Raw genomic sequence first — 114,059 nt, 5'->3', positions numbered from 1 at the left:
CCGGGAGGCAGGCGCGCAGCGCGTGGCTGCCGTGGGGGTTGATGTGGATGCGGTAGCCCTGCAGCCAGTCGGTGCGGGTCTGGGTGCGCTCGTAGACGGTCACCGCGACACCGGCCCGGCGAAGGCCCTGAGCCAGGCACAGGCCGCCGATGCCACCGCCGATGATCATGACGTTGAGGTCGCTCATGACCTGATCGTCATTCGCGTGTGTAGTTTTGTCAATCGGATGGTTGATTGGATCATGTGTTCATTTGACGCTGATAGGATCACCGCATGCCACGGCGGTCCCCCAGCGGCGATCAACGACAGCGCGACGCGGAGCGCACGCGCGAGCGCATCCTCGAGGCGGCGCTCGTCGAGTTCGGCGAGCACGGCTTCGCCGGCGCCCGCACCAGCGCGATCGCCGCTCGCGCCGGGGTCAACCAGCAGCTGATCTCCTACTACTTCGCCGGCAAGGAAGGCCTCTACCAGGCCCTGCAGCAGCGCTGGCGGGCCACCAGCGGCGCCGCGCAACCTGATCGGTCGATGGCCGAAGTGGTCGCGGGCTTCCTCCGACTCGGCGCGACCGAGCGGTCCTGGGCGCGGCTGCTCATCTGGGAGGGACTCGCCGACCCGGGAGCGACCACCGAGACCGAAGACGAGGCGCAGGCCCACCGGTACTTCACGGCGATGGTCGATGACGTGCGCCGCCGGCAGCGGACCGGTGAGCTGTCCGCCGACCTCGATCCCGCGTACGTGGTGCTGACGTTCTTCGCGGCGGCCATGGCGCCGACCGTGCTGCCGCAGGTCGTCCGTCGGCTGACCGGCCTGGCAGCCGACTCGCCCGAGTTCCTCGACGCGTACGCCGCACAGCTGGGCCGCATGCTCGGCCACCTGGCCGCACCCACTCCCCCATCCGACTGACGACGTTGGCGCGGAACATGGTGTGGGTCGTGGCGACGCTCCTACTGTGATGGTCCATCGCCCCTTGAAGTTCGTGGGAGTCACATGAGCATCCGCGTGTACCGCAACGCCGCCATCCACACCGGCGACGACGGCAACCCGCTGGCCGAGGCCCTGGCCGTGGACGGCGACCGCCTGCTGGCCGTCGGCCGGGAGGCGGAGGTGCGCGAGGCGGTGGGCCGCGGCGCGGAGCTCATCGACCTGGAGGGCGCCGCGGTGCTCCCCGGGTTCTACGACGCCCACATCCACACCGCCCAGTACGCGCAGAGCCTGAGCGCCGTCGACCTGCGCGGGGCCCGCGGGCTGGACGAGGCCCTCGCCATGGTGGCGGCCCACGCGGCGCGGCTGCGGCCGGGTGCATGGCTGTTCGGCGGCCGGTGGAACAGCAACGCCTGGGATCCGCCGGCGCAGCCGGACCGGTACGCCCTGGACTTGGTCTGTCCCGAGCTGCCGGTGGCGCTGCCCAGCGTGGACGGGCACACCGTCTGGGCCAACTCGGCAGCCCTGCGGCTGGCCGGTATCGACGCGAGCACCCCCGACCCGGTGGGCGGCGAGATCGTCCGGGACGCACGCGGGGAGCCGACCGGCATCCTCCGCGAGACGGCCTCCCACCCGCTGCGGGACCTCATGGTCTCCCCCGACCTGCGCGACCTGCTGAGGGCCGGGCAGGAGGAACTGCTCGCGGTCGGTCTGACCAGCGTGCACGACATCGACGGCGAGGACTGCCGGGCGGCCTATCTCGCGCTGCGCGACGCCGGCGAGCTCAAGCTCCGCGTGCACAAGGCGATCCCGATGACGCACCTGGAGGCGGCCATCGCCGAGGGCCGCCGGACCGGGCAGGGCGACGACTGGATCCGCACCGGGCCGGTGAAGATCTTCAGCGATGGGGCGCTCGGGTCGCACACCTGCCACATGAGCAGGCCCTTCGCGGGCGAGCAGGGCAACGTGGGCATCGCGGTCACCCCGTACGAGGAGCTGGTCGAGCTGTTCGGCAGGGCCGCGGGCGCCGGCATCGCGGTGGCCACGCACGCCATCGGCGACCGCGCCAACCACCTGGTCGTCGACGCCTACGCGGCGGTCGGCCGCACACCGGGGCTGCGGCACCGCATCGAGCACGCGCAGCACCTCCGGCCCGCCGACCTGGCCAGGATGGCCGCCCTGGGCATCGTCGCCTCCATGCAGCCGGTGCACTGCACCAGCGACATCGATCTGGTCGACTCCCTGCTGGCCGGCCACGATCTGGCCTCCTACGCCTGGCGCGGGATGCTCGACGCCGGCGTCGTGCTGGCGTTCGGCTCCGACGCCCCCGTCGAGGATCCCGATCCCTTCGCCGCGCTGTACGCCGCGGTCACCCGGGCCCGTCCCGACGGCACCCCCGCGGGCGGCTGGCAGCCGGCGCAGCGGCTGAGCATGCCCGAGGCCGTCCGCGCGCACACCCTGGGGGCTGCCCGCGCTGCCGGCGAGGACGACCGCAAGGGTGTCCTCGCCCCGGGTAGACTCGCCGACTTCATCGCGGTCGACACCGACCCCTACCGGGACTCGCCGGCCGCGGTGCTGCGTACCAGGGTCATGACGACCGTCGTGGGCGGCGAGATCCGCTGGCAGCGGAACGGAAGCCGCTGAAGCGGAAGCCCCGGCCGGCGCTTCCGCCGGTCCGGCCGACGGGCTCGCGGACTTCCGAGCCCGCCGGCGCCATGCCTGCGACCATGGGCTGGATGAACCGGGTCGGTGTGCGCGATGCCGACCCCGCCTGGGAGACCGCGATGACCGAGAGCGTCCGCCGACCGGCTCCGGCCGGGGCCCGCGGCGATGACGCGTGGCTGACCGAGGTGGCCCGCGCGGCCAGCGCCGATGCCGGTGGCGTACCGGTGGAGCTGCTCGGCGACTATCTACGGCTGTTGACCGACGCGGCGGTGACCGGCCGCCGGCCGCGCCGCGGCGAACTCGACGCGGTGGGTGCGCTCGGCCGACGCGCCGCCGAGCAGGGTGTGTCAGCGGGCCGGGCGGTCCGCCTCTACCTGTCCGCGGCACGGCGGCTCTGGCGGCAGCTGCCGCACCTGGCCAGTGCCACCGACAGCGAGACGGTGCGCGCGTCGGCGGACGCCGTGCTCCACGTGGTCGACACCGCCGTGGCCACCGTCGCCGAGGGCTACGCGGCGGCCCGCCGGGACCTGGTCCGCCGGGAGGAGGCGCTGCGCCGGGAACTCGTCGACGACCTGCTGCGTGGCGACTCCGACCTCGGCGGGTTGGTGGAGCGGGCCGAGCCGTTCGGGCTGGACCTGGCCCGGGTGCACCAGGTCGCGCTCGCCGCGCCGGGTCATCGGCTGCCGGACACCGAGGCGGCGATCAGCGCGCTGGAACGGGTCATCTTCGACCGGTTGGGTGACCGGGACGTGCTGGTGGCCACGAAGGAGGGCCTGCTCGTCGTGATCGCCCCGGCGGACACGGTGACGCCCGACCGGGGTGGGGGCGACGGTGGGTCGGTGGCGGGTCTGGGGCGGCTGATGCACGGCGAGTTGGACCGCCTCGTGCGGGGCCGGCCGTGGCAGGTGGCGGTGGGCCGCCCGCACCCGGGCCTGTACGGCATCGCCCGCTCCTACGAGGAGGCCCGCGAGGCGCTGACCACGGCGCGGCGACTGCACGCCGACACCTCCGTGATCGACGCCCACGACCTGCTCATCTACCGCGTCCTGCTGCGTGACCAGGCCGCAATGGTGGATCTCGTGCGGGCGGTGCTGACACCGCTGAGCGAGGCCCGGGGCGGCGCCGAGCCGCTGCTGGACACCCTCAACGAGTACTTCGGGTGCCGCGAGGTCGCCACGGAGGCGGCCCGCCGCCTGCACGTGTCCGTGCGCACCGTCACCTATCGGCTGGACCGGATCCGGGCGCTGAGCGGCTACGACCCCGCCGATCCCCGGGACCGGTTCACCCTGCACGCCGCCGTGCTCGGCGCGCGGGCGCTGGACTGGCCGCGTCGGCCGCTGCCCGCGTAGCGGGTCAGGCCGGGACGGCGACCAGTTCCGGGAAGCCGAGCAGGGCGGCCAGCGCGCTGGCCTCGCTGCGGGTCAGGGCGAGGCTGACCATGCCGTCGGGGTCGTCCGGGTCGTCGTGGACGACGTCCCGGCGGTCGCCCACCTGGTACTCCACGATGCCGATCCGGCGGCCTTCTCTGGTCGTGAAGGTGTGTCGTACTCCGATGCCCGGCAGCGTCGTGCGTTCGATGTTCACGAGGGTTGCTCCTTGCGGGACGGCTGCCCAGGGCCGGCCGAGAGCCGGCCGCCTACGGCAACGCGGTGGACGGTCGAGCGGCTGTCCCGACGCCCGGCGGCGCCCGATCGGCCGACCAGGCCGGAACGCAGCCGGCGACGGCCCGGCTCAGCCGGACCACGATGCTCATCCCGAGCGCGCAGCCGGCGCGAACCGCCGCGACGACAACCGCCAGCACGGCCAGCATCGACAGCGCGAGGGGGCGCGCGACGCCGACGGGGTGCTGGTGGGTACGCATGTGGCCCACCATAGCCTTCGCCGACCCTCGCTCCGGGGCGCAATTCGGGAAGGTCCCCCGGATCCGCGGCCCGTCACCGAGGGTGACGGCAGCCGGACGAAAAGCGATGGTGTTCTCCGGCGGCCGGCAATCAACCGGGCTTTTATTGGCCGGTCACGCGCAATGCCAACACTCTGCTTTCGGGCGACGCTGGAGGTCCGACGCGTACCCGAGTAGCGAGGAGGCGGTGATGACGATGACCCGCACGCAGGTGGCCACCACGCCGGCGTTCGCCGGTTGTCCGCCGCTGGCCCGGCGTGGACCGGCTCGGGTTCCCGGTTCGGCCGGCGGCGGCCCCGCCTCCGGGACCGGTCACGTCCCCCCGCCGCCGGCGCACCGACGCCGCCCGTGAACCCCGCCGAGCCGGCGCCGTCGCGCGCACCGGCCTGACGGCCGACGGCCCGGCCATCCACCCATCGCCCCGTCCATCGGACGGCTGCGCAATCTCCACGTAGAAGAGGTCGGTCATGTCCGGCAACGTCACCTCCCTTCCCCTGTCGGCGCACACCGGGCTGCTGGTCGGGCGCTCCCACACCCGCCCGGCGGTCCCCGTTCGCCCCGAGCCGGTTGCCGTGGACCTCGGCAGCGCCCAGCTGCGGATCTGGCTGGGATCCGGCGGGGTGTTGCGCACCCCGGTCGGCCAGGTCCTGCGGGCACCGGTCGTGCGGCGCGGACGGGTGGTCGACGGCGCGGCCTGCGCCACCGAACTGCGGCGGCTCCTGCGCGACCACCGCACCGCGGTGCCGGTGGGGGCGCTCGTCGTGGCCTGCCGCCCGGTACTCGCCACACCGGCCGACGAGGAAGCGACACGGCGCGTGCTCAACGCGGTGCTCGCGCCGTCCCGGGTGCTCTTCCTCGACAGCGTGCGCGCGGGCGCCATCGGCGCCGGCGCCGCCGCCGGCACCCTGCTGCTCGCCGACATCGGCGCCCAGCTCACCGAGGTGGCTGTGCTGGAGCACGGCCGGGTGGTCGCCGCCCGGCGCGCCGAGGTCGGCACCCGTGACCTGAACCACGCGATCACCGCCGCCATGCTCGCCGACACCACGGCCAGGCTGGTCCGCGAGCTGCGACAGGAGCCGGCCGTGCGGCCGCTCTTCCGCGCCTGCCTGGCCCGGGGCGTGGTCGTGGTCGGCGACGGAGCGACCCGACCCGACCTGACCGCCCGGCTGGTCGCCACGCTGGGCGCGACCGTGCACCGCGCCGCATCACCCCGCACCGCCGCGCTGACCGGCGCCGGGATGGCCGCCGTCGCGGCCACCCGGCACCCCGCGACCGACTGAACCCGACCTGCCACCGGAAAGGACCACGACCATGACGCACACCCTCGACGACCGCACCGAGATGCTGCGCGAGCTGCTGGAACGCCAGTTCGGCGAGCACACCGACCAGCTCACCGAACTCACGCTTCAGTCCCGGCAGCGGGACCGCGGCGGCCACGACCCGGACACCCTGCGCCGGCTGATCGAGGTGGCCCAGCAGGGCATCGCCGACACCGCCCGCGCGCTGAGGCGGATGTCCGAAGGCGACTACGGCGTCTGCGAGCGCTGCGGCGAGGACATCCCGACGGCCCGGCTGGAGATCCTGCCCTCGGCCCGCTACTGCGTGCCGTGCCAGCAGCGGGGCTGACCCGTCGCGTCCGCGGGCGCCGACGGCCGGTGCCAGGGCGCGACGTCGGGGCGGGTTCCGCCTGTTGCACAGGGATGAATGACATACGCTCGGCAGCGGTTGCCACGGCCGCGGGCCGCCTCCTGGCGGCCCGTCATCCCGCCTGCGGTGCGCCCGTCCGCGCCGCACGACCGTCGAAAGATGGGCTCATGACCAGCACCGAGGTCCCCGCCGCGATCCAGACGTTCATCGACGCGACGAACCGCGCCGACCCGGACGCCTTCGTCGCGGCGTTCACCGACGACGCGTACCTCAACGACTGGGGCCGCGAGTTCCACGGCCGCGACGGCGTGCGCTCCTGGGACCGCACCGACAACATCGGGGTGCAGTCGCACTTCGCGCTCGTCGGGATCGAGCCCGGCACCGATCCCGACAGCTACGTCGTCACCCTCACGGTCTCGGGCAACGGCTTCAACGGCACCGGCCCGATGGCCTTCCACCTCCGCGACGGCCTGATCGCGAGCCTCCGCATCAGCTGAGGCCCCTGCTGGTCGCCGCGGCGACGTCCTCGCTGTCGACCTGGGGGTGCAGAGGGACGCCGCCGGCTCCGCTCGGCCGTGGACCTACCCGTCCCGCAGTACGAGCCGGGCGGAACTCAGTTCACCGGCGGCGCCCAGGTGGGGCGCCTGATCAGGCAGAACGGGTGGCCGGCCGGATCGGCGTACACATGGTCACCGGGCAACCGGCGCGCGCCCAGCGCGAGCACCGCCTCGCCCGCCGCATCCTGGTCGTCGACCATGACGTCGAGGTGCATCTGCTGCGGTACGGCCGGCTCGGGCCACGTCGGCGGCGTCAGGTAGGTGGCGCGCTGAAACGCCAGGCCGGACGCCGCCGTGCCGGCCGACACGACGACGAAGCCGTCGTCCGCGTAGGTGATCGGGTCGCCGAGGACGGCGCTCCAGAACCGCGCCTCGGCCATCGGATCCGGGCAGTCGACGATCAGATGGTGGAGTCTGCCGAGAGGCACAGCGAACATCCCCTTCGTGGTCGCGCGCGTTACGGTCATCCGCCGCCGCGTCGAACAGGTTGCTCAGACATCGACGAGCAGGAGCCCGTCGTTGTTGAGGTTCACCTCGGGCGTGGTGGCATCCGGAGCGTACGTCGTCACCGCCAGAGTCCGACGACCGTCGAAACGAAGCTGCTGGCCGGGCTCGAGGACGTGGCCTTCGGCGAGCATCCGGGCGAGGTGGTTGAGGATCCGTGCGGTGTCCTCGATCCGGTCGGCGGGAACACCCGCGATCAGATCCGGCCGGCCGAACTTCATCATGCCGCGGCTGTGCACCGGGTGCCCGAACCCGGGCTGGGGTTCGGTCTCCGCGATGAGGCTCACCTCCTGCTGGATGGTGAACGGCCGGTGGGGTGACAGGGACACCAGGGCCGACCGGGGAAGCCACTTGCACGCGTAGGCGTCCAACGTCGCGCAACTGCCGGCATCGGCCAGCATGGCTGCCACCGCCCAGGCAAGTTGCAGGTGCGTGAGGTCCGTCGGGTCGTCGACCTCGACGTTTATCGAGTAGCACCACGATGCCGCGTCGAGGCGATCAAGGTCGTCCAGTTGTCCGGCGGCGATGTTGCGCAGCGGGCCGGTGCGCCAGCCGTCGATCCAGTCGGGGCTGTCCGCGTACCGGTGGACGCGCAGGTCGAGCGCGGCCGTGGGGGCGGTTTTCGGGGCGACGCCGTGAAGCCTGAGGTCGGGCCGGGCGCTCAGCACGTCCTCGTCGGCGAAGGCGATCAGCGTCACGCCGGCGCGGCGACCGGTCGGGCGAAACGCAGGACGACCCCACGGCGCGATCGGATCAGTCACGCCGGCATCCTTCCATGCCGGACGGCTCGCGCCAGCCAGGCGGTAGAGGCGGGCTCAGAACGCCCGGGATCACCGATTGTGGATGTCGATGCATCGCGGATCAACCGTCCGGGCGCTGCGCGGACCGCCGGAAGCGTCGTACGCCCATGCCACGATGCCGTCCTGCGGAACGGCCGAGGGAGGAAACAGCAATGGGTGCTTCGGAGTGGCGTTACCTGGTGGCCTACCAGGCCGACGTGGGCGCCGCACTCCAACAACTGCGCCAGGAGGTGTACGACCGCGGCGAATACTATCGGGAGTCCCTTGTGCCCGACCCCGACCTGGAGCTGACGGAGGAGGAGTTCCGGGCCCGGTTGGATCCTCGCAAGGACGACGACGGCTTCAACGACGCGATCGTTGACGACTGGCGGGAACGCAGACGCCGCCCGGTGCCCGTCGACCCGGACACGCTGTTTGCCGCGCAACCGCACTCCGGCACACACTCGATCATCGACATGATCAATGGCGTGGCCGACCGTCCCGGCTTCGCCACGGTGTCCCCGCTGACCGGCGAAGAGCTGATCAAGGCCTTCGGCAGCACGACACCCGCGTCGGATCAGGTCCAGGAGTGGATGAAGGCCGGTGGGGGCCTGCGGGAACGATGGTTCGGCACCTATGTGATCAGCTACCGCGACGGCCAGCCCGACCACATCCACTTCTCCGGATACTCCGGCGACTGACCGCCTCCGAGTTCCCGCTCCTCGAGCGGGAGCTCGGAGCTGCCCGCTCTCGCCCGGCTTCCACGGCGACACCACCGAGGTGGCTACCCGGTGCGAACGCCGGTCAGGACCCGCATGGCGTGACGTTCCCGGTCCGCGAGGTCGGTGAGGATCGCCGAGGCGCGGGCCAGCTCGTCCGGGTCGCTGCTCTCGCCGGCGGCCGTGATGTGGTCCGAGACGGCGGTCCACCGGGGCGCGATCTCGGCGTACAGCTGGTGACCGAGGCGGAGGTTGTCGTCGTCGACGATCGTGGCGCATTCGGCGAGGAAGTCCTCGGCCGGGCCCGCCAGCACGCGGTCCTGCTCGGCGATCCACCGCCCCAGCGATCGGTAGGCGGCCTCGATTGTCGTCGTAACCGCCCTCGTGTGGACGGTCGCGGCGTCCAATCCGCCGGCCGGCTGCTCACCGACGGCCCGATCGTCACGCACGCCGGCCCGGTTCACACCGTGATGATCACATGCAGGTTGCGGGGCCCGTGGACGCCCTCGACCCGGTTGAGTTCGATGTCGCTCGTGGCGGACGGCCCGCTGATCCAGGTCAGCGGCCGGTGCGGAGTGATCCGGGCGAGGGCGTCCGGCACGGTGGCGACGACCTGGTCACCGCGCACCACGCACACGTGCACGTCGGGCAGCAGCGTGATGATCCGGCGACCCTGGTCCGGGGCACCGTCGAGGACGATGGTGCCGGTCTCGGCCACGGCCACGGCCGCCGCGGTGACCACCCCGTCGGCGGCGGCGACGCGCCCCGGTGGGAGGTCCTCGTCCGGCACCGCGCGGACGCTGGCGGGCAGCCAGCGCGGGGGCAGGCCGGGTGGCACCACGACCTGCCGGCCGCCGAGCAGCTCGTCGACGATCCGGGCCACCTCGGCGTCGGCGCACCGGTGCACGGTGGCCCGGTAGTCGGCGAGGCGGTCCACGAACAGGTCGAGGTCGGTGGCGACGGCGCCGGCGGGCCGGTACTCCCGGGGCACCTGCGCCGGCACCGGCCGGGGCTCGCCGAGGGCGGCACGCAGCCGGGCGAGGACGAGGTCCCGCGCGGTCACCGCTCCGCCCACCACTGGCGGAAGGTCTGCGGCGGCGGCTCGGGCAGGTCGCGGCTGGCGGTCCAGCCGGACAGCGGCGGCGGCAGGCCACGCCCGCGCGGGCCGGCGAGCCGGCTCAGCCGCGCGGCGCGCTGCGCGGCCGCGTACAGCGCCGGGTGGTCCATGGTGTACGCGGCGGCGGCCATGGTCGCGGCCTCGGCCCTCGGGTGGGGGGCCTCGGCCCGCAGGTGCACCAGGATCGACGGAATGTCGATCATGACGGGGCAGGCGTCGTAGCAGGCGCCGCAGAGCGACGAGGCGTACGGCAGCGAGGCGTTGTCGGCCACCCCGGTGAGCTGCGGGGAGAGCACCGCCCCGATCGGCCCCGGATAGACCGACCCGTACGCGTGCCCGCCGGTGCGTTCGTACACCGGGCAGACGTTGAGGCAGGCCGAGCAGCGGATGCAGTGCAGAGCCTGCCGGCCCACCTCGTCGGCGAGCACCGCGCTGCGCCCGTTGTCCAGCAGCACCAGGTGGAACGCCTGCGGGCCGTCGCCCGGCGTGACGCCGGTCCACATCGAGGTGTAGGGGTTCATCCGCTCCCCCGTCGACGCCCGGGGCAGCAGCTGGAGGAAGACCTCCAGGTCCCGCCAGGTGGGGATGACCTTCTCGATGCCCATCACGGTGATCAGGGTCTCCGGCAGGGTCAGGCACATCCGCCCGTTGCCCTCGGACTCGACGACCGCGAGGGTGCCGGTCTCGGCGACGGCGAAGTTCGCGCCGGACACAGCCACCTTCGTGCTGAGGAAGGTCTGACGCAGGTGCCGGCGCGCGGCGGCGGCCAGGACCGCCGGCTCGTCCGTGAGCGCCGGGTCGACCCCCGGCATCGCCCGCAGGAAGATCTCCCGGATCTCGGCCCGGTTGCGGTGGATCGCCGGCACCAGGATGTGGCTCGGCCGGTCGTCGCCGAGCTGCACGATGAGCTCGGCCAGGTCGGTCTCGACCGGTTCGATCCCGGCCGCCTCCAGAGCCTCGTTGAGACCGATCTCCTGCGTGGCCATCGACTTGACCTTCATGACCCGGTCCGCGCCGGCCGCCCGGACCAGGTCGGTGACGATCCGGTTCGCCTCGACGGCGTCGGCTGCCCAGTGGACCTTGCCGCCGGCCGCGGTGACCGCCGCCTCCAGCTGCTCCAGCAACTCGGGGAGGCGGGCCATGGTGTCGGTCTTGATCGCCCGGCCGGCGGCGCGCAGCTCCGGCCAGTCCGGCACCTCACCGATCACGGCCCCCGACTTGCCGCGGATCGTCGTGGTGGCGTGCCGCAGGTTCCGGCGGAGCTGGGCGTCACCCAACGCCCGCCGGGCCGCCGCCGGGAAGGGCTCGTCGCCGCGCAGGTGGCCCACCCCGGGCGGCGCGGTCGCCGGCATGCCGAGGAACGTGGTCCCGCGTCCGGTGTCGTCGGCCGGCCCGCGCGAGGCCGTCACCGGGCCACCCCCGCGACGTCCCGACCGGCGCCTCGGGCATCCGCCTCGGTGCTGGCCAGGATCTCCGCCAGGTGCACCGTCCGCACCCCGGCACGCAGCCGGGACAGCCCGCCACCGATGTGCATCAGGCACGAGGCGTCCCCCGCCGTGCATACGTCAGCCCTCGTGGCCAGCACGTTGCGCATCTTGTCCGCCAGCATCGCCGTCGAGGTGTCCGCGTTCTTCACCGCGAACGTGCCGCCGAAGCCGCAGCACTGCTCCGCCTGCGGCAGGTCCACCAGCTCCAGACCACGGACCGCGCGCAGCAGCCGCAGCGGCCGGTCCCCGACCCGGATCATCCGCAGCGAGTGACAGGTCGGGTGGTAGGTCACCCGGTGCGGGTAGTACGCCCCGACGTCGGTCACCCCGAGCACGTCGACCAGCAGCTCCGACAGCTCGTACGTCCGCGCGGCCACCTCCTCCGCCCGGCTCGCCAGCCGCTCGTCGCCGGCCCGGCGCGCCACCATCGCGTGCTGGTGCCGCACCGACCCCACGCACGAGCCGGACGGCGCCACCACCACGTCGTACGGGGCGAACACCCGGACGTGCCGGCGGACCAGGCGCAGCGCCTCGTCCGGGTAGCCGGTGTTGACGTGCATCTGCCCGCAGCACGTCTGGTCCTCGGGGAAGACCACCTCGTGGCCCAGGCGCTCCAGCAGCCGTACCGTCGCCTTGGCCGCCTCCGGGAAGAGGGTGTCGGCGAGGCAGGTCACGAACAGGGCGACCCGCATTCTCAGCCACCCATCCGATCCTCGGCGGCTCGCCAGGCCGCCTGGTCACCTCGCGGCGTGTATCGGACGAGGTGCTGGGTCGCGCGCAGGCGGGGCCGTCGTGCCGGCAGGTCTCCTGCCGACGGTTCCAGCCGCCCGGGCCCGCACCAGGATGTCACCGAGTGCGGTGACCCGGATCGGTCCGGCGAGGAGGCCGCTGCGGCCCGACGACGGCCAGCCGGGTCCGGTGGACGCCCTCGCGCAGCTCGTCGTCCCCCATCACCAGGTAGACCAGGGGGCAGTCCTGCGGCCCGGTGACGTCGAGCTGGCAGAGCGTGCAGGGCTCCCCCGGCCGGATCGGGCAGGTCGCGGCGGGTCGGGCCACTCTGGTCGCGGTGCTCACAGCTCCACGGTCCGCGGCCTCGGGCGGTCCGTCCAGGGCCACTGGTCCCGATCACGGCACCATCCAGCTCAGGACCGGGGAGCCCTGGAGCGCCACCAGCACGCACATGAACAGCAGCAGCACGAGACTCCAGCCGAACACCTTCCGGAAGATCTCCCCCTCCCGGCCGGCCATGCCGACCGCGGCGGCGGCGATCGCCAGGTTCTGCGGGCTGATCATCTTGCCCAGCACCCCGCCGGACGAGTTGGCCGCGGCCAGCAGCAGCGGGTCCAGCCCGGCCCGGGCCGCCGTCTGCACCTGCAACGCGCCGAACAGCGCGTTGGCGGAGGTGTCCGAGCCGGTCACCGCGACGCCGATCCAGCCGAGGATCGCCGACAGGAAGACGAACGCCCCGCCGGCCGCCGCGAGGAACGCGCCGAGGGTGTTGGTCTGGCCGGACTGGTTCATCACGTACGCCAGGGCGAGCACCGCCATCACCGTGACGATCGCGTAGCGAAGCTCGAAATAGGTGCGGCCGTACGCGCGCAGCGCCCGGCCCGCCGGGACCCGCAGCACCAGCGCGGTCAGGATGGCGGCGAGGATCATCAGGGTGCCCGCCGCGGGCAGCCAGTTGAGGGTGAACGTCATCGAGGACAGCGGCTTGCCGTTGCCGCCCAGGATGTCCAGCCCCGGCCAGTCGAACTTCACCGTCCACGGCTCCTTCGCCAGGGCCGTCTTCACGGCGCCGAGGTTGGCGATGGAGAAGATCGCGATGATGATCAGGTACGGCGCGTACGCCCGGGCGACCTCGGCCGGGGTGTCCGCGACCCGCCGGCCGCCCGCCGTGGCGGCGCGCACCTGGTCGGTGGGCCGCGGCTCCAGGTCGTCGGCACCGCGGTGCCGGTCGGCGGGAGCGGTCTCGTCGATGCGCGGATCACCCGGCGGGGTCTCCCCACCGGAACCGCCCAGCCCGGGGGCGGCGGTGCTGGTCGTATCGGCGCGGGTGCCGGCTGTGGCGCGGACCGTGCCGGGGCCGGCCAGCTCCGCGTCGACCGCGCCGCGGGCGGCCGGCACGGTGGCGGCCTCCGGCTCGCGGCCGAGGTCGGCGGGGGTGACCGGGCGCCAGACGCGGACCAGCAGCACCACGGCGGCGGCCGAGACCAGCGCGGCGACGATGTCGGTCAGCGGCACCGAGATGTAGTTCGCCGCGACGAATTGCGCCAGGCCGAAGCTCACCCCGGCGACCAGCGCGGCCGGCCAGGTCTGGCGGATGCCGCGCCGCCCGTCGACCAGGGCCACCAGCATCAGCGGTACGACCACCGCGAGGATCGGGGTCTGCCGGCCGACCATCGCGCCGAGGGTGTCGACGGTGAGCCGGGGGTCGGGGTTCGCGCCACTGCTGACGCTGGCCAGCGTGACGATCGGGGTGGCGAGCGCGCCGAAGGCCACCGGTGCGGTGTTGGCCAGCAGCGACACCGAGGCGGCGTGGATCGGGCGGAACCCGAGCGCCATCAGCATCACCACGGTGATCGCCACCGGCGTGCCGAAGCCGGCCAGCGCCTCCAGCAGGGCACCGAAGCAGAACGCGATGATGATCGCCTGGACCCGCATGTCCGGGCTGACCCGTTCGAAGGAGCGGCGCAGCACGTCGAAGTGTCCGCTCTCGACGGTGAGGTTGTAGACCCAGATCGCGTTGATGACGATCCAGAGGATCGGGAAGAAGCCGAAGGCGGCGCCCTCGGTGGCCGAGAGCACGGCCTGCCCGACCGGCATGGCGTAGACCGCGACGGCCACGATCAGGGCGACCACGAGGGAGATGACACCGGCCAGCCAGGCCTTGACCTTCATGACGCCGAGCAGGATGAAGAGGGTGAGCAGGGGTAGGACCGCGAAGATGGCCGAGAGCGCGACGGAGTCACCGACGGGGTCGGTGACGACCTTGAACTGGTCGAACATGGGTCACCTCGACGCTATGGGGGACGGGGGTCAGCGGTGACGGTGGATCCCGCCGTCAGGACGGGGTTCGCCGGTGCAGCAACTCCTCGACGCCTCGTCCGCGGATCGAGGCGTCGAGGACCTGGGCGGTGTGTGCCAGCGCGATGTCGCCGCCGGCGCGGGTCACCGAGGCGGCGACCTGCATCAGGCAGCCGGGGTTGGCGGTGACGAGCAGCCGCGCCCCGGTGGCCAGTACGGTGCGGGCCTTGCGGTCGCCGAGTTCGGCGGCCGGCCCGGGGTGGAGGATGTTCCAGATGCCCGCCGAGCCGCAGCAGATCTCCGGATCGGCGATCTCCCGCAGCTCCAGGCCGGGGATGTCGCGCAGCAGCCGGCGGGGCTGCGCGCGGACCCCCTGGGCGTGGGCCAGGTGGCAGGCGTCGTGGTAGGCGACCGTCACCGGTAGCGGGTGCCGGGTGGCGACCTGGCCGAGCTCGACGAGCACCTCGGAGAGGTCGCGGACCCTGCCGGCGAAGTCGGCGGCGAGCGCCGCGTACCGGGGATCGTCGCGCAGCAGGTCGCCGTACTCCTTGAGGGTGGAGCCGCAGCCGGCCGCGTTGACCACGAAGTAGTCGATGCCGGCGACGGCGAACGTGTCCAGCATCCGGCGGGCGAAGCGGCGCGCCTCCTCCTCCCGTCCGTTGTGCACGCTCAGGGCCCCGCAGCAGCCCTGCCGGTCGGGCAGGATCACCACCTCGCAGCCCTCGGCGGCGAGCACCCGGGCGGTGGCGGCGTTCACCTCGGGGAAGAAGGCGCCCTGCACGCAGCCGGTGAGCATGCCGACCACGGCCCGCCGGGTGCCCACGGCGGCCACCCGCTGCGGCGGGCGGGCGGCCCGGCCGAGCCGGGGGGCCAGCGACTCCACCGCCGCCACGGTGGGTGCCAGCCGGCGCAGCAACCCGCTCCGGCGGACCAGCCGGGGCAGGCCGGTGGCCTGGTACGCCCGCAGTGGCCCGCGCAGCAGCCGCAGCCGCCTCCGGTACGGGAAGAGGGCGAAGATCGCCGCCCGCAGCGCCCGGTCCCGGGGTCCGCGACGGTGCCGGCGTTCGACCTGCTGGCGGGTGGCCTCGATGAGCCGGTCGTACTGGACGCCCGACGGGCAGGCCGTCACGCAGGACATGCAGCCGAGGCAGCGGTCGAAGTGGGTGACCATGGAGTCGGCGAGCGGCTCGCCCTCCAACCCCTGCTTCATCAGGTAGATCCGCCCGCGCGGCGAGTCCATCTCCTCGCCCCACAGCACGTAGGTCGGGCAGGTGGGCAGGCAGAAGCCGCAGTGCACGCAGTCCGCCACCAGCTCGGCGGACGGCGGGTGGTGCTCGTCGAAGGCGCCGACGCCGGGTGGCTGGGCGGCCGCGCCGAGCACGTCCCGGGGCCCGCTGGCCGGCTGGCTGCCGCCGGGTGAGGTGACCGGGGTCGGGCCGGGCTGCTGGGGGATGCTCATCAGATCCCTCCCACGAATCGGCCGGGCGCCAGCCGGGCGTCCGGATCGAAGCGCTGCTTGACCCGGCGCATCAGCTCCAGGCCGTGTACCGGTCCCCACAGGTCGACCCGGTCCCGCACGGGCGCGGGTGCGGTGAGCACCACCGTGTGCCCGCCGGCGGCGGCGGTCGCCGCCCGCAGCGCGTCCACCAGGCCGGCGACCCGCTCCGGGTCGGATGCGCCGGGCAGGCCGGCGTAGAGGACACCGACCCCGGCCGAACCGCGCAGCGCCAGCGGCAGGTCGTGCCGGTCGGCCGCCGCGCGGGCCTCGCCCAGCAGCCGGGGTACGCCGGAGAGCGCGGCGGTCAGCTTCAGGCCGACGTCCCCGTCCCGCCACGGAGAGCGTGCCCAGCCGTCGGGCGGCTGGTCGGCGTCGGTGGCGTCGGCGCCGAGCAGCCGGCGGGCCGCGGCGGCCCGGGCGGTCACCCCGGCCGGGGTGCCCTCCAGCAGCACGGTGACCGTCGCTGGCCCGCCGGCCGGCGCGTCCACCTCCAGCGCGGTGGGTACGAGCTGGGCCGCCCGTACCGTGCCGGCCAGGCGTCCGGCCTCGGCCAGGTCGTCCACGGCGCGGGAGACGTAGGCGACGGCGGCGGGCAGCGGGTGCAGCCGGAACGCGCACTCGGTGATCAGCCCCAGCGTGCCGTACGCGCCGGTGACCAGCTTGCCCAGGTCGTAGCCGGCGACGTTCTTGACCACCTTGCCGCCGGCGTGCGCCACCACCCCGTCCGCGCGCACCAGGGTGACCCCGATGAGCAGGTCGCGGACCGTTCCGTAGAGCATCCGGCGCGGGCCGCTGGTGTTGGTGGCGACGGCGCCGCCGACGGTGCCGCCGGGCAGCGGGGCGTCGAGGGCGAGCTGCTGCCCGGCGCCGGCCAGGGTGGCCGGCAGCTCGTCGAGGCGGGTGCCGGCCCGGACCACGGTGATCAGGTCGCCGGCGGCGTGCTCGACCACCCCGGTCAGGGCGGTGGTGTCGAGGATCAGGTCGAGTCGACGGGGTGGACTCCCCCAGTCCTGCTTGGTGCCGCCGCCGCGGAACGCGACGGCCAGGTCGAGCGCGGCCGCCGCGCGCAGCAGGGCGGCGGCCTGGCCGGTGTCCCGGGGCGCGGCGACGTAGCGGGCCGCCACCCCGGCGACGGTGTCGTGCCCGCCGGCGGTGCGGACGACCGGGCCGCCGTCGGGGCGGGGCTCGGCGGCGGCGCGGAGCTGGTCGAGGGTCCGGTCGGCGGGCATCAGAACACCTCCGCCAGGCCGGCCTCCTGCGCCGGGTGGGCCCCCTTGCGGCGGCCCGGCACCTCGCCGCAGAGGCGGGGTGTCGGGAAGACCTTGCCGGGGTTGGCCAGCCCGTCCGGGTCGAACGCGCAGCGCAGCAGCTGCATCGTGTCCAGGTCGTCGTCGGTGAACATGCGGGGCATGTACTTCGCCTTGTCCATGCCCACGCCGTGCTCGCCGGTGATCGAGCCACCGTGGGTGACGCAGAGGTCGAGGATCGCGCCGGAGACCTCCTCGGCGCGGGCGGTCTCGCCGTCGACGGCGGCGTCGAAGAGGACCAGCGGGTGCAGGTTGCCGTCGCCGGCGTGGAAGACGTTCGCCACCCGGATGCCGCGCTCGGCGGAGAGCTCGCCGATGCGGCGCAGCACCTCCGACAGGGCGGTCCGCGGGATCACCCCGTCCTGGACGATGTAGTCCGGGCTGATCCGCCCCACGGCGGCGAACGCGGACTTGCGCCCCTTCCAGAACAGCGCCCGCTCGGCGTCGTCGGCGGCGATCCGGATCTCGAACGCCCGGTTCTCCCGGCACAGGCTCTCCACCTGCGCGAACTGGGCGGCGACCTCCGGTTCCGGCCCGTCCAGCTCGACGATCAGCACCGCCCCGGCGCCGGCCGGGTAGCCACAGTGCACCGCCGCCTCGGCCGCCTCGATGGCCAGGGCGTCCATCATCTCCACCGCCGCCGGCACCACCCCGGCCGCGATGATCGCCGAGGTCGCCGCGCCGGCCTGGTCGGTCGTCTCGAACGCGGCGAGCAGGGTGCGCACCGACTCGGGCAGCCGGGTCAGCCGGACGGTCACCTCGGTGGCGATGCCGAGCGTGCCCTCGGAGCCGACGAACGCGCCGAGCAGGTCGTAGCCGGGGGCGTCGGGGGCGCGGCCGCCGAGGCGTACGCGGTCGCCGTCCGGGGTGACCAGCTCGACGCCGAGGACGTGGTTGGTGGTGAAGCCGTACTTCAGGCAGTGGGCACCGCCCGAGTTCTCCGCCACGTTCCCGCCGATGGAGCAGATCTGCTGGCTGGACGGGTCCGGCGCGTAGTAGTAGCCGTACGGGGTGGCGGCCCGGGTGACCGCCAGGTTGATCACGCCGGGCTGCACCACCGCGCGCTCGTCGTCCGGGGCGACCTCCAGGATGTCCCGCATCTGCGAGGTGACCACGAGGACGCCGTCGGCGCGGGGCAGCGCGCCGCCGGAGAGCCCGGTGCCGGAGCCGCGGGCCACGAACGGCGTACCCGCGGCCACGCAGGCCCGCACGACGGCGGCGCACTGCTCCGCGTCCGCCGGGAGCGCCACCAGCGCGGGGATCACCTTGTACTGGGCCAGCCCGTCGCACTCGTAGGTGCGCAGCTCCTGCCGGTCGCTGATCACCCGGTCGGCGCCGATGGCGGCCCGCAGGGCGGCGGCGAGAGCGTCGAGGTCCGTCGTGGTCGTGCTCATCGCCACCTCCCTGTCGCGTCGGCCGTCGGTCAGGGCATCCGTTCGTACGCGGGCACGGTCAGGAAGTCGGCGAACTCGTCGACGACGGCGACCTTCATGAACAGCGCCCGGGCGTCGGCGTAGTCACCGGGGGCGCCGGGCAGTTTCCCGATCTCCTCGTCGGCGATCCGTTCGACCAGTTCCCGGGTGACCCGCTCGCCGGTGTCGTCGAGGGTGACGTCGTTGTGCAGCCACTGCCACACCTGGCTGCGGGAGATCTCCGCGGTGGCCGCGTCCTCCATGAGGTTGTAGATGGCCACCGCGCCGGAGCCCCGCAGCCAGGTGGCCAGGTACTGCACGCCGACGCTCACCGCGTTGCGCAGCCCGCCCTCGGTGTGCTGCCCGGGGGTGGACCGGACGTCGAGCAGCTCGGCGGCGGTCACCCGGACCTCGTCGCGGGTGCGGTCGAGCTGGTTCGGCCGGTCACCGAGGACCTGGTCGAAGACCTCCCGGCAGATCGGCACCAGGTCGGGGTGGGCGACCCAGGAGCCGTCGAACCCGTCGTTGGCCTCCCGCGTCTTGTCGTCCCGGACCTTCGCCAACGCCGTCTCGTTGACCTGCGGGTCGCGGCGGCTGGGGATGAACGCGGCCATCCCGCCGATGGCGTGCGCCCCCCGCCGATGGCAGGTCCGCACCAGCAGTTCGGTGTACGCGCGCATGAACGGCACCGTCATGGTCACCGAGTTCCGGTCGGGCAGCAGGAAGTCGGCGCCCCGGGTGCGGAACTTCTTGATCACGCTGAACATGTAGTCCCACCGGCCGGCGTTCAGCCCGGCGGAGTGCTCGCGCAACTCGTAGAGGATCTCGTCCATCTCGAACGCGGCCGGGAACGTCTCGATCAGCACGGTGGCCCGGATGGTGCCGCGCGGGACGCCGAGGCGCTCCTGGGCGAGCAGGAAGATGTCGTTCCACAGTCGCGCCTCGAGGTGGCTCTCCATCTTGGGCAGGTAGAAGTAGGGGCCGGCGCCGCGGTCGAGCTGCCGGCGGGCGCAGTGGAAGAAGTAGAGACCGAAGTCGACAAGGCTGCCGGAGGTGCGCTCGCCGTCGACCAGGATGTGCTTCTCGGTGAGGTGCCAGCCGCGCGGCCGGACCACGATGGTGGCCAGCTCACCGTCGTGCAGGGCGTACTGCTTGCCGTCCGGCGAGGTGAAGTCGAGCTTGCGGTCGATCGCGTCGCGCAGGTTGAGCTGGCCGGAGATGACGTTCTCCCAGAGCGGGGTGTTGGCGTCCTCGTGGTCGGCCAGCCACACCTTCGCCCCGGAGTTCAGCGCGTTGATGGTCATCTTGGCGTCCGTCGGGCCGGTGATCTCCACCCGGCGGTCGACCAGGCCCGGCGCGGGGTCGGCGACCCGCCAGTCGGACTCGCGGATCTCCCGGGTCTCGGGGAGGAAGTCGAACAGCGCGCCGCCGGCGAGCTCGGCCTCGCGCCGCCTGCGCCGGTCGAGCAGTTCACGGCGGCGGGCGTCGAAGGCGCGGTGCAGGTCGGCGAGGAAGCTCAACGCCTCGGGGGTGAGAATCTCGTCGTACCGGGGGTGCATCGGCCCGGTGACCTCGATGCCGGCAGGGTTGGCCATCGACTCGCTCCTCACCGTGATATGTGTCGCGATCTATCCGGTGGTGCTCCAGCCGACTGTAGTTCTCGCTGGTCATGGCCGCGAGTTGAGTGACGGCACAGTCGCCGGGAACGGTCGATCCACTGCGGCGAGCGGTGCCTGGCCTGCGGTGAACGGCGAACGGTCGGGTCGGGGCCCCGCCATCCAGGTCCCGGGGCGCCCGCCGCGTCTGCGAAGCTGGCGATGATCGCACAATCGGGAGGAGAGCCGGCCATGACGACCGACCCACAGGACATCACCCATCTGCGGCGTTGCGTGGCGCTGGCCGCAGAAGCCCTGGCGGAGGGCGACGACCCGTTCGGGTCGGTCCTGGTCGGCCCGAGCGGAGACGTGCTGGCGGAGGCCCGGAACCGGGAGACGTCCTCGGCGGACCCCACGGCGCATCCCGAGCTCGCCCTGGCGCAGTGGGCGGCCGGACACCTGCCGCCGGCGGCGCGGGCCACCGCGACCGTCTACACCTCGGGAGAGCACTGCCCGATGTGCGCGGCGGCCCACGCCTGGGTCGGACTCGGCCGCATCGTCTACGTGGCGTCGAGCTCGCAGCTCGCCACCTGGCGAGCGGAGTGGGGCCTGCCGGCCGGGCCGGTGGCCGTGCTTCCCGTCACCGCCGTAGCGCCGGGTCTCACCGTTGACGGCCCGGTCGCTCCGCTCGACGAGGAGATGCGGCTCCTGCACGAACGCGCCGCGAACCGGCGCGCCGGTCAGTAGGGACCATCACCAGCGGGTACGGATGTGCCAGCGGGTGCGGTACATCGGTTGCCCCCGGTGTTGAATGACACCGAGGACGCGGGCCAGGGTGGCGACGCAACGGCCGTACTCCGCGCGGTAGATGCTCGCCAGGTCCATGTCGGTGACCGGCTCCTGTTCAGGCCTGGGACAGGTCGTCGAACGGGCGCACCTCGACCGGCCCGCACGCCGCCGCGCACTTTTCGGCCCAGGCCAGCGCCTCGTCCAGATCCGCGCACTTGATGATCCAGAATCCGGCGATGTGCTCCTTCGTCTCGGCGAACGGCCCATCGCTCATGGTGGTGGTCCCGTTCTCGACCCGGACGACGGTGGCGCTGTGCGGCGACAGGAGCCCTCCGACGAAGGCCCAGGCGCCCGCGGCCCGCAGTTCGTCGTTGATCCGATCGGTCTCCCTGAACATGGTCTGCGTCTCCTCGTCAGACGGCGCCGTGCGGATGCCGGGCGTTCGTCCGGGAGCCTCGTAGTCGAGGTAGAGAGACGTCGGTGGCCGATGCCGGTACGGTGCCCGCGGTGAGAAGCGGCTGATCGAGCACCATCTACGTGGGACGGGAGAGCCTTCGCCACCACGACCGTTGGCCGGGCTGAGCGGGCGGGATCTGTTGTGTCGGGTAGGGCAGGCCCGCTCCGATCTGGACCGCTCGCGGCTGGCAGGGCGAAGGCACTGCCCGTGCCACAGGTCCTGCGGCGGTTGGTACGAATCCCGTCCAGTGCGCTTGCGAACGCAGATATTGCTAACACCCAACCGTCCACCATATGTGTCACCGTTTGGCCCAGCGTGACGCCGACCTGGCGGGCCAGCTGGCCCGACCGGCGAGGCGACGTCGGATCGCTGGATGAACAGCCCTGAGGTCGTGGCGGTCTACGGTCAGCGGATGGGGTTCTCGATTAAGTTGGCACCGGGCGTGCGTATCCGGGCCTCCTCCCGAGGGATCCGCACCAGTGTCGGGCCGCGCGCCGCCCGGATCCACGTCGGTGGCGGCCGTACCGGCTTCTCCAGCGGCGTCGGACCGGTCGGTTTCTACAGCTCCCTCGGGGGCGGCCGCCGATCCGGTGGCCGGTCCTCGTCCGCGGCCGGCTACCAGCGGCAGCTCGCCGCACAGCAGCGCCAGGCGGCGCAGGCGCAGCGAGCCGAGGAAGCCCAGCGCCTCGCCCGGGCGTTCCAGCGCATCCTCGAGCTGCACCGGGTGGACTTCCCCGCCGCCGCCCGGCCGATCGCGCCACAACCGGCACCACCTGATCGGGACAGCATCCGCAAGCACTATGAGAACCACGCATTGGCCGGCATTGGGGTGTTCGAGCGCAGCCGACGGGCCCAGGCGAAGCAGCAGGCGGCGCAGTGGACCGAGGCGGAAATACAACGGCAGTGGGCCAACCGGCTTGAGCAGCAGGCGGGGTGGCAGCAGTACCTCGACCAGCGGTGGCACCAACTCTGCACGAACGTGCCCGAGGTCGTGCTGGAAACCCTGGAGGAGGCCTTCGAGGACAACGAGGCGCCCAGCGCCTCCGTCGGAGTCAGCGCCGACGAGGTCTCCCTGGCCGTGCTCGTACCCGGCGTCGACCAGGTGGTGCCCGAGCGAATGCCCGCCACGACGCAGGCCGGCAACCTGACGCTGCGCAAGCTGCCCCAGCGCGACCGCGCCGCCTACTACAAACAGTTCGTTTGCGGCCAGGTCCTGGTCACCGTGCGGGAGGCTTTGGCCGTCGCGCCGGGCATCGCCGCCGCGCGGGTGGCAGTCCTGCGCCAGCACGGCCACGACGCCTACGGCCGGCCGCGGATGTCCTGCCTGCTCGCGGCGACGTTCGACCGCAAGGCCCTGCACGGGGTGCGGTGGCAGAACGCCGACGCCACGGCGATCGTGCACGACACCAGCCGGGAACTGCTGCTCAACTCCCGGGCACGGACCGGGGAACTGCTCCCGCTGGACCTCGCCGCCGAACCCGCCCTCGCCCAACTCGTCGCCGCGGTCGATCTGACCGAACTCACCAGCGGCCGGTAGCGGCTCGCCCGGACGCTGATCACGCCTCGAGGTGGGTTGATCGTCGGGGAGTTCTTCGACGTGGGCCACAGCCGAGCCTTGCCGTGGCAGCGTCGCCGGGAAGCCAGCCGCCCCTGATCGAGCAAGCAGACTTCGACCGCGTCCAGCCGACGCGTCTTCCGGCAGCCGACCGACGTGGTCTTCGTCATCCAGCCAGTCCAAACCGGGAGCTAGGCCACGGTGTTCGAGCCTGCCGGGGTGGCGGCTACCCCCTCAGCGGCGGCCTTGGCGAGCTTACGTCGCCATGACTGCGGGCCGGCCCCGAAAGCCCGATCGCGCTGGCTCATCACCCGGTTGTAGGCGGCGTACGCGACAAAGTCGGTGTCGTCGTAGAGCAGTCCGTAGGTCTGCCGGTCGGAGCCGGTCATACCGATCCAGGGCGCGGTGGGCGGGTAGTCGGCCGGCGTGCCACTGGTGATCGTGCCGTGCCCGGGGACGCCGCTGCGCTGGCCGGCGGCCGCGGAACTGCTGAGGTGCTCGCCCGGCTTCTCCGGTCGACGGCGCTTTCCTCACTGACCTCGTCGGGTCAACCAACCTCGGCGTTTCACTTCGATCGTGATGAACCCGAGGCAGACTGCGGTCGGTGCGGTGAGCGTGATCAGGGCTGGCACATGGACGGTGGCGGGTGCCAGTGCTGTGATCACCAAAGTCTGCGTTATGCGTTGTGGGTGGACGCGGTGGGTCAGCCGCCACCGGATCGCGTGGTCTGCGAGCAGGTAGATGATCACGCCGCCGTAGAGGGCAAGGTGCGGGAGCGGGTACAGCGGGACGCCAAGTTCGAACAGGCCCCGGTTGCCCAGCACGGACATCGTTTTGCCGAGCCCGAGTGACACGAGCACGATGCCGGCGATCATCGGCAGGTGCAGCAGCGCGTAGGCGTCCTGAGCCAGCGCCGCACGCCGGCCTCTGCCGCTTGCGGCGAGCACCCGCGCACCGTAGATGGCGGTTGTGCTGAAGTAGATCCACCAGAGTGCGGCGAGCAGGGCAGTGCCCAGTGCGGCGGCGACGATGATCCGAGCGGAATGGGGGTGTAGGCCACGGCGGTGCCCATGGAGATGACCGCTTGGCATTCTCAGCCACCCATCCGGTCCTCGGCGGCTCGCCAGGCCGCCTGGTCACCTCGCGGCGCGTATCGGACGGGGTGCTGGGCTTCGGGCCGGAGGGCCCGCAGTGCCGGCAGCTCCGGGTGCAGCTGGCAGCCATCAGTCACGCCGGTGAGCCATAGCCGGGGCCGTTCTCTCGTCACGGGGGTGCCGGTAGCGGTACGTCCAACGATCGGCGCGCTCAGACAATGCGGCCCAGCCATTCCTCGACGCCGGCGATGTGGACCGTCGCCCAGGATCGGGCCAGCTCGGGCTGCCGGGAGGCGATGGCCTCCAAAATCGCGGCATGCTGTTCGCGGGTCTTGTGGACGGCGCCTTCCTGCGTCAGTCCCCGCCAGATGCGGGCGCGGGTGGTCGGGCCGGAGAGGCTGTCGAGCAGCGAGGTGAGCAGTTTGTTGCCCGCACAGGCCGCGATCTGCCGATGGAACTCCAGGTCGTTGGCGACCAGCTCGTCGATGCTCGGATCCTCGCCGAGCGCCTCCAGGACGCTCCGGAGCTTGCCGAGTTCCTCGTCGCTGATCCGCTGCGCGGCGAGCGCGGTGGCGGCCGGCTCGAGAATGCGGCGTACCTCCAGGAACTGGAGGACGGTGTCGTCCCGGTGAAAGTCGACGACGAAGCTCAACGCGTCGAGCAGCATCGCCGGGTCGAGGCTCGTCACGTACGTGCCGTCGCCCTGGCGTACGTCCAGCACCCGGATCAGCGACAGCGCCTTGACCGCCTCGCGCAGGGAGTTGCGGGACAGGCCGAGCCGCTCGGCGAGGTCGGGTTCGCGTGGCAGCCGATCACCGGGGCGCAGTTCGCCCGCGACGATCATCTGCTTGATCTTGCCGATCGCCTCGTCGGTGACCGCCATGCGTTCCTTCACCGTCCCTATCTACCACGAAAACCGGTACGTGCTCAGGGTCCGAGTCGGTAGGTTCGCGCCGCTGTGCCACCGAACACCGCCGCCCGTTCCCGCGGTGACAGCGGAGGCAACGCCTCGGCCACCGCCGACAGCACCGCGCCGTAGTCGGCGGCCAGCCGGCAGACCGGCCAGTCCGAGCCGAACATCAGCCGCTCGGGTCCGAACAGCTCCACCGCCGCGCCGACGAACGGCCGCAGGTCCGCGACCCGCCACCGGTTCCAGTCTGCCTCGGTGACCAGCCCGGAGAGCTTGGCGGTGACGTTCGGCAGTGCCGCGAGTTCCGCGACCGGACCCGCCCATTCGGCCAGGCCGGCCGCGCCGTCGCGGATGCGGGGTTTGCCCAGGTGGTCGAGGACGAAGCCGAGCTCCGGGACGTCCCGGGCGGCCCGGGCCACCGCCGCGAGCTGGTCGACCCGGACCACGACGTCGAACGCCAGGCCGGCCTCCGCGATGGCACGAAGCCCGCGCCGGACCTGCGGGCGGTCGAGGTGTTCCGGGTCCGCCTCGCCCTGCAGTTGCGGCCGGACGCCCACCAGCAGCTCACCCCCGGGCAGCTGCCGGTAGCGGGCGATGGTGTCGGCGAGCGCGGGGTCGGCCGGATCGGCCCAGGCGACCACCCCGCCGATCGCTGCGGTGCTGCTCCCGTACCGGAGCAGGATGGCCGCCTCCGCGGTGTCGCAGCGTCCGCCCTCCACCAGGATCGTCCGGTCGACGCCGGCGGCGGACAGCTCCGGCTGGAGATCGGCGGGCAGGAACGACCGGCGGATCGGGGCCAGCTCCGGCTCGTCGAGCCACCGGTAGCCGTCGTCGATCCGCCACAGGTGGTGGTGCGCGTCGACGATCATGGCCTACCCAACGGACGGACCGGGACCGGGGCATCCGGGCGCAGCAGCCCTTCGGCGACCAGCTCGGACCAGAAGTCGGCCGGCGGTGGTGCGGCTGCCTGCAGCGCCGCGTTCCGCCGCACCTGCCCTGGGTCGTGCGCCCCGACCACCACCGCCGCCACCGCGGGGTGTGCGCCGGCGAAGGCGAGCGCCGCCGCCGGCAGCGAGGTCCCGTGCCGGGCGCAGATGGCGGCGATCGCCCGCACCCGGTCGACCATCGGGGCCGGCGCGGCGTGGTAGTCGTAGGGCAGCCCGGTGTGTGGCCGGTCGACGGCGAGCAGGCCGCTGTTGAAGACGCCCGCGTTGAGTACGGAGACGCCGCGCTGTGCGCACTCCGGCAGCAGCGCGTCTAGGGCGGGCTGCTCCAACAGCGTGTACCGGCCGGCAACCATGACGGCGTCGAGTTCGGTCCCGGTGACGAACCGGTGTAGCACCTGCCACTGCATCGACCCGACTCCGATCGCGCCGACGACACCCTGTGCCCGCAGGTCGTGCAGGGCCGGATAGGCCTGCTCGAGTGCCTGGATCTGGTGGTTCTCCGGATCGTGGATGAGCGCCACGTCGATCCGGTCCAGGCCGAGCCGGACCAGGCTCGCCTCCAGCGAACGGTGCACCCCGTCGGCGCTGAAGTCCCACACCCGACGGTGGTCGGCCGGCACGTGGAAGCCCGCCGGGTCACGTCGCGCCGCTCCGGCGGGATCCGGCAGGAGCAGGCGACCAACCTTGGTGCTGACCGTGTACGAGGGTCGCGGCAGGCCGCGTAGCGCGTTGCCGAGCCGGCGCTCGGAGAGCCCGAGCCCGTAGTGGGGTGCGGTGTCGAAGTACCGGATGCCGGATTCCCACGCCGCCGCCACGGTGTCCGCGGCCTCGGCGTCTTTCAGCGCCGTGTAGAGATTGCCGAGTTGGGCGCAGCCGAGACCCTGCGGACTCACGGTCACCTCGGACCGGCCCAACCGGACGACGGTCACGGCAGCTCCCAGACGAGGCGCAGGCCCGAGTCGGCACCCGAGTAGTCGTCCTCGACCTCCAGCAACTCCGCCATCCGGGCCTGCCAGGGCACGTTCGCGGGATGATCCCGCAACTCGTGTCGCATCCGCTGGTAGTCCTCGACCTCGACCAGATGGAACAGGTCGCGCCCGTCCCGCCAGATCCGCCACGAGTGCACCCCGGCCGCGCGCAGCGCGCTGTCCAGCTCGGCGGGAATGACCCGGTGCACCGTGTCGTACTCGCCTTCCTTGCCCGGCTTGAGCCGGGTGTGCAGGGCTATCCGTTGCATGGCAGCTCCTTCCCTCAGTCAGGACGGTCCGCGGCGGGGCGCGGCCGCAGGCCCTGCATGCCGCCGTCGACGGCGAGGACACTGCCGGTGGTCGACCCGGCGAGCGGGCTGGCAAGGTAGGCGACCGCCGCCGCCACCTCGTTCGCGCTGACCAACCGGCCGAGGGGCTGGCGTGCCTGCAACGCGGCCAGCTCCGCCGTCGGGTCCTCGGCCGCGTCCAGCAGCCGCCGCACCCACGGCGTGTCCGCCGTGCCGGGGTTGACGCAGTTGACCCGGATCCCCTCGCGCAGATGGTCGGCCGCCATCGCCAACGTCAGCGACTGCACCGCCCCCTTGCTGGCGCTGTACAGCGCCCGGTCCGGCAGGCCGGCGGTCGCCGCGATGGAGCAGGTGTTGACGATCGCCGCCTGGGACGACGCGCGCAGGTGCGGCAGTGCGGCGCGGGTCACCCGGACGATCCCGACCACGTTCACGTCGAGCACCCGGTGCCACTCGTCGTCCGGGTTGCTCTCCACCGTGCCGCGGGCTCCGATGCCGGCGTTGTTCACCAGCACGTCAATGCCGCCGAGCGCCTGGGCGGCGGCGGCCACGGCCTCGCGCACCGAGGGGTCGTCGGCGACGTCCGCCGCGAAACCGAGCAGCGGCTCGGGCACCGCCTCGGGGCGCAGGTCCAGGCAGGCCACGGCGGCGCCGCGCTTCGCCAGCAGGGTCGCCGTCGCCAGCCCGATGCCCGACGCCCCGCCAGTCACCAGGGCCCTCAACCCGGTGAACTCGCCTCGATCACCCATCACCGTTCCACCTCACCATCGGTCCGGTCGTCCTCGTCGCGGTGCCGCCCGCCGCCGCTCCCACTCACCGTCGGACCGGGCGCGCCCGCGGCGGACCAGACCGGGCCGTGCGGGAAGACGTACTCGGCCAGCGTCTCCGGCCGCATGGTGGCGCTGAAGCCCGGTGCGGTCGGGGCGAGGTAGCGGCCACGCGAAACCACCACCGGATCGACGAAATGTTCGTGCAGGTGGTCGACGTATTCGATGACCCGGTCCTGCATCGAGCCGGACACGGCGACGAAGTCGAACATCGACAGGTGCTGGACCAGCTCGCAGAGGCCCACCCCGCCCGCGTGCGGGCACACGGGCACACGGAACTTCGCCGCCAGCAGCAGGATCGCGAGAACCTCGTTGACCCCGGCGACCCGAGCCGCGTCGATCTGCACGTAGGAGATCGCCTCGAGCTGGAGCAGCTGCTTGAAGACGACCCGGTTGGCGACGTGTTCGCCCGTCGCGACCCGGATAGGTGCCACCCCGCGGGCGATCGCGGCGTGCCCGACGACGTCGTCCGGGCTGGTCGGCTCCTCGATCCAGTACGGGTCGAACGGGGCTAGCTCACGCACCCAGCTGATCGCCTCCGGCACGTCCCAGCGCTGGTTGGCGTCGACCGCGATGCGGATGTCCGGCCCGCAGGTCTGCCGGGCTATGTCCATCCGCCGGATGTCGTCGGCCAGATCCGCGCCGACCTTCAGCTTGATCTGGGTGAAGCCCTCCGCCACCGCTTCTTTGCACAGGCGGCGCAGTTTGTCGTCGTCGTAGCCCAGCCAGCCCGGCGACGTGGTGTAGGCCGGGAACCCCTCGCGTCGCAGCAACTCCTCCCGCTCGGCGCGTCCCGGTTGTGCGGTGCGCAGGATCCGCAGCGCCTCGTCGCGGGTCAGGGCGTCGGTGAGATAGCGGAAGTCGATCAGCTCGACGAGCTCCTCAGGGCTCAGCCGGCTCAGCAGCTGCCACAGCGGCAGCCCCTCCCGCTTGGCCCGCAGGTCCCACAGGGCGTTGATCACGGCGGAGATCGCCATGTGCATGACGCCCTTCTCCGGGCCGAGCCAGCGCAGCTGCGAGTCGTGAACGAGCTCGCGCCAGAGGCCGCCGAGGTCGGCCAGGACCGCCTCCACCGACCTGCCGAGGAGGTACGGCCGCAGCGAGGCGATCGCGGCCGCCTGCACCTCGTTGCCGCGGCCGATGGTGAAGGCGAAGCCGTGCCCCTCGTGTCCGTCCACCTCGTCGGTGCGCACCACGAGGTAGGCGGCCGAGTAGTCGGGGTCGGGGTTCATGGCGTCGGAGCCGTCCAACTCCCGCGAGGTCGGGAAGCGGACGTCGAGGACCTCCAGCTCGGTGAAGTTCATGCCTGCCCCACCTCCTGGCGCTGGCGCCCCAGCCCGTCGATCTCCAGCTCGACGACGTCGCCCGCGACCAGGTACGGCTTCGGTTCGGGTTGCCCCAGTGCCACTCCGGCCGGGGTGCCGGTGTTGATCACGTCGCCCGGGTGGAGCACCATGAACTGGCTCAGGTAGCGGATGATCTCCCCCACCGGAAAGACCATGTCGGCGGTGGTGCCGTCCTGCCGCAGGTCACCGTTGACCCACAGCCGCAGCCTCAGGGCCTGCGGGTCGGGCACCTCGTCGGCGGTGACCAGCCACGGTCCGAGCGGGTTGAAGGTCTCACAGGACTTGCCCTTGTCCCACTGGCCGCCACGCTCGAGTTGGAACTCCCGCTCGGAGACGTCGTTGGCTACGGCGTAGCCGGCGACGCAGTCCAGCGCCTCGTCGAGGCTGGACAGGTAGCGAGCGGTGCGTCCGATGACGACGGCGAGCTCGACCTCCCAGTCGGTCTTCGTGCTGCCACGCGGAACAAGAACCGTGTCATCGGGCCCCACCACGGTGTCCGGGGCCTTCAGGAAGACGACCGGCTCGGTCGGGAGCGGGGCACCGGTCTCGGCGGCGTGGTCCCGGTAGTTCAAGCCGATGCAGACGATCTTGTTGGGTCGCAGCGGTGGTCCGATGCGCAGTCCTCCGGTGGTGAGCACCGGCAACTCGGCCGTCGGGAGTTCCGCCAGCCGCCGGATGCCGTGGGTGGCGAGGAACGATGCGTCCAGGTCGTCGATCAACCCGCTGAGGTCACGCAGTCGCCCGGCCTCGTCAAGCAGTGCCGGGCGCTCCCGTCCTGGTGCGCCCACCCGCAAGAGCCTCATGCGTCGCCCCCAGAATTCATGTCGCACATCCAATACGTCGTTCTCTGTCAGCTCACGTCAATGCGCCGCGGCGCTGCGGCGCCCCGGCTACCCCTTGGTGGCGCCTCCGGTCAGGCCCTTGACGAACTGTCGTTGCAGAGCCAGGTAGAAGATCAGCACGGGCAGCGTGGCCAGGAACATCAGCGCGAAGAGGCTTCCGAAATCCGCCTGGTACTGCCCGATCGAGCGGTAGATGCCGGTGGTGATCGTGGTCCCCTGGCTCGGGCCGAGAATGATCAGCGGATTGATGAAGTCGTTCCAGATCCACACGCTGAGGAAGATGACGACGCTCGCGGTCGCGGGGCGCAGCAACGGGAAGACGACGCGCCAGAAGACCTGCATCCGGCTCGCACCGTCGATGCGCGCGGCCTCTTCGAGTTCGACCGGTACGGCGCGGATGAAGCCCATGAAGACGAAGATGCCGAACGGTACGTAGTAGCCGACGTTGAACAGCACCAGACCCTGCAGTGTCGCCATCAGGTGGGTGAACCGCAGCACGTCGGTGATCGGTATGAGGATCACCTGCGGAGGGATCATGAGCCCGCACAGCAGGAGGAGGGTCAGTGCCCGGGTCCACCGATTGCGGGTGCGGGCGAGGTAGTGGCCGAGCATCGCGGAGAGCACGATGAGCACCAGCACCGACAGGAGGGTGACGACGATGCTGTTGGTGAGGCTGACCCAGAACAGGCGGTCCGGACGGGTGAGCACCGCCTGGATGTTGGCAAGTGTGGGCGGCAGCGGAAGCTGGGCGGGTTGCTTGGCGATCAGGTCGCCGCGTTTGAAGACGTTCGCCAGGACGAAGTACAGCGGCACGAAGAAGACCGCGGCGAGCGTGATCGCGACACCGGGACGCAGGAACGACGGTTTGCCATGTTTCACAGGTCCACCTCCCGGCGCTGCAGAAACCTCAGCGCGATCGCGGTCACGACCGCGACGATGAGCAACATCAGGATCGCCATGGCGGAGGCGTATCCACCGTGGTTGGCGTCGAAGCCGGTCTGGAGCACGTTGAAGGCGATGGTGGCGGTGGTGCCGGATCCCGGCCCGCCGTTGGTGATCACCTTGACGTAGTCGTATGCCTTGAACGCGGAGATCAGCAGGACGACGGTGTTGACCGTCAGGGCGGGCGCCAGCATCGGCCAGGTGACGGCGCGGAACCGGCGGACCGGGCCGGCGCCGTCGATCGCCGCGGCCTCCTGCAGCTCGACGGGCACACCCTGGAGGCCGGCGAGGTAGACCACGACACAGAAGCCCAGCATCTGCCAGCTGATGATCGACGCCACCGAGTACAGGGCGACGGCCGGATCGGAGAGCCAGCCGGGGGGCTGGTCGACCCCGAGGGCCCTCAGCATCTCGTTGAGCGGTCCGTCGCTGTCCAGCAGGCGCGACCAGATGACGCTCACGACCACGGAGCTCAGGATGACCGGGGTGAAGAAGACGCTGCGCAGGGCGTTGTAGAGCCACCCGTGCCGGTCGAGCAGCAGCGCGACCGCCAGCCCGAGCACGTTCGGCACGATCACCACGATCACGGTGAGAATGGTCGTCACCCGCAGCGCCGTGAGGAACTGGTCGTCGCGCAGCAACAGCTGGTAGTTCTCCAGTCCCACGTACTTCGTCGGTGGGTTGAACGGGTTGTAGTTGGTCAGGCTGTAGCCGAGGCTGACCAGAATGGGCGCCAGGACGAAGCAGGCGTAGATCAGCAGCCCGGGGGCGGCGAACGATGCGAAGTGCCCGAGGGCCGGCCCCAACGGGCGTCGTCGCCGGGTTCTTGTCGTCTCCTCCGATGCGGGCCGTGTGGCAGGCCTAGCGACCTGGGCAACCATTGCGCCTACTCCTTCCATCCTTACCGGTCGACCGTCGCCTGCATCGGTGCGACCGAGGGGGTGTGGAAAGCGAGCGCGCTCTCCACACCCGGTCGAAACGCGTCGCCGGATCAGCCGGCCTTCGACCACTCCGTGTCGAGGAAGGCGGCGGCCTGAGCGGGCGTCTTGCGTCCCGTGATCAGATCCTGTGCGGCCGAGTCGACCTTGTCGGCCATTCCGGGCAGCAGCCCGTCGTCGGCCGTCTCCCAGCGGAATGCGTGCACGACGGCCTGCTGGGCCTGCGCCTGCTGGTAGAGCGCGTATCCCGCCTTGAAAACCGGACCCACGTCCGAGGGCAGCGTGTAGCCCTTGATCGCGGGGAAGAGACCGTCAGCCTTGACGGACGCGTCGAGTTGCTCCTTGTCGAGCTGGAACGCCAGCGCGAACTTCTTCGCCGCGTCGACGTTCTTCGCCTTCGCACTGACGATCATGCCGCCGCCGGTGTAGGCGGGCGCCACGACCTTGCCATCCTCGGTCGGGAAGTTGAACACGCCGATCTCGAAGTCGGGTTTTTTGGTGTCGGCGTTCGCCGCGAACCAGTTCCCCATCGGATACATCGCACCCTTGCCGTCCAGGAACGCCTGCTCCGTGGCGGCGTAATCCCGGGAGACGGCCGACTTGTCGAGGTAGCCCTTGGCGGCCAGGTCGGCGAACTTGCCGAGCGCCTTCTCGAAGTCGGGGTCGGCGAACTTCGCCTGGTCCGACCGTCGCTTGGTCAGCCAGTCCGGCGTCTTCGCGTACAGGTCCACACTCACGAGACCGGACAGGATCATCGACGAGGCGAAGCCGTCCTTGCCACCGCCGATGACGAACGGCGTCATCCCCTTCGCCTTCAGCTTCGCCGACGCGTCGAGCAGCTCAGCCCAGGTCTTCGGGGTCGAGGTGACGCCGGCGTCGGCGAACATCCTCTTGTTGTAGTAGATCGGCGGGATGGTCTGGGTGTTGGCCGGCAGCTGGTAGTACTTCCCGTTGATCGGGTTCGCCGTCGGGTAGAGGAAGTCCTTCAGCTCGTCCGGCTGCCACGCGTAGAGGTTTCCGGCCTCGGCGAATCCCGCCGGGGAAACCGCAATCATGACGTCCGGGAACTGGCCCGACTGCAGCAGCTGCTTGGCGTACGCCGTCCGACCGTCCGCGGTCGGGGCCACCAGCTTCTTGACGGTGATGTCGGGATTCCTGTCGGTCACCCGCTTGATCGCGGCATCCCAGTACTGGGGAGTGAGGTTCGGCGTCTCGAAGGTCAGGAAGGTGACCTCCTGCTTGCCGTCCGCAGTGGACGACTTGTCACCGACCGTGCAGGCGCTGAGGGCGACGACGGCCGCGAGTGCGGCCGCCACCCGGAATGCTCGGGGCTTGTTCCGCATTGAGCCACCTCTCGTGAGGTCGGACAGTGGTGGGAGTGGCGAAGGGTCAACGCCGGAGCGCAGTACATCCGATCTTTCGGCGGAGTGTCAACGCCTGAACCCGGAAAAGCCGTCCTCCAACGCCGGATCGATCGGATGACTGCCCAGTGCACGGCATTTCTCGGATTCGAGCTACTTCGCCTGTTTGGACCGGTGTCGAATACCCATCCATGGCCGGCGTGCTGGCCATCGGCGGCAACCTGCCGCAGCGGACCGACGAGGAGCTGGCCGAGGCCCGGCGCCCCTGATGGCGCGGTACAAGCGAATCCGACCGGTGATGCCGCACGGGGACGTCCACCGGCTGCCGCCGCCGTCCGACGGCCTGTCCGCGACCCCAGAAGAAGACGACGGCCGTCGACCGCGACGTACTGTCGTCCGCGTCGGGTAGGCAGCCGGCTTCCGCCAGCGGGGCACGCCCGGTCATCCGATGAATCACGGGCAGGCCGGCAATGATCGGATGACTGCTCATCACGCTCGCTCGACGGCGGAACGGCCTGGCCGCCTTCCCCCTCGCATGGTGCGATCTGCCTGCGAGGATGTTCATCGAGCCCTATGGCGGGTCTGCGGAGGTCTTGACCATCGCCGATGGCGGTTGTAATCATCGGATGTCTTATTCGAAACCTCGATGTAACCACTGACCAGACAGACCATCGAGAGGCGATGTCCCCATGAGACTTCGACCGCACGGCGGTACCCGACCACGATCCGAGCGGGCGTGGAGCAGGTGGCGCCTGTTGGGCGCCGCGCTCGTCCTCGTCCTGACCGCGGGGCTCATCGGCGCCCCGGCCGCCCACGCGGAGGTCCAGCATCCGCGACAACAGTGGATGCGTGAATCCACGGCCGGCCTGTTCCTGCACTGGGGAATGTTCACCGCCCCGGCCCACCGCGACTGCGCGGAGTGGCAGGACGACGTCACCGAGGGCGGCTGGACCCCGGACTACTGGGTGGATGAGGCCCGCAAGCTCGGCGCCTCCTACATCGTCCTGGCCACTTTCCACAGCCGGCTCGGGTACGCCCGCCCCTGGCCGTCGAAGATCCCCGGCAGCTGCGCCACCGAGCGCGACATCCTCGGCGAGCTCATCGAGGCCGGCAAGGCCAAGGGGGTCCGGGTCATCCTCTACATGACCGACGACCCCCAGTGGCACAGCGAGCTCGGCGTCGAGACCCTGGACTCGGCGGCCTACTCGGCGTACAAGGGCCAGCAGGTCGACCTGACCAGCCGCGACGGGTTCGGCATGTTCAGCTACGACCTGTTCTTCGAGGTGATGGAGAAGTACGCCGACCTGGGCGGGTTCTGGATCGACAACGACAACGCCTACTGGGAGCGGAACAACCTCTACGAGCAGATCCGCGAGAAGCGACCGTCCTGGTTGTTGAGCAACAACAACGAGGACACGCCGATCATGGACACGGTCAGCAATGAGCAGAAGACCGGCATGACGCCGGCCTACGACTATCCACAGGCCGCCTTCACCCCCATGCCGCGCCTCACCGAGGCCGACTACAAGCTGCCGACGACCGGCTCCTGGTGGTACGACGGCGGCGACCACGCCGTCGACGTCCGGCTCAGCACCGGTCGCTACATCACCAACGCCGGCTCGTCCATGAAGTCCCTCATGGCGGAGACACCAATGGTGACCGGCAAGTTCCCCGCGCAGCAGGAGGCGTTCAACAACTTCATGGCCGAGTGGGTGCCGCCGATCCGGTCCTCGCTGGTCGGAACCGAGGGCGGCGGCTACCTCTACGGCGGCATGCAGCCCGGCTTCTGGAACGACGGGGCTCACGGCGTCATCACCGTGGAACCCGGTGCGAAGACCCAGTACGTGCACGTGCTGACCCGGCCGCGCACGGATCAGGTCCGGTTGCGCGACAACGGCTATCAGGTAACCGGAGTGAGTGACCTGAGGACCGGCGAGCGGATGCGGTTCAGCCAGTCCGGCGGGTACCTGACGATCCTCGGCGTCGACACCTGGGACACCTACGACACGGTGTTCCAGGTGAGCACGGCCGGCCAGCAGTCGTTCTACCCCCAGTCGATGATCAAGGCGTCCGCGTCGTCCTCCCGCGAGGGCCACCCGGCCGGCGCCCTGGTGGATGGAAGCTTCGAGAACTACTGGGACAGCAACAGACAGCTGCCGGTCTCGCTGACGCTGGATCTCGGAGACACCCGCAAGGCGAGGTACCTCGCGGTGAACCAGCGGGAGTGGTCGCCGACCTACGCCCGGGAGTCGTTCGGCCGGCCGGAGGACTCGGCGCGGATCAAGGACTACCGCGTCTACGTCAGCAAGGACGGCGTGCGATGGGGGCAGCCGGTACGCAGCGGCGCGATGCCCAGCGCCCGTGGGGCGCAATTCATCGACATCGGCGACCAGCACGCCCGGTTCATCAAGCTGGAGGTCCTGAACACCTGGGGCGGTCCGCAGGCGCCGACGTTCTACCGGCAGCTGCGGATCGACGAGGTCAAGGTGGCCTACGACTACCCGGGGCCGGTCGGCACCCAACTGCCGCTGGAGGCGGAGTCGCGGAGCAACGCGCTCAACGGCAAGGCGAAGCCGGCGAAGTGCCTCGCCTGCTCCGGTTCGCACCAGGTCGTCGGGCTCGGCGGCGGCACCCGCAACTCGGTCACCTACCAGGGGGTCACCGCATCGGAGGCCGGTACCTACCGGCTGCAGATCGACCACACCGGCGCCGGCGCCTCGCTCTCGGTGAGCGTCAACGGCGGTGCCGCGGTCGAGGTGCCGCTCGCCGCGGACAACCCGGACGTGCCCGTCGCCTCGGCGGTCGCCGTGCCGCTGCGAGCCGGCGCCAACACCATCACGCTGTTCAGTTCGGCCGCCCGCGGGCCGGGAATCGACCGGATCGCGGTCGGGCCCCTGCCACCCTCGTCCTCCGTGCCGCGAACCACGATGACGGTGGAGCCCGCCGGCGTTCAGTGGGTCGGCCCGGGGCAGCAGTCGGTCACCGTCACGGCGCGGCTGCGGCTCGACGTCGACGACGCACTCGACCAGGTCAGCATGGCCCCGGTCGTCCCCGCCGGCTGGTCGATCACCGGCGGCGCCGCGACGTCCAGGGAGATGCGCCTCGGGCAGGTTCTGGAGGGCAGCTGGACCATCACCTCGCCGGCCGGCCAGGACGTCAGCTCGGCGAAGATCCCGGTCGTGGCGTCGTTCGAGACGCTCGGCAGGCCGAGCCAGGTCAGCCGCGACCTGCGGGTGCAACTGCGCCCAGCGGACCGGGTGTTCATGCGGGAGGCCGAGGACTCGGGCAACCAGCTGGGCAGTTCCGGCATCACCAGCTGCTCGCCCTGCTCCGGCGGGCAGAAGGTGCGCAACATCGGCGGCAGCTCGGACGCCTACGTGCTGTTCGAGAACGTCACCGTCGACACGGCTCGCCAGTACACCCTGTTCATCGACTTCACGGTGAACGGTGACCGCTCGTTCTTCGTGACGGTCAACGGCGGTACGCCCATCGAGGTCAAGGTGAGCGGCGTCGGCAACAACACGCCCTACACGACCTCGGTCCCCATCACCCTTCAGGCGGGCGCCAACACCATCAAGATTCACAACGACGAGGACTCCGCACCGGACCTCGACCGGCTGTCGCTGGGCTGACCCTACCCGCGGCACCCACCCACCGTCGATGCCCTGCTCCGCCAGGTCGTGCGCGAGCAGGGCATCGACTGAGGCGCTCACTCGCGCCGACCACCGGTCTCCCCACCACAATCGAGGAGGAGTCACCTGTGAAGCACACACCAGATCGGTCGGCGCGGCGGGTTGCCGTCACCCGTCCGGCCCCCCGGATCGCGGCCCTCGCGGTCGCCCTGATCGCCACGCTGCTCGCCGGAACTCTCACGGCGGCACCCGCTCGGGCGGGCACCGCCCGATGGACCGTCGCGGCGGCCTCCGCACCCGGCGCCCCGAGGGCGGAGGTGATTCACGACAAGGCGGCGGGCACCATTTCGTTGGCCGTGTCCCGCGGCGGCCGGACCGTACTGGCGCCCAGCACGCTGGGCATCCGCACCGAGGGCGCCGACCTGACCGGCGGACTGCGGTTCCTCGGTCGCAGCGACCGCACTGACATCGAGCGCTACACGACCACCGTCGGAAAGCAGGTGCGGCGGCTCGCATTCTTCCGGGAGGCACGGTTCCGGTTCGCCGGCGCGGGTGGCGCCCGGGTCGACCTGGTCGTCCGGGCCGCCCGCGACGGGGTCGCCTACCGGTACGAACTGCCTGGCGACTACGGGTCGGTGCTCGGCGAGGCGTCCGCGTTCACGGTTCCCCCCGAGAGCACGGCCTGGCTGGCGAACCACCGCCGGGACTACGAGAACCCCTACGTCCAGACCACCGCCGCCGCCGCGGACGACCGGGAGTATCTCGCCCCGGCGCTGTTCGACGTCGACGGCACCTACCTGATGCTCGCCGAGTCCAACCTCGACGGACGATACTCCGGCGGCAGCCTGGTGCACGACGGCACCGGCACCTACCGGGTGAAGCTGTGGGACCAGAATGTCCTGGTCGACGGTCCGCTGGCGACTCCGTGGCGGGTGATGGTCGTCGGTGACCTCGACACGATCGCCACCTCGACGCTGGTCGACGACCTGGCGCCGCCGTCGCGGATCACCGACACCTCGTGGATCCGCCCCGGCCAGGTGCTCTGGACCTGGCTCGCCGGCGGGCGGGCCGCCGGGCAGAGCCTGACCAAGCAGATGGGGTACGTCGACTATGCCGCCCAGCGCGGCTGGCCGTACGTCGCCGTCGACGCGGGCTGGTACTTCGACCCGCAGCAGTGGGACGTGACCGACCCGAACTGGCGTACCACCAGCTGGATGCCCGAACTCGTCCGCTACGCGCGTGAGCGCAACGTCGGCATCGTCGTCTGGATCCACTACCGGGACCTCGACACACCACAGGAGCGGTCCGAGTGGCTGCCGACGCTGCACGAGTGGGGCGTCAAGGGGGTAAAGATCGACTTCATGGACTCCGAGTCGCAGGAGCGGCTGCGGTGGTACGACGAGATCCTACCCGCGACAGCCGCGAACCAGCTGCTGGTGAACTTCCACGGCTCGAACGTCCCGAAGGGCATCCACCGGGTCTGGCCCCACGTCATGACCATGGAGGGCGTCCACGGCGCCGAGAAGAGCAGCCTCACCACGAGCCACATCACCGCCCTTCCCTTCACCCGTAACGTGGTCGGCTCGATGGACTACACACCGATGGGCTTCCACCGGAACCGGCCGACCTCCGACGCCCACGAGTTGGGGCTGTCGGTCGTCTTCGAGTCCGGCCTGCAGGACCTCGCCGGCACGCCCGAGTCGTACGAGGCGCGGCCGGAGGCGGTGCGCTTCCTCGAACAGGTGCCGACCGTCTGGGACGAGACCAGGCTGCTCGCCGGCCGTCCCGCCGACAGCGCCGTCTTCGCGCGTCGCAGCGGAGAGCGCTGGTTCCTGGGCGGAAGTTCCGCCGGCGCCGCCCGGACCCTGGACGTACCGCTGAACCTGCCTGCCGGACGGTGGCTGGTGGAGCTGATCACCGACGGGGAGGGCGGGCTCGTACGCAGCCAGCGGGTCATGCGGGCCGGTGACACGCTGCCCGTCGACGTGGTCGCCGACGGCGGCTTCGCCGGCCTGGCCTGCCGGTGGCAACCGAAGATCACCACCTGCGACCGACCGTAGCGGTCCACGTCAGCGTGCGATGCCGGGCCCGCCCGGCCCGGCATCGCACGCGCCCCGTTCGACCGTTCGAGCCAGTCCCCTTTCCGAGGAGGATGCGATGCGCACACCATCACCAGGCAGTCCGCCGTCGCGGCGGAGCACCATCGGCGTGGCCGTCCCCGTGGTCGCGGCACTGCTGTTCGCGCCGCTCGCCGCCCCGGCCCGCGCCGCGGGTCCGGAGGGCACTACCGGGCTCGGCCAGGGACCCATCACGGTCGCGAGTTCGTCGCCGCAGCTCGCCGACGCCGTCAACTGGGCCGTGTCGCGCGCACGGCAGCACGTGCAGACCGGCAAGCGCGGCCCGGTGAACGGAAACGGCAGCAACCCCGGCACCGGCGAGGCCGACTACATCCCGTCGTACTGGGCGGGCTACGCCCACCGCACCGCCTTCTACTCACGGGACTTCGTGCACCAGGCCGCGGGCGGCCACCTTCTTGGCCTCGAGCAGGAGAACAAGTCGATGCTCACCGCCTTCGCGGCGAGCGCGAACGAGGCGCGCAAGTGGTATCCGCTCTGGGCTTTGAACTTCGACGGCAGCCCCTACAACGTGGACTACCGCAGCGACACGAACTTCGTGCGCGAGGTGCCCGCGGTCTTCGAACTCGTGCAGGAGGCCGAGGAACAGTACCGCTGGACCGGCGACGCCGACTACCTCGACGACCCGGTGCTCTGGCAGTACTACACCAAGGCGGTCACCGAATTCATCGCGCTCCACGACACGCAGCTGCCCAACGGCATCGCCGAGGGCACCGGCCGGGGCATCTTCCAGGGCGCCGCGAGCTACAACGAACGTAGCGACCACGCCGTGATCGAAGCCGGCGACGGGCTCGCCTCCCAGTACCGGGCGTACCTCGCCTACGCGTACCTCGCCCGGGAGAAGGGCGATTTCGGAACGGCGGCCACCTTCGAGCAGAAGGCCGCCGCGCTCAAGCGGCACTTCGAGGACGAATGGGGCGTCGTCCGGGGCACCTGGGAGTACGTGCGGGGTCGCGGCCCGGCGAACGAGCCGTACGCCGGCTTCGGCCGCGAGAACTCCGTCTTCTACGCGGTCAAGGAGTTCCTCGATGCCAACGACAAGCGCACGTGGGACTTCCTCGGGTACCTCGACCACATGTACGTCGAGGATCGGCCCCCGAACATCGAGGCGACGACGTACGTGCCCGACGCGCTGTTCAACTACGGCTTCGACGAGCAGGCGTGGACCTGGATGAAGGACATCATCGCCAAGCTTCACCTTCCGCACGAGGTGCCCACGCAGGGCACGAACGGCGACTACCCCGAGACCAGCTTCACGCTCCTGTCGCAGACCGTCGAGGGACTCGCCGGGGTCCGGCCCAACGCGCCCGAGCACGCGGTGTCGGTCCGCTCGCACCTGCCCGCGGAGATCGGATGGCTCGACCTCGACCACATCCGTGTGGGCGAGCACGACTTCGGCGTCCGTCACGCCGGCACCACGAAGACGGTCGTCAACCACAACGCCGGACCCCAACCGCTCGAGGTCACCGTGCAGTTCCCCGGCGGCTGGCCGAAGCTGAAGGTCGACGGCAAGCCCGTGAAGCCCGAGTACGTGCACGTGAACGGCCGGGCGCTCACCCAAGTCACGCTGACGGTTCCCGTCGGCGCGTCGATCACCGTCACCACGAGCGGTGACGTGAACCCGAAGCGGCACGGCGACCTCATCCTCACCCACCCGCAGGACTACGCGCTGCTCTCGCCGGCCGACGGTGCGACGGGCCTGCCCGCCAAGGGTGTGACCTTCGCGTGGGAGCCCGCGGTCAACGCGCGGGAGTACCGCCTACGGGTGGCTCGCGACGCCGCGATGACCGACGTCGTCGCCGAGGCCACGGTCACGAAACCGACCGCGAGGATCGCCTCCCTCGATGCCGGGCGGACCTTCTGCTGGGAGGTCACGGCGGTAAACCCCAAGACCGGACAGGAACTCGTGGTCCCCGGCGGGGAGTGGGGGTTCCGCACCATGCCCGCCGCCGCGCCCGAAGCTCCGTCCCCGGTGGCCGCGTACCGCGTCGGTGACGCCGTCGGCGTCACCTGGGCGGCGGCCGAGAGCGCGCTGACGTCGACGGTCTACCGCGCCCCGGCGGGGAGCGACGACTTCACGGCCATCGCGACCGGGCAGACCGGCAGGTCCTTCCTGGATCGCGAGGCGGCCGGCGGACCGTACCGGTATCGGGTGACCTCGACGAATGAAATCGGCGAGGGGCCGGGCACGGTCGTCGAGGAGCAGGCGGCGCCCGCCGACGGCCCCGCCGAACACCTCAGCGACCGTGACTGGGTCTCGGCGACGGCCGGGTGGCGGTCGGTGCTGAAGGACCGCGCTGTGTCGGGCAACCCGATCCGTCTCGCCGGCACCGAGTACGCCAAGGGCATCGGCACCCACGCGAACTCGGAGGTCGCCTACGACCTCGAACCGACGGACACGAGGTTCGTCGCGATCGTCGGCATCGACGACGTGCAGCGCACCTCGCCCAACGCTTCGGTCGTCTTTCAGGTGCTCGCCGACGGCATGGTCGTGTACGACAGCGGCCTCATGCGCGCGCAGCCGTACTCGCCACCGCAGCGCGTCGAACTCGACATCCTCGGAGTCGAGCGGCTCGTGCTGCGGGTCACGGACGCGGGCGACACGAACAACAGCGACCACGCGGACTGGGCCGACGCCAAGGTCCTCCGCCTCCCGGGGAGCTGATGCGCGTCGCGCGCGGAAGGTCGAACCTGGGCGGGCCACGGACCGATAAGGGACATCGCGGCGAGGAGTTCTTCGTAAGGCGCCTGCACCCGCCTCCGCAGCAGTACCCTCCGATTTCATGAGCCGGACCGACCGCCGCCTCGAATCCGCGGGCCGGGTCACCACCGTCGAGGTCTTCTTCGACGTCGTATTCGTCTTCACCGTCACCCAGCTCACCGGCGTCCTGGAAGGCGACACCAGCTGGGCCGGGTTCGGCCGCATCGCCATCATCCTCGGCGTGCTCTGGTACCCCTACACCGGATACGCGTGGCTGACCAACCAGGTGCCTCCGAGGCATCCCGCTCAGAAGACCACGCTGTTTGCCGGCATGGCCGGCTTCCTGCTCACCAGCGTGGCCATCCCTGCCGCGTTCACCGACACCGCGGTGCTCTTCGCCGTAGGCTTCCTTGTCGTCGTCGGCGTCCACTTGATCATGTTCAGTCGCTCCGCAGCCCGTGCCACCGCAATCCGTCTCGCGCCCTACAACCTGGCCGCGGTGCTGCTCATCGGCCTCGCCGCGTTGGTCACCGGACCTGCCACCTATGTCCTGTGGCTGGCAGCGGCTCTCGTTCAAGCCGCGTTGCCATACCTCGCCCCACGGTTCTCCTGGATCGGGGTCGCCGGCAGCTACGAGGTCGCCGCCGAACACCTGGTGGAACGCCACGGCCTGCTCGTCATCGTCGCGCTCGGTGAATCTGTCGTCGCCATCGGCGCCGGCGTCGACATCCATCACATCACCGCCGCCACCGCCACCGCCGTCGTGATGGGACTCGCTCTGCCCGCCGCCCTGTGGTGGACCTACTTCATGGACACCCGCGCCGCTGCTTCCACCCTCGCCGCCGCTGACCCCCGCACCCGTACCCGACTGTCCGCGCGGACCTACGTCCTCCCGCACTACCTGCTGCTTCTCGGCATCATCGCCACCGCCACCGGCATCCATGCTGCTGTCGCCCATCCCGAACACCCCGCCGGCACCCCCGCCGCCGTCGCCCTTGCCGGCGGCGTCGCCCTCTTTCTGGCCGGTACGAGCGGCGCCGCGCTCGGCCTGCGCCTCGGTCTACTTCCGAGCCGGGTAGCCGGCGCCCTCGCCGTCCTCGCCACCATGGCTGTCGGCATCTCGACGACCGCCCGCGTCCAACTTGCTGCGATCATCGTCGTACTCATCGGCATGCTGCTGGTGGGTCCCCGCCACCCGAGCGGGCGCGCCGGCATAAGGCGTCATTAGCTGTTGGTGCCGAGCCGGCCCAGCGCACTGACCATCTGCCGGGTGAGCTGGCGCAGCGTGACCTGTGGTTCCCGCCGGCGTACGTGCCGTTGGGGTTCGGGCAGACCGGCCGCCTCCGGTGCTGGTGATGGTGTCGGGCTATTCGCGGTGGCTGTCGGCGGCGATGATCCCGTCTCGGCAGTCGGCGGATCTGCTGATCGCCACGTTCTCCCACATCGAGCAGGGCCGCGAATGGAAGCGCCTCATTGACGCAGGAGTGGGCGGTGCCGTCGGCCTGGTGGTGGTGGCTTTGCTGCTACCGATCAACCCGATCCGCATTCTTGAGCGGGCTGTCGCACCGGTCGCCGCTACGAACGGGTGGCCCGTTCGACCGGACCCGCGCCGAGGTGTTAAACGGCGCCCGGCTGGCCGGCCAGGCGTACCAGCTCGCGCGGATGAAGATCGGCCTACGGGCGACGGCCATCCAGGTCGGGCAGCGGGCGTTGACAGATCCCGCGCGCCTCGTCGGGCGGTAGGCCGAGCATGCGCAGCAGGTCCTCGGTGACCTGGTCGGTGGCTTCGGCGTCGTCACGCTCGGGGTGGTCGTGCAGCAGTTGCCCGAGGCACAGCGCGGCGCCCGCGACGATCACCGTGGCCAGCTCGGGGTCGCGCACGGTGAACCGGCCCCCGCGGACGGCGTCTTCGATGTCGCGCCGGGCTCGCGGCGCGAGTCCCTTGTCTGAGCCCGCCAGGGTCAGGCCGTTGTTGAGCAGGACCTTGCTCAGCTCGGGTTTGCGGCGGTGGAGGCGTCCGGTCAGCCGGAAACTCTGCGCGAAGACCTGCGCTGGGTCGTCCAGGCCCACGGTCAGCTCGTCGAGCAGCGCGCCGTGGCGCTCGAGGGCGTCCTCGACGGCGGCGCGGAAGAGCTGCTCCCTGCTGTCGAAGTGGTTGTAGAACGACCCCATCCCCACATCCGCGGCCTGGGTGAGCTCCAGGATCGGGACGTTGAGCTTGCCGGCGGCCAGGAAGGCCTGGGCCGCGCGCACGAGCGCGAAACGGGTCCGCGCTTTGCGCCGTTCCAGGCGGTTCGGGGCGTGCCTTGCCTGCTGCACCATGTGTCCACCTCTCCGGTCTCCCCGGCTCACCCTACCGCGACGGCCATCAGACATGACGGAATCGTCATCTGCTCTTGACTGACGCTAAACTCGTCAGTGACGATTTCGTCAGAAGTTCGAAAGGAGCCGGACATGAGCGACCGGCAGGACCCGCACACGGGTCTGCACAGCGAGCAGGGCGGGCTGCCGGGCGAGCACCCGGGGCGGGCCCGTAGCCCGATCGTCAAGGTGCACGACCTGGCCTGGCTGGAGTTCCAGAAGCCCGATCTGCAGCGGGCCGAGCTGTTCGCTCAGGCGTTCGGTTTCACGACGTCGCTGCGCACCCGGGACGAGCTGCACCTGCGGGGCACCGACCCGGGTTCGCCCTGCGTGCTCATCCGACGGGGGCCCCGTTCGCGGTTCATCGGCCCCGCTTTCAAGGCCGCCGAGCCGAACGACGTGCTGCGGCTCGCGGAGGCGACCGGGAGGACGATCGCGGGCCTGCCGGAGAGCCTCGGCGGAGTGACGGTGGATCTGGTCGACCCGAACGGGGCGCAGGTCCGCGTGGTCGCGGACACGCACGAGCTGCCCGCGCTGCCCACGCAGCAGCCCTTGACGCTCAACGTCGGGCACGACGTGGCGCGGGTGTACGCCACCCAGCGGCCGCCGCGGGAGCCGGCCAAGGTGCAGCGACTCGGTCACCTCGTGCTGCAGACCACCAGATACCTCAAGGCGCTCAACTGGTATCTCGAGCACCTGGGCCTGATCGTCAGCGACTTCCTCTACCACCAGGGACAGCGCGAGCGCGGCCCGGTCATGAGCTTCATCCGCTGCGACCGCGGCAGCACACCCACCGATCACCACACGCTCGCCATGACCCTCGGCCCGGCCAACCGGTACGTCCACTCCGCTTTCCAGGTCCCCGACCTCGACTGTCTGGCCGCCGGCGGGGAGCACCTGCTCGACCGGGGCTACCAGCGGTCCTGGGGAATCGGCCGGCACATCCAGGGCAGCCAGATCTTCGACTACTGGCGCGACCCGGACGACTTCCTGGTCGAACACTTCACCGACGGCGACCTGTTCGACTGCACGCTCGAGCCCGGCTGGGCCCCGATGAGCGCCTCCGGGCTCGCCCAGTGGGGCCCGCCCGCCACCAAGGACTTTCTCGGCATGAGACCCGGCCGGGAATCGCTTCGCGAGCTGCGCGCGGTCATCGGCGCGCTGCGCGGGGACAACGAATTCGACCTCCACCGCCTCCACGGCCTGATGAAAGCGTTCACCTCATGACCACCTCCGTCCTGCGCACCCACGACGCCTGGTGGGTGCTCACCCCCACCGGCGCCGCCAAGGTGCACACCAGCGCCACCACCACCGCCGAACTGCTGGCCGACCGGCCGGCGCTCGTCGCGGCCGCGACGAGCGGCGACACCGTTCCGGTCGACGACCTTGCCCTGGTCTCCCCAGTGACGGCGCCCTGCCGGGTCGTCGCCCAGATGACGAACTTCGCCTCGCACGTCAAGGACACCGGCGGAAATCCCGCAACCGTTCCCTTGACCTTCTTCCGCAAGACCTCGGGCTCGATCAGCGGCCCGTTCGCCGACGTGGTCCGCCCCGCCCACGTGCGGCTGCTGGACTACGAGGTGGAGATCGGGCTCATCTTCGGCCGCGAGCTGCCGGTCGGCACGACCATCACCGACGGCAACCTTGCGGAGTACGTCGCGGGCCTGGTGGTCACCAACGACATCTCGGCACGCGACGTCCAGCTGCCCAAGACCCAGTTCTACGAGGCCAAGTCCTACCCCACCTTCACCCCGACAGGTCCCGCGCTGGTGCTGCTCGACGCCGACGAACTCAAGCGGTTCACGGACTTGCGGCTGAAGCTGTGGGTCAACGGCGAGCTCCGGCAGGACATGACTGTCGCCGACATGATCTACCGCCCGGCCCAGGCGCTGCAGGCGCTGACGCGCTTCCAGCGACTCGACCCCGGCGACCTGCTGCTGACCGGCACGCCCGTCGGGACGGCCCTGAGCGCGCCGCCGAAGCCGGTCGCGTTCGTCGCCTCGCTGCTGCCGCCCGCGACGAAGTGGAAGATGTTCTTCAAGGGTCAGGCTCGCAACCCCAGGTACCTCAAGGACGGTGACATCGTCGAGGCCGCCATCGCCACCGACGACGGCGCGATCGATCTGGGTCGCCAGCGCACCGTTGTGCGGTACGCCCAATGACGGGGCCGCTGCTGTGGCCGGACTACGCCACGCCTGCGGACCTCGCCGCGATCGAGGCCGTTCCGCTCGAGGCGCGGGGCCTGCCGGAGTCGACGTACGGGCTGCTCGCCCGAGCGGCGACGCGCTGGCCGGATCGGACAGCGATCAGCGTCCTGCCGGACGCCGCCCGCTGGCATGAGCCGCTGCACCGTACCTTCGCCGAACTCCTGGCCGACGTCCACCGGTACGCGAACCTGCTCCACGACCTAGGGGTGCGGCGGGACGACGCGGTCGCCCTGACGGCACCCAACTGCGCCGAGCTGATCACCGCCACACTGGCCACCCAGCTCGCCGGGATCGCGGCGCCACTGGGCGGCGGCCTTACCCGGCAGCACCTCGCCGAACTCCTCCGGCGCTCCGGCGCCCGCGTCCTCGTCACGGCCGGGCCCGAACTGGCGCCCGCCACCTGGGACACCGCGCAGGCTCTCGCCCGCGACGGCCTGCTGGACGCGATCCTCCTGCTACGGCCCACCGGCGCCGCCGGCGCGCCCGAGCCGCTTCCCGGCATTGACGGGGTGCGCATCGGCTACCTCGGCGAGCTTGCCGCTGCCGAGGATCCGTCGGCCTTCACCGGTGATCTGCCGGGATCCGCCGACCTGGCCGCAGTGTTCCACACCGGCGGCACCACCGGCGCCCCGAAACTCGCCGCGCACACGCACGCAAACGAGGTCAGCGACGCGTGGATGCTGGCCGCCAGCAACCTCTTCGACCAGGAGACCGTGGTCTTCGCGGCCCTTCCGCTGTTTCACGTGAACGCACTCGTGGTCACCCTGCTCGCACCGCTGTTCAAGGGACAGGCGACGGTGTGGGCCGGTCCGCTTGGCTACCGCGACCCCGTCCTGTACGGCGCGTTCTGGAAGATCGTCGAGCACTACCGGGTCGCCGCCATGAGCGCCGTGCCCACCGTCTACGCCACGCTGGCCCGGTGCCCGGTCGACGCCGATATCAGCAGCCTGCGGTTTCCGATGGTGGGAGCTTCACCGCTGCCCGCCGCGGTCCGGGACAGCTTCCAGGCCCACACCGGGGCAGCCCTCGTCGAGGGCTACGGGCTCACCGAAGCGACCTGCGCCAGCGCGCGCAGCTTCCCCGACTCGTGGCGGCCGGGCTCGGTCGGGCAGCGCCTGCCCTACCAACGGGTACGGGTGGTCGCCCCGGACGGAACCTGGAGAGACCTACCGCCCGGAGAGACGGGTCTGCTGGCGATCAGCGGACCGACGGTCTTCCCCGGCTACGTCACCGACCACGACGAGAACGGCCCGGTCCTGGACGGCCTGGGCAAGTTGGTCGACGGCTGGCTGGACACCGGCGACCTCGCACGAATCGACGAGGACGGCTTCGTCCACCTCGCCGGCCGGGCCAAGGACCTCATCATCCGCGGCGGACACAACATCGACCCCGCCACCATCGAGGACGCGCTACTGGCCCACCCGCAGGTCACCGCGGCCAGCGCGGTCGGACGCCCCGACGTCCACGCCGGCGAGGTACCCGTCGCCTACGTCACCCTCGCTCCCGGCGCCACGGTCGCGGAGGAGGAACTGGGCGCCTGGGCGCGCGAGCGGGTGCCCGACCGCGCCGCGGTGCCCAAGACCGTCACGGTCCTCGACGAACTGCCCGTCACCGCCGTCGGCAAGCTCTACAAGCTCGGGCTGCGGGCGGACGCCGCCCGCAGGGAACTCCACGCGGCACTCGACGAGGTAGCCGGCGTGCACGACATCGAGGCCATGATCGAGGGCAGCTCCATCGTGGCCACCGTCAAGACTTCTCCCTCTGCCGAGGATGCCGTCAAGGCGATTCTGGGGCGTTACGCCATTGAATGGCGATTGGTGGTTGTGTCATGACCCTCGCTTCCTCCATCCTCGCGGTGCTGCTCGCGCTGGTCTTCCTCACCCTCGGCACAGCCAAGATCCGGGCCGTGCAACCGATGCGGGAGCTGGCCGCGGAGGCGGGTTTCTCCGTGGCGGCCTATCGGCGCATCGGCCTGCTCGAGGTCGCCGCGGCGGTCGGACTGCTGATCGGCTTGTTCCAGCCGTTGGTCGGCGTCCTCGCCGGTGCCGGGCTGCTGCTTCTGCTGAGCGGGGCCCTCGTGGTGCACCTGCGCAAGGGAGACGGCCCGAAGAAGTACGCACCGGCCCTCGTCTGCGGGCTCCTCGTCGCCACCTACCTCGTTCTTGAGTTGCTGAAGTGATGACCGAGGTTCCGGTAGTGATCGTCGGCGCGGGCCCCACCGGGCTCACCGCCGCGACGCTGCTCGCGCAGTACGGCGTCGAGTGCCTGGTCCTCGACCGTTGGGAGTCGATCTACCCGCAGCCCCGGGCCGTCGCGCTGGACGACGAGGTCCACCGGATCCTCGCGCGACTCGGGCTGCGCGACGCCTTCGCCGCGATCTCCCGCCCGCACCGGGGCCTGCGCCTCCTCGACCGGAACATGCGGGTGCTGGCCGAGTTCCCGCGCGGCACGGCGCCGGGCCGGCACGGCTACCCGCAGGGCAGCATGTTCGACCAGCCGGAGCTGGAGGCGATCCTCCGCCGCAACCTCCAGCGGTTCGGCACGGTCACCCTCCGCGGCAACGCCGAGGTCACCGCGTTGACGCAGGACTCCGGCGGGGTGCGGGTCGACGTCACCGACACCGCCACCGGCGAGCCGGGGTCCGTGCGGGCGGCGTACGTCCTGGGCTGCGACGGCGCCAACAGCCTGACCCGGGCCTCGATCGGCGCCACCATGCGGGACCTGGGCTTCACGCAACGCTGGCTCGTCATCGACGTGGCCACCGAGGCCGACCTCGGCCAGTGGGAGGGCGTGCACCAACTCTCCGACCCGGCCCGCGCCGGCACCTACATGCGGATCGGGAGAACCCGCTACCGCTGGGAGTTCCAGCTGAGCCCCGGCGAGACCGCCGACGACTACCGCGACATGGCCCGACTGCATCCGCTGATCTCGCGCTGGACCGGGGACATCCCTGTCGCGGAGCTGAAGATCATCCGGGTTGCCGAGTACACCTTCCGCGCGCAGGTCGCCGACCGCTGGCGCGACCGGCGGGTGTTCCTGCTCGGCGACGCCGCCCACCTCACCCCACCGTTCATCGGCCAGGGCCTGTGCGCCGGGCTGCGCGACGCGATGAACCTCGCCTGGAAGCTCGCCGGCGTGCTCCGCGGGACCCTCGCCGAAACCGCGCTCGACACCTACCAGATCGAACGCGGCCAGCACGCCCGCGCCATGATCAAGCTGGCCCGGCTCATCGGTACGGCGATGACAGCCGGCGGCGAGTGGGGCAACGTCATCCGTCGCGCCGTGGCGCCCCGGTTGCACCTCGTGCCGGGCCTCACGGACCTGGCCACGGACAGCCGGACACCGCCGCTGCGCCGCTCCGACCTCGTGGTGCGGCCACGGCTGCGCCGCGGCCTCGCCGGCGGGCTCTGCCCGAACGCGATCATCGACGGCGACCGCCGCTTCGACGACGTGGCCGCCGGCCGCTTCGCGATCGTCACGTCCACCGAGCTGTCGACAGCGCTACGGGCCGACATCGAACGGCACGGAGCAGTTCTGATCGTTGCCAGCCCGGGCAGCGCACTGCACCGATGGTTGCGGACGGGCGCCGCTCGCGCGGCCGTCGTCCGCCCCGACGGCACCGTTCTCCATGCCGGTCGCCGGCTGCTTCCCCAGATGATCGATGCTGTCCGCCCGGCGGGCGGTGACCAATGGCTCGGAGGCTCTGCGGTTGTTGTCAAAGGCCGTGGTCCGCACTTTGGTGATTGAGCACCACTACCGATGGCGGTGTCGTTAGGCTCACCCCCGGGAGAAGCCAGGCGACCGCCGCGCTCGACCTCCTCGGCATCGAAGCCTGGTGGGCCTCGGCCCGAATGGAAGCGGTGGGCGGTGGTGACATGCGGGTCGCACTGGCACTCGGCGGAGGCGGGGCTCGCGGCTACGCGCACATCGGCGTGATCCAGGTCCTCGAAGAGTCTGGGTTGGAGATCACCGGTGTCGCCGGTTCGTCGATAGGCGCCCTGGTCGGTGGGCTGTACGCGGCGGGCAAGCTTGACACGTACGTCGAATGGGTACGCAGCATCGGCCACCGCGAGGTGCTGCGCCTGCTCGACCCGGCCATACGCGCACCAGGCGCAATACGGGCCGACAAGGTCATGGCCCGGGTCGGCGAGTTGCTCGACGGCGTGCGCATCGAGCAGTTGCCCATGCCCTTCACGGCGGTCGCGACGGACCTGCTGGCCCGCCGTGCAGTGTGGTTCCAGCACGGTCCGCTGGACATCGCCGTGCGTGCTTCTATCGCACTGCCTCCCGTGATCACCCCGGTCATGGTCAACGGCCGGCTGCTCGCCGATGGCGGCCTGATGGATCCGCTGCCGATGGCGCCAACCACCTCGGTACCGGCCGACGCGGTCGTCGCCGTCTCCCTCAACGGCGCCCGCGCGAACTTCCATCACGCGGCCCCGATTCGGGAGTCGGCCGACCCGCACCCGACTCGAGTGCCGTGGAATCAGATGCAGGGGGACATCCGACCCTCCGATCGGGACGGCATCGGCACCGGTCTGCCCGACGACGGCGACCCGGCGAACGACGCCGCCATGGGGACCATCACCACGGAAGACCGGGAACCGCGGGACCTGCCCGCCGGCTTGCGCGGAGCCGACGTAGTCAGCCTGTCCATCGAGGCCGTCGAGGACCTTCTCATCCGGTATCGGCTGGCCGGCCACCCACCGGACCTGCTGATCGAAATCCCGAGGGACGCCTGCCGCGGCCATGAGTTTCACCGGGCACCCGAGATGATCGAAGTAGGCCGGCGGGCAGCACACGACGCACTCGCCTCAAGCGGCTTCGCGCGCTGAGAGCGCCACGTTCCTGTCCACCCGGACAGCCGTTCCTGTCCGCTCCACCAGCGGCACGCCGCCGGCGCCAGCAGCTGGATCAGCCTGGCCCAGGCTCACGCCGACATGCAGCCGTGACGAGCGCCGTGCGGGACGCCGAGCCGGAACACAAGCTGGAGGTCTACCGCAGTCTCGGGCTGAACCTGACCTACGACCCGGAAACACAAACGGTGCGGGCAAGTGTAGATCTTGCCGCGCACCGTTGGGATTCGGTTCGTGTCCGAGGGACGACACGAACCATTACCCCACCACCGATGACGATCGGCACGAACTTGAAGCTCGCACAACTCTAGCCGGTCCGGCGGTGGCGGCGCTGGTCGGCAAGTAGCCGGCACAGGAGCAGGCCGTCGTGCCGTCATACGGGAATCGACTCCGGTGGCGTCGTGGCTGGCCTGCCCATGGTCGCCCCGAGCTCGGCGTGGCTGGAGATGCATAGTTTCGGTAGACCCGGGCGAGGCTGGCCTCGACGGTCTTTGGGTTGATGAGCCGACGCGGGATGCGTCGAAGGCTGTGCGGTGCGTACAGTTCCGGGTCGGACTTGGGGTGGGCCGGGTAGATCCGGCGCAGGGAACGGGACGAGACAGCGACGGTATGACGGCGGACAACATTACGGAAACCGGTCAATACGGCATTGACCGCGGCCGGCTGGAGACCTGTCTCAGCGTCTTCGAGGCGTTGGAGGACCTGCCTCCCGATCACCCCGACGTGGTGCGGGTGCAACGGGCTACCGCGAAGCTCTACAAGGTGATCAAGCAGCGGCGACGCGAGGAACGGCGGGATGCCATTGCGGCGGCCGACCGCGCGGTGACGGAGGCCACCGCCACCGGCGCCCCGGGCCGGATCGACGACGAGACCCAGGGCATCCCGCTCGCCTCCCCAACCGTGGGTGCCACGGCCGGTTTCCTGCACAATCCGCGCGGCTGCTACGTCTGCAAGCAGCGTTACCGCGAGGTGGACGCCTTCTACCATCAGCTCTGTCCGCCCTGCGCCGCGCTCAACCGGGAGCGCCGGAACGCCCGCACCGACCTGACCGGCCGGCGCGCGCTGCTCACCGGCGGCCGGGCGAAGATCGGCATGTACATCGCGCTGCGGCTGCTGCGCGACGGCGCGCACACCACGGTGACCACACGGTTTCCCCACGACGCGGTCCGCCGATTCGCCGCGATGCCGGACAGCGGGGACTGGCTGCACCGCCTGCGGATCGTCGGGATCGACCTGCGCGACCCCGCCCAGGTGATCGCCCTCGCTGACTCGGTCAGCGCCCAGGGACCACTCGACATCCTGATCAACAACGCGGCGCAGACCGTCCGCCGCACGCCCGGGGCATACGCGCAGCTCGTCGCCGCGGAGGCGGCGGCCCTGCCGGACGGCCCGCTGCCGGAGATGATCACGTTCGCCAAACCAGCCGGCCGGGGCGACCCGGCGGGCAGCGTGACCGCCCCACCGCAGTCGGCCGCGATCCCCCCGCACGCGCTCACCGCGCTGGCGCTGACCAGCGGCTCCGCCTCGCCGGAACGGATCGCGGCAGCCACCGCCATCGACGCCGGCGGTCTGGTGCCGGACCTCGACCCGGTCAACAGCTGGGTGCAGCGGGTGCACGAGGTGAACCCGATCGAGCTGCTCGAAGTGCAGCTATGCAACGTGACTGCGCCGTTCGTGCTGGTCAGCCGGCTGCGACCGGCGATGGCCGCAGCGACCGCCCGCCGCAAGTACGTGGTGAACGTGTCGGCGATGGAGGGCCAGTTCGCCCGCGGCTACAAGGGGCCGGGGCACCCGCACACCAACATGGCCAAGGCCGCGCTGAACATGCTGACCCGGACCAGCGCCCAGGAGATGCTGGCCGACGGCATCCTCATGACCAGCGTCGACACCGGCTGGATCACCGACGAGCGGCCCCACCCGACGAAGATGCGGCTGGCGGACGCCGGCTTCCACGCCCCGCTGGACTTGGTCGACGGCGCGGCCCGGGTCTACGACCCGATCGTCCGCGGCGAACAGGGCGAAGACCTGTACGGCTGCTTCCTGAAGGACTACGCGCCCTGCGCCTGGTGATCAGCGCGCCCACCCCGCCGTCGGCCGCCCGGGCTCAGGCCGGCACGGTCAGCACCGTCTGCGCCGTCCACCGCAGGTGCAAGCTGCGGTGGCTGCCGCGATGGAGTCGTTCTTCGCCCTGCCGCAGAAGAACGTCCCCGATCGGCAACGCCGGGCAACCCGCCAGGAGCTGCGCCCGGCGATCGTGACCTGGATCGAACGGACCTACCACCGCCGTCGACGGCAACGACGCCTCGGCAAGCTGACGCCCATCGAGTTTGAGACAATCAACAGCCCGCACACGCGGCGGCGACGAGCCGGCGGGCCAGTCGGGCGCCGATGGTGCGGCCGGTGTCGGCCGGGCCGCGGGCGCTGCACCACAAGGTGACCGGCACCGGCGGGTCGCCGGCGACCAGGTCGATCAGGGCCGGGTCGATGGGCTGGGCATGGTCGGGGTGGTGCTGCGGCGTGTGCTCGCTCATGTGTTGTCGGCTCCGCGCCGCGCCGTGATGCGCTGACATCCTCAAACCGGCGTTTGTCAGCTCTGGCGGACACCCCCGGGCCTGACAGAGGTCTGACAGCACCGCCGTGGCGGCCCTGGAAGCAGGCCGTCCCCGTGCGGTCAGACCGGCGCCCCCAGGGCCGTCGACGCCACTGACCTGATGGAAGGCGACGGACACCCCTGCCGGGGCGACGACGGATCCCGATGACATCGGTGGGTGGAGGCACCTGTCAGACCCGCGCCGCGTCGTGCCAGAGCTCGCATGTCAGGTCTGTGTGGACATGCGGTGTCGTCGATGACAGCGCCGCGACGTCGTGTCATCCGGCGATGCCACTGTCCCGATCGCGGTTCATCGCCGCCGTGACGGACGCCGTGCCTCGGTGCCGCCGTCAGGATGGCGGTGTCTGACAGCGGCGGGCTGGCCGAAGCCGTCGTGGCGTCACGGCGAGGTTGCCAGACCGCCTTCAGACCCCGCTGACCGGCACGGCCAGGGCTGTCAGATTTGCTGGTGCGGCTGGTGTCATCACCGGGCTGGCGGTGCCAACGTGCAGGTCAAGGTCGATGTGTCAGACCGCTGTCAGGGTCGGCGCCGGGGGCCGCCGTTGTCTGTCAGGTCGGCGCGCCGGGGCGCGGGCTCGCTGTCGTCGTGCTGCTGGCCTGGGCTGTCAGAAGTCTGTGAGGTCGCCGTGGCGCAATCGGTGTCTTCCGCGCCAGGCCGACATCGTCTCGGCGTGTCATCGATGACCTTTGGCAGACGTGGAGTGTGTGGACATGACCGTGTCCGACCCGGGCTGGCCCGACTCGCCGCTGGACGCCGTCGACGCCGCTTTCGCGGCGCTGACCACCGGCCCCGACCCGATGACACTCGACCTGGACACCCTCGGACCTGACAACGGCTTGCCGTCCCGTGTCATGACACTGCCGGCACTGCGGGATTGCTGCTGCCACATCCCCGCTCCTACTCGGCGCGTGACGCGGTGTGGCGGGACCTGGTCCGCCGCGCCCGCCTGGACGGACCCTCCTGGGTCATCGCGGCGGCGGCGATGGCGATGGCGATGCCCGCGTTACGCCGGCACGCCGGGCAGCTGCACGCCGGTTGGTCCGGTGACGCCGCCGACCTGGACGCGGAGATCCTCACCGGTTCCCTCACCGCCCTGCGCGACCGCGTCGACCTGGCCAAGCCCGCCCCGCATGCGGCGCTGTGCATGGCCGCCTGGCGGGCCGGACACGAACTGCTGCGCGCCACCGGCACCACGCTGCCGGTGCAGGACGTCGAGCACGTCACCGGCCCCCGCACCCCGCACGTCCTCTACGGCCACCCCAACCTGCTCGTTCGGCGCGCCGCCCGGCTCGGTCTGCTCGAGCACACCGACCTCGAACCCCTACATCGACCTGCGGCTCGGGTATCAGGCGATCGAACCCATCGCCGCGCGCCTGGGCATCACCGTCGACGCCCTGCATATGCGGATGAACGGCATCGACGAACACCTCGCCGACGCTCTGGTTAAAGGGACTGCTCACCAGCGTCGTGTCCCCCAGACCCGCGAGTACCTGCAGAACCAGTCCGTGCAGCGCACGCGGACCCGCACCGGCCGCGCCGCCACCCGGCCCAGGCAGACGGCGCCCCCCGGCAGCCGCCGCTGCCTGACCTGCACGACGTCCCCGAGGCGGGTCCGATCGGACCGCGCCACTGCTGCCGCGCCATCCTGCTACGCGACCGTCAAGCGCACCATGCGCTACCCGAAATCCAGCTTCGACATGGGCAAGGGCCTCGACGGCGGTGCCCTGCTCGTCCGGATGCTGAAGGGCTAGCTCGGGGAGCACACCAGCAAGCTGCTCGGCTCCCTGGTGCTGGCGCAGGTGTGGCAGGCGGCCACCGCCCGGGCGAAAATCGCGCCCGACAAGCGGCGCGACGCCACACTGATCATCGACGAGGCGCAGAACTTCCCCACCTTCGCCAACTCGCTGGACACAATGCTCGCCGAGGCCCGCAAGCACCGGCTGTCCCTGGTCCTGTCGCACCAGGACCTCGCCCAATTCCCGAAGGCCCTCCTGGCCGTCGCGTCCGCGAACGCCCGCAACAAGATCCATTTCTCCTGGGCACCGCAGGACGCGCGGGTCCTCGCCCGGCACACCCTGCCGGAACTCGACGAGCACGACCTGACCCACCTCGACGCCTACACCGCCACCACCCGCCTGGTGGTGGGGGGCCGGCAGACTCCGGCGTTCACCATAAAAACCCGACCACCTAAGCCGCTGGTGGGCGAGGCGGCCGCGATCCGGCAGTCCGCAGCGCACGCGGTCCCGGCGCATGACACCAGCGCGGTCGACACTCTCGTCGATCGGTACTCGAGACCGCCCGACCAAAAGCGCACGTCCCGTCCCAGGGGCGACAGGAGCAATCCGTGAGGGCCCCTGGGCGAGGGCTGTGGGTATCCCCTCGCGTCGGTCAGCCGTCCGGCAAGGGCCTTCCGTCGCCCCTTCCGCAGACGCTTCCTCAGCCCTTCACGACCGACTGTCCATCACCCCTGACGGACTCGCCTTGAACAGGTCTGTCAGTGCTGCACAACGCGGCCAACCAGCATTGGCCCCGACCGACGCTGATTCCAGACACCCCTAATAGGGGTACAACTCTTCGCCTGAAGGGAACCCGCCTGTCCGCCGAACACTCCGACCCGCAGTGCCCTGACCCCACTCCTGCGAGCCCTCCTCACCCGACCGCCAGCGATGATCACCTGTGCCGTCTTGTCCGTCCGTAGAGCGCGCATCGGTCTCAACCGGTGTTTCAGCAGGCTGTGATCAGCCTCGACCGGATTGTTGGCGTACCGCTCGACGTGGTGCCACGCCTGCGGGATCAGCTCATCCAGGACGCCGGCGTAGACCACCGCGGCGTCGGTGACCACCTCCGCGGGTGTCACCTTCAACGTCGACAGCGCCCGGCGGAAGAACGCCGGGCCGCGTCGGCGTCGCGACGTGCCGAGACCAGCATGTCGATGACCTGCCCGTACTGGTCGACCGCCCGGTACACGTAGCGCCATACCCCGTTGACCTTGAGGTAGGTCTCGTCGACGAGCCACGTGTCGCTTGGCGAGTGGCGGCAAACCGGGCGGCGTCGGCCAGCAGCGGCGTGAACCGCTGCACCCACCGGTAGGCGGTGACGGGATCGACCTCGACGCCACGTTCGACCAGTAGTTCCTCAACGTCGCGATACGAGAGGTTGAAGCGCAGATACCAGCTGACCGCGACGACGAACACCTCCGCGAGGGAAACGGAACCCGACGAACGTCGACTTCGGAGGCAGCCACGGGCCGGGACGCGTCGATGCCTTCACTGCTCAAGCCTGCGTCGATCTTGCCAACGCTCAATGCAACGGTGCCCCGCCAGCCCTTTGCGCCGACGTGCTCGCCGACCACCTCGTAGTCCCGACGGTACGTATGCCAAACGCGCATCCCTCTCACGGTGGGTGAGCACCTATACTCGGGGGCGTGTCGGCGTCCGGGCAGTCCCGCAACAGTCTGGTGGCGGAACCCGGGCAGACGGCCCACGAGTGGCTCGCCCATGACATCGGGCACGTGATCCGGCTCGGCCGGCAGCTCCACACGGCTTTCAAGAACGCGGACTCTCCGAGCCTGTTGACCCCGGCCCAGTTCGCGGTTCTGCTGTCCCTGTCCCGAGTGCCCGATATCGACCAGCGGACGGTGGCCGACCTGGCCGCCCTCGACCAGTCGACCGTGAGCCAGCTCGTCCGGCGGCTGATCGACAAAGATCTCCTCACGTCGCGGGCCGACCCGAATGATGCCCGCCGGCACATCCTGCGCGCTTCCCGGGCGGCGGTGGACCTGGTCGAGTCCGACGGCCGGCGGCTGCGGCGGGCCGACGAACTGTTCCTGGCTCCCCTGTCGCCGGCCGAGCGGTCGTGGCTATTGACCCAGCTGCGGCTGATCGCGTTCTCCCGGCTGCCCGACGCTTCGACCTACCAGTTGCCGGAAAGCTCGGACGGCATCGCCATCGCCGAGACCAACTGGGCCTTCGGCCGGCTGATCCGGCTCTGCCTGCAGCTGCACGACGCCTTCTGGGCCGAGGAGATCGGCTCGATCGTCACCCCGGTCAGCCACACGGCCCTCGGCGTCCTCGCCGGCACCGGCCCGCTCGAACAAGGCGTCCTCGGCGAGGCGCTCTCGCTGGACAAGGCGTCCACCGCTGGGCTGGTGTCGCGAATGGAACGCGACGGCCTGCTCGAGATCCGCCTGCATGACGGCGACCGCCGCCGCAAGGTGTTGCGCCTCACGTCACGCGGCCGCGACACGCTCAAGCTGACCGCGCGACCGTTCGCCTGCGTCTCCCACCGTCTGCTCGAACCCGTCCGGCCCGACAACCGGGGCCACCTGCTCGACGTCCTCCGCAAAGTGACCGTCGGCCGTCAGTGAAGGTGGCAGGGGCTCAGCCGAGCATGGTGGAGCCGCCGTCGACACTGATGGTCTGGCCGGTCACGTAGGCCGAGTCGGTGCCGAGGAAGAACAGGATGGGACCGACGAGGTCTTCGGCCCGGCCCAGGCGGCCCATGGCCACACCGGACAGGTGGCGTTCGAGGCCGTCCGCGCCGAGGGAGGTGATCTCGTCGTGGATGGCGGTCACGTCGACGAGCCCGGGGGCCACGCAGTTGACCCGGATGCCGGCCGGGCCCACCTCGCGGGCCAGCTGTCGGGTCAGGCCGATCACGCCTGCCTTGGCCGCCGCGTAGGCCTGCACCCCCGTGCGGGAATAGGTGCGCCCAGCGCCGGAGGAGATGTTGACGACGCAACCGCCCACGGTGGACTTCTTCATCCAGCGCACGGCCTCCCGGGCGCAGTGGAACGCGCTGTCCAGGTTGACGCGGACGACGGTGTGCCAGGCGTCGTCGGTCACCTCGTCGATCGGGGTACGGGTGCGCCCGGGCCCACCGGCCGCGTTGACCAGCAACGTCGCCGGGCCGCTGGCGGCGGCCACGTGAGCGAACGCCGAAGAAACCGCCGCGGAGTCGGTCACGTCGAGGGCTACCGGGATGATCCGGCCCGGCCCGTGCGACCGTGGCGCCGACGCGCCCGTGAAGCGGATGTCGGCGGCGTAGACCGTCGCACCGTGAGCGGCCAGGGCCTCGACCACCGCCGCACCGATGTCGCCGTACGCGCCGGTCACCACCGCGATCTTGCCCGCGAACCCGGACCGTCCCGCACCGCCCGGGGACGCGTTGACCGCGTCGTTCATGCAGACCTCCGCGACTGGTATTCGGTCCACGACAACGCGTCGGTCACCCGCGAGGCGGTGTGGACCAGCCGGTTGACGACGTCCAGGACCCGCGATCCCGGTGTGGCCATGGGGAATCCGAACAGGGTCAGGTACATCACGACGTCCCCGCGCGCGTCGAAGACCGGAGCCGACACGTTGCGTACCTGGTAGAGCTCATCGGGCAGAAGGTCGTGCTCGTAGGTCGTGGAACCGTCCAAACGTGACTCGATGGCCCGCAGGTGGTCCCGGAACCGGATCGGCGGCATGTCCTCGCCGGTCGCGAGCCGCTCGTCGAGGGCTCGGAAGGCGTCGTTATACACGCTCACCGTCCACCCTCGTACGCGCAGGCGGGCGAGCGCGGCCAGGTGCCGTTCGCGTTGTTCGATCTCGTCGGCCGGCAGCCCCCGATCGAGCCAGCGTTGCTGCACCGAGGGTTCGGCCCAGGCCACCAGCAGCGGCCCCATCGGCGCCGAGAACGGCAGCCGCAGTCCGACCCGGGCCGGCGCGAACCCGTGCCGCGGCGTTCCAGCGCTGGCCAACCGGACCAGGAAGTCCTCGACCGGGGCGACGGCGCCGCACTCCATACCGAGTTCGCGGGCCAGCGCGTCCATGTGGTCGCGGGCCTGATCGGCCATCCGGATCTGTTCCAGCACGTCCGGCGCGGCGGGCATGACTCGCGAGCTGGGCGAGAACTTGCCATACCCGCCCTGAAAGAACAGCAGCGGCAGTTCCGGCGCGCTGCCGTTGGTGGCGAGGTCGCGCACCGCGCCGAGCACGATGTAGTGGTCGCCCGCCTCGATGACGGACTGCTGATCGCAGTCGATCCACGCGACGGCGCTCTCCAGGATCGGCGCGCCGGACGAGGCCGGGCGCCAGCGCAGGCCGACGAACTTCTGGGTGGAGCCCTTGACCGCGAACGCCCGGCACACCTGTTCCTGGTGGTCGCCAAGGACGTTCACGCAGAAGTGCCGCGAGGCCCGCAGCACCTCGAACGACGCCGAGTTCCGCGAAGGCATGAACGACACCAGCGGTGGGTCCATGGACACGGAACTGAAGCTGCCCACGACCATGCCGATCGGTTCGCCGTCCTCGCCCATCGCGGTGACGGCGACGACCCCGGTCGGATAGTGCGCGAGCACCGATCGGAGGTACCGCGGGTCCTGGGCCCGGTCCGACACGTCCGGCGAAATCATGGCACCTCCCGTGAAAGGGCCTCGCCCGGGAACCCGGACAGGCGGCGCAACGTCACCGCGGTCAACGCCGCCACTCCGTCGGCAAGCAGGCTGTCGTCGAAGATGGCCCGACCGGAATGGTTCGCGTACTCGACACCGTCGGCCGCGGGCCGTCCGGCGCCGAGCAGCAGGAACGCTCCCGGGATCCGTTCCATCAGCCGCGCATAGTCGTCGCCGGCCGGGATCGGCGCGGCCAGCGGCTGGTAGCGCGACGGTCCGAAGAGGTCGGTCACGACGTCCCGGAACCGGTCGACCTCCTCGGCGTCGTTCATCACCACGGGGTAGCCGGGCCGGTAGTCGACGTCGATCGCGACGCCGTAGGTCGTGGCCACCCCCGCGCACACCTCGCGAATGAGGCCGGGCAGGCGGTCGGCCTGGGTCGGCGAGAACACCCGGGCCGTGCCGGTCAGCGACACCTCGTCCGGGATGACGTTGGCCGCGGTGCCACCGTGGATGGCCCCGACGGTGATGATCGCCGGGTCGAACACGTCGACCGCTCGCGTAAGCCGGACCTGCAGGGCCAGTATGAGCTCGGCCGCCGCCGGCACCGGATCGACCGCAGCGTGCGGAAAGCCGGCGTGTCCGCCCCGCCCGCGCACCGTGATGGCCAGGGTGGCGGTGGATGCGTGGGAGGCGTCGGCCTTGCCGGTGAAGATGCCGTGCGGCACCGTCGCCGCGACCGTGTGCAGGCCGTACGTGGCGAGGGCAGCCGGACCGATGAGGTCCATCAGTCCGTCCTCCAGCATGACCCGCATGCCGTCGTAGCCTTCTTCACCGGGCTGGAACACGAACACCACCCGGCCGGCGATCGCATCGCGCCGGGCGGCCAGCAGTCGGGCCGCCCCGACCAGCATGGCCGTGTGCAGGTCGTGTCCGCAGGCGTGCATGACGCCTTGCGTCGCGCTCACCGTCTCCCCGCCCGGTGCCTGCGCCAGCGGCAACGCGTCCATGTCGGCCCGCAACACCACAGCCGGCCCCGGCGCCGCGCCGGTGAGGACCGCCACGACGGACGACGACGCCCGCCCAGCCACGACAGTCAGGTCGAGCCCGGCCAGCGCGTCGAGCACCCTTCGCTGGGTCCGCGGCAGGTCCAGTCCGATCTCAGGGTCGGCATGGATCTCGCGGCGCAGCCGCACCAGTTCCGGCTGCAGGGCCCTGGCTTCGGCCACCAGGACGGCTTCCCGCTCTGTCAGAGCCATGACTGTTCCAGCACCCTCATGGTGTTGCCGCCGATCACCTTGAGAATGTCCAGATCGGAGTATCCATGCTTGACCAGCCAGCCGATGGCGTTGCGGAAGCACTCGGTCGGGTTCTCCATGCCGGCGCAGTGCTCGGCCTTCGCCGCCGACACATTCTCGACGCCGACCCGCGACCGCGGGTCCACGCCAGATGCCGGCACCGGCGAGGCGATCGTCGAGCCGAACAGCGCGGCGAATTCGGTGTGGATCTTCCCGTGATCGGCGTAGAGCGTGTCCGGGCCGAACGTCACGTAGTCGATGCCCATGAGTTCCACGCAGTACTCGAAGTGGCGCATGACCGATTCGATGGTGTGGCCCGGGTGCTCCGGCGCCATGGTGGAGTTCGGCGCCGCCTCGATGCCCAGCAAGCCGCCCGACTCGGCCAGCGCGCGCAGGACGTGGTCGGGCTTCATCCGCTCGCTTGGCCACACCCCACGGGCCCCGGCGTGGGTGATCATCACAGGGACCTCGGACGCGGCGATGGCGTCGATGGACGTACGGTCACCGGCGTGGGACAGGTCGATGGAGATGCCGAGCTGGTTCATCCGGCGGACCGCGCGGTGTCCGAAGCGGGTCAGGCCGCCGTCGGAATACTCCTTGAGGCCGCCGCCGAGCAGGTTGCTCTCGTTATAGACCAGGCCCATCTGGCGTACGCCCCAGCCGTACAGGACGTCCAGCCGGTCGAGGTCGTTGTCGATCATGCTGGCCGCCTCCAGCGCCAGCACCCAGCCGAGGTGGCCCGAGCCCTGGATCGCACGGATGTCGGCCACCGACCGCACAATGCGCACATAGTCCTGGTGGGACAGATCGGCCAACCGGTGCCCGATGTCGTACGCGACGTCGGCCCATGTCCAGCTGTAGTGGCTCATGATGCAGCCGGTCGGCCCGGCCAGGTTGTCGAAGACGACATCGAGGCCCGAGAACGACAGGCCCTCGAAACCGACCGGGAAGCGCCCGGTCCGGCCGTACTCGACGGCGAGCGACATGTCGAGCGGGAACACCTGCGGGTGGTCGTGCAGGCTGATGACCAGGTTGCCCTGCAACAGGTTTTCGGCCCGCTCCGCCTGCGCCTCGTCAAGGCCGAGGTCATACAGCGGCAGCCGGTCGATCTCGGAGGTCCATTCGAAGTCGCGGTAGTCCGCACCCGGCCGCAGGTAGTCGAACGACCGGTAGCCGCGGTATCCGGTGTGCTGGGCGAAGCCGCGGGTCGATGTCATGCTTGTGCTCCAACAGGTTCGGCGGCCAGGTGGGGGAACAGCTCGAAGGCGTTGCCGCGTAGCACGGCCCGCTTCTGGGAGATCGTCAACGCGTCGGCCGTCCGCAGCTCGGCGTTGAGCTCCGATCCCATCCGCGCGTTGGTGTAGGGGAAGTCGCTGCCATACACGATGTGGTCGTCCTCCACAAACGACAGCAACGACGGCACCTGGTACGGCAAGACGCTGCCGGCGAGGTCGAAGTAGCATCGGCGCAGGCTGCTCAGGAAACCCGGGAGCTCCGTGCGGTCTTCGGCACGGATTCGGTTGGCCCGCCATACGTTGCGTTCGATCCGCTGGGCCAGGGCCGGCAGCGCCGCCCCCGCGTGCGGAATGACGAGCCGGATCCCCGGGTGGCGTTCCAGCGTGCCCGAGAAGATCAGGTTGATCACCGTTCGAGTGGTGTCGAAAAAGAATTCGTACATCGACTTCGACCAACCGTCCATGACCCCGGGCACGGCCACCGCCGGCGCGGTCGGGTGGATGAGCACGGTCAGCCCCCGCCGGGACAGTTCGGCGAACAGCGGTTCCAGCCGCGGATCGCCCAGATACACACCTTCGGTGTGGGTCAGCAACGAGACGCCCCAGGCTCCGAGCGCCGTGGAACGGTCGAGTTCGGCCAGGGCGGCATCCATGTCGGGTAGTGGCAGCGCGGCGTAGAACCCGAACCGGCCGGGGTGCTCGCGCATCAGGTCGGCGCCGGCCTCGTTGGCCTGCCGGGCCACCCGGACCGGGTCCACCCCGCCGCCGAGCACCACGCCCGGGGTGGAGATGGACACGACCGCCGTTTCGATGCCGACCTGTTCCATCTGTTCCAGGTGGGCCGGGGTCGACCAGCGCGGCACTCCGTCGTGGTACCCGTCGGGGCGGCTGATCCCCGCTTCCCGCAACGCCTCCTGGTAGGCCGGCGGCAGGAAGTGGCTGTGCACGTCGATGGCGGCGACCCGGGACCGGGAGGCGCCGTCGGGCGCGTCGAGCCGGTCAGCGATCTCGGCGTCGCTCCATCGGTTCATCGGACCGGTACTCACCAGGACCAGCCTCGCGACTCCGGCGTCTCCCAGACTCCGGCCGCTTCCAGGACGGGGAACATCCCGCCCAGCAGTTCGACCTCGTCGGGCGCCCACAGCGGGCTGATCAGCATGAAGCCGCGCAGCCCGGTGGTCCGGTGGATGTCGATGACCTGCTCGGCGATCTCCTCGGCCGTACCCACCAGCATCCGGCTGCCGGCCGCGATGCCGATCTTGCGGGCCGCCTCGTCGAGGGCCTGGTCGCCGTCCGGCCCGCCGAAGTTGGCCTGGTAGGTCTGGCTGCCGGCGAGGAATCCCCGGGCCCAGCCGCGGGCCGCGTCCATGTCGAGCGACTCTTGGATCCAGGCGTACTTCTCGGCCGCCTCGGCGCTGGTCCGCCCGGCGACCACGCCGACCGAGCCGGCCATGTTCACCTCGAGCGGGTTGCGGCCGTGAGTCTGGGTGCGGGCCGCGAGCTGGTCGACCGACGCCGTCACCTTGGACAGGTCGTCGACCACCGCGAAGAAGGCGTAGTCGGCGCTTTGGGCGATGAACTCCTGACCAGCGGCGGAGACCCCGGCGTTGAAGATGACGGGGCTCTCCTGGACTGGATACGGCCCGCGCGGTACGCCCTCGAAGCGGTAGTACTTCCCGTCGAAGGTGATGGGCTTGCCGTTCGCGCGCCAGAGGGTACGGACGGCCTCCAGCGTCTCGGCCACCACGGCGTACCGCTCGTCGTGGTCGATGTTGTCGGTGATGCCGAACAGCTTCGCCTCGGAACCTTTCGACCCGGGCACGATGTTCCACCCCCACCGCCCGCCAGACAGCACGTCCAGGTTGGCGCCGAGCCGGGCCAGCACCACCGGCGACAGGTAGCGCGCGTGCATCGTTGTCACGACACCGATGTGCGAGGTGGCGCCCATGACGATCGGGGCCCAGATCGGCGCGGAGACGCAGGGCTCGCCGTGGCCGACCCGGGCGTTGTGCTCACCATGATTGGTGTAGCCGTCGGCGAAGAAGGCGAAATCGAGTCCGATCCGCTCGGCTGTACGGGCGAGTTCGATGTGCGAGTTGATGTCGAGCACGTCGGGGTTGCGGGCTGCCACGGCGGCCGAGGTGACGTGCGGCGAAGGCGAGTTAGGCCACATGAGACCGAACCGTGTCTTCGCGTCGAGCCGCCGCGGTTTCGGTGTCCGTCGCCCCATCGCGAGCGGCGATGTCATGACGTCACGTCCTTTCCGTTGTCGTTGCGAGGGTTCTCGGCCGCGATCCGCGCCAGGACATCCAGGTTCTCGCGGCCGAAGTCGCGTCGGCCGGCCTCCAGGTCGCCGATGAGTTCGGCCAGGCCGCGAAGTACCGGCGCCACCAGTCCGCCCGCGCCGGCCTGCTCGACCAGCCGCAGCAGTTCAGGCCGGGCCTCGGTCGGCCGCCGGTGCACGGCGAGGTCGCGGAAGACTCCGCTGCGTGGCTTGCCCGTCATGCTCCGGGTGAACGCGACGAGCCGGTCGAACGCGGCCGTCCGGGCGGCCGGGTCGGCGTCGATGGTGAGGTCGGCCGCCACGATCCCGTCGATCTCCTCCAGGCGGATGCCCCGGGCCGCCGCGACGACGTACACCTCGGTGGCCAAACGCGACATGACCGGCCGGGACGTGTCGATCACGTCTGAGATGTGCTCGTCGACCATGGCCGTGGCGGCGAAGATGGCCGCCACTCCCCTCTTGGCCCACAGGAAGCCGGGGACGTTGTCGCTGGCGGTCACGCGACCGAACCCGGCCAGGTCGACCACCACCGACCGGACCCGGAGCCCTTTCACGCCGCCGTCGTGGCCGATGACCATCTGGCCCGGCCCGCCGACCCGGATGACGCCGGGTTCCACCACGTCGGCGGCGAAGTTGACGAACGCCGGGGCCACCCGCGCCGCGCCCAGGTGGCGGGCGGCGTCGAAGAAGGTGTCCCCGTTCTGGCAGAGCACAACCAGGCCGCGGGGGTGCAGGCGTCCGGCGAGCCACCGCGCGGCCGCGTCGACGTGATGGGCCTTGGTCGCGAGCAGCACCCGCTCGTACGGGCCTTCGGCGACGTCGTCCGGAACGGACGCCCCGGCGACTGGCCGGCTGTCACGGGATCCGTCGGGACGCAGCAGGGTCAGCCCGTGCTCGCGGATCGCGGTCACATGGTCCGCGTCCGTGTCCACAACGGTCACCCTCCGGCCGTGCGCGCTGAGGTGATGGGCCAGCCAGCCGCCGATAGCGCCGGCGCCGAGCACCAGGTACCCGCCCACCCCCGTCAGGCCGTCTTCCACAGTTCGTCGAGCAGCAGCAGCGAGTCGCCGGCGAAGGTCACGCCGTTGACGGCCGCGCCGTGCGAGAGCGGGAGAGCGAGCTCGTTGATCGGGATGGCGATGCCCTGCGAGATGACGAGCCGCTGGGCGTCGGCCGCGATTGCCATCCGGGCCTTACTTTCCGATGTGGACATCTGCTTGGTCAGCAGCGCGTCGAGGTCGGGGTTCAGGCCGGCCAGGCCGGTGCGCAGGGCGTCCGGGTCGGCCCGGGTCAGGCCGGAGATGCGCAGCTCGTAGTCACCGTTGATCCAGGCCGCGTTGGCGTCCGCGTCCGGCATCGGACGCAGCGCCATGTCCATGCCGATCTGCTTCAGCTGCTGCTGGGCCAACGACATCAGCGGTACCAGGAAGCCGTAGAGCTGCGAACCATAAAGCAGGCTGAAGGTCAGCCGCTGGCCGCCCTTGGACCGGATCCCGTCGGCGCCGGGCACCCAGCCCGCGTCGTCGAGCAGCTTCTTGGCACCCGCCTGGTCGAATCCCATCTGGCTGGACAGGTCGATGTAGCCCGGGGTGGTGCTGGACAGCGCACCGGTCGCGACCTTCTGGTATTTGTTTAGGGTCGACGACACCAGTTCCTGGCGGTTGATGCCCTTCTGCAGTGCCTGGCGCACCGCGACGTCGCCGAGCACCGAGCCCTTGGTGTTGACGAACAGCTGCTGGGGCAGGCCTGGGTTGGACCGCGTCTCGATGGCCACCTTTGCCTTTTCGAGCGTGGTGACGTCGGCGTTCTGCACCTCCATCATCAGGTCGGCTTGGCCACTCACCACACTGCCGGTGCGCACGCCGCTCTCGGGGACGATGTTGACGTCGACCTCGTCGAGGTAACCCTCGCCCTGGTGCAGGGCGGCCGGGGCCCAGGCGTAGCCGGTCCGGCGGACCAGGGTCTGGCTCTGGTTCTGCTGGTAGCTCTTGAGCGTGTACGGGCCGGACCCGATCACGCCGTCGCGGCACCGGTCGGCCTGACCCTTTGTGGTCGAGGCGTCGGCCACCATGCCCATGGTGGGCGTGGACACGGCTTGCAGGAACGCCGCGTTCGGCTTGTCGAACGTCACGGTCGCCGTCTGCGGGTCGACCACGGTGGTGCCCTGGTAGCCGACCAGGTACGTCGAGGCAAGCCGGGCCTTGGCGCCCAGCGCGACGATGCCGTCGAAGTTGGCCTTGACCGTGCCGGCCGTGAGCTTGCTGCCGTCGCTGAAGGTCACGTTGTCGCGCAGGTGGAACGTGTACTTGGTGCCGTCCGGCGAGACCCTCCAGCTCTTTGCCAGCCACGGCTGGAACTGGCTGTCTGGCGTCTGGAACACCAACGAGTCCACAAGGGATCGCCCGATGACGAGCTGGGTGCGACCGAGGTTCTGCTGCGGGTCGACACAGCCCTCGTCGGCCGGGATCACCATAGTCATGGTGCCGCCGCGAACCGGATCGGAGGAGGAGGCACCGGTGGCGGCCGGCGCACCGCCGGAGCAGGCGGTGCAGGCCAGGATGACGCCGGCCGCGACGGCGGCGAGCACCGCGCGTCGGGTGGGCGGCGAAAGGGGAAGATGGCCCACGGCATTCCTTTCTTGCGCAGGTCAGGGGGTGTCGGGAAGGTCGGCGAAGCGACGGCCCGGAATCGCGTCGAGCAGTTCGCGGGTGTACGGGTCCGCAGGCTGGTCGAAGACGTCGGCCGTCGGGCCGACCTCGACCAGCCGCCCGGCCCGCATCACGACGACGTCGTGGCACAGTTGCCGGATCACAGCCAGGTCGTGCGAGATGAACAGCAGGCTCAGCGACAGTTCGCGCTGCAGCCGGGCGAGCAGGTCCAGGATCTGCGCCTGGACCGAGACGTCCAGGGCGGAGACCGGTTCGTCGAGGACGATGAGGTCGGGGGTGATGGCCAGGGCCCGGGCGATGGCCACCCGCTGGCGCTGGCCGCCGGACAGTTCGGTCGGGCGGTGTTCGGCGTACGAGGCGGGCAGCGCGACCAGGTCGAGCAGTTCCCGCACCCGGGCCCGACATTCGGCCCGGGTGCCACCGAGACCGAACTCGCGCAGGGGCTCGGCGATGATGGCGCCCACGGACAGCCGCGGGCTGAGCGAGCCGTACGGGCTCTGGTAGACGAACTGCACCCGTCGGCGCAGGGCCCGCAACGCCGACCCCCGCGCGTCGGCGATGTCGACCCCGTCGAACAGGATCCGTCCGCTGGTCGGTGTCTCGAGCCGCATGACCAGCCGGGCGGTGGTGGACTTCCCGGAGCCGGACTCGCCCACGATGCCGACAGCGTGTCCGCGGTGGACCTCGAAGCTGACATCGTCGACGGCCCGGACGAGGGTCCGAGTGAGGCCGGGCAGGCGAACCCGGAAGTCCTTCGCGAGGTTCTCGACCGTCAGCAGGGCGCCACCGCCCGGCCGGGCCGGCAGTGCTGGCCGCGCTCCGGCCAGCCCCGGCGCGGCCGCGATCAGTCTCCTCGTGTATGCGGCGGTCGGCCGGCGCAGCACCTCGGCGGTCGGTCCGCTCTCGACGATCTCGCCGCCGGACATCACGATGATCCGGTCGGCCCGGTCGGCCGCCATACCCAGGTCATGCGTGATCATGAGCAAAGCCGTACGGGACTGCGTGACTATCGCCCCGATGCTGTCCAGGATCAGGCGTTGCACGGTCACGTCGAGGGCGCTGGTCGGCTCGTCGGCGATGACCACCTCGGGCCGGCAGGCCAACGCGATCGCGATGAGAACCCGTTGGCGCATTCCGCCGGACAGTTCGTGCGGGTACTGGCGGGCCCGGAGTCCCGGCTCGTGGATGCCGGCGTCACGCAGCAGTTCCACCGCACGGGACCGGGCCTCGCTCCGGCCCAGCACGCCGTGCACGACCAACGCGTCGGCAACCTGTGTCCCGACCCGGCGCAACGGGTTGAGCGAGAGCATCGGGTCCTGAGGTATGAAGCCGACGCGCCGCCCGCGGATGTCGCGCAGGACCCGTTCGGGCACGCCCACCAGTTCGGCGCCGCCCAGTCGGATGCTGCCGCCGAGCACGCGGCCGCCGGCCGGCAGGAGGCCGAGGATGGCCTGGGCCAGGGTGCTCTTGCCCGATCCGGACTCACCGACGATGGCGACGATCTCGCCGGGCGCGAGGGTCAGCGACGCGTCCCGCACCGCCGGCCGGTCACCCCGGAAGCTGCGATAGCTCACCTTCAGCCCGTCGACCGCGAGCACCGGATCTGTCGACGTCGTCATGCCTTCAGCTCTCCGTCCAGGGCCCGGGAGATGCGGTTGGCGGCCAGCACGACCAGCGCCACGGCCAGACCGGGGAAGGTGCCGAGCCACCACGCACTGACCAGGTAGCTGCGGCCGTCGGCGATGAGCGCGCCCCATTCGGGCGACGGCGGCGGCGCGCCGAAGCCGAGGAAGCTCAGGCTGGAGATGGCCAGCGTCGCGGTGCCGAACTCCAGCGCGGCCAGCACGACGAGGGGTCCGATCGAGTTGGGCACCACGTGCCGCCACAGCACCGTCCACCAGCGGGCCCCGCTGATACCGGCCGCCTCGACGTACGGCTGGCGGCGCACCCGCAGTACCTCGGAGCGCATGACCCGGGCCATGGCGGCGATGCCGACCAGCCCGACCGCGAAGGCCACGTTGGTCGGTCCAGCCCCGAGGACGGCGATGATGGCCATCGCGAGCAGCAGGGCCGGGAAGGCGAGGGCGACGTCGACCGCCCGCATCAGCACGGCGTCCAGGAAGCCGCCGAAATAGCCGGCCAGCAGGCCGAGCAGGGAGCCGCCGACAAAAGACACTGCGATGGCCACGACGGCCGCCTGCAACGACGGGTGGGCCCCGTAGACGATGCGGGTGAACAGGTCGCGGCCGACCGCGTCGGAACCCACCAGGAAACCGTCGGTGCCCGGCGGGACCAGGATGTTCTTCGGCGAGGTCGCGAACGGGTCCTTGCTCGTGAACAACGACGGCCGTACGGCCGCGGCCAAGGCCAGCAGGATCAGGATCGCCGAGACGATGACGCTGGGCCGCCTCAGCAACGCGATCGCGATGCGCCGGGCCCGCGCGGCCGGCGGGGAGGCCGCGGTGGTGGAGTCGAGGTCTGCCATTGTCATGCCTTCCCCCCGGCCAGCAGCAACCGCGGATCGATCAGCGGATAGGCCAGGTCGATGAGCAGGTTCACCACCGCGAAGATGGCCGCGCCGAGCACCACCACGCCCTGCACCACCGGGATGTCGTGGCTGAGCACGGCCTGCACGGTGATCTGCCCGAGCCCGGCCCGGGAGAACACGTTCTCCACCACGATGGCGCCACCGACCATGTTGGCGACCAGGACGCCAGCGACGGTCAACGCCGGCAACGAGGCGTTGCGCAGGGCGTCGCGGAACTGGATGACGACCGGCCGCGTACCCATGGCCCGGGCCGTCACCACGTACGGCTCGGCCAGGGTGCGCCGCAGGCTCTTGGCCAGAACCTGGGCCACCGCCGCCGAGCCGGGTAGCGCCAGCGTGATGGCCGGCAGCACCAGGCTTTCGAAGCCCTTGTTCCCGATGGCCGGCAGCAGCCGGAGTTGGAACGAGAAGATCTGCACCAGCATCAGGCCGACCCAGAACGTCGGCAGGGACACCCCGATCGCCGGCAGGCCGAGCAGGAACCGCTCCAGCCAGCCCCGGCGGGTCATGGTGGCCAGCAGGGCGAGCCCGCCGCCGAGCGCCACGGCCAGCAGCAGCGCCGAGCCGACCAGGGCGAGGGTGTCGGGCAGCGCGGTGCCGATGAGGTCCGACACGTCGCGGCCGGTCTTGATGGACTGGCCGAAGTCTCCGGTCAGCGCATGCCCGAGCCGGTGCAGGAACTGCTCCCACAGCGGCTGGTCGAACCCGTACTCGGCCCGGATCCGGGCCAGTTGCGCCGGGTCAACCGCGCTACCGGCGTCGCCGCCGGCGTAGAGCGACAGCACCGAGTCACCGGGCAGCAGATAGAGGATCACGAACGAGGCGGTGTACGCGGCGAAGATGACCGCGACCGCCTGCAACAGCCGGCGAGCGACGAACCTCAGCACCGCCGCGCACGCCCTGCCGTGTTGCTCATTCGGCCACCAACCTCAGGAGTAAATGGTTCGTACACGAAGTACATAGATCACGCGCGGGGCCGTCAAGATGTCAGGACGAATTCGTTATCTATTTCCTGGTCGGCGGCCATTATTCAGTCGAAACTGGACAGACGGCTAAGCTATCGATACTCCAATAGTTCGTACACACAACGCATCCACTACTGGTTGCGAACAACCGCGCACCGGCTGGAGTCGGTCGACCGGTCAGCGCGGCAGGCGTTCGGCGACCCGGCCGGCGCAGGCGAGCAGGCGCTCGACAGCGTGCAGGATGTCGAAGCCCAGCGACGGTTTGGGGAATCCGAACAGCGACAGGTACATCGGTACGGTGTCGTCCGCGCCGAAAACGGGCACGGAGACGTTGCGTACGTCGTAGCTCCGGTCGAACTCGAGCCGCTCGTGGTCGTAGGCGTGCGGGCCGCCGAGCCGGCTCTCCAGGTCTCTGATCCGGGCCGCCTTCTCGGGCCCGTCCGGCAGGTCGGTCAGCACCCGGTCGAGCGCCTCGAACTCCGGGGTGATCATGCTGATCAGCCAGCCGCGGTCACGCACCCGCCGAAGCGCCGCCAGGTGCGCGTCCACCTGAGCCGGATCGACGCCGTCCGGCCCGCGCGCGATCCATCTCCGTTGCACCGACTCATCCGCCCAGGCGACCAGCAAAGCGCCCAACGGGGCCCAGAACGGCATGCGTTGGCCGACCTGGATCGGACCGGACCCGATCCGGGGAGCGCCCACGCTGGCCAGCCGGACAACCACGTCGTCGATGGCGGCCATCACGGCGCACTCCACCCCCAGATCCCGGGTCAGCTCGTCCATGACCGGCCGGGCCAGGTCGGCCAGGCGGATCTGGGCCAGGGTGTCCGGCGTCGCCGGCAGTACCCGCGAGCGCGGCGTGAAGCTGCCGTACCCGCCGTTGTGGAAGACCAGCGGCAGGCCGGGCCGGCCGACCTCGAGCTCGGTCACCCGGCCCAGGACGAGGTAGTGGTCACCGGCGTCGACCTCGTCGGCGACCTCGCAGTCGATCCAGGCCAATGCGCCGTCCACAATGGGCGAGCCGAGCGGTGAACGCCTCCAGGCCAGCCCGTCGAACTTGTCGGTCCGGTCGCGGATCGCGAGCGACCGGCAGACGTCCTCCTGCTGGTCGCTGAGAATGTTGACACAGAAACGGTCCTGTTGCCGGAGTTGGGCGTACGACGACGACGTCTTCGCCGCCAGGTAGCCCACCAGCGGCGGGTCCAACGAGACCGAGGTGAAGCTGCCGACCACCATGCCGATCGGCCTGGTGCCGTTCGACATCGACGTGATGGCCGCCACCCCGGTCGGGTAGTGGCCCAGCACGTCGCGAAAGAACCGCTCGTCCACGCCGGTCAGCTCCACGGGAGGTTGAATTTGCCGGCGCCGCTTCCGCCGTCGACCAGCAGAACGGCGCCGGTGACGAACGCGGCCCGGTCCGAACACAGGTAGGTGACCGCGTCGGCGATGTCGGTCGGCGTGCCGACGTGGTCTAGCGGGGTCTGCGCCCGCATCCGGACCGGGTAGTCCGGCGGGACGAAATCGCCGAGGCCCTCGCGATGTCCGTGGTCGATGAACCCCGGGGCGACCACGTTGACCCGGACGCCTTCGCGGCCCACCTCCATGGCCAGCGACTTGGCCAGCATGACCACGCCGGCCTTGGACGTGCAGTAGGCGCCGGCCCCGGGCCGGGCCGAGAACGCCGCCCCGCTGGCGATGCAGCAGATCGCCCCGGCCACACCGCGCTCGACCATCGCCCGGGCGATCGCGGTGGTGACGTGGAACGTGCCGTTGAGGTTGACGTCGATGACCCGTTGCCAGTCGGCCTGCGCCATCTCCAGCAGGTTCTGGTTGGGTGCGACGCCGGCATTGCTCACGCCGACATCGATTCTGTTCCAGGTGGATAGCACCGACGCGACGGCGGCGCGGACCGAGTCGCCGTCGGCCACGTCGACCGTCGCCGACAGCACGTCGTGCCCGGACCTGGCCAGTTCGGCCCGGGTCGCCTCCAGCCGGTCGGCGTTGACGTCCCACAGTGCGACCCGATCACCCCGCTCGGCCAGCATGGTGGCGATCCGTTTGCCCAGACCGTCCGCCCCGCCGGTCACGACCGCGACCCGGGCCGCCATCAGGCGCTCCCGTGCCGGGCGAAGAACGGCAGCAACAGCCGGGCGACCTCGTCCGGCCGCTCCCGGAACGGGAAATGACCGACCCGGTTGACCACCTGCAGCGACAGTTCGGCCGTGGTCGAGGCCAGCAGGTTCAGCAGGGCCACGCCCCGCTCGACCGGGCTGAGCGGGTCGTCGCTGGACCACACGAGCGAGATCGGCACCGAGTACCCGGTGTCGCGGGCGTACCCGAACAGGGCGTCCTTGGCCGACAACAGGTCCGAGTGCAGGGCCGCGTCGTCGAGCAGGTCGGCCGCGACCGCCGGCGCCGCCGCGTGGGCCAATGCGATGTCGAGCAGTTCACCGATGTGGTGCGGGGTGTAGGACAGCCGCTCCAGCGCCCAGGCCTGTGCGGCACGCGAGGAGGACGGTCGCGGCGGGTTGGCCAGGCGGAGGTTCAGGGCCGAGTCACCGGTCGGGGCGGCCTCGGTGCCGGCGAGGACCGCACACGAGAGGACCCGGACGGCCGGGTTGCGCGTGATCTGCAGGGCCAGCAGGCCACCCTCGCCATGCCCGACGACGTGAAAGGCGTCGATCCCGAGCTGGCGGACGACGTCGAGCACCACGCGCTCGGCCGCGGCGTACGTGAGGTCGGCCGCCGAGGTTGCCGGGCTGCCGCCGAAGCCTGGCCGGTCCAGCGCGATCACCCGGTGTCCGCCGAGCATCTCGGTCAGTGGGTTCCAGACGTCCAGCGACGCCGCGTACGGTGATCGGCCGGCGTCCCCGCCGTGCAACACCACCACGGCCGGGCCGCTGCCGCGGTCCGACACCCGCACCGTCCGGCCGTCGGAGGTGATGAGTTCAGTAATCACGACGTTCCACTTCTGTGAGGAAAGAGCCGAGGAGGTCGACGAACCAGGCGGGGTGCTCCCGGTACGGGAAGTGGCCGCACTTGTCGACCACGCCCAGGGAGGTCCGCCGCTCGAAGCGCGAGACCTCGGCGAACAACTGCAGCCCCCGCGAGAGAAGCGCGGTCTGGTCGTCGCGACCCCACACGATCTGGGTCGGCCTCTGCAGCCGGCCCTGGGCGAGCCAGGTCAGCGTCTCCAGCTTGTCCTTGGCCAGTTCCGGCAGAAACAGGCCGGCGATCAGGTTGTGCTCGCGGATCTCGGCCACGGCGTCCTGGTACGTGTCGGTGGAGATGATGTTCCAGGATTGCTCGACGAACTCGTCCGTCACCGGGGCCGCGTCGTACATGTAGTGCTCGTAGATCCAGCGGACACTCTCCCGCGACGGGGCGACCGGCGGGGCGCCGAGTACGACCTCGTTCGTCCCCACGCCCGGGCTCAACGTGCCGCTGTTGACCAGGGTGACCGAGCGGACCAGATCCTGGCGCAGCAGGGTCGTGCGGGCCGCCACGTAACCGCCGCGCGAGTGGCCGACCAGGTGCACCGGGCCCAGGTCCAGGTTCTCCAGGAAGGCGATGAGGTGATCCACCACGCCGCGCATGGTGTAGTCGCGCTGCAGCGGCTTGTCGGTGTAGCCCTGGGCCGGCTTGTCGTAGGCGATGACCCTGAACCGGTCGGACAAGCCATTGAAGGCCGGCGCCCAGGCGTACGCGCCGCTCGCCGAGCCCGCGCCGCCGAAGTTGCCGCCGTACACGAACACGACCGGGCTACCGGTGCCGGCCTCGGTGTGCCAGGTGCGCAGCCCGGCCACGTCGAGCCACGATCCGCCCGGCAGCTCGCTGTAGCCGGGGACCGGGAGCGTCAAGCGCTCGGCCAGCGTCTTGCTCATCGGTTGAACTCCTGCTCCAGGGTCCAGGCGGCCAGACTGTCCTTCGTCGTCCACCACACCCGCTCGTGCTTACGCGCGGCGTCCAGACAGGCCCGCAGGGTGGGTATGAAGGCCGGGCGTCCGGCCATGTGGCAGTGCAGGACCATGTCGGCCCAACCCGGGCGGCCGGCCAGCCCTTCGGCGTGGCCGGTGGCGAAGGTGTCCAGGAACCCGGCCCTGAAGACCTCCGGCCCGTTGGCTGGCAGCACCCAGTGGATGAGGTCGTTGCTGGACAGGTTGGCCTTCGGCAAAATGGCCAACCGGCCGTCGCCGACCTTCTCCACATACGGCACGTCGTCGGCCGCGTCGTCGCCGCTCCACGTGATACCGGCGTCGACCAGGGTCTGCTTGGTCCTGTCGGAGCTGGAGTTGGCCGGGCTGGCCCAGCCGACGGGTCGGCGGCCGGTGGCCTGCTCGATGGCGTCGAGGGTACGGGTGATCACGTCTCGCTCGGCGTCGGCGTCGGCCTCGTTGAGGAACAGATCGTTGACCCAGCCATGACCCACGATGTCGTGTCCGGCGTCGGCCACGGCGGCCACCGCCTCGGGCCAGTCCTGTGCGAGGCGGCCGGACACCGAGAAGGATGCCTTCACGCCGTACTCGTCGAACAGCTCGAGCATCCGCCAGACGCCCACCCGCACGCCGTACTCACCGTAGGACAGCGAGAACGAGTCCCGCTTTCCGGGCGGTCCGGCCAGCCGCAGCTGTGACTGGTTGTCGAAGGCCTCCAGAGCGACGCCGATGGTCAGCGCGACCGCCTCCTGGCCGGGCCAGGAGACCCGTCGCCAGTTCCGCTCGACTTGTTCTTTCCACGTCATGTGAAGTGACTGCCTCTCGTCATGGGGTTCCGGTCCGCCGCCGCGAGTGGTGGCGGCGGGCCGGGGTGTCTCTACTCAGCCGGCGAGTTCGGCGAGCTTGCCGCCGACATCGATCGGGCCGGTCGAACCGTCGGCCAGCTTCCAGGCCAGGGCGCCCGAGTCGAACTGGGTGATCTGCACGCTCTCGACCGGGGCGGTGTCGTTCTTGGAGGTGTTGACGAGCACACCGTCGGCCGCCATGCCGATCTTCACGTCCTTGAGGCCGAGCGCTGAGTTGATGACGTCGACCCGGGTCAGGGCGGTGGCCCGCTTGAGCGTCTCTGCAACGACCTCACCCTGGGCCCAACCGATGGCGACGTTCTCCGATCCGGCGTTGACCTGCGGGAAGTACTTGGCCAGCGCGGCGAAGTAGGCGTCGGACTCCGGGTCACCCTGCGTGCGCAGCCGCACCCACGAGTCGCTGATGACACCGTTCACGTTGGCCGGCTTGGCCAGCTTCATCAGCGTGGTGTTGGCGCAGGTGAACGTGGTGGCTAGGGTCGGGTGCCAGTCGGCGTCGCCCACGGCGTCGAAGATCTGCGGGCACTTCGTGCCGGCGGCCACGACGACCAGGGCGTCCGCTCCGCTGGCCTTGAGGGTGGTGATCTGGCTGGTGACGGTGGGGTCGGTCACCTGGAACGTCGCGCTCGCCACGAGCTGGGCGCCGTTGTCGGCCAGGCTCTTCTCCAGGCCCCGCTTGGCTGAGGTACCGAAGGTGCCGGCCTGCGCGATGAGGGCAACTTTGGTGTTCTTGCGCTGCTTGGTCACGTACGTGCCGAGGGCGTACGCCTCCGACGGGTAGGGAACCAAGCCGTCGGTCGCGTTGGGGTGGGCCGCGCGCTGGGCCATGCTGGCCGACGAGATGGTCGACTCGAGGATCGGCACGCACTGCTTCTGCAACTGGTCCCATACCGCCATGGTGCCGGTGGTGGACTGCACGCCGACGATCGCGAACACTCTGTCCGACTGCAGCAGTTCGTTGACGTTCGCGGTCGCCTTGGTCGGGTCGTACTGGTCGTCCTTGCCGATGAGCGTGACCTTGCGGCCGTTGATGCCGCCGGTCTCGTTGAGGTGCTTGAAGTAGGCCTCCATGCCCTTGTTCGCCTCGCCGATCGAGGCGAGCGGGCCACTGTCCGGGTACGACGAACCGAGCTTGATCTCGCCCGAACTGATGCCGGGCGACGGGTCGTACGACTGGCACTGGTCTTTGGTCACGACCTGCTCGACGCCGACCCCGGTGGTGTTGGTGACGTCACCGGCGTCGGTCGAGGAGGACCGACCCTGACAGGCAGCCATGGCGGTCATGGCCGTCACCGCGAAGACCGCGGCCGACACTCTTCGAAAACGGAGTTTCATTCAATCTCCCTGGGCTGGATAACGACGCCGGGAGCGGACTCGCGCCGGCGGGAGGTGTAGCGCCTGAGGATCCGGTTGAGCAGCCGAGACGCGACGCCGCCGATGCCGCCCCGCATGAGCAGCACGACGACGATGAGCAGCGCCCCGTAGATGACCTGGGCGAGCACCGGGTCGATTCCGGACAGCACCACCGGCAGGCGCTCGGTGATGGCCGACCCGACCAACGGACCGACCACAGTGGTCGGCCCGCCGAGCACCATGGCCGCGATGAACTGGATGGAGCCGCCCAGGGTCAGGTACGCCGTCTCCGACGACACGATCCCCTGGGTGGCCGAGAACAGCGAGCCGGCCAGGCCGGCCAGCGACGCGCTCACGCCGAAGATGGCGATGTTCGTCCGGGCCCGGTCGACGCCCATCATCGCGGCGGCGGTCTGGTTGTCCCGCAACGCCACCAGCGATCGGCCGGCCCGGCTGCGGGCCAGGTTGTGCATCAGCACCATGACCACGACCAGGATGAGCGCGCAGACGAAGTAGCCGAACTGGTCGCTCTCGAACGGCAGCCACGACGGCGCTTCCATGACGTCCAGCGTCTTGCCCTGGTTGCCGCCGGTGAGGTGGTTGAACCGCATGATGATGCTCGGGAAGAAGGCCGCGAGCACCAGCGTGACGACGGCGAGATAGATGCCCTTGATACGTAAGGAGGGCACGCCGACCAGCATGCCGGCGCCGAACGCGAGCAGCATGGCGAGCGGGGTCGTCTCCCACCAGGCCCAGCCGTGGTCGCCGGCCAGGATCGCCGTCACGTACGCCCCGAGGCCGAAGAAGGCGCTCTGCCCAAGTGAGATGAGGCCGGCGTACCCGGTCAGCATGTTCAGGCCGATGGCCGGCAGGGCCACGATGAGGACGCGGGTGTAGTTCTGAACCACGTACGGCGGGCTGGTGAACGGCAGGACGACGGCGATCACGGCCGCCACCGTGTAAGCGGCGGCCACCACGGTCCGACGGGTGTCCCAGGCGGACCGGCGCCCAGCCAAGGCCGGCGCGCTCATGCCCGGGCCACCCGGGCGGTGCCGAACAACCCGTTCGGCCGCACGACCATCGCGAGCAGCATGACCACGAAAGCCACTCCCAACTTCATCTCCGTACCGAGGAAGGTGATGTAGCCGACGGCCACGCTCTCCACGACGCCCAGCAGCACGCCGGCGACGACCGCACCGACGGCGCTGTCGAAGCCGCCCAGGGTGGCCGCGGCCATGGCGTAGACCAGGACCGAGAGCATCAGGCTCGGCTCCAGATACAGGCCCAGCGAGGTGACCAGGACGCCGGAGACGGCGCCGAGCGCGGCGGCCAGGCCCCAGCCGGTGGCCAGCAGCCGGCCCACGGGCAAGCCAGCCAGTGCGCTCGAGGCGCGGTTCTGCGCCACCGCCCGCAGTCCGAGCCCGACCTTGGTGAACCGGAACAGGACGAACAGGGCCGTGCTCACCACCAGCAGGCCGGCCAGCGCCCCCATGGTGGCGTACGGCATCCGCACCGAACCCAGGCCCAGTGTCCCGTCCGGGAACAGCGACGGCAGCGGCCGCCCGTCCGAACCGAAGAAGAGCAGGGCCAGCGAATTGATCAATGTGTACAGACCCGTCATCACGATGACCGTTCCCAGGTGGTCATCCAGATTGAGCCGCTTGATCAGACCGCGTTCAAGAACACCGCCGAGGATGAAGGCGGCGACGGCGGAGATGACCAGGGCGACCCAGATCCCGAGGCTCCAGGAAACGAGGAACCACACCAGGTAGCTCGACAGCATCGCCATCTCGCCTTGGGCGAAGTTGACCACACCGCTGGTCCGGAAGACCAGCACGATCGCGAGCGCGAGAGCGGCGTAGATGCAGCCGCTGCCGAGCCCGTCGACAAGGCGCTGGGCAAGTAGTTCCACAGTAGAGCCTCTCGTGGAAATCGTCTGTTAGGAACCGAGGTAGACGCGCCGCAGCGACTCGCGGTCGGCGAGTTCGTCCACCCCCATGGAGGCCGACAGTTCGCCGGCGGTGAGCGTGTAGGCCCGAGCCGCGATACCCAGGGCGAGGTGGGCGGCCTGCTCGACGACGAGCATGGAGGTCCCGTTCTCGGCGTTGAGCTCGGCCAGCTTGGCGAACAGCTCCTTGGTGACCACCGGCGCCAGGCCCAGCGAAGGCTCGTCTAGCAGCAACAGCCGGGGCCGGGACATCAACGCCCGGGCCACCGCCAGCATCTGCTGCTCGCCGCCGCTCATGCTGCCGGCGAGCTGGTCGCGCCGTTCACCCAGCCGGGGGAAGAACTCCAGCCAGCGGGCCAGATCCGCGCGGACTCCGGCCGCGTCCCGGCGGGCGTAGCCGCCGACGCGCAGGTTGTCCTCGACCGTCATGTCGACGAACGTGCCCCGGCCCTGCGGCACATGGGCGATGCCGAGCCGGGCGACCCGGTCGGCGCTGAGGCCGACGATCGACCGGCCGGCGAACGTGATCTCGCCTCGGCCCGGGATGACGCCGGACAACGCACGCAGCAGCGTGGTCTTGCCTGCGCCGTTCGCGCCCAGCAGGACCACCACCTCGCCCTCGTCGACCACCAGGTCGGCGCCCCGCAGGACCTCGACCCGGCCGTACCCGGCGCGCAGCTGCCTGGTGCGGACCAACTCGCTCATAGCGAGTCTCCAAGGTATGCGTCCACGACCGTCGGATTGCGGGTGACCTCGTCCGGTGTCCCCTCGGCGATCTTGCGGCCGAGGTCCATCACGATGACGTGGTCGCTGAGGCCCACGACCATGCCGATGTGGTGCTCCACCAGCAGTAGGCTCAGCGACTCGGCGGCGGCGATCTCGCGCAACTTCGTTGTCAGCTCACCGACCTCGTCGGAGTCCAGGCCGTTGGCCGGCTCGTCGAGCATCAGCAGTTTCGGCCGGGCCATCACCGCGCGGGCCAGCTCGATGCGCTTCTGGATCCCGAACGGCAGTTCGGCGGCCGGCACGTCGGCGACATCGGTCAGCCCCACCAGATCGAGGATCCGCTCGCCGTCCGCCCGCAGCAGTTGCTCCTCGTGCCGGCTGCCCCGGCTCCGGAACATTCCCGCGATCATTCCGGCGCTGGTTCGCCCGTAACCTCCGCACAGGACGTTCTCGCGCACGGTCAGCGACGTGAACAGAGCCAGGTTCTGGAAGGTCCGGGCGACCCGGTGCTTGACCGCCTGGTGCGGTCGGATCGAGGTGATGTCCACGCCGTTGACCCGGATTCGACCGGCCGAGGGCCGGTACAGGCGGCTCACACAGTTGAAGATCGACGTCTTGCCGGCGCCGTTGGGTCCGATGAGGGCACAAATCTGGCCGGCTTGGACCTCGAAGCTGAGCTCACGCAGCACCTGCAGGCCGCCGAAGCGCAGGCTGACGGCGTCCACCTCGAGCACCGCCGTCACCAGGACCACCCCCGCTGCGACGGCGGCGTCCACACACCGGCGCGCTGCAGGTGCGGCAGCATCCGCCCGTATCCGGCGATCTCCGCCGAGTCGAACGTCATCGGCAGCAACAGGAAGTTGCTCATTCCGGTCGCTTTGTTCAGTTCGACGAACTGCTCGGCGACCTCCTCGGCCGTGCCGCACAGCACCGTGCTGCCGGCTCCGACCCCGATCCGCCGCACCAGTTGCTCGTAATCCTGGCCCTCGAACAGACCCCGGTAGGTCTTGCTGTTGGCCAAGAAGAAGTTGGCGAAGCCGCGGGCAGCCTCGATGTCGACGACCGACCGGAACCATTCGAGGCGTTCCTCAGCATCTGCCATGGACTGTCCGATCACGACACCGATCGAGCCGACCAGCCCGACCGAGCTTGGCGCCCGGCCGAACTCGGCCGCCTTGGCCGTCACCCGGTCGACGGCCGAGCGGACCTTCGACCAGTCGTCGACCACGGCCGAGAAGCCGAAGTCGCATTCGGAGGCGATGAGGTCGAGGCCGGCCGGCGACACGCCTGGGTTGAAGATGACCGGATTGGGCCGCTGGACCGGCGTCGGCCCGCACAGGGCACCGGAGAGGCGGACGTGCTCGCCGGTGAACTCGATCGGCTCCCGACCGGCCCGCCACAGCGCCTTCACCGCGGTCAGGGTCTCGGCCCCGTACTCGTACCGGCGGTCGTGTTCGAGGTTGTCGAACCCGAACAGGGCCGACTCGGCCGCCTTGGAGCCGGGCACGATGTTCCAGCCCCACCGACCACCGGACAGCACGTCCAGGTTGGCCCCGATCCGCGCGATCAGGACCGGAGACAGGTAGCGCGTGTGCAGTGTCGTCACGACCCCGATGTGCTTGGTCGCGCCGATCACCGCGGCAGCCCAGATCGGGGCGAAGATGCGTGGCTCGCCGTGCCCGGCGGCGGCGCTGGCCGGACTGTTGACGGTGTAGCTGTCGGCGAAGAACACGTAGTCCAGGCCGGTCTCCTCGACCGTGCGGGCCAGTTCCAGATGGTTGGCCACGTCGAGGATGTCCGGGTTGGCGTCGGCGACGACCCGGGACGTCACGTTGTGCGACTGGGTGTTCGGCCACATCAGGCCGAACCGGAGTTGGCCGTCGTGGCGGCGGGGCTTAGACATGGCTCACTGCTCCGCGACCGTGACGGACTTGATCCGGGTGTAGTTGTCCAACGCGTAAATCGAGAGGTCCTTGCCGTGACCGGACTCCTTGAAACCGCCGTGCGGGTTCTCCGGGGTGATGATGTGGTGGCAGTTCACCCACACGGTGCCGAACTCCAGCTCGGCCGACAGCCGCTGCACCCGGCCGACGTCGCGGGTCCAGACGCTCGCGGTCAGGCCGTACCGGCAGTCGTTGGCCAGTTCCAACGCCGCGTGCTCGTCGGCGAACGGCTGCACGGTGAGCACCGGGCCGAACACCTCCTCCTGGACGATCTCGTCGTCCTGCCGCACGCCGGTGATGACGGTCGGCCGGAAGAAGTACCCGGGCCCGAAGCCGCTGCCGCCGGTGACCACGCGGGCGTACGAGGGCAGCCGCTCGATGAAGCCCTCCACGCGGGTCCGGTGCTCGAGCGAGTTGAGGGGGCCCATGACGGCCGCCGAGTTGTCCGGTCCGCCCACCACGACCGCCTCGGTCGCCGTGACGAGCTCGGCCGTGAACGCGTCCAGAACCGACTCGTGCACCAGGACGCGGGTGATCGCCGTGCAGCCCTGTCCGGCGTTGCCGAACGCGCTGCGGGCGATCTTCTGGGCCGTGTCGGCCAGGTCCACGTCGTCGAACACCAGTGACGGGGCCTTTCCGCCCAGCTCCAGGTGCAGGGCGGGCAGCATGGCCGCCGAAGCGGTCGCCTCGGTGACGGCCCGGCCGGCCCGGGTACTACCGGTCAGCGCGACCAGGTCGACCCGCGGGTGGCGCGACAGCAGCGCGCCGGTCTCCCGGCCGCCGCAGACCACGTTGAGCACGCCCGGCGGCAGCAGGTCCGCGACCAGTTCGGCCAGCAGCACCGTGCTCCACGGTGTCGTCTCGGCCGGCTTGATGACCAGGGTGTTGCCGGTGGCCAGGACCGCCCCGATCTTCCAGATCGCCATCAGCATCGGGTAGTTCCAGGGAGTGATCTGGGCGACGACGCCGACCGGCTCGCGGCGGATGCTGGACGCGAACCCGGGCACGTAGTTGGCCTGGGTCGTGCCGGGCAGCACGCGTGCGGCGCCGGCGAAGAACCGCAGGATGTCTGCCGAGCCGCGGATCTCCACGTGGCGCGCGATGGCCTCCGGCTTGCCGGTGCAGGCGATCTCGGCGGCCAGCAGGTCGTCGGCCCGCTCCTCGAACCGGTCGGCGATGGCCAGCAGGATCCGCTGCCGTTCGCCCGGGGTGGTGCGCCGCCAGGTCTTCAGCGCCGCCGCGGCCGCGCCGACCGCCCGGTCGACCTCCTCGGCCCCGCTGTCGGGAGCGGCGCCGATCCGCTCGCCGGTGGCTGGGTCGAAGAACGGCAAGGTGGCGTCGACGGCGCTGGGCTTGCCATCGATGACATTGGTCAGGATGCGCATATGGTTCCTTCCCGGACTTCACTACGCGAAGCGGTATACGGCGGGATCATCGGTGGCCTCACATCGGCGGGTGGTGGCACGGCGCGGTGGACGGAGCTCACGGAGGCAGCAGGCGGCCGGGATCCATCACCAGATGCAGGACGGCCGCGGTACCGGCGGACAGCGCCCGGTCGAGGGCGGCCGGGAAGTCCGCGGTGCGTTCGACCTTCTCGCCGTAGGCGCCGTACGCCCGGGCCAGTGCGCCGAAGTCCGGGTTCACCAGCGCCGTGGCGACCGGGCGGCCGGGGTGGTGCACCTTCTGGTGCAACGCGATCGTCCCGTATAGCGAGTTGTCCAACACAAGGATCAGCGGCCGGGCTCGGTGTGCCACGGCGGTCGCGAGTTCCTGGCCGTTCATGAGGAAACAACCGTCGCCGGCCACCGACACCACCTGCCGGTCGGGATGTTCCAGGCTGGCCGCCACCGCCGCCGGTACGCCGTAGCCCATGGTGCCGTTCTTGGGGCCCAGCACGGACCGCACGCCATGGGCCGGCAGGAACCGGGTCGGCCAGGCCGCGTGACAACCGGCGCCGTAGGTCACGATGGTGTCCCGCGGCAGCCGGTCGCGCAGCCACTCGAACACCGCGCCGAGATCGAGCTCGCCGCCCTCGGCGGCCGGGGTCGCGTCGCGCAGGTAGGCCGCCCGCCCCTCGGCCAGCCAATCGGCGCGCTGCGGGTCAGTCGCCGCGGGCTCGGCCGCCAGCTCGGTCAGCGCGGCGACGAACGCGGCCGGATCCGCGACCACATGCCGGTCAACTCGTCCACTGTGGCCGATGCACTCCGGATCGGGGCCGATCATGACGGTCGGGACGTCGGTCGCCAGCCGGTACGAATCACTCATCACGTCCGACCGCACCCCGCCGAGCAGGATCAGCAGATCGGTCGTGTCCATCATGTCGGCCAGACGCTTGGTGCGGCCGAAGCCGAGCGGCCCCACGTAGGTGGGGCTGTCGTTGTCGATGTGGTCGTAGCTGCGGAAGTCGGCCGCCACCGGCAGGGTCAGCCGGCCCGACAGCTCAGCCAGCCGCGCGGCGGTGGCGGCGTCCCAGCCGTCCCCGCCGACCACCAGCAGCGGCCGCCGGGCCCCGGCCAGCGCGGTGTGGACGTCGGCCACCTGGGCCGGATCGGGCGCGACCGGCCCAACCGCGGTCGGCGCCACCACGGCACCGTGGCTGGCCCGTTCCAGCACGTCCTCCGGCAGGCCGATCACGACCGGGCCGGGGCGTCCCTCGGCCGCCAGGGCCAGCGCCCGGTCGAGGGTCATCGCCGCGTCGTCCGGGTCGTCGAGGACGAACACCGCCTTGGCCGTGGAGCCGAGGAACGCCACCAGGTCGAGTTCCTGGAACGCCTCCCGGCCTCGGTGCTCGCTCGGGATGAGGCCGACGAGCAGGACCAGCGGAGTCGCGTCCTGCCAGGCGGTGTGGACCGCGACCGACACGTTGGTGGCGCCCGGGCCCCGGGTCACCATGACGATGCCGGCCTCACCGGTCAGCCGGGCGTGGGCGATGGCCATGAACCCGGCGCCGCCCTCCTGGCGACAGGTGATGATCTCGATCGGTGAGCCGAACAGCCCGTCCAGCACCTCGAGGTAACTCTCACCCGGCACGCAGAAGACCCGCCGGACCCCGGCGACGACCATCTGGTCCGCGATGAGATGCCCGGCGCTGCGGGTGGATTCTTCGGTCACCACGACGTCCCTCGGATCGGAACCACCAGCCGACGGGCTCGACGGCGGTAACCGAGAATCGTTGGACGCGAGGGCCATTCTCAATACACTTCTGTTGTGCAGAATCAGAGGTTGCAGGACAAGCCGTCCTACGCGATCGAGTCGGTCGACAACGCGCTTCGCCTGCTTCAGGTCATCCGCGACGAGGGCTCGATCAGGGTGAAGCAGGCCGCGACCGAGCTGGGCGTGGCGCAGTCCACGGCGCACCGACTGCTGTCGATGTTGGTCTACCGCGGGTTCGCCGCCCAAGACGAGTCCCGCGCCTATGTTCCCGGCCCCTCACTGGGTGTCGGGCCGGCCCGCTACCAGTGGACCCACGACCTGCGAGTGGTCTCCGAGCCGCACATGCAGGCGCTGTCGCGAGAGCTGGGCGAGACGGTCAACCTCATGATCCGCGTCGGCACGGTGGTGCGCTTCCTGCTCACCATCGAAGGGCCGCAGATGCTGCGGGTGGGCGACCGCCAGGGCGCCGTGGTCCCGGCGTCGGCCGCTTCGGGGGGCAAGGCGCTACTGGCCACTCTTGACAACGCCATCCTGGAGCGCCTTTACCGCAACGAATCCACCGCCCTGGCCGAAGGCATGATGAAGCCGGCCGAGTTCACTCGCTTCATCAAGAAGATCGAACTCGTCCGGCTCAACGGTTACGCCATCAACTTCGAGGAGACCGAGGCCGGGGTGGCCGCGATCGGGATGGTCGTGCGGGGCGCCTCCGGGAACGCCATCGGCGCGATCAGCCTCGGCATCCCCACCTCGCGGTTTCGCAAGCTGCTGCGCACGAACCTGGTGTCCCGGGTGTCCCTGGCCCGCGACGGCATCGAACGCGACCTGGCCACCCTCCGCGTCGACGTGGGCGGCAACAGCTCCTACGTCTCCTGACCGGGTTCCGGGGGCTACCGGAAGGCCTGGATCCCGGTCAGCGCGTTGCCGACCACGAGCGTGTGCATCTCCGGCGTACCCTCGTAAGTGAGCACCGACTCCAGGTTTACCATGTGGCGGATGACCGGGTACTCCAGCGAGATGCCGTTCGCGCCGAGAACGGTCCGGGCGGTGCGGCAGATGTCCAGGGCTAGGTTGACATTCGACAGCTTGCCCAGGCTGATCTGCTCGGGGCGCAGTCGACCGGCGTCCTTTCGCCGGCCCAGGTGCATTGCCAGCAGGACACCGTGGGTGTAGCGGACGGCCATCTCCGCCAGCTTGGCCTGGGTGAGCTGGAAACCGGCGATCGGCTTGCCGAACTGCGTGCGCTGCCCGGCGTACGACAGCGCCGAGGCCAGCGCGGTCCGCGCCGCGCCCATCGCGCCCCACACGATCCCGTAGCGGGCTTCGTTCAGACAGGACAGCGGTCCGCGCAGGCCGCGCGCCTCCGGCAGCATGGCGTCTGCCGGCAGCCGCACGTCGTCGAGCACGATCTCGCCGGTCACCGAGGCCCGCAGCGACAGCTTGTGCTCGATCCGCGGTGCCGAGAAGCCGGGCGTGTCGGCCGGCACCACGAAACCTCGGATGCCGTCCTCGGTTCGCGCCCACACCACGGCCACGTCGGCCACCGGTGAGTTGGTGATCCACATCTTGCGCCCATCGAGGACCCAGTCGTCGCCGTCGCGCCGGGCCCGGGTCCGCATGCTCCCCGGGTCGGATCCGGCGTCCGGTTCGGTGAGGCCGAAGCAGCCGATCGCGTCACCGGCCGCCATGGGCGGCAGCCATCGTTGCTTGTGTTCCTCGCTGCCGAAGCGCCAGATCGCGAACATCGCGAGCGATCCCTGCACGGAGACCAGCGAGCGCAGGCCGGAGTCGGCCGCCTCCAGCTCCAGGCAGGCCAGGCCGTATTCGGTGGCGCTCATCCCCGCGCAGCCGTAGCCCTCCAGGTGCATGCCGAGCAGCCCGAGTTCGCCGAGCCGCTTAGCCAGTTCGCGGATCTCCGGGATGTCCCCGCTCTCGAACCATTCGGCGACGTTCGGCTCGACGTGGGTCGCACAGAGCCGCGCCACCGCGTCCCGGACATCCCTCTCCCGCTCGGTCAACAGGTCGTCGACCCCGGCGGGGTCGGCCGGGTCGAACGGAGGCAGGTCGTTGATGTTCATGTATCCCTTGTCTGTCGGTCCAGCCACTGGCGGATTTCTTCGGTGTGTTGACCCAGCGCCGGCGGCGCCGACGGGGCGACCACACCGGTGCGGGAGAAGCGGATCGGGTGGCGCACCTGGTCCGGATGGCCGTCGCCGACCGGCACCGACGGTTCCAGGCCGAGCGTGCGGGCCAGTTCGAACGCACCGCCGACGTCGTTGACCCGGCCGGCGGCCACGCCGGCGCCCATGAGGGCCTTCTGCCACCCGTCGGCGTCGCCCGTCCGGAGCCGATCCTCCAGCTCGGACGCGAGTTCGTCGCGATGGGCGACGCGGGCCGGGTTGGTCGCAAACCGGGGATCGTCGGCCAAGTCCTCCCGGCCGAGCAGCCGCGCCATCCGGCGGAACTGGCCGTCGTTGCCGCAGGCGACGGCGATCAGGCCGTCCGCGCACCGCAGCGTCTCGTACGGCGCGATGGACGGGTGACGGTTACCCATCCGGACCGGCGAACGACCGGTGGTCAGGTGCGACCCGGCCTGGTTGACCAGCGAGCCGAGCAGGCTGGACAGCAGGTTCACCTCGACGTGCTGGCCCACGCCGTCGCGGTCTCGGGCGGCCAGCGCCGCAAGGATCCCGATGACGGCATCCTTGCCACACAGCACATCCACCAGCGCCACCCCGACCTTGGTGCCCGGGCCGTCGGGATCGCCGGTGATGCTCATGAGGCCGCCCAGCGCCTGCACGACGAAGTCGTAACCCGGCAGCGCCGCACCGGCCGCGCTGCCGAAACCGGTCAGCGAGCAGTAGACCAGGCGTGGGTTGATCCGGTGGGCGTCGGCGAACCCGAGCCCGAGCCGGTCGAGGGTGCCGGTGCGGAAGTTCTCGACCAGCACGTCGGCCTGCCGGATGAGGTCGAGCGCGGTCTGTTTCCTGGCCGGATCCGTGAAGTCCAGCTCGATCCCGCGCTTGGACCGGTTGACCGACTCGAAGTACGCGCTCGATGTGTCGGTCCACGGTGGGCCCCAGGACCGCGTCTCGTCCCCGGTCCCGGGCCGCTCCACCTTGACGACGGTGGCGCCAAGGTCGGCCAGCAGGGACGTGGCCATTGGACCGGCCAGCACCCGGCTGAAGTCCGCGACCACGATGCCCGCGAGCGCGGGCGGAGCCAGGCAGGCCTCGCCCGCCGTCACGGCGCGGTCCGCCGACCGTCGATCCGGCGGGGCAGGCCCCACGGATTGCCCTCACGCAACGGTTCCGGCAGGGCGGCGTCCGGCACGTTCTGGTAGACCAGCGGCCGAGTGAAGCGGCCCAGGGCGGCCGCGCCGACCGAGGTCGCACCGGGATCGGACGTGGCCGGCCACGGACCGCCGTGGTGCTGGGCCCAGGTGTAGGCAACACCGGTCGGCCATTGTCCACACACGACTCGCCCGGCCATCGGAGATAGTGCCGCGAGCAGGGCCTCGAGGTGCGGATCGTCGCCGGCCGCGAACACGCTGGCGGCCAGGGCCCCCTGTAGCTGCCCCAAGGTGGCGACCAGTTCGGTCAGGTTCAGGTATTCGGCGACCAGGGCGATCGGCGCGAACACCTCGCTCAGCAGGCGGCTGCCGGACCGCAACGCGGGCATCGGCACCGACAGCAGGGTCGCGCCGACCGACCAGCCGGCGCCCCGGCCATCGACCGACGCGACAACCGTCGCCCCGGCCGCCACCAGCTCATCCACTCCGGACTCTGCCTCGGCCGCGATCCGTTCGGTCAGCGACCAGCCCTCTGGAGCCGCCGACAGCAGGGCTTCGGCGGCCCGCCCGGTGAGCTGGTGGCCGGCCGGCACGAACAGCAGCCCCGGCTTGGTGCAGTACTGCCCGGATCCGAGGGTGAAGGACGCCACGAAATCGCGGAGCAGGCGGCCCACGGTGCCCGGGTCAGCCGCCACAGTCGCCGTGATGACGGCCGGGTTGACCGTGCCCATCTCGGCGTAGACCGGGATGACCACGTCGCGTTGGTTGGCCAGCTCCCGCAACGCCAGCCCGGCCCGCTGCGAGCCGGTGAAGCCGACCGCCTGGATCGCGGGATCGCGGACCAGGGCCACGCCGGCGTCGAAGCCGACCACGACGTCGAACGTGCCCGCGGGCGCGCCGGCCGCGGCCAGGGCGGCACGGGCGATCTCGGAGAGGCGCTGGCTCAGCCAGGGATGGGCCGGATGGGCCTTCACCACGACCGGACACCCGGCGGCCAGTGCCGAGGCGGTGTCGTTGCCCAGCACCGAGAACGCGAACGGGAAGTTGCTCGCCCCGAACACCGCCACCGGCCCGAGCGGCACCCGGACCCGGGCCAGGGCCGGCGCGGTGGCGGTCGCCCGGTCGAGGGTCACGTCGAGGTATGAGCCTTCGGCCGCGACATCGCCGTAGAAGCGCAACTGCCCGGCCGTGCGGGTCAACTCCCCCGGCAGGCGGGGCCGGCCGAGCGCTGTCTCGGCGTCGGCCAGCGCGACCAGTTCTTCGGCCGCCGCCTCCAGCGCGTCGGCCACGGCGTGCAGCCACCTCGACCGTACGGCGGGGGCGGTCGCGGCCAGGACCGGCGCGGCGGCCGCGGCACGGGCGAGCACCGCCTCGATCTGGGGCGGTGTGCTGTGTGCGATCTCCCCGCCGGCCGCCCCGGTGCGCGGGTCACGGCTGACATCCACCGCTGTCATTCCGCCTCCTCTGTGGGAAAGATTGCGTCGTCGGTCATGCGGCCAGGGCCTGTTCGAGAACGGCCAGTGCCTCGTCGAGGAGGTCAGTTCCGATGACCAGCGGCGGCAGCAGGCGGATGACATTGTTGAAAGTTCCGCAGACCAGAACCAGCACACCGTCCGCATGGCAGGCGGCGGCCACGGCGCGGGCGGCGTCCGGGTTCGGGACCGTCGTGCCGGGCTCGACGAACTCCATGGCCAGCATGGCTCCCCGGCCCCGGACGTCGCCGATGACCGGGTGACGGTCGGCCAGGGCGCGCAGGCGGGGCAGGACGTGCTCCCCGATGGCGGCCGCCTTACCGACCAGATCCTGGCTCTCGATGATGTCGATGGCGGCCAGCGCGGCCGCGCAGGACACCGGGTTGCCGGCATAGGTGCCGCCGAGACCGCCCGGCTCGACCGCGTCCATGATCTCGGCCCGGCCGGTGACCGCGGACAGCGGCAGGCCGCCGCCAAGCGCCTTGGCCGTGGTGATGAGGTCCGGCACGACGCCCTCGTGCTCACAGGCGAACATCCGGCCCGTGCGGGCGAAGCCGGTCTGGATCTCGTCGGCCACGAACACGATGCCGTGCTCCCGCGCGAAGGCGGCCAGACCGGCGTAGAACCCGTGCGCCGGAACGATGAAGCCACCCTCGCCGAGGATCGGTTCGGCCACGATCGCGGCCACCTCGCGCTCCCCGATCTGGATCCGGACGATCTCCTCGACCCGGGCCAGGGCGTCGGCGGCGCACTGCTTCTCGTCGCCCACGTATCGGAACGGGTAGGCGACCGGCACCCGGTAGATCTCGGGCGCGTACGGCCCGAAGCCCCGCTTGTATGGGGTGTGCTTCGCGGTCATCGTCATCGTCATCAACGTGCGGCCGTGGTAGGCGTGGTCGAGCACCACGACGGCGGACCGGCCGGTGGCCGTGCGGGCGATCTTGACCGCGTTCTCGACGGCCTCGGCGCCGGTGGTGAACAGGGCGGTCCGCTTCTCGTGGTTGCCCGGGGTGAGCCGGTTGAGGGCTTCCGCGACGTCGACGTAGCCGGCGTACTCGGTCACCATGAAGCAGGTGTGGGTGAACCGGGCTGCCTGCTCGGCCACCCGGCGGGCCACCTCGGGCGCGGCCGCGCCGACGCTGGTCACCGCGATGCCGGAGGCCAGGTCGATGAACCGGTTTCCGTCGACGTCGAACAGCAGCGCACCCTCGGCGTGGTCGATGAACACCGGCAACGTGATGCCGAGCCCGCGGGCCACGTGCTGGGATCGCCGGGCCTGCAGGTCGGTGGACGCCTGCCCCGGAATCGTCGTGCCGCTCGGACGGGTGTCGCTGAGCTGGACCATGGCCGCCTCCTACGTCGCTATCGTGTGTCGGGCCGGCCGAGCGCCCGCGCCCGACCTTAGGCACGGCTTTCAACGTTGGCCCGGAAATTCTGCCTAGTGGAAGTGGCGGCCGCTGTGTTGCCTAACCGCGGGCCGGTGAGCGACAGTCACGCCATGGTTCACGTGGCAGATCCCGTCGATCTCGTGGTTCGGGCGCACCGGGCCCTCGCCGTCGCCGGGCAGGCCGACATGGTCTGGGGTCACGTGTCGGTCCGTGACCCCGAGGGGCGCGGCGTGTGGATGAAGAGCGCCGGTTGGGGGCTGGAGGAGATCAGCCACGACCAGGTCGTCCTCGTCGCCTGGGACGGCGAAGTTCTCGCCGGTTCCGGACCGCGCCACCTGGAATACCCGATCCACACCGAGGTGATGCGGGCCCGGCCGGAGGTCACCTGCGTCGTGCACACGCACGCCGAAGCGGTGAACGCGTTCTCCGCCCTGGACGTGCCGGTGCGCCCGATCTCCCACGCGGGTGTCCTGTTCTCCGAGCCGGACGTTCCCCGGTTCACCCGCACCGGCGGGTTGATCCGGACCGCCGAACTCGGCGCGGCGCTGGCCGCCAGCATGGGCCCGGCCCCGGCCTGCCTGCTGCCCAAGCACGGCCTGGCCACGGCCGGGGTCGACGCCGCCCACGCGGTCATGTACGCGGTCCTGCTCGACCAGGCCTGTCGGACCCAGTTGCAGGCGATGGCCGCCGGTGACCTGCGCGTCTGGTCGGACCCGGACGAGGCCGAGGCCAAGCGTACCGAAGTGTGGCCGCCGAGCCAGATCGAGGCCGGCTGGCGTTATTTGGAACGGCGTCCACTGTAGATTCGTCGTATTCCGCTTCACGGTCCTTAATGGACTGTTGTTCATGCTGTCCGACACACCCCGACATTCGGGGCGTCATGAGGAGGGATAATGGGCATAGTCGAGCTGGGTCACACCGGATTGTGGGTGAACGACCTCGACACGATGCGCGATTTCTACGGCCGAGTGCTTGGCCTGACGGTGACCGACGAGGACCCCGAGCACGGGGTTGTCTTCTTCTCCAGCCGCCCGGACTACGAACACCACGAGTTCGTCATCATGACCGGCCGGACGGCACCGCCCGGGAGCCTGCTGGCCCACCAGATCTCCTGGCGTTTGGACGGCTTCGACGCCCTGCTGGAGTACTACCAGCGGTTCGTGGCCGAGGGTACGCCGCTGCAGCAGATCGTCACCCACGGCAACGCCTTCGGCATCTACTTCTTCGACCCCGAGGGCAATCGGGGTGAGGTGTACTGGCCGACCGGCATCGAGGTCTCGCAGCCGTTCCGCAAGACCCTCAACCTGGACCAGGACCCCCAGGCCATCCTCGCCGAGGCGCAGCGTCTGCTCGAGGAAAACGGACCCGCCTACCAGCCGGCGACGGCCGGTCCGCCGCAGCCGTGACCGGGGACAGCGCCGACGTCGACGTGCTCGTCGTCGGCGCCGGCCCCACCGGGCTGGTCGTGGCCAACCTGCTCGCCGCGGCCGGCGTCACGGTCGTGGTGGTCGAGAAGAACAGCACCACCAGTGACGAGGCGAAGGCGATCAGCGTCGACGACGAGTCGTTGCGGGTGTTCCAGCGGGCCGGCGTGCTCGACGTCGTCCGACCGGTGGTCCTGCCGGGGACCGGCACCCGCTACTTCGACCGGGCCGGGCGCCGGCTGACCCACGCCCGGGGGGCCCGCCCGTTGCGCCTGGGCCACCCGTCGAAGAGCCCATTCGCGCAGCCGCTGCTGGAAACCGCTCTGCTGAAAGCGCTGTCGCAGCGTCCACGGGCGACGGTTCGGTTCGCACACGAACTGCGGGCCCTGCGGCAGGACGGCACCGGGGTGGTCGCCACGGTCGGCTACGACGGGGACCAGCAGAGCGTCCGCTCGACGTTCCTGCTCGGCTGCGACGGTGGCCGCAGCACGGTCCGGCTGCTGACCGGCATCGACATGACGGGCGAGTCGTACACCGATCACTGGCTGGTGGCCGACACCCTCGGCGATCCGCACGATGAGCGGTACGGCTTGCACTACGGCCAGCCCGATCGCCCGCACGTGATCGTCCCGGGCCAGGGCGGGCGCTGCCGGTACGAGTTCCTGCTGCGCCCCGACGAGGTACCGGCCGACCGGAACCCGTCGTTCGAACTCATCCAACAGCTCGTCGGGCCTTATCGGAGGCTCACACCGGACCAGGTCGAGCGGGCCACCACGTACACTTTCAACGCCGTGGTGGCCGATCGCTGGCGGCTGGGGCGCGTCTTCCTGCTGGGCGACGCCGCCCACATGATGCCGCCGTTCGCCGGCCAGGGCCTCAACTCCGGCATCCGCGACGCGGACAACCTGTCGTGGAAGCTGGCCCTCGTCCTGCGTGGCTACCCCGACCGGCTGTTGGACACGTATGAGCCGGAACGGCGCCCACACGCCGAGGCGATGGTCAAGCACTCGGTCGATCTGGGCCGGATCGTCATGACGACCAAGCCGCTGGTCGCGCTCGCCCGCGACGTCGTGGTGCGCGCGATGAGCCTGCTGCCGGCGGGCCGGCGGTACCTGTCCGAGATGCGCTTCCGACCCAAGGCCCGCTACCTCACGGCCGCCACGACCGGCGCCGCGGCGGGTACGGCGGGCGGCCCGACGGACGAGCTGCTCGGCCGGATCCTGCCGCAACCGCGGGTCCTGATGGCCGACGGGCGCATCGGCCTGCTGGACGAGGCGCTCGGCGACGGCTTCGCGCTGCTGGCCGTGGCGACGGGTCCCGGGGTGTGGGACGCTGTCGCCGGGCTCGGTGTCCTCGCCGCCGCCCGGCGGGTCGACGTGATCCTCGACGACCGCAACCCCGACCGCTTCACCGGCGACGCAGGGGTCGCCGATATCGACGGCCTGCTGCAGAGCGACCTGGCCGCGGCCCGGGGTCGGCTGGTGCTGGTGCGCCCCGACCGCTACGTGGCCGCGGTGTTCCGCCCCACGGACGCCGCCGGGGTCGCCCGGAACCTGGCCGCCGCCGGCCTGGACCCGTCCGGCGTAGGCGACTCTCCACTGCCCACATAAGGTACGAGCTGAGGAAACACATGCGACTGTTAACCCTGCGTCAGGCGGACGGCCGGACCCAGGCCGCCCGGCTGGACGGCGACGACGAGGGCACCGCGTTCACCCTGCCCTTCCCGAGCGTCCGTCACCTCCTAGAGTCCGGCCCGGGCTGGGCCGCCACCGCCGCGGCCACGACCGAGAAGATCAGCGTCACCCGCGAGCAGATCGGGCTGCTGATCCCGAACCCGGAAAAAATCATCTGCTTGGGCCTCAACTACGAGACCCACATCCGGGAGATGGGCCGCGACGTGCCGCAATACCCGACCCTGTTCGCCAAGTACGCGCGGTCGCTGATCGGCCCGTACGACCCGGTGGTGCTGCCCACCGCGTCACAGAAGGTGGACTGGGAGGCCGAACTCGGCGTCGTCATCGGCACGCCGTGCCGACACGTGAGCCCCGAGCGGGCCAAGGAGCACATCGCCGGCTACACCGTCATCAACGATGTCACCGCGCGCGACTGGCAGCGGCGGACCCGGGAGTTCCTGTCCGGCAAGACGTTCGAGGCGACCACGCCGGTCGGGCCCTACCTGGTGACCCCGGACGAGTTGCCGACCGACCTCGACCTGGGGATCGAGTGCAGCGTGGATGGCGAGGTCATGCAGTCGGCCCGGACCTCGGACCTGCTGTTCGACGTGGCCGCCATCGTGAGCTACATCAGCACCATCATAACGCTGGTGCCGGGCGACGTCATCGCCACCGGCACGCCGGGCGGCGTGGGCGACGGGCGCGACCCGAAGGTCTACCTGCGACCGGGCCAGGTCCTGCGCACCACCATCGAGGGCATCGGCACGCTGGAGAACGTCTGCGTGGCCGAATCGGCCTGAGCTCCTCCCCCTTACGACGATGGCCGCGCCCGACGGGGGCGCGGCCTGCGTCGTGGACAGTTGAAGATCCGGCACGCTCGCGCCGGTAGGTGCCGTGTTCATCCCTGCGACCCTTCTAGCCCATGGCCGACGGTCCCGTCAGCGATCACTGTCCGGACAAAGCGACCAGGACCCTGCCACCTGGATGCCCTCATACAGCTCAGCCCGCTGCCGCTACATCACGATCCGCTGGTATCGGGCCGAGAATTCGGCCGTCGGCGCGGTGGTCGTCTAGTGTCGTGGACTCCCCGCCGACCTGCTCCACATCGTCGATCGGGCCCGCGGCACCGGGTGAGGCCCCACCCTCTGGATGGCCCAACCCGGGCTGCAGGGGTCGTCCAGGCACATCTGCCAGCGCCAACGTGACCGACAGATTCAGCGCACCGACCCCGAGGTGAGTCCGCCGACCAGGTGGCGCTGGAGAAGAACGCAGAGCACGACGATCGGCGCGATGGCGACGAGCGAGGTCGCCGCGATCGTGCCCCACTCCGGGCCGCTGTCTGTGACGAAGGAGCTGACCAGCACGGGGAACGTCTTGGCCTTGTTGGTGGTCAGGATCAGCGAGAAGAAGAACTCATTCCAGGAGAAGATCGTGCAGAAGGCGGCACCGCCGTATTCATGAACACCGCGTTCGTCCTGACCGGTGTCCTGCTGGTGATCGGCGTGATCGGAGCACTGGGCACGACGAGCGGCCCGGCGGGAGCGCGGCGCACCTGTACCGCGTTGCTGTCCCTGACCGGCGTTGGAGTCGCCACCGACGGCGTGTTCACGCTGGAGGCCATGCTGCCGCACTCGATCGGTTTCCTGATCGCCGTGGCGGCCCCGGCCGTCAGCTTTCCCGTCGCCGGCCGGTACTTCCGCCGGTTGCCAGGCTGGCGCGGGTTCGGTACCTGGCTGATGGTCGCGGCCCCAGTCACGGTCGTGCTGGTGGTGTTGTTCTTCGCCACGTTCACCCCGACCGCCGACGGCGCGCAACACGGCATCGCCGGCCTGGTCCAGCGCATCGCGGTCACCGAGGTGCTGGCCAGCTTCGTCGCCATGGGCGCCCTGGCGCAGCGCACTGCGGCCACCACCGCCACCGTCCATCAGTAATCCGCAAGGGACATTCACATAAGCATCACCGTCATCGGCGCCACCGGCCGTACCGGCAGCCTCGTCGTGGCCGAAGGGATAGGACGGGATCACCACGTGACCGCGTTCACCCGCCGCCCCCGCCGGCTTCCCGAACAGACCCGCCCGGCCGCCGTCGTGACCGGCGACGGGCGCGACCCGGCAGCGGTCCGCACGGCCATTGACGGCGCGGATGCCGTCATCGCCATCATTGCCGCTGCCGGGCGCGGCGGCCCGCACCAGGCGGCCGAGGTTGCCGCCGTGCTCGTCGACGCGATGGCCGACCTCGGGGTCGCTCGGCTGGTCGTTACCAGCGCCTACCCCATCGTGGCCCGCCAACCCCGGCTGCCGATGGCGTTGCTGCGTCGCGTCCTCGCCGACGCGTACGCCGACGCCACCCGGATGGAGCGCACCGTCGCCGGCAGCGGCCTGGACTGGACCATCGTGCGACTCAACCGGCTGCTGGACGCACCGGCCCGCGGCGGGACCCAGTACAGCACCGGCCAGCTCGAACGTCCCACCGCACTCACCCGCGCCGACGCGGCAGCGCTCCTGCTCGACATCGCCGCCGACCCGACGACCGCCCGCCACGCCATCAACGCCGCAGGCCCCACCCGCCGATGACCCGGACCAGCGACGCCGGCCGACCGCCCCGGTGGGCGAGGACAAGGCTGGCGTCGGCGGCACGCACCCGGCCGCCCGCGGGGCAACAGCCACTTCCCACAACAAGTTCCCCCGCAGGGCCCCGGAGTGTTCCGTGATTGTCCCGTTTTGATCATGGGGGGCGTGCAGCCGGACGGTGTTACCGACTCCGGCGGTGAAGACGGCTTCGAGCACCACGAACCCGTCGCCGTACGGCGCGGCCTCCACAGGGTCAATTCGTCCTACGGGCATCACACCCGGCCGCCTTGGACTTTTGGGATAGGGCTTGATGGTGACGTGACCTGAGACCTCGTCGGCCACTCGGATGACCCGGACCGCGCCCAAGGCGAGGTCGAGGGCGTCCCACTGCAAGCCGCGCACTCGCCCCACCTGAGGCCAGTGCCGGCAGCCAACGCGACGAGTGAGCGGTACTACATGACCCTGCGGGATGCAACCGTGCTGGTCGGTGCGCTTCAGCAGCCCGGGCGGACCGGTGTTGAACTCGATCGCCCGGTCGACGTCGGCCCCGGAATGACCGACCATTGGGCCCGTCCAGCGGGTGTCAGGAGAGCCTTCGGTGACCGTTTATCGCTGCTTGCCGCTGCGGAACAGGGTGATGGCCTTCTCAATGCGCCGTTGGCGCGTCTGGTCTGTCTTGGCGGCGTTGATGTTGTCGATGTGGTAGCGCTGCAGGCTGTTGGAGAGGGTCGCGAAGAATGCCGCGGCCTGTTTGTGCGCGGCGAGAGCGGCGGCGAAGTCGGGAGGGAATTCGACCTCGCGCGGGGTGTCCGCGACGGTGAGCGTCACGCGGATCGGGTCCCCGCCCTTCAGGCCGGTGGCGTTGCGGACGGCGGCGCTGATGCTGATCATGGGCTTGCCTCCCATCACGCCCACGGTGTTGCGGTATTCGTAGCCGTTGACGTTGACGAGCACCGGTGGCCGCTTGCCGGCCGCGAGCTGCTCGATGGCCTCGACCGGCACGACGATGCCGGTGTTGTTGCCGGCGACGGCCACGGTGGTGTCGAACGTGACGCTCTTCGGTTTGGTCGTCGCCATGCGTTTTCTCTCCTCGTTGTTGAACCGTGGTCCGGTAGGGAAGCGGGTGGTAGCGGCGCGTGCCGAGCGGTGAACGGGGACTCGGCACGGGTTGCCACCGGAATCACTGCGGTCTGGTCCTGATGCGCACGCTGAGGCTTGCCCGGCCCCGGATGGATCTGCAGTACTCGGATCGGCGTCCGAGGCTGGTTTCCGTTCCCTTATGCGGCTCGGTCGCGCGGCTGCCTCGGGTCGGGCGTGCGCCGGTAGAGGTGGACACAGACCGCAGCGATCCACCCCCAGCCGGTGACCACGCCGATCCACAGCCCCAGGACGGCGAGGGAGGACGCCGATCCGGTGGCCACGCCGAGGAAGCCGGCCAGCACTACCAGGCCGGCCCCGAGTGAGGCCCACGCCCAGCCGCGCCGACTGTTCCGGCTGAAGAGGCGGGCCAGGACGAACGCGGCCGCGACCAGGCACACGAACCCGATCCCGCCGGCAGCGATGTGCAGGAGGCCGTGAAGCGTCACCTGCCTGGGCGGGCCGTCCGGCGTGCCCACCGGGAAGCCGTTCATGGGGTCGGCGACGAACATGCCGGCGGCCACGAGCGCCAGGCCGTAGGCCGACAGCAGGCTCGCCGCCCACGCGGCGGCGCGGCCCCGCGGCAGCGCGCGGAACAGCCCGACGGCGGAGGTGATCGTCATCAGGCCGGTGAGTACCAGGGTGAGGATCTGGATCCAGCCGAGCGGCCCGTTGGCGAGCAGGCTCAGGTCGTGCCGACGCAGGTCGAAGCCGTCGCGGGTCAGCGCCTGGGCCAGGCCCGATGCCAGGTAGCAGGCGCCGGCGAGCGGGCCGTAGCCGAGCAGGGAGCGGGTCACGGCGGCTGGGCGGTTGCACACCCGGCCGGCGCGGGCGCCGGGGGCGGCGGACCCGGGGTCGATCGCGGTCTCGACGGTCATGGTGCATTCCTCTCTCGGGTACTACACTGAACAGTACCCGGGCGGTACTGATCAGTGCAACAGAGTCGAAGGGGCGGCGAGGACATGACTGGATCCGAGGCGAACAGTGATGCCGACCTGCTGGTACGGGTGTCGTTGCGGCGGCCGGACCGCGCGCCCACGCCGGACGGGTCAGCGCGGGATGACCGCTCGCAGGACCCCCGAGCGCTACGCAGTCGGGCCGCGATCGTGCAGGCCGCGACGGCCCTGTTCCTGGAACGCGGCTACGTAGACACCAGCGTCGACGACATCGCCGCCCGGGCCGCGGTGTCGAAGAGGACCGTCTACAACAACTTCGCCGACAAGGAGCGGCTGTTCACCGAGATCGTGCTCGGGGTCACCGCCACCGCGGAGCAGTTCGCCAACGAGATCATCGCGCCACTCCGCCACGCCGACGACCTTTCCACGGCGCTACGCGAGCTGGCTCGCCAGCATATGGCGGCGGTGACCCGGCTCCCAGTGGTGCGCCTGCGCCGCCTGATCAGCGCGGAGTCGGCACGGTTTCCCGACCTGGCCCGCGAGTACCACCGGCGAGCCCCGGGCCACGTGCTCACGGCCATCGCGGCAGCATTCGCCGACCTTGCCGGCCAGGGGCGGCTGCGCATCGGCGATGCCGAAAGGGCAGCCCAGCACTTCGCCTTCCTCATCGTCGGCGCGACGCTGGACCGGGTCATGTTCGAAGGCGAAGGAGCCATTCCCTCCGGCCCCGAACTGGACCGGCTCGCAGACAGCGGCGTCGAGGCGTTCCTCGCAGCGTACCGACCCGACGAGCATCCATAGCCGTGCCGACTCCCTGACGACATGATGCCCCGACCTAGTGGGCCTTCCGGCGGTTGGACTCCTGCCGGACGGCCTCCGTGAGATCCCGGCAGGTGGTGCCGGCCGCGGTCCTCATCATCCGGTCAACCATCGCCCGCACAGATGCTTCATCTAGGAAGTCGTGCGCGACCTCCTGCTCTCCGTCGCCGCCGAGGTTGAACCGCAGATAGCAACGGACCGCGGCCACGATCACCTCCGGCGGGAACCGGAACCCGGCGAACGCGGACCTGGCGGCAGCCACGGCCGAGAGCGGGTCAAGGACTTCACCGCTCAAGTCTGCCTCGATCACGCTAACGCTCAACGCAACGAAGCCGTGGCCAGCGTCAGTACGCCCGCCACGGCGGTGAGGGCCCTCTGGGTCTCGACATCGAATCAGCTCTTGCCAAATTCCGAGTAGGACCCTAAAGATGGCCACGCTGCCTCGTCGCCAGGTCATTCGGACCGGGTGTCTGGTCCGAATGACCTGGCGCTGGCTCAGTGGATCGCCTTTCAGATGCCGACACCGGGGCAGCCGCGGCTGCAGCAACACCCCGGGGCTACCGGCTGGTGCGGTCGGTTGCGGCGCTGAGTCGCCTGGGATCTAGCACCACGATGGCCCCGGGTTCGACGCGGATGGCGCCTGTTTCGGCGAGGACGCGCAGGGCGCGGTTGACGGTGACCCGCGAGAGTCCGATCTCCTCGCCGAGTCCTTGCTGGGCTGCGGGGAGTCTGATCCGGCTACCGTGTTGCCGCCCGGCCTCGAGGATCCAGTCTGCGATCTGAACGACGGGCTGCGGCGTGGCGGTGCGGACCCGGGCCCGCCGGTCATGGTTTACCTGCGCTGATAGGTGGCGCAGTACGTGGTCGCGTAGCGTCGGCACCTCGTCGATGAGTCCGCGCAGGAGGTTCGCGGGCAGGAACCGGATCCGGCAGGGGGTCAACGCGGTCCAAGTGGCGGTGTGCGCCCCGCTGTCGAGCACTGCGGCTTTGTCGATCACGCAGGGCCTGGTCACTGTCGCGAAGCGGACCCTTGAGCCGTCCCTGGTGTCGTAGACGGCGGACAGGGTTCCGTGTTCGAGGACGACGAGGTGTTGGGCCGGGTCGCCGAAGTGGGCAACGACGGCGCCTGCGGGTAGTTCCTGCGGCGGGCACTGATCGGCGAGCCACCCGAGGCGGGCTTTGTCCAGCATTGAGAACAGCGGCACCGCTGCCAGTTGTTTGCTGCCCATGTCGCGTGAGTGTATCTCGCGATACAGCAGGGCGGCCGGGCAGTCGATACCGTCCGATCCCATGATCTGCGTTGAACTGTCTTTCACCGACGCCCCCGCTCGCCTGGCGGCGCGGCCCGCTCACCGGGACCGGTTGCGCGCGCTGCACGAGCAGGGCGAGCTGCTCCTGGCCGGCCCCTGGGAGGACGATTCGGGAGCATTGCTGATCTTCACCGTCGACCCCGCCAGGCTGGATCGGATCATGGTGGAGGACCCGTACTTCACCACTGCCGGCGTTACGGTTGTCTCCCTGCGCCAATGGTGTCCCATCCTGGGCCCAGGTGTGGCGGACGAGCGCTGAATTGGGGATTTCGGTAAATCTGCTGGAAGTGTCAGCAATTGCCCTGGCGGCGGCCTTCGCACAGGGGATCACCGGGTTCGGGTTCGCGCTGGTCGCTGCGCCCTTGCTCGCAGTGGTCGTGGGTCCCCAGGAGTCAGTCGTGGCTCTTTGCCTCATCGCCCTACCGATAACTGCCTGGTCGTCGCTACGTCATCGGCGTGCCGCCAGTCGTGCGGCCGCGATCCGGATGGTGGTGGCTGCCTCGACAACCGCGCCAGCCGGCATCTGGCTGCTGTCAGTGCTGAGCGACCGGGTACTACAGGGACTCGTCGGGGTCGTGGTCCTCAGCCTAACGGTGGCGGTGATCAAGGGGATCCGCGTCGGCCATCGTGGGCGCCTTCTCGACCTGATCGGAGGTGCCTGTGCCGGAATCCTGTCGACCAGCACGGGGACGAACGGACCTCCGCTGGTGATTGCACTGCAGCTGCAAGACATCTCCGGGTACCGACTGCGAGCGACCCTCGCATGGGTGTTCTTCGCCAGCGGAATCGTCAGCCTCGTCCTGCTCGGTGCCGCCGGATCCGTAACCACGCATTCTTTGATCACCGCTGGCGCGGGCTGGCCTCTCGCCTTAGCCGGCCGTCATTTCGGCGAGCGAGCGGCCGGACGACTGCCTGCTCGTTGCGCCCAAGGACTCGTGACCATCCTGCTGGTCGCCAGTGCCACAACCGCGATCGTCGCCGCAGCGAAGAGCTGAATGGCACGCACATCCTCGTCTCGGCTAGTCGATGCCAAGTGAACATGTGACCAGTTTGACACGTGACCAGATGGTCACCTAGGCTGCCGTGGTGACCGACGACCTGGTGTTCAAGGCGCTCGCCGCCCCCACGCGGCGCCGCCTGCTGGACCGGCTTTTCGAGCGTGATGGCCGGACGCTCACCGAGCTGGAGTCGGAGCTGGAGATGACCCGGTTCGGGGTCATGAAGCACCTACAGGTCCTGGAAGAGGCCGGGCTGGTGATCACCCGCCGGTCGGGCAGGGAGAAGCTGCATTTCCTCAACCCGGTACCGATCCAGCTCATTCACGATCGCTGGGTCAGCAAATACACCCAACGCCAGGTGTCGGCACTCACCAAACTCAAACACGACCTTGAGGAGCAGCAATGACCGAGACAAGAAAGACAAGCACCCAGACGACCACGCAGGTCTATCGGGTGTACATCAAAGCCAGCCAACAAGCGGTGTGGGATGCGATCACCCGTCCAGAGTGGACCCAGCGGTACGGCTACCGCGTATTGGCCGAGTACGACCTGCGCCCGGGCGGCGCCTACCGGGCGGTGACCAGCGAGGACATGCGCACTGCCGGGGCCGTTGGCGGATTCGAGGTGCCCGATGTGGGCGTCGATGGCGAGGTCATCGAGGCAGACCCGCCGCACAAATTGGTACAGACCTGGCGGATGCTCATGGACCCACAGATCGCGGCGGAGGGCTTCACTCGGCTGACGCACGAGATCGAGGTAACCGCCCCAGGGGTCACTCGGCTCACGGTCATCCACGAACTGGAGGGCGCACCGAAACTGGCCGAGCTTGTCGCCGGACAACACGAGGCCGAGGGCGCAGGCGGGGGCTGGAACTGGGTCCTCAGCGGCCTGAAGAGCCTGCTGGAAACCGATACCCCCCTGCCGCACTGACCCCGGGAGTCCGCCGTGACCAGCCATGACCCAGCAAGTGCCACCTCGGCACGCCACCCACACCGTTTCGCGGTCCGCAGCCGCGCGCAGACGGTGGCCATATGGAGTCTGCGAGTGATCCTGGCCCTCGGGTTCGGTGCCACCGGACTGATGAAATTCGGCGGCGCGAGTGCCATGGTGACGATGTTCGACCAGATCGGAGTCGGACAGTCATTGCGGTACTTGATCGGCAGCCTCGAACTCGCGGCGGCGATCGGCGTGCTGATCCCGGTCCTTTCCGGAATCGCCGCACTCGGCCTGACCGCACTCATGATCGGCGCGGCCGTCACCAACATCACGGTTCTCCACACTAACCCCCTCACCCCCGTTGTATTCCTGGTCATCAGCGTCCCGGTTGCCGTCAGCCAATGGCCCCAAACCAGGGCGGCCGCACGGATCATTCTCCACCGAAACTGAACGCTCGATCAGGCCGACCGAGCAGGAGTGACCCACTTCGTTCCGTTGTGAATGCGGAGACTGGCGCGGAAATCCGGCGGCAGCACCACCGCCAGAGCGGCCTCCATCGCATCGATTGCCCGAACCTCGGCCGGCGCGGGGATCTGCCGCAGCGAAGCCGGAAGGATACGATTCAGGGCAGCCTCGATCCGCGCCCAGGCTCTGGCGGCGCCCTCATCGGCGTAGGTCCGGCATATTGCCACGACGCGAAGTTTAGGCATCACCCCAAACCTGACGCAGGCGCAACTACTTATCTTCCGCCGAGCGTCGACCGCCCTACCCCTGGATCAATCAGACATACTGCGACCTTGCCGGGACCGTGACACGGCTGGTTCGGCAGGAGTCGGGTAGGGATGAAGTGCCGGGCCTGGTTACGTAACGACTTTTTGTCAGAACCGGTACCGGCGCGTGGGCGCAGGAATCGATGAGTTCACCACGGGAGGATTCAACACTGTCATGACGAACACGCACATACTGGAGACCGCCGAGGCCGACATCGTCTACGACGTGCACGGACCGCTGCCGACGGCCGACGGACGTCCACCGCTGTTCATGATCGGCCAGCCGATCGACGCCAGCGGCTTCACCACGTTGGCCTCACACTTTCCCGACCGCACCGTGGTCACCTATGACCCACGCGGTCTTGGCCGCAGCAGCCGCAAGGACGGCCGGGTCGACAATGCGCCCACGGTCCAGGCCGCCGACGTCCACGCCGTTATCGAGGCGCTGGGTGTTGGACCGGTCGAGATGTTCGCCAGCAGTGGCGGCGCGGTGACCGCGCTGGCGCTGGTGGCGGCCTATCCCCACGACGTGAGCACCCTGGTGGCCCACGAGCCACCACTCATCCCGGTGTTGCCCGATGCCGAGGCTGCCGAGCGCGCCCGCGCCGGCGTTCGGGACGCCTACGAGGTGAAGGGGTCGAATTCTGGCATGGCGGCCTTCATCGCCATGACGTCGTGGCGAGGCGAGTTCACCGACGACTACTTCGCCCTGCCCACACCGGATCCCGGCCAGTTCGGCATGCCCAGCCAGGACGACGGCTCTCGTGATGATCCGCTGCTGTCGGACCGGTCCTGGGCGGTCAGCAGCTACCGCCCCGACCTGGAGGCGCTGGCCGCGGCGCCGACCCGCATCGTGATCGCCGTAGGCGAGGAGTCCGCGGGCATCTTCACCGGACGCACCTCGGTGGCCACCGCCGAACTGCTCGGCCAGCAGCCGACCGTGTTCCCGAGCCACCACGGCGGCTTCCTCGGTGGCGAGTTCGGATACCCCGGCCAACCCGAGGCCTTCGCGCGCAAGCTGCGCGACGTCCTCGACGACGACAACTGACGCCCGGAAGAAAGCCTCCGGCAAGACATCGATGGAAGCCATGCGCGCGCTGAAACGACGCCTGTCCGACATCGTCTACCGGAAAATGATCAACGACGCTGCGGCAGCCATGGCGGCGGGCCCGGGAGGACAACGGGGAACGACTACTGACTCCAGCGTGACCAACTCGCATCCCCAAGCCAGCTCTTCGGAGAAGTCACTTCCCGGACCCGCCGGGACCCAGCTTAGAACTCCTAACTCTTTGAGCGTTGGAGTCGTCGCCAGCAGATGATGGCGCAGGCGAGGGTGAGGAAGGCTTCGTGGATGTCGTCGCGGACCTCCCAGCGGATGCGTAGGCGACGGAACCAGTGCAGCAGGGCGATGGTCTGCTCGATGACCCAGCGTCGGGTGCCGAGGCCGGAGCTGTGGGCGACGCCGCGTCGGGCGATGACCGGGGTGATGCCCTTGGCTCGCAGGTCCCGGCGGTAGCAGTCGTAGTCGTAGCCGCGGTCGGCGTTGAGCTGCTTCGGTCGTTGTCGGGGTCGTGCTCGGATGCCTCTGATGGGTGGGATCTTGTCGACCAGGGGCAGCAGTTGGGTGACGTCGTGGCGGTTGCCGCCGGTCAGGCTGACGGCGAGGGGGATGCCGCCCGCGTCGGTGATGACGTGGTGTTTCGAGCCCGAGCGGCGGCGGTCGACCGGGCTCGGACCGGTTTTGGGCCGCCCTTGAGCGCCCGGACGTGGGAGCCGTCGATCACCGCCCGGGACATGTCCAGCTGGTCCGCGGCCCGTAGTTTGCCGAGCAGGACTTCGTGTAGTCGCTGCCACACACCGGCCTCGTTCCAGTCCCGCAACCGACGCCAACAGGTCATCCCCGACCCGAAGCCGAGTTCCTGGGGCAGGTACTCCCACGGGATCGCCGTGTAGAGCACGAACAAGATCCCGCACAACACCTTGCGGTCATCGAGGGGCTTACGGCCCGGGAACCGGTGCCTGCGCGGTGGACGGGGCGGCAGCAGCGGCTCGATCTCCGCCCACAACTCGTCCGAGACCACCCACGGCGGCTGCTCCCCCCTCCTCACGGCCGAACACTCTAGTCGATCATCCATCAAGGACAAGACCCCTAGATTATTCTGTTAGGAGTTCTTATTCCCCACCCCGCCTCACACCGCTTTCGAACATGCGTACGATCGCCGGGTGCAGGAGATGGTCCGGCGGTACTGGAACGGGGTGTGGGGGCGCCTGGCGCGCCGGGACGTGTGGCTGGTGCGCCAGACGCGCTGGACGGTGGTGGCCCGCGCCGGGGACACCGATACGGGCAAGGTCCTGCGGTGGGAGTTCGAGACGGAGCCGGAGGCCCGGGCCATGGTCGAGCGCCTGCTGCGCGCCGACGCCGCCGGGCAGTGGCGGGAGCAGGATGGCAGTGGGCCGCCGACAGCGCCGCAGCGAGACCAGCGGCCGGGCCCGGCGGCTCCGGAATGACGCTTCAGACAAGGCTTCCCAACTCCGTCTACCTGCCGACGCCGCAAACCCGCGGTCGTAACGGTCCGCCCTGCGGCTCGTGACTGACGGCAACCCCTTGGTCCGTTTCCGGCACTGGTTCGCGGGCCCTACCACAAAACACGCGCGCCGAAGGCGTTATCCAAAGGCGGCCAGGTCTATCCACAGGACAGCCGTGACGGGATGGCAGCCGCCGATCGCTGGTGAAGTACCTCTTGCGGCGCCGCAAGGGACCCACGGCAAGCCGGGGAGGAGACAGACATGACGAGACGAGGCAGGCGATCAGCACCCACCGACGAGACCGCGCCTGACTGCGTCGCCCGGATGGCCGGACTCATCAGCGCGCTCGCGGGACTTGTCGCGGCGGCCGCGGCGCTGCTGACCGCGATCAGCGCCACCGGGCGGCTCTGATGCCCGCCAGAGAAGCATGGTTTCTCGGAGGGCCTGTCGATGGCCGTCTGGCACCTGTCGAGGTTGATGAGACGGGAGCCCTGCCGCCAACCGTGCTACTCCTACAGACAGGGGCCTATGTGGGGCCACGCGAACAGTCCGCCCCGGCCATCACGCATCACTACCTTCGCGACGACGACGAGACCGTTCCGCCGATCTACCGGTACACGGGACGAGCGGACATCCGCCGACCACCGTCGGAATGATCATCCCCGTGGCGACGCGGCATGGCAGCCAAGCGATTCAACCCTGACAGCCCGGCGCGTTCCCGGCGAGCGGGCAGGCGGGCGCCCACGCCACGGCGGGCAAGCGGCCCGATGTCAGGCGTGACCAGGTCAGCGCCATCTGGAGGCGGGGGCAGACCCGATCGAACTAGAGGTCGGCGTACCGCGACTCCGTTAACCCGGTCTGCCCATCGCGCGCTTGCGGGAGTCGACGTGTCGTCTGGTGCGGCTGCTACCCGGTGACTACGATCAGCGATCGTACGTTTGTGCTACTCGGGAGGGTGTTGTGCGGTCCGTTGAGCCTGTGAGCCTGGGGTGGATCTTCCGTCCGGAGCGTGCCGACAACATCGGGGAGCATGCCGGCAAGCCGGTTCGCTTCGCTGGCACGACGGCCGACGAGAGCGGCCAGGTTGAGCTGGTTCTGACTGACGGGACACGCGTGCGCGCGTACCGCCACGAGGTCGTTCCCGGATAGCGCTGCGCCAACCGAACCTGCTGCTATCGCCCCTGATCCGCCGAATGCTGACCCGCTAGCGCGCAGCCCAGACGTAAACCCATGGCGGGCCACCCCCGCCGATCGACTCCAACTCGTACACACCGTTCACATCCGCGTCGAGCAACTCGCCGCCGTACTCGATCCACAACCAGCCCTGATCGATCGTTGCAGGGGGCACAGCGTCGTCGTCGACCGGCACCAAGAGGGAACGCCCATCCACCGGCCCCCCCGACGCACGGCACGTCGACCTTCGCCCACATGCCCTGATCATCGGCCGAGACCCGGCGGCATCAGGCGCGTTCCGCCGATTGGCTCTTCCAGTCCAAGCGGCAGCCTTGCCTGCAGGGCGGGACACCAGGTGCCGTTCTCGTCGGAGCGCCGCCGCGATGGCCCAGACAAGTCGGGCGCGGCGGGCAGCGGGCCAGGAAGGCCGGCGGTAGTCTTCGGCGGGTCGACCGTCGCCGAGGTCGCCCCGCTCTGTGGGCAACGGATCGCCGAACCCGGCGACTTGTCAGATGTTCGCCCGAAGTGATCCAGTTAGGGGTGCCGGTGCGAAGGCTACTGTCACTGTGCGTTCTCGCGATGTTTGTGGCCGCCGCTGCGGGCTGCAGCGAGCCAAGCGCGCAGGCGGAGACGCCTGGTCTCGCGGCCCGAGGCACGACGATGACCACTGTGCAGCCCACCCGCCAGGACCTCGCGAACAAGGTGAGCCTGTCTGGGAAGGTGACGATCAACCCGGTGTTCGGGATCGTGGCCCCGGCCGCCGGGCAGGTGCGGTATTTCGATGTCACGACGCCGCGGAGAACGCCGACCAGGCCGACGAGGGTGGCGAACGTCTGGGCGTCCGGCAAGGCACACCGCATCGAGGTCCCGGCGGGTGCGGTGTTCGCCGGCCGCCTGGTCGACGACGGGTCGAAGGTGACCGCCGGGATGCCCATCGTTTCGGCGAAGAAGGTCGGCTACGGGCTCGTCGCCGACATTGACGGCGCCCAGGCTTACCAGATCTCGGATTCTCTCGCGACGGTCCAGGCCCAGATCAAGAACGGCCCGGGGCCGTTCCCGTGCAAGGTGCTCGGCACCATCGCGGCCCTGCCGGCCGGCACCATCCCGGACCCGCCGGCCGCAGAGCCCACCGCCGCGCCGTCGGGCCAGCCGTCCGCCCCGCCGGTCGCCCCGGCGCCCGTAAGCCAGCAGGACAGGACCGAGCCGTCGGAGCCGACGGGGATGCGCCTGGTGTGCACCGCGCCCGCCAAGGTGAAGCTGATCAACGGTGCCAGCGCCACGCTCGAGGTGGTGACCGCGAGGGCCGCCAAGGCGCTGGTACTCCCGGTCGAAGCGGTCGCCGGCGGACAGGGCCGCGGCAAGGTGGACGTGGTCAAGCCGGACGGTAGCCGGGAGACCAGAGATGTCGTGCTGGGGCTCAGTGACGGCAAGGTCGTGCAGATCAAGTCCGGTCTCACCGGCGAGGAGACGGTCGCGGTCCCCGGCCCCAACCTCCCACCCGCCAAACCAGGCTTGGAAGGCGACCCGTCCGCTCCGATGGGTGAAAAGTGACGGCGTTGCTGGAGCTGCACGGCATCACGAAGACGCTGAAGGGCCAGAAGGCGCCGCGCATCATCCTCGACGGCACCGACTTGACCGTCGACAGTGGCGAGAGCGTGGCCATCCTCGGGCGCTCGGGATCCGGCAAAAGCACACTGCTCAGCCTGATCGGTCTCTTCGACCGGCCAGATGGTGGACAGTATCTGCTGGATGGCCGGGACATCACCCGGCTGCCGGAACGGAAGGCGGCAGCTCTGCGCAGCGCCGAGTTCGGCTTCGTGTTCCAGCGGTTCTTTCTGCTCAAACACCTGACCGCGGCGCAGAACGTCGCGATGGCCCTGGTCAACGGCCAGGGCTGGCTGCCGCGCCGAAGACGCAAGGCTCGGACCCTGGAGGCCCTCGACCGGGTCGGCATCGCGCATCTCGCCAAGCATCGGCCGGCCCGCCTGTCCGGCGGCGAGCAGCAGCGAGTCGCGATCGCCCGGGCGCTTGTCCGGGAGCCGCGTCTGCTGTTGGCCGACGAGCCAACCGGCGCTCTGGACACGGAGACGGGCAACCTGGTGATCGAGGTGCTGCGCTCCGCGACCGACCGGGGCTGTGGCCTGATCCTGGTCACCCATGACTGGGACCACGCCAACAAGATGCAACGCGTGCTGCGCCTCAGCGATGGAAAGCTTCACGCGGCTACCGACACAAGGAGCGTGCCTCAGTGAGCGGGCCAGCACGGCACAAAGCGGAGGCCGGAAGGGTGCGAGTCGATGCTTCGCGCAGCGAGGTGGCCGCGTGATCCGGCTCTCCGGACGGTTCCGCTCGGCTCTGATCATCGGTGGTCAGGGCATCCGCGCCCGCAAGACCCGCACCCTCCTGTCGATGGTGAGCCTGTTCCTGGGGGTGATGGCCGTCGTGGTCGTCCAGGTCGGCGCCGAGACCGCCAAGAACGCCCGGCTGGCTGATCTGGAGCTGCACATGGGCAAGGACGGCACCCGACAGACGTACCTGCCGGGCAACGCCGACACCATCCAGATCAGTCAGGACACCCTGAAAGGGCGCAAGGACGCGGTCGCGGTCTCCACTACCCAGGCGATCATCGGAGAGCCGGGCGTCAGCCCGGTCAACCCGGGTGCTGCCCCGTTCGACCAGCCGGGCGGCGGGCAGTACATCGGTCCTGGTGGGGGCGACATGTACTGCGACCCCCGCGGGTACTGCCAGCCGATGAAGGCGGCCGGCGACGCGCCGGCTGTTCCCGTGCCCGGCAAAGCGATTGAGCTGAGCCTCAATGCGCTCACCGGCGACATCCGCCAGTTCCGGCCGTTCCGGCCAGTCTCCGGCCAATGGCTGGACTTCTCCTCCGACCCGTCGCTGTCCCCGCGGATCGTCATCAACCTTGAGGCGGCCAAGGGGTTCACGCGCCACCAGGTGCCGGCCGAGATGCGCGTTGAAGGGGCCACCGCCAACCCGACGCCACGCATCATCGGCGTCATCGATGACGGCAATCCGCAGCCCACCGCCTACACCCGAGCCGATGAGCTGCTGAACTGGGTACCGCGCGCGAGCAACGGCGGCGACTACGGCCCCGGGCTGCAAGTGATGCTGGCGCCTACGGCGGGCGACGTGGAGCAGCTGCTGCGGATCCGCCTCACGGCCAAGGGGATGCCCGCCGAGCAGATCCACTTCGAAACGATCCAGGCGCGGAAGGACATCGCCAAGGAGCTGGCACTCCTCCGCTGGATCTTCCTCGGCATGGCCGGCCTGGTCCTCCTCATCGGCGTCGCCGGCATCCTCAACGTCGGGCTCGCGACCGTCGGAGAGCGGGTCGAGGAATTCGCGCTGCGGCGCGCCGTGGGCACCTCACGGTCACTGCTAGCCGGCATCGTCCTCGCGGAGACACTATTGACCGGCCTCCTCACCGCAGCCGCCGCCATCGGGCTGTCCGCGCTCGCACTCACCGCAGTCAGCACGCTGTTCGGCGATCGGGAGCAGCTCCTACGCGACCTCGTGTTCCCCTGGCAGGCAGGAGCCGCGGGAGTCATCGCCGGCCTGATCGCCGGACTGCTCGGCGGCCTCATCCCAGCGATCCGCGCCGCCCGTATCCCGATCGCTACCGTCATGCGCGCCTGACGACGGGCCGGACTGTGGAGCATCCGGCCGTTGGCTGACGTGGCCGAGGAGTGGTCGAAGCTGTGGCCAGGCTGGCAGATGGAGCTGTGGGGCGACGACCCGGCCGGCAAGTGGCCGCGTGCGCTGGGAGGGTCACCGCGCCCGGCGTCGACCACGCGGCGGAGCGGGCAGCGCTGGCCGAACGCGTCGACCGGTACTGGTTCATCGAGGAGCACATGCGGGCGGCCGGTCAGGACGTCCATCAGCTCCGCGAGTGGAACCTCGGCGGCATCACGGCCATCCTCGACGCCCGCGTCACCCCTGACGAACTCGCCGGGGTCGTCGCGCTGCCCCTGATTCCCTCGGCAAACGGGCGCAGGGCCGGGACGGCTCGGAACCTCGCCGCCCCGGCCTCCAGCATCCCTCTCGTACCCGGGCTCGCAGTCGCCATCGGGGCACTGGTCCTGGTTCCACCGGCCTATCGATGGTGTTGGTGCAACGATGGAAGACGTGGGAACTGCGAAAACTGCGACGCCTGCCATCTCGCCGCTTGCTGGCAAGCCGATCAAGCGCGCCGACGCCGAACGGCTCGCGGGAGTGCTGAAGGCATTCGCCGACCCGGCCCGGCTGCGACTGCTCAGTCTCATCCAGTCCGCTCCGGAGGGCGAGGCGTCCGTGAGTGACCTCACCGCGCCGCTTGGTCTCTCCCAGCCGACCGTGAGCCACCACCTTCGGATCCTCACCGAGGCCGGCCTGCTCGAACGCGACAAGCGGGGAGTCTGGGCGTACTACCGTTTGGTGCCGTCCGCGATCGCGGCGATCGCCGACCTGCTGACTCCGCCCCGCAAGCGGACGACGAAGCGGGTCCGCTGAGCGGCGCTCCCGAAGGCCGGCGCCGGCCGGGTTCCCATCCGTGGGTCGCCGGACCCACCCCCAGGGTGCCCGGCGGCGTTGTCCTACTCGGCTTGGTTGGCTTGCCGACGGCGCAGGGTACGGATCCAACCTTGGGCGGTGTGCCGGGGCACGTTGTAGTGATCGGCGACGGCCGTCACGCTGCCAGCCTGCTGGTACACCGACTCGAGATCACTCGGCGACCGCCGATACACGCGACCCTCGGTCTTGGCCGCCTCCCCCTTCGCGGTCTGCTTGGTGGCTTTCCGCGCCGTGGCGTTGGCACCCGCTGCCGTCTTCCGCCCGCCCGCCCGGGTCGCTCCGGGCCGTGCCTTCGCCCGTGACGCCTGCTTCGGAACCGCGACCTCAGTCACGTCAGTCGTCGCAGGGCTGCTCGTGACCGGCTCGCCAGCGGTGGACGTGGTAGCGGCAACAGACTGGGTGGCCTCGGTGTCGGCGACGCGATCCTCGCCGTCAACGGATGTGCCATCTGCGGCGGGCGTGTCGTCGGCTGGGGCAGCAGGCGACACGGTTATCGCCTGCTGCCCGCCGACGGCAGGCGTCACCGCCTTCAGCAGCAAATCCAGGTCGACCACGGGAATCTGGCCCGCGGTCAGCCCGTCCCCCTCACCCGCCCGTACCACCAGCTCGGTGATGCGCGCGGTCGCGCCATTCAACTCGACCGTCAGGGTTGTGGTCGCTCGACTGGAATCGTCTGCGGCGATGGTGATGGTGTAGGAACTCATGACTTTGCCTCCTGTGTAGGGCAAGGGCCTTGTCGCCTCTCGCGAAGCATTCCGGCAAAAGCGCGCCAGGGACTTGGCCTTCGCTCGCGCAGTATTCCGGAATCAAAGGGTAGAAGCTATCGCACGCCCTGCCAGCTGCCACCCAACGCATCGACCCCCCGGCCGCGCGCTCGCGGCGCATCTTCCACTGACCATGCCCGCCCTACCGCAACCAGATCCTGCGCCAATGCCACATCCGTGGTCTCGGCGAGGCGCTCCCGAAACCGATGGGCGAGCGTGTCCTGCGCCGCCTTCGGCGTGTCATCCACAACGCACGAACACGCCAGCTACTACCAGGGACCTCCTCCTCGTGACCGCTAGACACGATTGGCGACACACCGCGACTGCCCGCGCGACGACCCCGGGCGAGTCTGCCCGGAGCAGGCGAGGGCCTTCGGCCGGACTGGCCTCGAGCGATCCGCTTGGTTTCTCGATCGGGGCGCGATCCGCAGCGCGGCGGTGTGCCTGCAGGTGAGCTGTCAGGCTGGGGACGCCGAGAGTATGTTGAGGGCAGCACCCGGTCGGCCCTGCTGGCTAGGTCCGCTTCCTAGCCGCCCTGACCATGACCATCATCACCGAGTGGCTCTGACCGGCTTATTAAACACGCCTGCTACCACCAGGTCCGGCTACGCTGCGCTGCCGAACCCGAGGAGGCCGGCATGACCGACACCGCTGTAAAGCAGCGCCGGCCCACGTACGCCGTGAACGTCACCGCCGCCGCGGCCGCACTGGGACTGCTGGCCTTCGCCGCCGACTTCGTCCACGGTGTCGCCGGCCACGTGATGGACGCGCTGACCTCCAGCGGATTCGCCTGGGGCCTGGCCGCCGTCCTGGCCGGCCGGTACGCGGATACCACGCGACGGGCAGTCACGGGCGCCACTGGGCTGCTGTTCCTGGCCACCGTGTTGTACTACGTACTCATCCTGCTGGTTAGCCGCCGGTGGAGCGGTGCCACCCTGGCGGATGGCAGTTCGGCCAACATGGCCGGACTGCGCTCGGTCGCGGTAATGACCGCGGTGTCAAGCCCCGGGTTTGATGGAGAGTTGGTTAGCTGGTTTTTAGGGGTGCGGTGACCGGGTGGGTCATCGCGTGTAGCGCCTCGTGTTCGGCGGGCGGGATGTGCCCGAGCTCGCCGTGCAAGCGG

111 protein-coding genes and 4 pseudogenes (1 of these 115 running past the window's edge) are annotated in these 114,059 nt (G+C 70.4%); 47 read left to right on the top strand and 68 right to left on the bottom strand.

Going from position 1 to position 114,059, the window contains the following annotated elements; genetic code table 11:
* Positions 1-187, bottom strand: the 5' end (the start) of a protein-coding gene (locus NFX44_RS26910) for an NAD(P)/FAD-dependent oxidoreductase (protein WP_262286388.1). The gene continues 1,085 nt to the left of window position 1, outside the view; the window shows 187 of its 1,272 coding nt (coding positions 1-187); the start codon lies at positions 185-187; its stop codon lies beyond the left edge, outside the window.
* Between the two features lie 86 nt (positions 188-273).
* On the opposite strand from NFX44_RS26910, the gene NFX44_RS26905 reads away from it, so the two are divergent.
* From NFX44_RS26905 to NFX44_RS26895, 3 genes are all read left to right on the top strand, one after another.
* Positions 274-903: a TetR/AcrR family transcriptional regulator gene (locus tag NFX44_RS26905; RefSeq protein WP_262286387.1), complete on the top strand. Its 630-nt coding sequence runs from the start codon at positions 274-276 to the stop codon at positions 901-903.
* Positions 904-987: 84 nt separating this feature from the next.
* Positions 988-2,565 carry an amidohydrolase gene (locus NFX44_RS26900; RefSeq protein WP_262286386.1) on the top strand — a complete coding sequence of 526 codons (1,578 nt, stop codon included), beginning with the start codon at positions 988-990 and terminating at the stop codon, positions 2,563-2,565.
* Positions 2,566-2,657: 92 nt separating this feature from the next.
* On the top strand, positions 2,658-3,935 hold the full coding sequence (locus NFX44_RS26895) for a CdaR family transcriptional regulator (RefSeq protein ID WP_262286385.1): 1,278 nt from the start codon (positions 2,658-2,660) through the stop codon (positions 3,933-3,935).
* Positions 3,936-3,939: 4 nt separating this feature from the next.
* Here NFX44_RS26895 and NFX44_RS26890 read toward each other — a convergent pair whose 3' ends face one another.
* Complete coding sequence (locus NFX44_RS26890; RefSeq protein ID WP_262286384.1) at positions 3,940-4,170, bottom strand: potassium transporter TrkA; 231 nt, start codon at positions 4,168-4,170, stop codon at positions 3,940-3,942.
* Positions 4,171-4,222: 52 nt separating this feature from the next.
* On the bottom strand, positions 4,223-4,447 hold the full coding sequence (locus NFX44_RS26885) for a hypothetical protein (protein ID WP_262286383.1): 225 nt from the start codon (positions 4,445-4,447) through the stop codon (positions 4,223-4,225).
* 506 nt (positions 4,448-4,953) lie between these two features.
* On the opposite strand from NFX44_RS26885, the gene NFX44_RS26880 reads away from it, so the two are divergent.
* The 3 genes from NFX44_RS26880 (at position 4,954) to NFX44_RS26870 (ending at position 6,630) form a co-directional block, all read left to right on the top strand.
* Positions 4,954-5,766 (top strand): rod shape-determining protein, encoded by an 813-nt coding sequence (locus NFX44_RS26880; RefSeq protein WP_262286382.1) that lies wholly within the window; start codon positions 4,954-4,956, stop codon positions 5,764-5,766.
* A 31-nt stretch (positions 5,767-5,797) separates the two neighbouring features.
* Entirely contained in the window at positions 5,798-6,112 is a 315-nt protein-coding gene (locus tag NFX44_RS26875; RefSeq protein ID WP_262286381.1) for a TraR/DksA family transcriptional regulator, read from the top strand.
* 188 nt (positions 6,113-6,300) lie between these two features.
* The gene (locus NFX44_RS26870) at positions 6,301-6,630 is read left to right on the top strand and encodes a nuclear transport factor 2 family protein (protein ID WP_262286380.1); all 330 of its coding nucleotides are present in this window, start codon (positions 6,301-6,303) and stop codon (positions 6,628-6,630) included.
* Between the two features lie 116 nt (positions 6,631-6,746).
* On the opposite strand, the gene NFX44_RS26865 is transcribed toward NFX44_RS26870, so the two are convergent.
* Positions 6,747-7,127 carry a VOC family protein gene (locus NFX44_RS26865; protein WP_262286379.1) on the bottom strand — a complete coding sequence of 127 codons (381 nt, stop codon included), beginning with the start codon at positions 7,125-7,127 and terminating at the stop codon, positions 6,747-6,749.
* A 54-nt stretch (positions 7,128-7,181) separates the two neighbouring features.
* On the bottom strand, positions 7,182-7,955 hold the full coding sequence (locus NFX44_RS26860; RefSeq protein WP_262286378.1) for a hypothetical protein: 774 nt from the start codon (positions 7,953-7,955) through the stop codon (positions 7,182-7,184).
* Positions 7,956-8,173: 218 nt separating this feature from the next.
* On the opposite strand from NFX44_RS26860, the gene NFX44_RS26855 reads away from it, so the two are divergent.
* The gene (locus tag NFX44_RS26855) at positions 8,174-8,674 is read left to right on the top strand and encodes a hypothetical protein (RefSeq protein ID WP_262286377.1); all 501 of its coding nucleotides are present in this window, start codon (positions 8,174-8,176) and stop codon (positions 8,672-8,674) included.
* An 83-nt stretch (positions 8,675-8,757) separates the two neighbouring features.
* On the opposite strand, the gene NFX44_RS26850 is transcribed toward NFX44_RS26855, so the two are convergent.
* The 10 genes from NFX44_RS26850 to aceB all read right to left on the bottom strand — a co-directional run bounded on the left by NFX44_RS26850 (position 8,758) and on the right by aceB (position 20,135).
* A complete protein-coding gene (locus NFX44_RS26850) occupies positions 8,758-9,141 on the bottom strand; it encodes a DUF4872 domain-containing protein (protein WP_262286376.1) in 384 nt (127 codons plus the stop codon).
* 11 nt (positions 9,142-9,152) lie between these two features.
* Entirely contained in the window at positions 9,153-9,755 is a 603-nt protein-coding gene (locus NFX44_RS26845; RefSeq protein WP_262286375.1) for an LUD domain-containing protein, read from the bottom strand.
* Positions 9,752-11,161, bottom strand: a complete 1,410-nt coding sequence (locus NFX44_RS26840) for a lactate utilization protein B (RefSeq protein WP_262286413.1) — start codon at positions 11,159-11,161, stop codon at positions 9,752-9,754. Before NFX44_RS26840 ends, NFX44_RS26845 begins: the two co-directional genes overlap by 4 nt.
* A gap of 53 nt (positions 11,162-11,214) precedes the next feature.
* Positions 11,215-11,988: a (Fe-S)-binding protein gene (locus NFX44_RS26835; protein ID WP_262286374.1), complete on the bottom strand. Its 774-nt coding sequence runs from the start codon at positions 11,986-11,988 to the stop codon at positions 11,215-11,217.
* A gap of 154 nt (positions 11,989-12,142) precedes the next feature.
* Positions 12,143-12,370: a DUF6767 domain-containing protein gene (locus NFX44_RS26830; protein WP_262286373.1), complete on the bottom strand. Its 228-nt coding sequence runs from the start codon at positions 12,368-12,370 to the stop codon at positions 12,143-12,145.
* A 51-nt stretch (positions 12,371-12,421) separates the two neighbouring features.
* Positions 12,422-14,305 (bottom strand): L-lactate permease, encoded by a 1,884-nt coding sequence (locus tag NFX44_RS26825; RefSeq protein ID WP_262286372.1) that lies wholly within the window; start codon positions 14,303-14,305, stop codon positions 12,422-12,424.
* Positions 14,306-14,360: 55 nt separating this feature from the next.
* On the bottom strand, positions 14,361-15,782 hold the full coding sequence (locus NFX44_RS26820; RefSeq protein ID WP_262286371.1) for a (Fe-S)-binding protein: 1,422 nt from the start codon (positions 15,780-15,782) through the stop codon (positions 14,361-14,363).
* Complete coding sequence (locus tag NFX44_RS26815) at positions 15,782-17,050, bottom strand: FAD-binding oxidoreductase (RefSeq protein WP_262286370.1); 1,269 nt, start codon at positions 17,048-17,050, stop codon at positions 15,782-15,784. Before NFX44_RS26815 ends, NFX44_RS26820 begins: the two co-directional genes overlap by 1 nt.
* Positions 17,050-18,522, bottom strand: coding sequence for an FAD-linked oxidase C-terminal domain-containing protein (locus tag NFX44_RS26810; RefSeq protein WP_262286369.1), 1,473 nt, complete (start codon positions 18,520-18,522; stop codon positions 17,050-17,052). Before NFX44_RS26810 ends, NFX44_RS26815 begins: the two co-directional genes overlap by 1 nt.
* A 29-nt stretch (positions 18,523-18,551) precedes the next feature.
* Positions 18,552-20,135 carry a malate synthase A gene (gene aceB, locus NFX44_RS26805; protein WP_262286368.1) on the bottom strand — a complete coding sequence of 528 codons (1,584 nt, stop codon included), beginning with the start codon at positions 20,133-20,135 and terminating at the stop codon, positions 18,552-18,554.
* A gap of 252 nt (positions 20,136-20,387) precedes the next feature.
* Here aceB and NFX44_RS26800 point away from each other — a divergent pair, with 252 nt between their 5' ends.
* On the top strand, positions 20,388-20,882 hold the full coding sequence (locus tag NFX44_RS26800) for a nucleoside deaminase (protein WP_262286367.1): 495 nt from the start codon (positions 20,388-20,390) through the stop codon (positions 20,880-20,882).
* A gap of 6 nt (positions 20,883-20,888) precedes the next feature.
* Here the strand turns inward: NFX44_RS26800 and NFX44_RS26795 are convergent, their stop codons facing one another.
* Positions 20,889-21,020: a hypothetical protein gene (locus tag NFX44_RS26795; RefSeq protein WP_262286366.1), complete on the bottom strand. Its 132-nt coding sequence runs from the start codon at positions 21,018-21,020 to the stop codon at positions 20,889-20,891.
* A 19-nt stretch (positions 21,021-21,039) separates the two neighbouring features.
* Complete coding sequence (locus NFX44_RS26790) at positions 21,040-21,357, bottom strand: YciI family protein (protein WP_262286412.1); 318 nt, start codon at positions 21,355-21,357, stop codon at positions 21,040-21,042.
* A gap of 436 nt (positions 21,358-21,793) precedes the next feature.
* On the opposite strand from NFX44_RS26790, the gene NFX44_RS26785 reads away from it, so the two are divergent.
* Positions 21,794-22,918, top strand: coding sequence for a DUF4236 domain-containing protein (locus tag NFX44_RS26785; protein ID WP_262286365.1), 1,125 nt, complete (start codon positions 21,794-21,796; stop codon positions 22,916-22,918).
* Between the two features lie 209 nt (positions 22,919-23,127).
* Here NFX44_RS26785 and NFX44_RS26780 read toward each other — a convergent pair whose 3' ends face one another.
* The 12 genes from NFX44_RS26780 to NFX44_RS26725 form a co-directional block, all read right to left on the bottom strand.
* Entirely contained in the window at positions 23,128-23,325 is a 198-nt protein-coding gene (locus NFX44_RS26780) for a hypothetical protein (protein WP_262286364.1), read from the bottom strand.
* Between the two features lie 141 nt (positions 23,326-23,466).
* Positions 23,467-24,027: a low temperature requirement protein A gene (locus NFX44_RS26775; protein WP_262286363.1), complete on the bottom strand. Its 561-nt coding sequence runs from the start codon at positions 24,025-24,027 to the stop codon at positions 23,467-23,469.
* A gap of 214 nt (positions 24,028-24,241) precedes the next feature.
* Positions 24,242-24,925, bottom strand: coding sequence for a FadR/GntR family transcriptional regulator (locus NFX44_RS26770; protein WP_262286362.1), 684 nt, complete (start codon positions 24,923-24,925; stop codon positions 24,242-24,244).
* A 32-nt stretch (positions 24,926-24,957) separates the two neighbouring features.
* Positions 24,958-25,809: an amidohydrolase gene (locus NFX44_RS26765; protein ID WP_262286361.1), complete on the bottom strand. Its 852-nt coding sequence runs from the start codon at positions 25,807-25,809 to the stop codon at positions 24,958-24,960.
* A complete protein-coding gene (locus NFX44_RS26760) occupies positions 25,806-26,816 on the bottom strand; it encodes an aldo/keto reductase (RefSeq protein WP_262286360.1) in 1,011 nt (336 codons plus the stop codon). The genes NFX44_RS26765 and NFX44_RS26760 overlap by 4 nt, the downstream gene beginning before the upstream one ends.
* On the bottom strand, positions 26,813-27,124 hold the full coding sequence (locus NFX44_RS26755; protein ID WP_262286359.1) for an L-rhamnose mutarotase: 312 nt from the start codon (positions 27,122-27,124) through the stop codon (positions 26,813-26,815). The genes NFX44_RS26760 and NFX44_RS26755 overlap by 4 nt, the downstream gene beginning before the upstream one ends.
* A 14-nt stretch (positions 27,125-27,138) precedes the next feature.
* The gene (locus NFX44_RS26750; RefSeq protein ID WP_262286358.1) at positions 27,139-27,912 is read right to left on the bottom strand and encodes an SDR family NAD(P)-dependent oxidoreductase; all 774 of its coding nucleotides are present in this window, start codon (positions 27,910-27,912) and stop codon (positions 27,139-27,141) included.
* Positions 27,912-29,294 (bottom strand): L-fuconate dehydratase, encoded by a 1,383-nt coding sequence (locus NFX44_RS26745; protein WP_262286357.1) that lies wholly within the window; start codon positions 29,292-29,294, stop codon positions 27,912-27,914. The genes NFX44_RS26750 and NFX44_RS26745 overlap by 1 nt, the downstream gene beginning before the upstream one ends.
* The gene (locus tag NFX44_RS26740; RefSeq protein ID WP_262286356.1) at positions 29,291-30,139 is read right to left on the bottom strand and encodes a fumarylacetoacetate hydrolase family protein; all 849 of its coding nucleotides are present in this window, start codon (positions 30,137-30,139) and stop codon (positions 29,291-29,293) included. Before NFX44_RS26740 ends, NFX44_RS26745 begins: the two co-directional genes overlap by 4 nt.
* 87 nt (positions 30,140-30,226) lie before the next feature.
* On the bottom strand, positions 30,227-31,057 hold the full coding sequence (locus tag NFX44_RS26735; RefSeq protein ID WP_262286355.1) for a carbohydrate ABC transporter permease: 831 nt from the start codon (positions 31,055-31,057) through the stop codon (positions 30,227-30,229).
* Complete coding sequence (locus tag NFX44_RS26730) at positions 31,054-31,926, bottom strand: carbohydrate ABC transporter permease (protein ID WP_262286354.1); 873 nt, start codon at positions 31,924-31,926, stop codon at positions 31,054-31,056. The genes NFX44_RS26735 and NFX44_RS26730 overlap by 4 nt, the downstream gene beginning before the upstream one ends.
* A 185-nt stretch (positions 31,927-32,111) precedes the next feature.
* Positions 32,112-33,401, bottom strand: a complete 1,290-nt coding sequence (locus tag NFX44_RS26725; RefSeq protein WP_262286353.1) for an ABC transporter substrate-binding protein — start codon at positions 33,399-33,401, stop codon at positions 32,112-32,114.
* 773 nt (positions 33,402-34,174) lie between these two features.
* Between NFX44_RS26725 and NFX44_RS26720 the strand changes: the two genes are divergently transcribed.
* The 5 genes and pseudogenes from NFX44_RS26720 to NFX44_RS26700 form a co-directional block, all read left to right on the top strand.
* The gene (locus NFX44_RS26720; RefSeq protein WP_262286352.1) at positions 34,175-37,051 is read left to right on the top strand and encodes an alpha-L-fucosidase; all 2,877 of its coding nucleotides are present in this window, start codon (positions 34,175-34,177) and stop codon (positions 37,049-37,051) included.
* 128 nt (positions 37,052-37,179) lie between these two features.
* Positions 37,180-39,111, top strand: a complete 1,932-nt coding sequence (locus tag NFX44_RS26715) for a glycoside hydrolase family 97 catalytic domain-containing protein (protein ID WP_315974641.1) — start codon at positions 37,180-37,182, stop codon at positions 39,109-39,111.
* 148 nt (positions 39,112-39,259) lie between these two features.
* Positions 39,260-41,851 carry an NPCBM/NEW2 domain-containing protein gene (locus NFX44_RS26710; protein ID WP_262286351.1) on the top strand — a complete coding sequence of 864 codons (2,592 nt, stop codon included), beginning with the start codon at positions 39,260-39,262 and terminating at the stop codon, positions 41,849-41,851.
* A 118-nt stretch (positions 41,852-41,969) separates the two neighbouring features.
* Positions 41,970-43,115, top strand: coding sequence for a low temperature requirement protein A (locus NFX44_RS26705; protein WP_262286350.1), 1,146 nt, complete (start codon positions 41,970-41,972; stop codon positions 43,113-43,115).
* Between the two features lie 11 nt (positions 43,116-43,126).
* A pseudogene (locus NFX44_RS26700) lies at positions 43,127-43,308 on the top strand (IS21 family transposase); the annotation flags it as partial.
* Between the two features lie 253 nt (positions 43,309-43,561).
* On the opposite strand, the gene NFX44_RS26695 reads toward NFX44_RS26700, so the two are convergent.
* On the bottom strand, positions 43,562-44,209 hold the full coding sequence (locus NFX44_RS26695; protein ID WP_262286349.1) for a TetR/AcrR family transcriptional regulator: 648 nt from the start codon (positions 44,207-44,209) through the stop codon (positions 43,562-43,564).
* Between the two features lie 132 nt (positions 44,210-44,341).
* On the opposite strand from NFX44_RS26695, the gene NFX44_RS26690 reads away from it, so the two are divergent.
* The 9 genes and pseudogenes from NFX44_RS26690 to NFX44_RS26650 all read left to right on the top strand — a co-directional run.
* Positions 44,342-45,475: a VOC family protein gene (locus NFX44_RS26690; RefSeq protein ID WP_262286348.1), complete on the top strand. Its 1,134-nt coding sequence runs from the start codon at positions 44,342-44,344 to the stop codon at positions 45,473-45,475.
* Positions 45,472-46,410: a fumarylacetoacetate hydrolase family protein gene (locus NFX44_RS26685; protein ID WP_262286347.1), complete on the top strand. Its 939-nt coding sequence runs from the start codon at positions 45,472-45,474 to the stop codon at positions 46,408-46,410. Before NFX44_RS26690 ends, NFX44_RS26685 begins: the two co-directional genes overlap by 4 nt.
* The gene (locus NFX44_RS26680; RefSeq protein ID WP_262286346.1) at positions 46,407-48,287 is read left to right on the top strand and encodes an acyl-CoA synthetase; all 1,881 of its coding nucleotides are present in this window, start codon (positions 46,407-46,409) and stop codon (positions 48,285-48,287) included. The genes NFX44_RS26685 and NFX44_RS26680 overlap by 4 nt, the downstream gene beginning before the upstream one ends.
* Positions 48,284-48,634, top strand: coding sequence for a DoxX family protein (locus NFX44_RS26675; RefSeq protein ID WP_262286345.1), 351 nt, complete (start codon positions 48,284-48,286; stop codon positions 48,632-48,634). Before NFX44_RS26680 ends, NFX44_RS26675 begins: the two co-directional genes overlap by 4 nt.
* Before the next feature lie 17 nt (positions 48,635-48,651).
* Entirely contained in the window at positions 48,652-50,202 is a 1,551-nt protein-coding gene (locus tag NFX44_RS26670; RefSeq protein WP_262286344.1) for a bifunctional 3-(3-hydroxy-phenyl)propionate/3-hydroxycinnamic acid hydroxylase, read from the top strand.
* Positions 50,199-51,290 (top strand): patatin-like phospholipase family protein, encoded by a 1,092-nt coding sequence (locus NFX44_RS26665; protein WP_262286343.1) that lies wholly within the window; start codon positions 50,199-50,201, stop codon positions 51,288-51,290. Before NFX44_RS26670 ends, NFX44_RS26665 begins: the two co-directional genes overlap by 4 nt.
* Positions 51,291-51,403: 113 nt before the next feature.
* The gene (locus NFX44_RS26660; protein ID WP_262286342.1) at positions 51,404-51,622 is read left to right on the top strand and encodes a hypothetical protein; all 219 of its coding nucleotides are present in this window, start codon (positions 51,404-51,406) and stop codon (positions 51,620-51,622) included.
* A gap of 298 nt (positions 51,623-51,920) precedes the next feature.
* Complete coding sequence (locus NFX44_RS26655; protein ID WP_262286341.1) at positions 51,921-53,381, top strand: SDR family oxidoreductase; 1,461 nt, start codon at positions 51,921-51,923, stop codon at positions 53,379-53,381.
* Between the two features lie 94 nt (positions 53,382-53,475).
* Positions 53,476-53,652 (top strand): annotated as a pseudogene (locus NFX44_RS26650) (IS3 family transposase); the annotation flags it as partial.
* Here NFX44_RS26650 and NFX44_RS26645 read toward each other — a convergent pair.
* Both NFX44_RS26645 and NFX44_RS33290 read right to left on the bottom strand, forming a co-directional pair.
* Entirely contained in the window at positions 53,648-53,842 is a 195-nt protein-coding gene (locus NFX44_RS26645) for a hypothetical protein (protein WP_262286416.1), read from the bottom strand. The pseudogene NFX44_RS26650 and the gene NFX44_RS26645 sit on opposite strands and share 5 nt — an antisense overlap.
* A 1,084-nt stretch (positions 53,843-54,926) precedes the next feature.
* Positions 54,927-55,229 carry a hypothetical protein gene (locus NFX44_RS33290; protein ID WP_315974638.1) on the bottom strand — a complete coding sequence of 101 codons (303 nt, stop codon included), beginning with the start codon at positions 55,227-55,229 and terminating at the stop codon, positions 54,927-54,929.
* A 330-nt stretch (positions 55,230-55,559) separates the two neighbouring features.
* On the opposite strand from NFX44_RS33290, the pseudogene NFX44_RS26635 reads away from it, so the two are divergent.
* Positions 55,560-56,271: pseudogene (locus tag NFX44_RS26635) on the top strand (type VI secretion protein); the annotation flags it as partial.
* A gap of 146 nt (positions 56,272-56,417) precedes the next feature.
* On the opposite strand, the pseudogene NFX44_RS26630 reads toward NFX44_RS26635, so the two are convergent.
* Positions 56,418-57,163 (bottom strand): annotated as a pseudogene (locus NFX44_RS26630) (IS6 family transposase).
* 184 nt (positions 57,164-57,347) lie between these two features.
* Between NFX44_RS26630 and NFX44_RS26625 the strand changes: the two are divergent.
* Positions 57,348-58,289 carry a MarR family transcriptional regulator gene (locus NFX44_RS26625; protein ID WP_315974637.1) on the top strand — a complete coding sequence of 314 codons (942 nt, stop codon included), beginning with the start codon at positions 57,348-57,350 and terminating at the stop codon, positions 58,287-58,289.
* Positions 58,290-58,302: 13 nt separating this feature from the next.
* Here NFX44_RS26625 and NFX44_RS26620 read toward each other — a convergent pair whose 3' ends face one another.
* From NFX44_RS26620 to NFX44_RS26505, 24 genes are all read right to left on the bottom strand, one after another.
* On the bottom strand, positions 58,303-59,106 hold the full coding sequence (locus tag NFX44_RS26620; protein WP_262286340.1) for an SDR family NAD(P)-dependent oxidoreductase: 804 nt from the start codon (positions 59,104-59,106) through the stop codon (positions 58,303-58,305).
* Positions 59,103-60,320: a flavin reductase gene (locus NFX44_RS26615; protein ID WP_262286339.1), complete on the bottom strand. Its 1,218-nt coding sequence runs from the start codon at positions 60,318-60,320 to the stop codon at positions 59,103-59,105. The genes NFX44_RS26620 and NFX44_RS26615 overlap by 4 nt, the downstream gene beginning before the upstream one ends.
* On the bottom strand, positions 60,317-61,660 hold the full coding sequence (locus NFX44_RS26610) for a M20 family metallopeptidase (protein ID WP_262286338.1): 1,344 nt from the start codon (positions 61,658-61,660) through the stop codon (positions 60,317-60,319). Before NFX44_RS26610 ends, NFX44_RS26615 begins: the two co-directional genes overlap by 4 nt.
* The gene (locus NFX44_RS26605; RefSeq protein WP_262286337.1) at positions 61,549-62,814 is read right to left on the bottom strand and encodes a dipeptidase; all 1,266 of its coding nucleotides are present in this window, start codon (positions 62,812-62,814) and stop codon (positions 61,549-61,551) included. Before NFX44_RS26605 ends, NFX44_RS26610 begins: the two co-directional genes overlap by 112 nt.
* On the bottom strand, positions 62,811-63,878 hold the full coding sequence (locus NFX44_RS26600; protein ID WP_262286336.1) for an amidohydrolase family protein: 1,068 nt from the start codon (positions 63,876-63,878) through the stop codon (positions 62,811-62,813). The genes NFX44_RS26605 and NFX44_RS26600 overlap by 4 nt, the downstream gene beginning before the upstream one ends.
* Entirely contained in the window at positions 63,875-65,005 is a 1,131-nt protein-coding gene (locus NFX44_RS26595) for an LLM class flavin-dependent oxidoreductase (protein ID WP_262286335.1), read from the bottom strand. The genes NFX44_RS26600 and NFX44_RS26595 overlap by 4 nt, the downstream gene beginning before the upstream one ends.
* 71 nt (positions 65,006-65,076) lie before the next feature.
* Positions 65,077-66,135: a ketopantoate reductase family protein gene (locus NFX44_RS26590; RefSeq protein ID WP_262286334.1), complete on the bottom strand. Its 1,059-nt coding sequence runs from the start codon at positions 66,133-66,135 to the stop codon at positions 65,077-65,079.
* Positions 66,136-66,140: 5 nt separating this feature from the next.
* A complete protein-coding gene (locus tag NFX44_RS26585; protein WP_262286333.1) occupies positions 66,141-67,742 on the bottom strand; it encodes an ABC transporter substrate-binding protein in 1,602 nt (533 codons plus the stop codon).
* Between the two features lie 21 nt (positions 67,743-67,763).
* Entirely contained in the window at positions 67,764-69,404 is a 1,641-nt protein-coding gene (locus tag NFX44_RS26580) for an ABC transporter ATP-binding protein (RefSeq protein WP_262286332.1), read from the bottom strand.
* Positions 69,401-70,276, bottom strand: a complete 876-nt coding sequence (locus NFX44_RS26575; protein ID WP_262286331.1) for an ABC transporter permease — start codon at positions 70,274-70,276, stop codon at positions 69,401-69,403. The genes NFX44_RS26580 and NFX44_RS26575 overlap by 4 nt, the downstream gene beginning before the upstream one ends.
* A complete protein-coding gene (locus NFX44_RS26570) occupies positions 70,273-71,220 on the bottom strand; it encodes an ABC transporter permease (RefSeq protein ID WP_262286330.1) in 948 nt (315 codons plus the stop codon). The genes NFX44_RS26575 and NFX44_RS26570 overlap by 4 nt, the downstream gene beginning before the upstream one ends.
* Positions 71,221-71,475: 255 nt before the next feature.
* On the bottom strand, positions 71,476-72,642 hold the full coding sequence (locus tag NFX44_RS26565; RefSeq protein ID WP_262286329.1) for a flavin reductase: 1,167 nt from the start codon (positions 72,640-72,642) through the stop codon (positions 71,476-71,478).
* A complete protein-coding gene (locus NFX44_RS26560; RefSeq protein ID WP_262286328.1) occupies positions 72,633-73,406 on the bottom strand; it encodes an SDR family NAD(P)-dependent oxidoreductase in 774 nt (257 codons plus the stop codon). Before NFX44_RS26560 ends, NFX44_RS26565 begins: the two co-directional genes overlap by 10 nt.
* Complete coding sequence (locus NFX44_RS26555; protein WP_262286327.1) at positions 73,406-74,257, bottom strand: alpha/beta fold hydrolase; 852 nt, start codon at positions 74,255-74,257, stop codon at positions 73,406-73,408. The genes NFX44_RS26560 and NFX44_RS26555 overlap by 1 nt, the downstream gene beginning before the upstream one ends.
* Positions 74,247-75,182, bottom strand: a complete 936-nt coding sequence (locus NFX44_RS26550; RefSeq protein WP_262286326.1) for an alpha/beta fold hydrolase — start codon at positions 75,180-75,182, stop codon at positions 74,247-74,249. The genes NFX44_RS26555 and NFX44_RS26550 overlap by 11 nt, the downstream gene beginning before the upstream one ends.
* Positions 75,179-76,039 (bottom strand): polysaccharide deacetylase family protein, encoded by an 861-nt coding sequence (locus NFX44_RS26545; protein ID WP_262286325.1) that lies wholly within the window; start codon positions 76,037-76,039, stop codon positions 75,179-75,181. The genes NFX44_RS26550 and NFX44_RS26545 overlap by 4 nt, the downstream gene beginning before the upstream one ends.
* Positions 76,040-76,114: 75 nt before the next feature.
* Positions 76,115-77,434, bottom strand: coding sequence for an ABC transporter substrate-binding protein (locus NFX44_RS26540; protein ID WP_262286324.1), 1,320 nt, complete (start codon positions 77,432-77,434; stop codon positions 76,115-76,117).
* On the bottom strand, positions 77,431-78,483 hold the full coding sequence (locus tag NFX44_RS26535; RefSeq protein WP_262286323.1) for a branched-chain amino acid ABC transporter permease: 1,053 nt from the start codon (positions 78,481-78,483) through the stop codon (positions 77,431-77,433). Before NFX44_RS26535 ends, NFX44_RS26540 begins: the two co-directional genes overlap by 4 nt.
* A complete protein-coding gene (locus NFX44_RS26530) occupies positions 78,480-79,364 on the bottom strand; it encodes a branched-chain amino acid ABC transporter permease (RefSeq protein WP_262286322.1) in 885 nt (294 codons plus the stop codon). The genes NFX44_RS26535 and NFX44_RS26530 overlap by 4 nt, the downstream gene beginning before the upstream one ends.
* A 27-nt stretch (positions 79,365-79,391) precedes the next feature.
* Positions 79,392-80,105 (bottom strand): ABC transporter ATP-binding protein, encoded by a 714-nt coding sequence (locus NFX44_RS26525; protein ID WP_262286321.1) that lies wholly within the window; start codon positions 80,103-80,105, stop codon positions 79,392-79,394.
* The gene (locus tag NFX44_RS26520; protein WP_262286320.1) at positions 80,102-80,869 is read right to left on the bottom strand and encodes an ABC transporter ATP-binding protein; all 768 of its coding nucleotides are present in this window, start codon (positions 80,867-80,869) and stop codon (positions 80,102-80,104) included. Before NFX44_RS26520 ends, NFX44_RS26525 begins: the two co-directional genes overlap by 4 nt.
* Positions 80,866-82,029, bottom strand: coding sequence for an LLM class flavin-dependent oxidoreductase (locus tag NFX44_RS26515; RefSeq protein WP_262286319.1), 1,164 nt, complete (start codon positions 82,027-82,029; stop codon positions 80,866-80,868). The genes NFX44_RS26520 and NFX44_RS26515 overlap by 4 nt, the downstream gene beginning before the upstream one ends.
* Before the next feature lie 3 nt (positions 82,030-82,032).
* Entirely contained in the window at positions 82,033-83,454 is a 1,422-nt protein-coding gene (locus tag NFX44_RS26510) for an aldehyde dehydrogenase family protein (protein WP_262286318.1), read from the bottom strand.
* A 97-nt stretch (positions 83,455-83,551) separates the two neighbouring features.
* On the bottom strand, positions 83,552-85,180 hold the full coding sequence (locus NFX44_RS26505) for a thiamine pyrophosphate-dependent enzyme (RefSeq protein ID WP_262286317.1): 1,629 nt from the start codon (positions 85,178-85,180) through the stop codon (positions 83,552-83,554).
* Positions 85,181-85,276: 96 nt separating this feature from the next.
* Between NFX44_RS26505 and NFX44_RS26500 the strand changes: the two genes are divergently transcribed.
* A complete protein-coding gene (locus NFX44_RS26500; RefSeq protein ID WP_262286316.1) occupies positions 85,277-86,095 on the top strand; it encodes an IclR family transcriptional regulator in 819 nt (272 codons plus the stop codon).
* Between the two features lie 14 nt (positions 86,096-86,109).
* Here NFX44_RS26500 and NFX44_RS26495 read toward each other — a convergent pair whose 3' ends face one another.
* From NFX44_RS26495 to gabT, 4 genes are read right to left on the bottom strand one after another with little or no spacing between them, the layout of a single operon-like run.
* Positions 86,110-87,297 carry an acyl-CoA dehydrogenase family protein gene (locus NFX44_RS26495; protein ID WP_262286315.1) on the bottom strand — a complete coding sequence of 396 codons (1,188 nt, stop codon included), beginning with the start codon at positions 87,295-87,297 and terminating at the stop codon, positions 86,110-86,112.
* Positions 87,294-88,466: a CaiB/BaiF CoA-transferase family protein gene (locus tag NFX44_RS26490; RefSeq protein ID WP_262286314.1), complete on the bottom strand. Its 1,173-nt coding sequence runs from the start codon at positions 88,464-88,466 to the stop codon at positions 87,294-87,296. The genes NFX44_RS26495 and NFX44_RS26490 overlap by 4 nt, the downstream gene beginning before the upstream one ends.
* Positions 88,463-89,965 carry an aldehyde dehydrogenase family protein gene (locus NFX44_RS26485; protein ID WP_262286313.1) on the bottom strand — a complete coding sequence of 501 codons (1,503 nt, stop codon included), beginning with the start codon at positions 89,963-89,965 and terminating at the stop codon, positions 88,463-88,465. The genes NFX44_RS26490 and NFX44_RS26485 overlap by 4 nt, the downstream gene beginning before the upstream one ends.
* 34 nt (positions 89,966-89,999) lie before the next feature.
* A complete protein-coding gene (gabT, locus tag NFX44_RS26480) occupies positions 90,000-91,328 on the bottom strand; it encodes a 4-aminobutyrate--2-oxoglutarate transaminase (protein ID WP_262286312.1) in 1,329 nt (442 codons plus the stop codon).
* A gap of 153 nt (positions 91,329-91,481) precedes the next feature.
* Between gabT and NFX44_RS26475 the strand changes: the two genes are divergently transcribed.
* The 6 genes from NFX44_RS26475 (at position 91,482) to NFX44_RS26450 (ending at position 97,041) form a co-directional block, all read left to right on the top strand.
* Positions 91,482-92,174 carry a class II aldolase/adducin family protein gene (locus NFX44_RS26475; RefSeq protein WP_262286311.1) on the top strand — a complete coding sequence of 231 codons (693 nt, stop codon included), beginning with the start codon at positions 91,482-91,484 and terminating at the stop codon, positions 92,172-92,174.
* A 90-nt stretch (positions 92,175-92,264) separates the two neighbouring features.
* Positions 92,265-92,777 (top strand): VOC family protein, encoded by a 513-nt coding sequence (locus NFX44_RS26470; RefSeq protein WP_262286310.1) that lies wholly within the window; start codon positions 92,265-92,267, stop codon positions 92,775-92,777.
* Positions 92,774-94,405, top strand: coding sequence for a bifunctional 3-(3-hydroxy-phenyl)propionate/3-hydroxycinnamic acid hydroxylase (locus tag NFX44_RS26465; protein WP_262286309.1), 1,632 nt, complete (start codon positions 92,774-92,776; stop codon positions 94,403-94,405). The genes NFX44_RS26470 and NFX44_RS26465 overlap by 4 nt, the downstream gene beginning before the upstream one ends.
* 20 nt (positions 94,406-94,425) lie before the next feature.
* Positions 94,426-95,268, top strand: coding sequence for a fumarylacetoacetate hydrolase family protein (locus NFX44_RS26460; protein ID WP_262286308.1), 843 nt, complete (start codon positions 94,426-94,428; stop codon positions 95,266-95,268).
* A gap of 450 nt (positions 95,269-95,718) precedes the next feature.
* The gene (locus NFX44_RS26455) at positions 95,719-96,399 is read left to right on the top strand and encodes a hypothetical protein (protein ID WP_262286307.1); all 681 of its coding nucleotides are present in this window, start codon (positions 95,719-95,721) and stop codon (positions 96,397-96,399) included.
* Between the two features lie 12 nt (positions 96,400-96,411).
* Complete coding sequence (locus NFX44_RS26450) at positions 96,412-97,041, top strand: NAD(P)H-binding protein (protein ID WP_315974645.1); 630 nt, start codon at positions 96,412-96,414, stop codon at positions 97,039-97,041.
* A gap of 603 nt (positions 97,042-97,644) precedes the next feature.
* On the opposite strand, the gene NFX44_RS26445 is transcribed toward NFX44_RS26450, so the two are convergent.
* Positions 97,645-98,115 carry a YdeI/OmpD-associated family protein gene (locus tag NFX44_RS26445; RefSeq protein WP_262286306.1) on the bottom strand — a complete coding sequence of 157 codons (471 nt, stop codon included), beginning with the start codon at positions 98,113-98,115 and terminating at the stop codon, positions 97,645-97,647.
* Positions 98,116-98,315: 200 nt separating this feature from the next.
* Positions 98,316-99,053 carry a DUF998 domain-containing protein gene (locus tag NFX44_RS26440; RefSeq protein WP_262286305.1) on the bottom strand — a complete coding sequence of 246 codons (738 nt, stop codon included), beginning with the start codon at positions 99,051-99,053 and terminating at the stop codon, positions 98,316-98,318.
* Positions 99,054-99,137: 84 nt separating this feature from the next.
* Here NFX44_RS26440 and NFX44_RS26435 point away from each other — a divergent pair, with 84 nt between their 5' ends.
* Positions 99,138-99,872 (top strand): TetR/AcrR family transcriptional regulator, encoded by a 735-nt coding sequence (locus NFX44_RS26435; RefSeq protein WP_262286304.1) that lies wholly within the window; start codon positions 99,138-99,140, stop codon positions 99,870-99,872.
* Positions 99,873-99,906: 34 nt separating this feature from the next.
* On the opposite strand, the gene NFX44_RS26430 is transcribed toward NFX44_RS26435, so the two are convergent.
* Both NFX44_RS26430 and NFX44_RS26425 read right to left on the bottom strand, forming a co-directional pair.
* Positions 99,907-100,200 (bottom strand): hypothetical protein, encoded by a 294-nt coding sequence (locus NFX44_RS26430; RefSeq protein ID WP_262286415.1) that lies wholly within the window; start codon positions 100,198-100,200, stop codon positions 99,907-99,909.
* A 247-nt stretch (positions 100,201-100,447) separates the two neighbouring features.
* On the bottom strand, positions 100,448-101,119 hold the full coding sequence (locus NFX44_RS26425; RefSeq protein WP_262286303.1) for a Crp/Fnr family transcriptional regulator: 672 nt from the start codon (positions 101,117-101,119) through the stop codon (positions 100,448-100,450).
* Between the two features lie 61 nt (positions 101,120-101,180).
* Between NFX44_RS26425 and NFX44_RS26420 the strand changes: the two genes are divergently transcribed.
* From NFX44_RS26420 to NFX44_RS26400, 5 genes are all read left to right on the top strand, one after another.
* A complete protein-coding gene (locus NFX44_RS26420; protein WP_262286302.1) occupies positions 101,181-101,459 on the top strand; it encodes a YciI family protein in 279 nt (92 codons plus the stop codon).
* Complete coding sequence (locus NFX44_RS26415) at positions 101,440-102,195, top strand: sulfite exporter TauE/SafE family protein (RefSeq protein WP_262286301.1); 756 nt, start codon at positions 101,440-101,442, stop codon at positions 102,193-102,195. The genes NFX44_RS26420 and NFX44_RS26415 overlap by 20 nt, the downstream gene beginning before the upstream one ends.
* A gap of 91 nt (positions 102,196-102,286) precedes the next feature.
* Positions 102,287-102,604, top strand: a complete 318-nt coding sequence (locus NFX44_RS26410) for a helix-turn-helix transcriptional regulator (protein ID WP_262286300.1) — start codon at positions 102,287-102,289, stop codon at positions 102,602-102,604.
* Entirely contained in the window at positions 102,601-103,128 is a 528-nt protein-coding gene (locus tag NFX44_RS26405; RefSeq protein WP_262286299.1) for an SRPBCC domain-containing protein, read from the top strand. Before NFX44_RS26410 ends, NFX44_RS26405 begins: the two co-directional genes overlap by 4 nt.
* A gap of 114 nt (positions 103,129-103,242) precedes the next feature.
* Positions 103,243-103,584: a DoxX family protein gene (locus NFX44_RS26400; RefSeq protein WP_262286298.1), complete on the top strand. Its 342-nt coding sequence runs from the start codon at positions 103,243-103,245 to the stop codon at positions 103,582-103,584.
* An 8-nt stretch (positions 103,585-103,592) separates the two neighbouring features.
* Here NFX44_RS26400 and NFX44_RS26395 read toward each other — a convergent pair whose 3' ends face one another.
* Entirely contained in the window at positions 103,593-103,844 is a 252-nt protein-coding gene (locus NFX44_RS26395) for a hypothetical protein (RefSeq protein ID WP_262286297.1), read from the bottom strand.
* Positions 103,845-104,031: 187 nt separating this feature from the next.
* On the opposite strand from NFX44_RS26395, the gene NFX44_RS26390 reads away from it, so the two are divergent.
* Complete coding sequence (locus tag NFX44_RS26390) at positions 104,032-104,952, top strand: alpha/beta fold hydrolase (RefSeq protein ID WP_262286296.1); 921 nt, start codon at positions 104,032-104,034, stop codon at positions 104,950-104,952.
* A gap of 233 nt (positions 104,953-105,185) precedes the next feature.
* Here the strand turns inward: NFX44_RS26390 and NFX44_RS26385 are convergent.
* A protein-coding gene (locus NFX44_RS26385) for an IS5 family transposase (protein ID WP_262286295.1) occupies positions 105,186-106,039 on the bottom strand; the annotation gives its coding sequence in 2 pieces (ribosomal slippage) (positions 105,186-105,649 and positions 105,649-106,039; 855 coding nt in all).
* Between the two features lie 97 nt (positions 106,040-106,136).
* Here NFX44_RS26385 and NFX44_RS26380 point away from each other — a divergent pair.
* The 7 genes from NFX44_RS26380 (at position 106,137) to NFX44_RS26355 (ending at position 112,112) form a co-directional block, all read left to right on the top strand.
* The gene (locus NFX44_RS26380; protein WP_262286408.1) at positions 106,137-106,412 is read left to right on the top strand and encodes a hypothetical protein; all 276 of its coding nucleotides are present in this window, start codon (positions 106,137-106,139) and stop codon (positions 106,410-106,412) included.
* Between the two features lie 279 nt (positions 106,413-106,691).
* On the top strand, positions 106,692-106,841 hold the full coding sequence (locus NFX44_RS26375) for a hypothetical protein (protein ID WP_262286294.1): 150 nt from the start codon (positions 106,692-106,694) through the stop codon (positions 106,839-106,841).
* A 549-nt stretch (positions 106,842-107,390) separates the two neighbouring features.
* Positions 107,391-107,579, top strand: a complete 189-nt coding sequence (locus tag NFX44_RS33285) for a hypothetical protein (RefSeq protein WP_315974636.1) — start codon at positions 107,391-107,393, stop codon at positions 107,577-107,579.
* A 684-nt stretch (positions 107,580-108,263) separates the two neighbouring features.
* Positions 108,264-109,154, top strand: a complete 891-nt coding sequence (locus NFX44_RS26370; protein WP_262286293.1) for an efflux RND transporter periplasmic adaptor subunit — start codon at positions 108,264-108,266, stop codon at positions 109,152-109,154.
* Positions 109,151-109,855, top strand: a complete 705-nt coding sequence (locus tag NFX44_RS26365; RefSeq protein WP_262286292.1) for an ABC transporter ATP-binding protein — start codon at positions 109,151-109,153, stop codon at positions 109,853-109,855. The genes NFX44_RS26370 and NFX44_RS26365 overlap by 4 nt, the downstream gene beginning before the upstream one ends.
* Before the next feature lie 70 nt (positions 109,856-109,925).
* Positions 109,926-111,260 (top strand): ABC transporter permease, encoded by a 1,335-nt coding sequence (locus tag NFX44_RS26360; protein ID WP_262286291.1) that lies wholly within the window; start codon positions 109,926-109,928, stop codon positions 111,258-111,260.
* A gap of 480 nt (positions 111,261-111,740) precedes the next feature.
* Positions 111,741-112,112 carry a helix-turn-helix transcriptional regulator gene (locus NFX44_RS26355; RefSeq protein ID WP_262286290.1) on the top strand — a complete coding sequence of 124 codons (372 nt, stop codon included), beginning with the start codon at positions 111,741-111,743 and terminating at the stop codon, positions 112,110-112,112.
* 83 nt (positions 112,113-112,195) lie between these two features.
* On the opposite strand, the gene NFX44_RS26350 is transcribed toward NFX44_RS26355, so the two are convergent.
* Positions 112,196-112,876, bottom strand: a complete 681-nt coding sequence (locus NFX44_RS26350; protein WP_262286289.1) for a hypothetical protein — start codon at positions 112,874-112,876, stop codon at positions 112,196-112,198.
* Positions 112,877-113,574: 698 nt separating this feature from the next.
* Here NFX44_RS26350 and NFX44_RS26345 point away from each other — a divergent pair.
* Positions 113,575-113,988, top strand: a complete 414-nt coding sequence (locus tag NFX44_RS26345; protein ID WP_262286288.1) for a hypothetical protein — start codon at positions 113,575-113,577, stop codon at positions 113,986-113,988.
* The last annotated feature ends 71 nt before the right edge of the window (positions 113,989-114,059 follow it).

It is taken from the genome of Micromonospora sp. MA102, from assembly GCF_025460765.1.
In the GTDB taxonomy this organism is placed as follows: Bacteria; Actinomycetota; Actinomycetes; order Mycobacteriales; family Micromonosporaceae; genus Micromonospora; species Micromonospora halotolerans.
This window is presented reverse-complemented; position numbering and strand designations above follow the sequence as displayed.

Coding starts and splice junctions, on each gene's coding strand:
- NFX44_RS26905 (WP_262286387.1), top strand. CDS start 274: ATGCCACGGCGGTCCCCCAGCGGCGATCAACGACAGCGCGACGCGGAG.
- NFX44_RS26900 (WP_262286386.1), top strand. CDS start 988: ATGAGCATCCGCGTGTACCGCAACGCCGCCATCCACACCGGCGACGAC.
- NFX44_RS26895 (WP_262286385.1), top strand. CDS start 2,658: ATGAACCGGGTCGGTGTGCGCGATGCCGACCCCGCCTGGGAGACCGCG.
- NFX44_RS26885 (WP_262286383.1), bottom strand. CDS start 4,447: ATGCGTACCCACCAGCACCCCGTCGGCGTCGCGCGCCCCCTCGCGCTG.
- NFX44_RS26880 (WP_262286382.1), top strand. CDS start 4,954: ATGTCCGGCAACGTCACCTCCCTTCCCCTGTCGGCGCACACCGGGCTG.
- NFX44_RS26875 (WP_262286381.1), top strand. CDS start 5,798: ATGACGCACACCCTCGACGACCGCACCGAGATGCTGCGCGAGCTGCTG.
- NFX44_RS26870 (WP_262286380.1), top strand. CDS start 6,301: ATGACCAGCACCGAGGTCCCCGCCGCGATCCAGACGTTCATCGACGCG.
- NFX44_RS26865 (WP_262286379.1), bottom strand. CDS start 7,127: ATGTTCGCTGTGCCTCTCGGCAGACTCCACCATCTGATCGTCGACTGC.
- NFX44_RS26840 (WP_262286413.1), bottom strand. CDS start 11,161: ATGCCGGCGACCGCGCCGCCCGGGGTGGGCCACCTGCGCGGCGACGAG.
- NFX44_RS26835 (WP_262286374.1), bottom strand. CDS start 11,988: ATGCGGGTCGCCCTGTTCGTGACCTGCCTCGCCGACACCCTCTTCCCG.
- NFX44_RS26825 (WP_262286372.1), bottom strand. CDS start 14,305: ATGTTCGACCAGTTCAAGGTCGTCACCGACCCCGTCGGTGACTCCGTC.
- NFX44_RS26820 (WP_262286371.1), bottom strand. CDS start 15,782: ATGAGCATCCCCCAGCAGCCCGGCCCGACCCCGGTCACCTCACCCGGC.
- NFX44_RS26815 (WP_262286370.1), bottom strand. CDS start 17,050: ATGCCCGCCGACCGGACCCTCGACCAGCTCCGCGCCGCCGCCGAGCCC.
- NFX44_RS26810 (WP_262286369.1), bottom strand. CDS start 18,522: ATGAGCACGACCACGACGGACCTCGACGCTCTCGCCGCCGCCCTGCGG.
- aceB (WP_262286368.1), bottom strand. CDS start 20,135: ATGGCCAACCCTGCCGGCATCGAGGTCACCGGGCCGATGCACCCCCGG.
- NFX44_RS26800 (WP_262286367.1), top strand. CDS start 20,388: ATGACGACCGACCCACAGGACATCACCCATCTGCGGCGTTGCGTGGCG.
- NFX44_RS26795 (WP_262286366.1), bottom strand. CDS start 21,020: ATGGACCTGGCGAGCATCTACCGCGCGGAGTACGGCCGTTGCGTCGCC.
- NFX44_RS26785 (WP_262286365.1), top strand. CDS start 21,794: ATGGGGTTCTCGATTAAGTTGGCACCGGGCGTGCGTATCCGGGCCTCC.
- NFX44_RS26780 (WP_262286364.1), bottom strand. CDS start 23,325: ATGACCGGCTCCGACCGGCAGACCTACGGACTGCTCTACGACGACACC.
- NFX44_RS26775 (WP_262286363.1), bottom strand. CDS start 24,027: ATGCCAAGCGGTCATCTCCATGGGCACCGCCGTGGCCTACACCCCCAT.
- NFX44_RS26765 (WP_262286361.1), bottom strand. CDS start 25,809: ATGATCGTCGACGCGCACCACCACCTGTGGCGGATCGACGACGGCTAC.
- NFX44_RS26755 (WP_262286359.1), bottom strand. CDS start 27,124: ATGCAACGGATAGCCCTGCACACCCGGCTCAAGCCGGGCAAGGAAGGC.
- NFX44_RS26750 (WP_262286358.1), bottom strand. CDS start 27,912: ATGGGTGATCGAGGCGAGTTCACCGGGTTGAGGGCCCTGGTGACTGGC.
- NFX44_RS26745 (WP_262286357.1), bottom strand. CDS start 29,294: ATGAACTTCACCGAGCTGGAGGTCCTCGACGTCCGCTTCCCGACCTCG.
- NFX44_RS26740 (WP_262286356.1), bottom strand. CDS start 30,139: ATGAGGCTCTTGCGGGTGGGCGCACCAGGACGGGAGCGCCCGGCACTG.
- NFX44_RS26725 (WP_262286353.1), bottom strand. CDS start 33,401: ATGCGGAACAAGCCCCGAGCATTCCGGGTGGCGGCCGCACTCGCGGCC.
- NFX44_RS26705 (WP_262286350.1), top strand. CDS start 41,970: ATGAGCCGGACCGACCGCCGCCTCGAATCCGCGGGCCGGGTCACCACC.
- NFX44_RS26695 (WP_262286349.1), bottom strand. CDS start 44,209: ATGGTGCAGCAGGCAAGGCACGCCCCGAACCGCCTGGAACGGCGCAAA.
- NFX44_RS26690 (WP_262286348.1), top strand. CDS start 44,342: ATGAGCGACCGGCAGGACCCGCACACGGGTCTGCACAGCGAGCAGGGC.
- NFX44_RS26685 (WP_262286347.1), top strand. CDS start 45,472: ATGACCACCTCCGTCCTGCGCACCCACGACGCCTGGTGGGTGCTCACC.
- NFX44_RS26680 (WP_262286346.1), top strand. CDS start 46,407: ATGACGGGGCCGCTGCTGTGGCCGGACTACGCCACGCCTGCGGACCTC.
- NFX44_RS26675 (WP_262286345.1), top strand. CDS start 48,284: ATGACCCTCGCTTCCTCCATCCTCGCGGTGCTGCTCGCGCTGGTCTTC.
- NFX44_RS26655 (WP_262286341.1), top strand. CDS start 51,921: ATGACGGCGGACAACATTACGGAAACCGGTCAATACGGCATTGACCGC.
- NFX44_RS26645 (WP_262286416.1), bottom strand. CDS start 53,842: ATGAGCGAGCACACGCCGCAGCACCACCCCGACCATGCCCAGCCCATC.
- NFX44_RS26620 (WP_262286340.1), bottom strand. CDS start 59,106: ATGAACGACGCGGTCAACGCGTCCCCGGGCGGTGCGGGACGGTCCGGG.
- NFX44_RS26615 (WP_262286339.1), bottom strand. CDS start 60,320: ATGATTTCGCCGGACGTGTCGGACCGGGCCCAGGACCCGCGGTACCTC.
- NFX44_RS26605 (WP_262286337.1), bottom strand. CDS start 62,814: ATGACATCGACCCGCGGCTTCGCCCAGCACACCGGATACCGCGGCTAC.
- NFX44_RS26595 (WP_262286335.1), bottom strand. CDS start 65,005: ATGTGGCCTAACTCGCCTTCGCCGCACGTCACCTCGGCCGCCGTGGCA.
- NFX44_RS26580 (WP_262286332.1), bottom strand. CDS start 69,404: ATGACGACGTCGACAGATCCGGTGCTCGCGGTCGACGGGCTGAAGGTG.
- NFX44_RS26575 (WP_262286331.1), bottom strand. CDS start 70,276: ATGACAATGGCAGACCTCGACTCCACCACCGCGGCCTCCCCGCCGGCC.
- NFX44_RS26560 (WP_262286328.1), bottom strand. CDS start 73,406: ATGGCGGCCCGGGTCGCGGTCGTGACCGGCGGGGCGGACGGTCTGGGC.
- NFX44_RS26550 (WP_262286326.1), bottom strand. CDS start 75,182: ATGAGCAAGACGCTGGCCGAGCGCTTGACGCTCCCGGTCCCCGGCTAC.
- NFX44_RS26545 (WP_262286325.1), bottom strand. CDS start 76,039: ATGACGTGGAAAGAACAAGTCGAGCGGAACTGGCGACGGGTCTCCTGG.
- NFX44_RS26540 (WP_262286324.1), bottom strand. CDS start 77,434: ATGAAACTCCGTTTTCGAAGAGTGTCGGCCGCGGTCTTCGCGGTGACG.
- NFX44_RS26535 (WP_262286323.1), bottom strand. CDS start 78,483: ATGAGCGCGCCGGCCTTGGCTGGGCGCCGGTCCGCCTGGGACACCCGT.
- NFX44_RS26525 (WP_262286321.1), bottom strand. CDS start 80,105: ATGAGCGAGTTGGTCCGCACCAGGCAGCTGCGCGCCGGGTACGGCCGG.
- NFX44_RS26515 (WP_262286319.1), bottom strand. CDS start 82,029: ATGTCTAAGCCCCGCCGCCACGACGGCCAACTCCGGTTCGGCCTGATG.
- NFX44_RS26510 (WP_262286318.1), bottom strand. CDS start 83,454: ATGCGCATCCTGACCAATGTCATCGATGGCAAGCCCAGCGCCGTCGAC.
- NFX44_RS26495 (WP_262286315.1), bottom strand. CDS start 87,297: ATGAACATCAACGACCTGCCTCCGTTCGACCCGGCCGACCCCGCCGGG.
- NFX44_RS26485 (WP_262286313.1), bottom strand. CDS start 89,965: ATGACAGCGGTGGATGTCAGCCGTGACCCGCGCACCGGGGCGGCCGGC.
- gabT (WP_262286312.1), bottom strand. CDS start 91,328: ATGGTCCAGCTCAGCGACACCCGTCCGAGCGGCACGACGATTCCGGGG.
- NFX44_RS26475 (WP_262286311.1), top strand. CDS start 91,482: ATGGTTCACGTGGCAGATCCCGTCGATCTCGTGGTTCGGGCGCACCGG.
- NFX44_RS26470 (WP_262286310.1), top strand. CDS start 92,265: ATGGGCATAGTCGAGCTGGGTCACACCGGATTGTGGGTGAACGACCTC.
- NFX44_RS26460 (WP_262286308.1), top strand. CDS start 94,426: ATGCGACTGTTAACCCTGCGTCAGGCGGACGGCCGGACCCAGGCCGCC.
- NFX44_RS26445 (WP_262286306.1), bottom strand. CDS start 98,115: ATGGCGACGACCAAACCGAAGAGCGTCACGTTCGACACCACCGTGGCC.
- NFX44_RS26440 (WP_262286305.1), bottom strand. CDS start 99,053: ATGACCGTCGAGACCGCGATCGACCCCGGGTCCGCCGCCCCCGGCGCC.
- NFX44_RS26435 (WP_262286304.1), top strand. CDS start 99,138: ATGACTGGATCCGAGGCGAACAGTGATGCCGACCTGCTGGTACGGGTG.
- NFX44_RS26425 (WP_262286303.1), bottom strand. CDS start 101,119: ATGGGCAGCAAACAACTGGCAGCGGTGCCGCTGTTCTCAATGCTGGAC.
- NFX44_RS26420 (WP_262286302.1), top strand. CDS start 101,181: ATGATCTGCGTTGAACTGTCTTTCACCGACGCCCCCGCTCGCCTGGCG.
- NFX44_RS26405 (WP_262286299.1), top strand. CDS start 102,601: ATGACCGAGACAAGAAAGACAAGCACCCAGACGACCACGCAGGTCTAT.
- NFX44_RS26395 (WP_262286297.1), bottom strand. CDS start 103,844: ATGCCTAAACTTCGCGTCGTGGCAATATGCCGGACCTACGCCGATGAG.
- NFX44_RS26380 (WP_262286408.1), top strand. CDS start 106,137: ATGGTCCGGCGGTACTGGAACGGGGTGTGGGGGCGCCTGGCGCGCCGG.
- NFX44_RS26375 (WP_262286294.1), top strand. CDS start 106,692: ATGACGAGACGAGGCAGGCGATCAGCACCCACCGACGAGACCGCGCCT.
- NFX44_RS26370 (WP_262286293.1), top strand. CDS start 108,264: ATGACCACTGTGCAGCCCACCCGCCAGGACCTCGCGAACAAGGTGAGC.
- NFX44_RS26355 (WP_262286290.1), top strand. CDS start 111,741: ATGGAAGACGTGGGAACTGCGAAAACTGCGACGCCTGCCATCTCGCCG.
- NFX44_RS26350 (WP_262286289.1), bottom strand. CDS start 112,876: ATGAGTTCCTACACCATCACCATCGCCGCAGACGATTCCAGTCGAGCG.
- NFX44_RS26345 (WP_262286288.1), top strand. CDS start 113,575: ATGACCGACACCGCTGTAAAGCAGCGCCGGCCCACGTACGCCGTGAAC.